Source organism: Acinetobacter sp. YH12200, from assembly GCF_013418175.1.
In the GTDB taxonomy this organism is placed as follows: Bacteria; Pseudomonadota; Gammaproteobacteria; order Pseudomonadales; family Moraxellaceae; genus Acinetobacter; species Acinetobacter pseudolwoffii.
On the sequence record NZ_VPCO01000011.1, the window covers coordinates 1 to 115343 of the forward strand.

Consider the following 115343-nt stretch of genomic DNA (forward strand, 5'->3'; position numbering starts at 1 on the left):
AGCAAGAGTGAACCACCTGATCCCTTCCCGAACTCAGAAGTGAAACCTCTTTGCGCTGATGGTAGTGTGGGGTTACCCATGTGAGAGTAAGTCATCGCCAGCTCATTATTCGAAACACCCCCTGCATGAGCAGGGGGTGTTTTTTTGTGTGTGGGATAATATTATAAGTAGATGAAATTGGGGCAGGTATTTAAATTCTAGATCCAAAAGTAAAATCAAAGTCATTTAAATACTATAAAACGAGTCTCTGCTGTTGCTCAAATATATCTGTTTACTTTTCTATGCTGAATTTCTGTGAAGACTTCTATATTGTAATATTAATTTAGAGAAGAAAGAAGCGTGGAGAAAATGATGGTAGCGCAATTTAAAATAAAAATTTTACTCAGTTTTTGTGCTTTGGCATTGACTGCTTGTCATGCCGATAACTCACCTTCTGGCAGTATTCAAGAGGCTTCCGCCTCTGGCAGTATTCAAGAGGCTTCCGCCTCATCTTCTAAATCTGAAGCTATAGCCTCAAATTTACAAAAATATAAGATCGCACAGGTGGCACAATTTAATGAGCCGTGGGCAATTGTATCACTCAAAGATGGCCGTTTACTGATTACCGAACGTAAAGGAAAATTACAACTTTTTGATCCACGTACCAAGCAGAAAGTCGAAGTTAAAGGTATTCCTCAAGTTGCCTATGGTGGCCAAGGAGGCTTGGGTGAAGTCGCTTTACATCCGGATTTTGCAAACAATCAGTGGGTCTATCTCAGCTATGCTGAACAAGGTCAGGGTGGCTATGGCGCAGTGGTGATCCGTGGCAAACTGGATTTAAACCAGACTGCCCCTCAATTGACTCAAATTGAACGGATCTGGACTCAAGTCCCTAAATTTTCAGGGCAGGGACATTATGCACACCGGATTGTATTTGGACCGTATGGTAAGCTCTGGATCGGTTCAGGGGAACGGCAGCAATTTACTCCAGCACAGGATATGCAGTCCAATGCCGGTAAAATTATTCGTTTAAATGATGACGGTTCAATTCCTGCTGATAATCCTTTTATGAATCAGGGTAAAATTGCCCAGCAGATCTGGAGTCTTGGACACCGCAATCCTTTAGGCATGGCTTTTGATCCACAGGGGCAGTTCTGGGTGATTGAAATGGGCCCGAAGGGTGGGGATGAGCTGAATAAGATCATCAAAGCTAAAAATTATGGCTATCCAGTGGTGTCAAATGGTGATCATTATGATGGCAAGCCCATTCCCGACCATGCTACCCGCCCGGAATTTGAAGCGCCAGCACTGGATTGGACGCCGGTCATTTCTCCTTCAGATCTGTTGTTTTATACAGGAAATGTATTTCCACAATGGAAAAATAAAGCGATCACGACTGGTTTGTCTTCCAAGGCGCTTGTGATTGTGGATACGACACAGAATCCGGTCAAAGAAGTCCAGCGTGTGGATATGAAGGAGCGGATTCGTGGCGCGATTCAGGCCAGTGATGGTACGCTTTGGATAATTCAGGATGGCCCACAAGCCAAGTTATTAAAAATGACCGCACCTTAATCCTTTGTTTGAAAAGCTGCATTTGAACATGAAATATCGAGCGAGGCAGAATGCTCATGATCTGCTGACGATCTGAATAAATTTTTTTTAAGATGATCCTGATATGAAAGAACAAGGCCTCGACATCCTGTGAAGGCCTTTTCATATTCTGGCAAAGGTATAATGTCTGTTATACCGATCAGCATCCTGCTTGGTGAATATTTTTATTTTTCTGATAAGACTGCCTGTCTTGGTATGACTCGAATATAGCCCGAAGTAGTGTAGCCCAATAGGGCATTTAACTGCATCGATTGTAGGTCAAAGCTGACAGGTGAATTTCAAAAATAGCAGTGAAAGAATGACTATTTAACCAAAGCAGCAGTCCATCGTTTTTATTAAATCAATCATTAAACCCAACCTGAATATTTTAGTTTGAGCAGGATCTAAGCTTTAAAACAAAAAAGCCTCAACATCCTGTTGAGGCTTTTCTGGATTTGCTTCTCAGATCTGACTCCTGTCTAATCTGTCAACGTCCTGTTGATTTGCGCTTGTTATTGTTGTCGTATCGCTTTGCAGACGTCCTGTCTGTCTATGTAGTGACTATAGTCCTAACTAAGCGTAGTACATAGCCGCTAAATGCAGCGGTCGCTGTAGGCGAAAACCTACGATGCTGTCGGCTAAAGTCTCAAGCACTGACATATTGAATCAGTCTATCCACCACAGTTTTTAAATTTTTATTATCAAATTCATTACCCTGGAAAGAATAATCTTGGTTACGTGCAAAAATGTCCCGAATTTCAATCACGGCATTGGTATCTACTAATCCAAGTTGAGTCCCCACTTGACGAATCTGGTCAATCGAACGTGAACCGTTGGTTGCACCATAGCCAATATAAGCTGCCGGTTTGCCTTGCCATTCTTTGCCCAAATAATCCAGGGCATTTTTCAGGGCAGGGCTGTAGCCATGATTATATTCAGGGGTAATAAAAATAAAGGCATCGCCCAGCGCAATCTTGTCTGCCCAGTCTTGCTGTTTGGGCTGATCATAAATCCCGGTTAATGGCGGATGAGCACCGCTAAAAAGTGGCAGATCCCACTCTTTTAAATCAACAATTTCAATTTCGAGTGTACTAAAAGCATAGCTTTTAATTTCCTGCAGAACCCAGTGGGCCACTTTAAGCGCGGTACGCCCCTCACGTATACTGCCCACCACAATATAAATTTTCATGTTTTATCCTTTGTTCAGGTCTTATCATCAAATTAAATTAATCAGATTTCAGAGAGGTGACTAGACATGATTTGTATCCGGAATATAAAAAAGCTCCCGAAGGAGCTTTTTTAAAATCAGGCAATTAGCGGATGCTTTACATCAGTTTAATGCCTTGCTGACCGGCAGGGGTGACTTTAAAGATTTCTACTTCAAAAGTAATATTCTTGCCTGCCAATGGATGGTTAAAGTCCACTTCGGTAATGTCATCATTGACTGAACGAACCACACCATACAAGGTCGCTTTGGCTTTATCTTCAAACTCGATCATGTGGCCTTCGATCGGACGTTCTCCGAACTTTACCGTGTCAAATTTCTGGATATTTTCCGGATTCCACGGACCAAAAGCATCTTCAGGAGGCAGGCTCACGGTACGGCGGTCACCGGCACGCAGGCCAAACAGGGCTTTTTCAAAGCCCGGTAATAAATTACCATCGCCAATCGTGAGGCTGACCGGGGCTTCACGGCTACGGGTATTGTCAATTTCTACGCCATTTTCGATCGCGACAGAAAAATGCAGCTCGACCTTAGAGCCGTCTGCAACCCGGGTTTCTTCATTAGGATGAATAAAATCAGTCATGTTGTGCTTGCGCCCGTTGAATTCGATATTTTTCTAAGAAAAAGGTATCAATTAGCATCAGAATAGTGCCAAGCGTGATGGCACTGTCTGCGATATTGAAAGCAGGGAAGTGGCTGTTCTGGTAATACACATGAATAAAATCGACCACATAGCCGAGACTGACCCGGTCGATTAAATTACCGATTGCACCACCCAAAATCAGGGCAATTGCTAGCGGTAAAACCTTCATGTTTTTTGGCATACGCATTAGCCAAAAAACAAAGATCACAGACACAATCCCTGCCAGTGAAGTAAAGAAATAACGTTGCCAACCACCCGCATCGGACAGAAAACTAAAGGCAGCGCCATAGTTATGCAATAGTGTCCAATTTAAAAAGGGCAGCACAGGGATAGGATCTGCATAGTTCAGATTCGTCACTGCAATCCATTTGGTCCATTGATCCAGAATGATCGCCACAATGGCCAGCCCAATCCACCATAAATTATGTGGATAGAACTGGAATAAGCCCTTTTTAGTCTGGGTATTAGGCATATTTTCTCTCTTCGCCTTGGCCTGTAGGAAGGTTAATAATACAACGGCCACAGAGTCCTGGATGTGAGCTATGTGTATTTACATCCGGAAGCACGTGCCAGCAGCGTACACATTTTTCGCCATCAGCCGCTGAAACTTTCACATTTAAGCCTTCAAGATCAGATGCTTCACCTTGTGCTGCATCAAACTCATTGACGATCACTTGTGATGTGATCAGTACGAAACGAAGCTCATCACTTAACTTATCTAGCACTGCTTTTAATTCAGCATTTGCCCAAAGTTCAACTTTGGCAGACAAGTTAGAACCGACAGTTTTTGCTGTACGTGCAGTTTCAATGAATTTGTTTACTGCAGATTTCACGGCAATGAGCGTTTGCCATTCAGCTTCAGATACTACATTTGCAGTTGAAGCCACAGGAATATCATACCATTCAGCCGTGAATACGTATTTCTCTGATTGCTCAGGAATTAACGGCCAAGCTTCTTGTGCAGTGAAGCTCAGGATTGGTGACATCCAACGCACGAATGCTTGTACCAAGTGATACAACGCAGTTTGTGCAGAATGACGTGCTTGCGAATCCGCTTTCGTGGTGTATTGACGGTCTTTGATGATGTCTAAGTAGAAACCACCCAAGTCATTGATACAGAAATTAGTCAGAGCAGTCGTTACGATATGGAAGTTCATATCTTCGTATGCTTTCTTAATGGTTTCTTGCACTTCAGATGCACGTTGCAGAATGTATTGATCCAGCGCGATCAATTGATCTACAGGAAGCGCATCTGTTGATGGTTTGAAGCCATTCAGGTTAGCAAGCAAGAAACGAAGCGTGTTACGGATACGACGATAACCATCGGATGCACGGCTGAAGATTTCTTTACCCGCGGTCATTTCATAACGGTAATCCGCAGAGGCGATCCAGAAACGCAAGCCGTCTGCCCCCATATCTTTAATGATGTCTTGCGGTGTGATTACATTACCAATCGACTTCGACATCTTACGGCCTTTCTCATCCACCACGAAACCGTGTGTGAGCAAGCCTTTATATGGCGCACGTTCATTGATTGCAATCGAGGTCAATAATGAAGATTGGAACCAGCCACGGTGTTGGTCTGAACCTTCCAGATATAAATCAGCAGGATCAGTCAATTCTTCACGTTCACGCAGTACCGCATAGTGTGTTGTACCTGAGTCGAACCACACGTCTAAGGTGTCACGAACTGCATTATATTGCTCAGCATCGGCACCGATAAACTCAGATGCATCACGGTTGTACCAGCCATCAATGCCTTCCTGCTCAATCAGTTTAGCAACTTCTTCAATCAGTTCAGGGGTACGTGGATGCAGTTCATTGGTGTCTTTGTGCACGAAGAATGGGATTGGCACACCCCAGGTACGTTGACGCGAGATACACCAGTCCGGACGGCCTTCAATCATCGCCTGAATACGGTTTTTACCCCAATCCGGCACGAAGCTAATGTCATTTTCAATCGCGTTCAAAGCGCCTTGACGTAAGCCTTTGGCATCCATGCTGATGAACCATTGTGGTGTGGCACGGAAGATAATCGGGGTTTTATGACGCCAGCAATGTGGGTAGCTATGCTTGATTGGCTTATGTGCCCACAGCTTATTGGCTTCACCCAGCGCCGCAATAATTTGTGGATTGGCTTTATAAATGTGCTCACCCGCAAACAGTGGCGAAGTCGGTAAATATACCCCATTTCCGCCGACTGGATTGTCAACCTTCAAGTTGTACAATAAGCCCACTTTATAGTCGTCCACACCATGACCCGGAGCCGTATGTACTGCACCGGTACCACTGGTGGCAATCACGTGCTCGCCCAAAATGACCGGTACCTGACGATCGCTAATTAAAGGATGTTGCAGAACAAGGTGTTCAAGTTTGCTACCGCTAAAGCCTGCAATTACTTCGAATGAAGTAAAACCATAACGCTCAGTTGCAGATTCCACCAGATCTTTGGCCAGGATAAAGTTTTGTGCTGCTTTTTCGTCACCACGTGCTTTAACCAGTTGATACTCAATTTCGGCATGTACGGCAACGGCCTGGTTGGCAGGTAGTGTCCAAGGCGTGGTGGTCCAGATGACGATGTCTGTTGAATCACTAACAGTTACACCCAAACGTGCAGATAAATCCGCTAAATCAACCACCGTAAAACCGACATCAATGGCATCTGATTTTTTATCTTCATATTCAACTTCAGCTTCAGCCAAAGATGAACCACAGTCCAGACACCAGTTCACCGGTTTCAGACCCGGCTCGATATGACCGGCTTTGGCAATCGCACCCAATGAACGTACGATGTCCGCTTCCTGTTTGAAGTTCATGGTCAGGTAAGGGTTGTTCCAATCACCGAATACACCCATACGCACGAAGTCTTTCTTTTGCAGTTCAACTTGGGTGTAGGCATATTCACGGCAGGCTTTACGGAAGGTAGAGGCATCTACCTTGACGCCGACTTTACCGACTTTTTCTTCAACTTTGAGTTCGATTGGCAGACCATGACAGTCCCAGCCCGGTACATAAGGTGCATCAAAACCATCCATCACGCGGCTTTTGATGATGATGTCTTTTAATACTTTATTGACTGCATGACCCAAATGGATTTGACCATTTGCATAGGGAGGGCCGTCATGAAGTACATATTTTTTCTTGCCAATACGCGACGCACGAATCTGCTGATAAATGTTGTCGGCATACCACTCTTCTAACCATTTCGCTTCACGTACTGCCAAATTTGCTTTCATCGCAAATTCAGTACCTGGGAGGTTTAGCGTGGCTTTATAGTCCACTGCATTTTCAGGAGTTTGCTTATCGCTCATGCAAGTCGTCTTCCAATCTAATCAGTTATGTTACTGACACGTTTTACAATAAAAATATGGGATATTAAAAGGGAAATGTAGGATGATTTCGACGAAACTCCAGCAGTTTCTCGACATCATCATCAATTCCGGCTTTTAGCGCTTCAAGCGAAGGATAGTCCTTTTCGCCATGTAAATAGTTTAAGAACGTCACCCGCATTAACAGGCCATACAGATTAGCAGAAACATCTGGAAAATGTACTTCTAATCGCCATTCTGGATGGGCTTGTTTGATGGCTGGGCGTGTTCCCACATGACCCGCACCAAACAGGGCAGTGGGGTCATAACCCGCAATGCCTGTTTTAGTAGCATGATCATGTTTTACTTTATCCCTGAGGGATTCAGTTTCACAGATGACTTCAACCCCATAAATGCCATTCAGACAGGGCTTATGCCGGTTTAGTCGTACATTAATGGTTGGGAAATCAATGGTTCGGCCAATCTGATCGCCGTATTGCACCCGTCCGGTAATACTATAAGGCCGGCCGAGTAATTTGGCAGCAAGGGCTAAATCGCCTGCTTGTAAAGTTTGACGAATCCGGGTTGAACTGACCCGTTCACCCTCTAAAGCAATGGTGCTTAAATTGGTGACTTGGAAACCATAATTGCGCAGGAATTCGCTATTGCCCTGACGGTTTTTACCGAAGTGAAAGTCATCACCGAGTACCAGATGCTGTGCATTGAGTTTGTCTTTTAAAATATCGGCAAAGGCTTCTGCAGTCAGGCTGCGAAATGTATGATCGAATTTCGCCACCGCAATATAGTCCACACCGAGTTCAGTCAGATATTCGACTTTTTCACGTAAGGATGAAATCCGCGGTGGGGCTTCATAACCCTTAAAATATTCAAGCGGTTGCGGCTCAAACATCATTACAACAGATTTTAAGCCCTGTGCTTCAGCCACCTGTTGCAGCTGACGGATCATCGCCTGATGACCTAAATGCACGCCGTCAAAATTGCCGATCGTCACGGCCGTTTTGGGTAGTTCAGAATGAGATGCTAAAGCATTTAGACGGAGCAGCTGCATGGGCAAATCAAGTGCTTGGAAATATCGAGAGGCTATATATTGCCATAATCTCGCCGTTTCGTCTTGTTGTTGTGTTTTTATGCAATATTTTTCTTGAAAATTCATTTTCCTGAATATCAAATCAGATTGTTTTTCGACGCTTTAAATGGATCCGATCAGCGCATTCCTGCTTTTCATTCAGCGAATTTTGCTTTCTAATGTCAGCGCTTTTCTTTGTATTTTTCTTTGTATCAGGTATTTCAAATGTCCAATCTGGCACTCATCATGGCGCTACCCAATGAATCAAAAGGCTTGTTTGAAGCTCAAGGCATAAATGTGCATTACAGCGGAATTGGTAAAGTGAACGCAGCCTTTAAAGCCTTCGAGGTGATTCAAAAAACGGGCTGCAAAACCTTGCTGAATTTGGGTACAGCCGGCAGCTCGCATTTTAATGCTCATGACCTGATTGAAGTCAGTCAGTTTGTACAGCGTGATATGGATGTTTCACCACTCGGTTTTGAAGTCGGCGTAACACCCATGGATCAGGATTATCCTGCCGCGATTGAACTGGAGGCTTTCTTTGAACATTTACCCAAAGGAATTTGCGGGACAGGCGACAGTTTTGAAACCGGTAGTGCGAAAGTGCCATGTCATCTGGTCGATATGGAAGGTTATGCCCTGGCAAAAGTGTGTAAGAAGCTCGGTGTTCGCCTGATTTCAGTCAAGTATATTACGGATGGGGCCAATGAGACTGCGCATCTGGACTGGGAGGAAAACCTGTTACTGGGTGCGAAAAAGTTATTAGATTTATATCGAATGGTAAAATAAGAGAGAAGGGTAAGTTTGCTCGGCGACCATAGCAGCTATGGTCGTATGCCAATCAGAAGCGCTTGCTTATTTATCCGTACGTGGAATCACGCCGTATAACATCATATTGACCGTATGCTGGATAATGCGTTGCTGCATACTGCGGTTACGCAAGGTTTTCCCTGTCACCATTTCCATCTGGGTCGAAAAATCTGCATAGTTCTGGGTAAGGGCCCAAATATTCAGAATCAGCAATTCAGGATCGATATCTGCTGAAATCTTGCCCTGTTCCTGCCAGTTAGAAATGACTTTGGCTTTACGCTTCACCAGTTTCTTTAGCGGGCCTTTTAAAATTTCCAGTATATGCGGTGCGCCTTGGATCACCTCTAAAGCAAACAAACGAGATGCTTTAGGCTGGGTACGCGATACTTCAATTTTTTGCATTAAATAGTTGGTAATCGCTTCTTCAGGCTCAAGTTCGGCCTCAAGGGTTTGTAAAGGTGCCAGCCATTTTTGTAGAACGGTGGTCAATACCTCTACATAGAGGGCTTCTTTATTTTCATAATAATAGAAAATATTCGACTTATGCATTTCTGCAATCTGTGCAATTTCATCTAGACTTGCCCCATTAAAACCGTACAGGGAAAATACATCTAGTGCAGCATTCAGCAGCTGGTTGCGTTTTTGAGTACTCTTTTTTTGTTCCATTAGCAAATATAAAAAACAATGAAAAAATGGGAATCCTCAATTGTACGGCAAATCATCAGATTTGTGCACACAGTCCATGGCTAATTTTTTGAATAATGATGATTTATTCTCTAGATCAATATTTAAAATGGCTTAAATGCATCAAGCCAGAGCAAAAAATGCAAGTTTATGAAAATACTTAAATTATTGAAATATTTTTATTTTGAAATAGAGTCAAAAAATGAATGCTTTTATGACCCAGATTAGCCTGCAGTTTTAAATTCAGCTCAGGACTTGGCTTGAAGATGAAACCCAAAACTCGCCTATTCTGGGCTTCATCGGATATTTAGGTGGCCAAAACCGCCTGCAAGACTTGCTGTTCCAGTTCTGCAAATTTCAGACTTTTTTGCCGTGGACGGGGCAAGTCAACCCGAAACTCTTTGGCAATATGGCCCTTATCCAGCAGGATAATCCGGTCTGCCAATTGCACTGCCTCACTGACATCATGAGTCACCAGAATCGCGGTAAAGCCTTGCTCGGTCCATAAGCGTTCGATCAGGTTTTGCATCTCCAGACGTGTCAGGGCATCCAGGGCGCCGAGTGGTTCATCCAGCAGCAGAATACGGGGCTGATGCGATAATGCACGTGCCAGGGCCGTCCGTTGACGTTGACCACCAGACAACTGTGATGGCCACAGCCCGGCTTTCTCTTTTAAGCCCACTTTTTCCAGCATGTGTAAAGCTTTGGCATGTTGCTCTTTGCCGAGGCCTAATTGTACATTCTGTTCGATGCTACGCCATGGCAGCAGGCGCGGGTCTTGAAACATCACCCGAATATCATCTGCAGTAATTCCTTCACGGATATGCCGTGCGGATTTAAACTTGATTTCGCCATAACTCTGTTTTTCCAGATCAGCAATCAGGCGCAAAAGGGTACTTTTACCACAACCACTACGACCGACAATCGCCAGAAATTCGCCCGGTTGAATATGCAGATCCAGATCTTCCAGAACTTTGACTGAACCATAAAATTTGTGCAATTGTTCAATAATGATTTCGGCACCAAGGGCTGCATTCGGATTGATATCTTTCGCAGGTTGCTCGGGTGGTGCAATCGGGTCATTGACATGACGCCCTAAACTCAGATCAGTCATTACATGCTCCTCATTTCAATTTATTTTTGATAGCCGGCATGCCAGCGCAGCAGGAATCGTTCTAAGGCGACTGCCAGCACATCGGCCAGTTTACCGAGCAGGGCATAGAGTAAAATACCGACCAGGACGATATCCGTTTGCAGGAATTCGCGTGCATTCATGGTCATATAGCCAATACCGGACTGGGCAGAAATCGTTTCGGCAACAATCAAAAGCACCCAGACCAGCCCTAGAGAAAAGCGTAGCCCGACTAAAATGGAAGGCATTGCTCCTGGGAGAATAATCTCTTTATACAGCTGCCAACGCGTGAGGCCGTAGCTTTTACCCATCTCGATCAATTGGGGATCGACTGAGCGAATTCCGTGATAGGTATTGATATAAATCGGGAAAAATACCCCGATCGCGACTAAAAACAGTTTGGCGGATTCATCAATGCCGAACCAGAGAATCACCAATGGAATCAGCGCGAGCGCCGGAATGTTGCGGATCATCTGCAAAGTGGTATCGAGCAGGGTAGAGGCGATTTTGGATGAACCATTTAACAGACCCAATAACAGACCTAAACCACCACCGACCAATAAGCCGCTGATGGCACGTCCTGCGCTGACTTGTACATGAGTCTGGAGTTCGCCGCTGAGCAATAAATTCCAGAAGGCCAAAATTACTGCAGTGGGTGCAGGCAAAATCCGGCTTTCCAGTAGACCTGTGCTGGAAGCAATTTGCCAAATGGCAATCAATATAACTGGAACCAGCCAGGGCAGCAAATGCCGCCCCAGAATTGTTCCACGTGAAACCTGCTTTTTTGAGAGGGTTTCAACGGAAACGACTTTCGACATTAAGCAGACTCCTGAATTTTCTCAGCCTGCTTGTTCTCATCCGGTGTGTAGTTATTCGCTACGATTTCACCGAATGGACCCGTCAAGTTCGGTTGAGCCAATTTTTTCTGGGTTTCCAGTGGAAGGAATGGGAACACCAGTTCGGCAAAACGGATGGATTCTTCCAGATGCGGGTAACCAGAAAAAATGAAAGTATCAATTCCTAAATCCGCATATTCCTGAATACGTGCTGCGACAGTTTCCGGGTCACCAACCAGTGCCGTACCTGCGCCACCACGCACCAGTCCTACACCGGCCCAGAGGTTTGGCGATACTTCCAGCTTGCTACGGTCACCATTGTGCAGTTCAGCCATACGACGCTGACCGACCGAATCCATAGATTTGAACTTGGCTTGGGCCGCTGCAATGGTGGCATCATCGACATATTGAATCAGTTCTTCTGCTGCTGCCCAAGCCTGTTCATTGGTTTCACGCACAATCACATGCAGGCGGATACCGTAGCTCAGTTCACGACCCTTAGCGGCTGCCTTGGCACGGACATTTTCAATTTTTTCTTTGACTGCTGCTGGTGGTTCACCCCAGGTCAGGTAAGTGTCCACCTGATCGGTGGCCAGCTCAACCGCATCATCTGAAGAACCACCGAACCAGAGCGGCGGATGTGGCTGTTGTACAGGTGGATAGAGGAGTTTGGCATCATCGACACTTAAGCGTTCGCCGTGGAAAGTGAAGCTTTCACCAGTATGTGAACGCTTCAGAATTTCACGCCAGATGGTGGTGTATTCAGTGGCAGTTTTATAGCGGGTTTTGTGATCTTCATAGACGCCATCACCTTTTAGCTCCTGCTCATCACCACCAGTAACCAGATTTAGCAGCACCCGGCCATTGGATAAACGGTCAAAGGTTGCAGCCATACGTGCCGCCAGCGCAGGTGTGGTCACCCCGGGACGAAGTGCCACCAGGAATTTTAGTTTTTTCGTTGCATCAATCAAACTTGCTGCTGTTAACCAAGGATCTTCACATGAACGGCCTGTGGGAATCAGGACACCTTCATAACCTAAGTTATCGACCGCAACTGCAATCTGCTTCATATAGGCATGATCGACTTGGCGTGCACCTTTGCTGGTGCCCAAGTATCGACTGTCACCATGTGTTGGGATAAACCAGAAAATTTTCATGCTCTATATCCTTAAAATTAAATTGCTCAGAAATTAATGTGGAGTAGTCGGCGACCAAATCTGTTGCTGGACGCTAATGTGATTAGGAATTAATTGAACCCGCTGGAACAGGTCAGCTTGTCATTGCGTGCTACCAGCAGATTCAAGGCTGATTTCTGAAAACTCATCGCAATGCTTTGAACCTGTTGCCGTGCTGTATGTTCTGCAGCAGTGCTTCGCTGTGGCTCGTGTTTCCGGCAAGCAGTCAGAGCCAAGCTGCATAAGGCTAAACTGAGGTAGGAAACCGTTTTTAAATGATTCATCTGTATTCCCGAATTATTCTGTTGTTATTTAATAATCGCTGCATCAATATTCAGCTTTTGTGGAATCAGCTGCTGCGCATAAAACGCATCTGCCACCTGTTGCTGTTTTTGAATCACGTCAGTCGTGAGAGGTTTAACGCCAAAGCCCATACGGGAAATCGAGGTTTTTAAGACATCAACGGCCAGACCGGTCGGTTGTTGCAGAAGTTTGGCTGCTGCATCCTGGTTTTTTGCAACCCAGTCCGTGGTCAGATTCAGTTCATTGACGACTGCCTGTACCACCTGAGGATGGCTTTCTGCAAACTTGCGATCTGCCAGATAAAATTGGTGATTGCTCACGATGTTCTCACCCGTGGCAATCACACGCGCGCCAATTTGATGTTCAGCAGCGGCAAAGAATGGATCCCAAATCACCCAAGCGTCCACTGCACCACGTTCAAAAGCTGCACGTGCATCAGAGGGTGGCAGGTAAATCACTTCAATATCGCTGAGTTTCAGATTGTTGGCTTCAAGAACTTTCAACAGTAAATAATGCACGTTGGAACCTTTGTTCAAGACTACACGTTTGCCTTTCAGATCCTGAATCGATTGAATCGGGGAGTCTTTCGGTACAATTAGGGCTTCGGCTTTAGGCGCTGGTGGCTGGTTTGCGACATAGACCAGATTTGAGTTCGCTGCCTGGGCAAAAATGGGGGGTGCTTCACCTGCTTCACCAAAAGACACGCTGCCGACATTCAGGCCTTCAAGTAACTGTGGGCCAGCCGGAAACTCCACCCATTTCACATTTACGCCTTGTTTTTTTAATGAGGCTTCTAGCGTGCCGCGTTCTTTTAAAATTGGCAGTACGCCGTATTTTTGGAAACCAATGTTTAGGGTGGTGGTATCTTCCTGTTTTGAACAGCCAGAAAGCATCATGACGCCAGCCATTGCAGTACCGAGTACTGCAGTTTTTGCTAAAAACTGAACATTAGATTGGCGCATGAAGCAAAACTCCCGAAAGTGAAAACTAGCGAATAAAACCTAGACACACGCTAATCGTTTTTGTTTTTCTAAAAAAATAACTATTCAGGAATTTCTAATGAAGAAAAAAGATAAATAAAAAAACGCAAAACTTATGCGAAAAAGTGATTTATATGACAATGAAGATCTGCCAATAAAATTAATCAAGCTTATGAAATATATATTTATTTTTATAAATTCAATCTGCTGATATATTTAGCTAAAAAGCAGCAATGGCATTTTAAAATTTAAATTGGAATTGTCAGATATCTTTATCTGAAATTAAGCTAAGGCACTCAAAGAAAAAGCCACCTTAAAGTGACTTTTTACAAACGATTGAATTACGTTGATAATTATAAAATGCCTGACGCGCATCCGGCAGGTCATCGACTGAAGCTGGTTCAAAGCCCTGTTCCAGAAACCAGTGCGCGGTACGCGTGGTTAAAATAAACAGCTGCTGAATCTGCATGCTTTTGGCTTTTTCTTCAAGATAATGCAAGATCTGGCTACCGCGATTGGACTGGCGATAACTTGGATGCACTGCGACACAGGCAATTTCTGCAGAACGTAATTCATCGCCCGTGGTCGGAATCGGGTAAAGGGCTGCACAGGCCAGAATCATGCCATCCCGTTCAATCACGGCAAACTGGTTAATTTCATTTTCCAGACGTTCACGGGAACGATAGACCAGAATCCCTTCTTCTTCTAACGGACGCAGCAAGCCGATCAGGCCACCGACATCCTGAATATCTGCCATTCGCACTTCTTCATAATGTGCGTCAGTGACCAAGGTGCCAGAACCATCACGGGTAAACAGCTCTTCAAGTAGCGCACCATCATAGGCATAGGAAATCAGGTGCACCCGATGTACGCCGTTCATGGAGGCCTCTTGTGCTGCCTTAAGTTGCAAGCCTCTTTCAAGCCCATCTTGTTCTGCCGGAATATAGTCATCCAGCTGTTGCGGGGTGACTTCGCGTTTGAGCTGGCCGTTACTGTCCATTAAACCATGCTGCTTGCCCAGAAAAATCAGCTTATCTGCCTTCAGTCGAATCGCAGTTTTGGTCGCAACTTCTTCAGCCAATAGATTAAAAACTTCGCCGGTGGTGGAATAACCAGTCGGGCCAAGCACCACAATATTATGGCTGTCCAGATGTCGCTGAATCGCATCGGTATCGACCGCGCGGACTTCACCAGTGAGCTGAAAATCTATGCCATCACGAATGCCATAAGGTTTGGCCGTCACAAAATTTCCTGAAACCGTATCAATACGGGCACCATACATCGGTGAGTTGGCCAGTCCCATAGACAGCAGGGCTTCAATTTGCAGACGAATCGAACCGACCGCATTCATCACACAGCTTAAGGATTCACGGGTGGTTACCCGGCGCTGCTGATGAAAGGGCGTACTGATCTGGCTCTGCGCCAGATTCTGGTTAATTTGCGGACGCGCACCATGTACCAGAATCAGCCGAATGCCCAAAGAGTGCAATAAGGCGATATCGTGAATGATATGTTGAAAATTGTCATTTAAGACCGCTTCACCATCAAACATGATCACAAAGGTTTTGTTGCGGTGCGCATTGATATAAGGCGCAGAATGGCGAAACCAGTGCACATATTGCAATGTTGTGCTGTGTGAGGTTTCTGCTGAAGTCATGCCTGTGCCTATTTCAATGATTGAAGATCCAGCTTTGATTCTAATGAAAAAAAACGCAAGTGGAAGTGCAGAAATAAAAAAACACCTGAAGGGGACTTCAGGTGTCTGCAAGACGAGCAGCAATGGAGAAAAATTAATTGATGATTCGTACAATTCTATTGCTACGTTCATTGACCAGAACGTAGTCATTGTTGACTTTGTACCATTGCTGGAAACGGCCGGTATTCGGTAAACGGCGAGCTTCGCGATCACTCACTTCAAAACGCTTGTTATCGTATTGACGCGGTAAGCTTTGTCCTACGCGCCAGTCACGGCTTGGATTAACCATACGGTTGTTATGGCGGCGGTCATCATTCCAGCGACGGTCATCATTCCATTTTTTACTGTCTTTGGCATTCCAGTGCGGTGCCGGTTTATGCGGATTATGGTTATAACGCGGGTCATGCTGTGGTGCTGCCATTGCAGAAGTAGCCAACAAAGCACTTAGGGATAACGCAATTGTAGTTAGGACTTTTTTCATGGCTCTCACCTAAAATGTAGATCTGATTTCGATGAGATTAAATTAGCGAATAAGTACATAGAAAGCGTGAGGGCTATTTAGTTAAATTGTTAAGTTCATGAAGAAATTTAGAAGATAAATCACTTGAACCAAAAGTGTGAAAATCAGCAGGAGTTTTAGTTCAAAAATTTTCAATTGCTGAAAATAAAAAAAGACCCAAACATGGTTGAGTCGATACGAGGATCGGAGCTTGAACAGGATGGTGAATTAATCCCCCACAATCCGGATAATGCTGTTATTTTCAGAATTGACCAGAATGTAGTCATTGTTAATTTTATACCACTGCTGTTTGCGATCTGGTCGAGGCAGGTTATGCTCTTTATATTCGACTTTATAGCCATTGCCACGATAATGCTGCGGCATGACATAGCCAGGCTGCCATCTGAGCTGTTGCAGGCGTTTGACCCCGCGTTCTTCACGCATACGGCGTTTATCATGTTGCCCTTGATCATTTTCACGGAATTCACGGCCTTTCTTGCCATGCCCATGACGGCTATCCATTTGTGATTCAGCATTGAAATGAGGGGAGGCTATTGCAACATGACTCAGCATGAATGTACTGCAGGAGATCGCTAATGCCACCAAAACCTTTTTCATGTTGAACCCTCATTAAATTGTTCATGTTCTACTGTGTCTAATATACGGAAAGATTACAGAGAAACTGTGAAGAACAGGCACCAGTTTTATAACAAATGCAGAGATATTATGATTATGTCATGATTTTACATGAGCTTAGGCTGCGCATTTGTCCGATGACCCGACAGGCTGAGCCTGGTTCTTATCTCATCAAAGTGAGGGCAAACATGCAAGCTAAAATCGATGATTTAGCTCAAAAAAACAGCATTGAAGTCACACCGAAACGATATATGATCGGCTTAAAACACAGAAAATTCTAAAAACTTTCTGGATATTAATTCCATTGCTCGGTCAAACCTTGCAAGGACTGAATCGCTGCAGCCACCGATTCAGCTTGAACTGCATCATCGAGTGCCACAATGAGAGCCTCGGATAACTGCAAATGTTCGATGCGGCGAATGGTGTCAATTTTACGTTTTTGGTCAGCCATGCTGTGTTCCTGATTTAAGTTATACGGGATCAGAAAAGCATAGCTCAGAACAATCTATTTGAAAAACCGAATAATTTTATAAATTTGATATAAAAAATCGATTGATTGTCAGGCTGATAAAACACAGGCTAAAAAAGGCACTTTTTAAGAAGTGCCCTCGTAGATATAAATTGCGTGGCTTTTAATACGCGTAATTCAGATCGGTATAATCGTTAAGTGATTTTTGTACATGTGCCTGAATAAAGCTACGGACATCTTCGGCAGTCATGGCTTTCCCCTGATTGCTGATCACATGCTCAATTTCGGGTTGACCTTCAATTTTAATGCGATAAACAAAATGCTTGGCCAGACGATAGCGATCGTCTAATTTTTCAATTCCGGTCACATAATAATACGCATGTTCAAAATTCAGATCACTATGTGAAAAAACAAACTGATCGAATAATTTCAGTTTCTGACCATTTTCGAGTGCCTTGATGTCATCCACAATACTGGCTTCAAACTTGGTGTCATATTTTTCTGAAATCGGCTGTTGATCGATCAACAGTGAAACCATGCCATCTTCCAGGTTGCTTACGGTCATGTTGTTTAATTCAGTCATGGTGCACTCGAGTGAAATTTGTTGGAGCTTAGTATGCTGTAATTTGAGGGGAACTCAAGGCTGGCTGTATCAGGCTGCGGAAGATTTATTCACTGTGCGAAGCTCAAACGGAAATAAAAAGGCAGCGATTACTGCATTGCTGTCTCATCATCTTTTCTTCAAATATTTAAATGGCTTGTGTCGGCGAAATCCTACTTTTGACAGCCCCAAAGTAGGCAAAAGTCTTTTGTTCGCCATACCCAACATCCTTGTCGTGATGGCTAAGGTGTGACATTCCTGTCACACTCGCGTATCCAAAATCAACTCAATGCAATTGTGGGACAGCAACAGCAGGCGGCGCTTGCTGATATTAAATCAAGATGATTTTAATCTTGTGCATCGATACTCTGACCATTCATATGCAGGCTGTCATCGCCCATCAGATACAGATAGGCCGGCATAATCGAATCTGGTGTTGGCAGGGTCTTGGGATCTTCATTGGGATAGGCCCTGGCACGCATGGCAGTCCGTGTTGCCCCGGGATTGATGCAGTTATAGCGGATATTCGGATGTACCTGTTCCTTGGCAAATAACTGGTTTACGGCTTCAATCGCGATTTTAGATACCGAATATGCACCCCAGCGTTCCCGGGCTTCGCGGCCTACACCCGAGCTGGCAAATACCACCGAAGCATGTTCAGATTTGGATAAGAGCGGTAATAGCGCCTGGGTCATGACAAAAGGCGCCCGCAGATTGACTGCCATGACATCATCCCAGACCTCAGGCGAATAATGCGCCAGTTCTGTACGCTCACCAAGGATGCCGGCATTGTGCAAGATCCCATCCAGACGGCCAAACTGACGGTCCAGGGTGTCGAGCAGAAGCTCATAATCCTGTTCCGAAGCACTGGAGAGCTGTAGCGGCAAGATGGCAGGTTGCGGTGCACCTAAACTTTCAATTTCATCATAGATGACTTCCAGTTTATTCAGGGTACGTCCATGCAGCACCACGGTTGCACCATGCAAGGCATAACTGATTGCTGCCGCACGTCCAATGCCATCGCCCGCACCTGTGATCAGGATAATACGATCCTTGAGCAGATCGGGGCGAGGTTGATAGGCTGAATATTTCATTATCTACCTCCTTATTTGTTATTGTTCAGTTTTAAGCGTTCAAGATACTGCAGTCTGCTGTTTGCGTAGTAAGGTCTGAATCAGCTGTTGTAATTCTGCAACAGTATCCACTATATAGTCGGCTTGCCAGGCTGTTAAGTCATCTTTGTATTGCAGTGGTAAATAACCATAAGCTGCCAGAATGGTCGGCATCTTGGCATGACGCCCCGCATCAATATCGCGCGGATGATCGCCGATATAAATACAGTCTTCAGCCGCAAGATTCAGTTGCTTGGCAGCCAGATACATCGGTTCAGGATCAGGCTTGGTTCGGGTGACATCTTCCGGACAGACCAGCACGGCACAGCGTTCACTTAAATTCAGTGCTTTCAGTAAAGCCTCACTGAGCCAGCGTGGTTTATTGGTGACGATACCCCAGGGAATATCCTGTGCTTCCAGTTGTTCCAGTAAAGGATACATGCCGTCAAACAGATCGGTATCGACTGCAATATCTGCGCCGTACCTGTCCAGAAAGCGCTGACGATGTTGCAGAAATACCGGATCTTCCAGCTGCATTTCCGGATAGACCAGTTTCACCATGGCGCGTGCGCCTTCGGAGACCTGAGTCCGGATCAGTTCGGGTTCGACCAGCGCGCGGCCTTCTTCACGGCACATCTGCTGGATAATCCGGATAAAATCGGCCGCGGTATCAATCAGGGTGCCATCGAGGTCAAATAAAACGGCTTTCATGCGCTGGTCTCGTTCTGGCTTTCTTTGACTGTATAGACCATATAGTTGACATCGACATTTGGTGCCAGCCAGTAGCGTTTGGTGAGCGGATTGTAGTGCAGACCGGTCATGTCTTTGAGTTTTAAGCCGGCATTGCGAATATCGTGCGCCAGCTCGGACGGCTTGATAAATTTGCTGTAATCATGGGTGCCTTTGGCCAGCATCCGCAGCACATATTCTGCACCAATAATGGCAAATAAATACGATTTCGGATTACGGTTAATGGTCGAGAAGAACACATGGCCACCTGGCTTGACCAGCTTGTGACAGGCCTGAATAATCGATGCCGGATCTGGCACATGCTCTAGCATTTCCATGCAGGTCACAATGTCGTATTGGCCAGCCTGCTCCTCTGCCAGTTGCTCGACCGGCACCTGACGGTATTCGATATTGCTGACACCTTCCTGTTTGGCATGAATCCGCGCCACATTCAGCGGGGCAGCACCCATATCAATGCCAAGTACATCGGCACCACGGCGCGCCATACTTTCGGCCAGAATGCCGCCACCACAGCCGACATCCAGGATTTTCTTGCCGCTCAGGCCACCGGCATGTTCATCAATCCAGTTTAAACGTAGTGGATTAATCATGTGCAAGGGGCGGAACTCGGAATGCTGATCCCACCATATAGCTGCAAATGCTTCAAACTTGGCAATTTCTTGTGGATCAACATTCAATTGCGACATCGGTGTCACCTCAATCAGTCGTGATTATCTAAAAATACATAGGGGCCGAATGGCCAGAGTGACTGACTTAAAACCTTGAAAATCAGTCCGATGGTTTAGTGTAGCGTTTCTGGCAGAAAAAGCGATAAAAGCAGCAAAAAAGTTCACAGAATGAAAACGAAATCGGCATAATTGATTTATAGTGAACCCATACACTAAGCATAATGATTTAGAGGACGATAATCCCAATGAAAAAATTCCTTTTAGGCGCTGTTGCCGCATCTGTTTTGGCCTTTTCCGGCAGTGCTATGGCCAATTTTGTGGCAGGTCAGGACTATCAGGTGGTCGCACAACCAGTCAAAGTCGAAAAACCGGGCAAAATTGAAGTACGTGAATTCTTCTGGTATGGCTGTGGTCACTGTTTCATGCTGGAACCACATATGCAGGGCTGGTTGAAAAAATTACCTAAAGATGTTCGTTTTGTACGTACACCTGCTGCGATGAATCCACTCTGGGAACAAGCGGCACGTGCTTATTATGTGTCTGAAGCTTTGGGTGTGCGCCAAAAAGCCCATTTGCAGTTATTCCATGATATTCATGACAAGCAGCGTCCAATTTTAGAACAGGCACAACTGGCCAAGTTCTATACCCGTTATGGTATTTCTGAAGCAAAATTTAACACGACTTATAAATCATTCCCGATTTCGTCAAAAATTGCGCAGGCCAAAAATCTGGCTGCTCAATATCAGTTAAGCGGCGTACCGGCGGTGACTGTCAATGGTAAATATATTGTGCAGGGCAATGATGCCAAAGTAATTCAGGTGGTGAATTACCTGATTGAAAAAGAGCGTAAAGCCAAATAAGAAATAACCGAGTATCCGTAAAAAACCTGCATCAATAATGCAGGTTTTTTTATTCAGATGGGGGGAGTACTTGTTTCTGTATTGATTGACGGATCTGCTGTTTTTGTCGGAATTCGATGCCAGTGCAAAATCCCTCGCAATAAAAGCTGCATCTGTAGCACGCTTTGGGTTTTAAAGACATTGGATAGGGTGCGGCGTAGCTCTGGATCAGCCTGATGTTGCAGATGAATCCAGCCCATGGCCCAGTTCAGCGACAGATCAATCAGCATCTGTGCCAGTGCCTGCAAATCTTGCGAAGACTGGATATGTTGGGCGGCTTGCATTTTTTCCAGTTCATGCATGACATCTTCAGTCAAAAAACGAATTTCCCGTTCTATTCCTGCACGTAACATTGCCGAGCCCCCCCAGCGTTCTGCAACAAAAAAAATCCAGGGTTCAGGGTGATATTCGACTGCCTGAAAAAATAGCTCAATTCCGGTTTTAGTCCGGGTGTTGGGCTGATACAGATAGGCCTGTCCCAGTTGATTCAGCACTCCCTTGAGATGAATCGCGACCTGATCCAGCAGCTCTAGTCCCAACTGCTCCATATCCTGAAAATGCCGATAAAATGCCGTGGGCACCAATCCAACGGCATGCGCGACTTCACGCAGACTGATGGTGCTAAAAGCGCGACCCTGACTGCTCAAGGCCAGTGTGGCATCCAGTAGCGCCTGATGGCTTTGCTGCTTGCGATCTTCACGTAAGGACATAAATAGAGTTTCCTCAAGGGGAGATTTAGTCTAGCAAAAATTAAGGCAAATCATAGCGCCACAGGTCGGCAGAATTTCGATATTTAACCGTACTCTGATGCATCGATTTTGTAAATCAATCATCCGGCTGACCAATCTTGGCAAAGGCTTCTGTTATACTGAGCCGCAATTATTTTTAGCCTATACAGGACTTATCATGCGTATCGACCAACGAGCATTAGATCAATTACGTGAAGTGAAAATTACCCGTAACTATACACGTTATGCGGAAGGCTCGGTATTGGTTGAGTTTGGTCATACCAAAGTACTGTGCACTGCCAGTGTAGAGAGTTCTGTTCCACGTTTCCTGAAAGGTCAGGGCCAGGGCTGGGTGACGGCTGAATATGGCATGTTGCCACGTTCAACCCATACCCGTAGCGACCGCGAAGCGGCACGTGGCAAACAGAGTGGCCGTACCCAGGAAATCCAGCGTCTGATCGGTCGTAGCTTGCGCTCAATGGTTGACCTGAAAAAGCTGGGTGAAAATACCATTACCATTGACTGTGATGTGATTCAGGCTGATGGCGGTACCCGTACTGCAGCGATTACCGGTGCTGCGGTGGCGCTGGTCGATGCCATGAATGTTTTGCTGGAAAGAAAGAAAATCAAACATGATCCATTAAAAGGTCTGGTAGCTGCGGTTTCTGTTGGTATTTTCAAAGATGAAGTATTACTGGATCTTTGCTATGAAGAAGATTCGAACTGTCAAACCGATTTGAACGTGGTGATGACACAGGCCGGTGAATTTATTGAAATTCAGGGCACTGCGGAAGACAAACCATTTACCCGTGCCCAATCGGATGCCATGCTGGAAATGGCCGAGAAAGGCATTCAGGAGCTGGTGAAAAAGCAGCAACAAGCTTTGGGCTGGTAATTCATTACTGCCAAATATAAAACGCATCTCCGGATGCGTTTTTTTATGCCGGAAATTTCAGAATACAGCCCATTGAAAATGCAGCACAAAACTTCCTGACAAAATTCCGACATGAATCGGCTAGATCCAGATCTATTTTGCCCCGATATTCAAACGATATCACCATGAGGAATGCGAGATGAAACAGTGGCTTTGTGCAATGTCTTTGCTGGGAATGTTTGGACTAAGCGCCTGTGACTGGGGTAACCAGCGGGAGGATGATGAGCGTTCGGTACTCAATCAGGACCGCGATGAGGACAATCGTGGTGATAATGACCGTGATGGCGAAGATGATGATCGAGATCGCCGAGGTAATCGGGACGACGATGATGATTAAGGTCTAAAATAGAAAATTGAGCAAAATATATGCAAAAAAATTTCTAAAAATCAAAAAAGGGTGCTTCGCACCCTCAATGGTCATCTATCGAATTTAGGCTTCAGCATTAAATCGCATCGATAAATCCACAGCTTTGACATCTTTGGTCAAGACACCCATCGAAATATAATCGACACCGCTACTGGCAACTTCACGTAAATTTTCGATCGTGATATTGCCAGATGCTTCCAGTTTGCAGCGGCCGGCCACATGCTGTACTGCCTCAATCATTTGCTGCTGGCTGAAATTATCCAGCATCACGATATCCGCATTGGCCTCTAAGGCCTGATTCAGTTCATCCCAGGTTTCGACTTCCACTTCGACCGGTTTGCCCGGCGCAATCTGGTGTGCCTTGGCAATCGCCTGAACAATTCCGCCAGCGGCCATAATATGATTTTCTTTAATCAAAAAGGCATCGAATAAACCCAGACGATGATTCTGCCCACCACCAATGGCAACGGCATATTTTTGTGCAATACGCAGGCCAGGAAGGGTTTTACGGGTATCCAGTAGCTTGGTATTTAAGCCATCCAATTGTTTGACATAATGCGCTGTTTTCGTCGCAACTGCAGACAGTGTCTGGACAAAATTCAGCGCAGGACGTTCCACAGTCAATAAACTGCGTGCAGAACCGGCCAGTTTCAGGAAAGTTTCATTGGCTTGAACCCGATCACCCTCATTTTTTAGCCAGATCACTTCAACACTTGGATCATAAGCCTGAATCAAGGCATTCACCCAAGGTTGCCCGGCCAGTACCATATCTTCACGGCTGATGATCGTGGCAGTGGCCTGTTCATCTTCAGGGGTCAGCAGGGCAGTAATATCGCCGTCACCAATATCCTCTGAAAGTGCCTGTTGGATATTGATCTGAATCGACTGGTCTAGCAACGCTTGAGATATGCGCATGAGTATTTCCGTATCTTTTAAGCCGTGAAAATTGCGCCTTATCTTAGCACTGTTACATAAAAAATGAGCGATTTTTCCTACAGTCTGCCGGGATGAATTGAGATTTGTGCCTGAAAGTTTTAGCATGAAGCCGGCTGCAACCCTGATTGTGCAGATTTTATTTTTGGAGAGAATGGTTTTATGCAACAGGCAGCCGAGTTTCAGGTTAAGAATGGACAACTGATGGGCGCACGTCACATTCCCTCTCCCAATTTTAACCAGCGTCCGGACAATACCGAGATTCAGCTCATTGTGGTGCATAACATCAGTCTGCCACCCTCACAGTTTGGCGGCGGTTATATTGAACAGTTTTTTCAGAATCAACTGGATTGGTCAGTCCATCCCTATTTTCAAAGCATTGAAGGGATGCAGGTTTCGACCCATCTACTGATTTTACGTTCTGGTGAGGTACTGCAATTCATCAATTTTAATGACCGTGCCTGGCATGCCGGACGTTCCACCTATTTGGGTAAAAAAGAATGTAATGATTATTCGATTGGCATCGAGCTGGAAGGTAGTGACGACTTGCCTTTTGAACCGGTACAGTATGCTGCCTTGATCAAAGTCACTGCCTGTTTGCAAGATTATTATCCTAAAATTCAGCAGCATATTGCCGGACATTCGGATATTGCCCCAGGCCGTAAGACCGATCCGGGACCGTATTTTAACTGGGCTGATTTTCGTCGCCAGTTACAGCATTATAAAAATACCTCAACCTCGCTTGAGGGATGAAATTAAGCAATGAACTTCTGACAGAGGTTTCATTACAATAGCCACAAATTTATACATTAGGTGAATAGGATGGCGCTTTGGCGTTCGACCGTCATTGTCAGTGCGATGACCATGTTGTCACGTGTACTGGGATTGGTTCGAGATATTGTTTTACTGAATGTCTTTGGTGCGGGTAAGGACTTCGATACCTTCGTGGTCGCATTTCGTATTCCAAACTTTTTCAGGCGATTATTTGCCGAAGGGGCATTTTCACAGGCCTTTATTCCGGTTTTGACCGAATACAAAACCAGTCGTACCCATGCCGAAGTGCAGATTCTGATTAGCCGGGTATTTGGCTGTCTGGCAACGGTAATGAGTCTGCTGACCATGTTCGCAGTGATTGCTGCGCCGTTGATCATGTATATCTATGCGCCCGGTTTCCATAGCGATCCTGAAAAATTTGCCTTGGCGACTGACATGTTCCGCCTGACCATTCCTTATTTACTGTTCATGTCACTGACGGCTTTTGCCAGCAGTATTCTGAACAGTTATGGTTCTTTTAGTACACCGGCCTTTGCACCGGTCTTGCTCAATGTCGCCATGATTGCTGGCGCGCTCTGGCTGACTCAGCATATGGCAGAGCCGATTATGGCACTGGGCTGGGCAGTGATCATTGCCGGTATTTTACAGCTGGCGATTCAGATTCCTGAACTGTGGCGTAAAAACCTGCTGATCCCACCTAAAATTGACTTCAAGCATGAAGGCGTGGATCGCATCATGAAATTGATGCTGCCGGCTTTATTTGGTGTATCCGTCACGCAAATTAACCTGCTGCTGAATACCATCTGGGCATCTTTCATGCAGGATGGTTCGGTGTCCTGGCTGTATAGTGCCGAGCGTATGACCGAGTTGCCGCTTGGCCTGATTGGTGTGGCGATTGGTACTGTCATTTTGCCATCTTTATCGGCACGACATACCGAGCAGAATCCGGAAAAATTCCGCGGCATGATGGACTGGGCCGCTAAAGTGATTGTAATGGCAGGTTTACCGGCCAGTATTGCCTTGTTTATGCTGTCGACCCCGATCATTCAGGCCCTGTTTGAACGTGGTCAGTTCAGCTTTGAAGATACTCAAATGACGGCTCTGGCGTTGCAATGTATGAGCGGTGGTGTGATTGCCTTTATGTTGATTAAAGTCTTTGCCCCGGGTTTCTATGCACAGCAGGATACCAAAACACCGGTGCGTGTCGGTCTGATGGCTGTGGCTGCCAATGCAATCCTGAACGTGATTTTTATCGGTATCTTCAAGTTGATTGACTGGGAAGCAGAACATATGGCACTGGCACTGGCATCGACCGGTTCAGCCATGGTGAATGCCGGCCTGCTTTATTACTATCTGCATAAGCGTCATATTTTCCGCTTTGGCCCGCACTGGAAAAAAATCTTCCTGCAATTCATGTTTGCCAATGTGGTGATGATCGCAGCTTTGGCTTATGCCTTAAGTTGGTACAATGCCGATGTGTCGCAATGGATGCGTGTCGCAGAAGTACTCATCTTGTGTGTCATTGGTGTGGTGGCCTATCTGGCGGCCTTGCTGGCGGCAGGTTTTAGACCGCGTCATTTAAAACCTTAAGTGAATATTGAACTTGATATTCGCTTAATAAAGCTATAAAAAAACAAGAGCCAGAAGGCTCTTGTTTTTTTCGAAGGATCATACTTGCTTCGACTCAATCTAAACTGAATCTAGACCTTACCGCGGGAAAGAAATCCAACGATCGCAAGAATCACCGCAATTACTAACAAGATAATTGCAAAATCCTTAGATAAGCCTGCTACTCCACCGAAACCAAGTAGACTCGCAATTAATGCAATAACAGCAAAAATAATAGCCCAGCGAAACATATATATTCTCCATGTGTTTTTATTTTCAAATTTAGTATAGAAATAAACGATTCCAGCGACTGTTAGTGTTTTGTTGACGAACTGTCTATGATTTAACAATAGTTTACGTGATGGTAATAAGAATTTGAGCGGTAGGTCTGCGCGGTTTGGGCTGCTATAATCAGCTGATTTTTGAGTGCGCCGACCTGATCATGACCGATACTTTACGTCCCGAATTTTGGAAAAACTATGGCCTTGCCGAACTCACGCAAGCCGAGTGGGAAGCCTTGTGTGATGGTTGCGGACTCTGTTGCCTGATTAAACTGGAAGATGAAGATACCCAGGAAGTCGCTTATACCAAAGTGGCCTGCAAACTGCTGGATTGTACGACTGCGCGTTGCTCCAATTATCCAGAGCGTTTGCACTATGTGCCAGACTGTATTCAGCTCACGCCAGAAAAATTGGAAACGATTCACTGGTTGCCTTCAAGCTGTGCTTATCGCCGGGTCGAGCAGGGCAAAAGCCTGCCATCCTGGCATTATCTGATCAGCGGTTCACGGGAAAGTGTGATTCAGGCACGCAAGTCGGCAGCAGGGCGCTGCCTGAGTGAAGCCGACATTCCTGAAGACGACATCGAAGACTATATCGTGCGTTGGGTGCGTTAATTTGCCGCGATAAGTAGCTATTGATTTGCCGGCTGCAGTAGGGCCTGAGCCGAAGCACCGGCCATCGGACGATAGAAATAAAAGCCTTGTCCAATCTGACAGTCACAATGGATCAGGGTATCGAGTTGTTCGGTATTTTCGATGCCTTCGACCAGAACATCCAAAGCAATACTGGAACCAATCTGGGTAATGGCTTTGACAATCGCCAAGGCGGACGGGTCACTGTTCATACGCTCGACGAAGTTGCGGTCAATTTTGATGCAATCTACCGGATAGTCTTGTAAACGGGTTAGTGAAGAATGCCCGGTGCCGAAATCATCCAGTGAGATCTGGATTCCGGCCTGTTTCAGCAGGTTCAGGGCCCGGATCACATAATTGGCACCATGCTCGGACAGACTCTGTTCGGTAATTTCCAGTTCCACCTTATGCGCAGGAATATCAAAATTGGACAGGCGGGCCAACATTTTTTCAGCATAGTCATCGCGCAAAAATTCAACCGGTGCGGCATTGATTGAAATCGGCAACAGATCCAGTCCTTGGGCCTGCCAGCGACTCATATCGGCAAAGACTTTCAGTTGCATGGTTTCACTGATACGTGAGGCCAGCTCATAGTCCTGAAAGGCACCAAAAATCTCGGAAGGCAGTTGCACCTGCTGATCCTGATCTTGCCAGCGTAACAGTGCTTCAAAACCAATCACCACACCATCAGACAGACGGACTTTGGGTTGATAGTAGGGAATGATCTGATCGGCCAGAATAATCTTGCGGGCCAAAGTCAGCTGCTTGGTCATATTTTCCAGCGAACCACACATGTCCTGATTAAACATGCGGATGCCGCCACGACCACTATTTTTCAGATCATTTAGAGCAATATCGGCACATTTCAACAGGTTCGAAGTATTTAATGCATCACGTGGATAGATAGCACAGCCAATACTCATGGCACTGCTGATACTGTCGCCAATATAATTGATCGGTTGATCCAGCTGGCTATAGGCCAGTTGCGCCGTGGCCAGCAGCTGTTCTTCACTTTCCAGATTTTTCACCAGAACAGCAAATTCATCTCCACCCAAACGGGCCACAATGGTATTCGGGCCGAAACAGGCCTGGAAACGCTGACCCAGAACATGGAGTAGATGATCGCCAGCAATATGGCCCAAGGTGTCATTGATGTGCCGGAAATAATCCAGATCAATCAGCAGTAGACCCGCCTTGGTCTGCTGTTGTTGCGCTTTTAATAGCACCTGTTTAAAGGTTTTATAGAAGGTACTGCGATTATACAGACCAGTCAGTTCATCTCGTTTAATGGCTTCTTTTAAGCGGGTTTCTGCAATTTTTTGCTGACTGATATTGCGTGAGACACAGAGGATGCTTTGGGTAATATTGTGCTGATCCAGAATCGGGGTCAGCAGATGATCCCAATATTGGATTGGCTGGTCTTTGCTCTGAGTTTTGCTAGAAAAACGGCTATTTAAGCCTAGGACTGCCTGTTTCAGTGCACGTTGCGCAGATTTTCGGGCTTCAGGTGCTAAACGGTTCAGCCAGGACAAAGAACTGTCCTGATCTTGCGCTGTTGTTTCGCTTTCTGGTGTCAGACCGTCAGACTGGTTACTATGCCGAATCTGACCTTCAGGACTGATAATATGGATGCAGTCTGCGCTGGCATCCAGCATATTTTCCTGGGTTGAAACGATTTGAGACAGTTGTTGCTGGATTTCAAAATAATCATGTACATCGGTCAGTGAAACCGCCCACTGCAACACATCTTCCGGATCATGATGAAATTTTACCGCCAGCGTACACATACGATAATGGGTATCGCTGCGTTTAATCCGGCACTGGGTTTCAAAATTCTGATGCTGATCCAGTGCCGCATGCCACAGCTTCGAAAACAGCTGTAAGTCCTCGGTATGAATGAAACTCTGCCACGATATATTGCCCGGTTCATTCAGGTTCACACCAAGATAATCGGTCATGGCGGCGTTAAAATAGTGCAGATGTGTTTTGCTACTGACCCAGAGAGGTTGGGGTAAGGCATCAATCAGTTTTTGAAGCTGAATTAATTCAGACAGATGAACAGGGGTTGAACTCAGTGATGTTGCCAGCAGAGGTTCCGACTGGCTCACAGCTCCCTGTTCAAATTTATCATGCTTCATGCATTCACCAATACAACCCAAAAATACCCAAGGGGGCGACATAAGTTTCTTTTAATTAAAATAAATAATATGAAAATTACACTGTAATTAATTCACAATTAATCATGTTCAAATTACTTGCTTTTATGAAGATTAATTCATTCAGAATTAAAAAAATAGAGGATTTCTACATAAATTAATTTTTTATGCTTTATATTTGCAATCTTGGAATCAAAACTGCTGGTGTTAGAATGAGATCAGAATTTAGTTTGAGCCAATAATAACATGTCAGATAGTCATATCCCGCTTCCAGAACGCTTAAGACCACGTGACCTTGCAGAGATTATCGGGCAGGAACATTTGCTGGGGGAACAGGCGCCCTTACGCCAGATGATTGATCAGGGTCATCTACCGTCGATTATTTTCTGGGGACCACCCGGCGTTGGAAAAACCACCATTGCCTTACTGTTGGCACAAGCGGTAGATCGGCCTTTTATCAGTCTGTCTGCCCTGAATACCGGAGTGAAAGAGCTGCGTGAAGTGATTGCCGATGGTGGTGATCTGCTGACGCCAGTGGTCTTTATTGATGAAATTCACCGCTTTAATAAATCCCAGCAGGATGCACTGTTAAATGCAGTCGAAAAAGGGAAAATTACCTTAATTGGTGCCACTACCGAAAACCCGTCTTTTGAAGTGAATAGTGCCTTATTGTCACGTTGTCAGGTGTATAGCCTGAATGCGTTGAGTGCGGAATCGATTCAGACTCTGCTCACACAAGCCTTGCAAAATGACCGTTTTTTGCAGGAACGACATATCCTGATTGAAGAATTTGATGCCTTGGTGCAGTTCGCAGCAGGTGATGCCCGTAAAGCATTGAATTTACTTGATCTGATTGCCAGTACTTTTGAACCGGATATGGAAAATATCATCACCAATGCAGGGGTGGTGAAAGTGGCACAGCAAAATATTGCCCGTTATGACAAGTCCGGTGAACAGCATTATGATCTGGTCTCGGCTTTTATAAAATCAATTCGCGGCAGTGATCCCGATGCAGCGCTGTACTGGATGGCACGCATGCTCAAAGGCGGTGAAGATCCGGTATTTATTGCCCGCCGTATGCTGATTGCAGCTTCTGAAGATATCGGTAATTCCAATCCGAATGCCTTATTGCTGGCGGGTGAATGTTTCCGTTCGGTGCAGGCCGTCGGCATGCCGGAATGCCGGATTATTTTAGGACAATGTGCGGTGTATTTAGCCACCAGTGCCAAAAGTAACAGCACCTATCTGGCAATTAACAAGGCGATGGAGCTTGCAGATAAAACCTCGAATTTGCCGGTGCCTTTGCATTTGAGAAATGCACCGACCAAGCTGATGAAAGAACAGGGCTACGGGGTGGATTATCTGTATCCGCATCATTATCCTGAGCATTTTGTGCTGCAAGACTATATGCCGCCAGAACTGAAAGATACCAAACTGTATGAGTCGGCACGCAATAAACGTGAAGTTGAAGGAGAGCGCTTACAGCAACGCCGTTGGCAACAACAGCAGCAATAATATCAGTACACAAATAGATTAAACTCAGGCAAAAAAAGCCCAATTCAAGGCGAATTGGGCATAAATTAGGATGTTTTTTCAAGGGAGAGAACATCCTAGAGGGTAGGCGATCAATCTGGTCGGCAAACCTTGAGTTAAATCAATCAGCTCACTGATTTGCCTGGTATGTGATGATATTAAGCCATAGGCTTTCCAATGTAAAAACGATCATTTTCATCTGTAATATTTGTTTTTTCGATTAAAGCTTAAAAGGTCAATCTGGCCCAGCCACAAAAAATCAGGGATAAAAAAACCGAGCTGTTGAGCTCGGTTTTTTTGAAGCAATGGACTATGCCATTAGATATTGTCGAGGTTAATACCTAAACGGCCCGCAACTTCTTCATAGGCTTCAACCACACCGCCTAAACCTTGACGGAAACGATCTTTGTCCAGTTTTTTCTTGGTGTCTTTGTCCCATAGACGGCAACCGTCTGGAGAGAATTCATCACCCAAAACGATACGGTCATGGAATACACCGAATTCAAGTTTGAAGTCGACCAGAATCATGTTGCCGGCATCAAACAATGCTTTTAGCACATCATTGACTTGGTAAGTCAATTCTTTCATTTTTTCCAGTTGCTCAGCAGTCGCCCAACCTAAAGCAATCGCTTGCGATTCATTGACCATTGGATCGCCAAGCGCATCGTCTTTAAAGAACAATTCGAATGTAGATGGAGTCAGTTCTTTACCTTCTTCAACACCTAAACGGCGGCATAAAGAACCTGCTGCATAGTTACGAATCACACATTCAACCGGGATCATATCCAGTTTTTTCACCAGCACTTCATTTGGAGTCAGCAGCTTTTCAAAGTGAGTTTCAATACCCGCTTCTGCCAGCTTTTCCATGATGAAGGCGTTAAAACGGTTGTTCACCTTGCCTTTACGATCTAGTTGCTCGATTTTTTCGCCATTGAATGCAGAGGCATCATCTCGAAAGACTAAAATCAGATGGTCTGAACTGTCTGTGGTGTAGACAGATTTCGCTTTACCAGTATAGAGCAAGGTTTGTTTTAACATGAGGGAACCTTTTACAAAAAAAAATGCCTAGAAATGTCTAGGCTGGCCAATTTTGGTAAATCTGGTTGAGCAGTTCTGCGGCTTTTTCACGGTCGGCAAAACTGTTATCGGCATTGAACACAGCGAGGTTATTACTTGAACCGACAGAAGATAATCTTAATACATAGGTTTGCTGGTCGACCCGAATCGTGACTTCGTAACGGTTTTTATTCTGCGCAACGATGCTATGATTCAGGCTGCTGAGGGTGGCAAGCGTATATTGCCAAATTGTAGCAGAATTTCCGTCAATTTTAAGCAGCGGATTAAGATTTCCGTCTGTGACCAACTGTGGTTTACCAACAGCATTGCTTTCAGTCAGCTCAGCTTGAGCGGTGTTCTCAGTCTGGGCCTGAGGGCGTGGCAAGGCAAAACGGTTGCCACGCTGGTTTTCAAGCTTCGGTGCATTTTCAATTGCAAGCGGATCGACTGTTGGAGCAGGATACAATGGCGTTGCAGGACGTACCATGGCGCCTTCAGGATATTGTAAAGCGTCCAGAGTTGTAGTTTCTTTATAGTCTAAAGTGCCGTTATTAAAGGCCATTGAACTACAACCTGCCAAACTGAATACTGAAAGTGTAAGGCTAAGTCCTAAACGTAATTGCATAATCTTGTGCTCTTTTATTTAATAACGCCCGCTTCGACCAGTGCTTCATGAAGCGGAGCGCGATATTGTTCTGCAAGTGGTGTTAATGGAAGGCGAATGCCAGTACCAATTAAGCCCATGTCATGGAGTGCCCATTTCACAGGAATTGGGTTTGATTCGCAAAATAAAATATTGTGTAAATTTGCAACCTGAGCATTTAACTGTTCAGCGTCTGTAGCATTACCTGTAATGGCAGCGGCACACACTTCACTCATGGCTTTCGGAGCCACATTCGCTGTGACCGAGATATTGCCTTTGGCGCCATGACCCATCAGCTGATATGCCGTTGCATCATCACCTGAGTAGACCACCATGTCTTTGTCTTTCAGACCTTGCAAGAGTTCAGCACCACGCGGTACATCACCCGTCGCATCTTTAATCCCGACGATTTGTGGAATATCGGCCAGACGAATCACGGTTTCATTCAGCATGTCGACACCGGTACGGCCAGGGACATTATACAGAATCTGCGGAAGATCGACCGCTTCAGCCACAGCTTTATAATGCTGGTACAAGCCTTCCTGGGTCGGTTTGTTATAATAAGGCGTCACCAGAAGAGCAGCATCGGCGCCGAGTTCTTTGGCTTCACGGGTAAGTTGGATGGCTTCACGGGTCGAGTTTGCGCCTGTGCCGGCAATAATAGGAATACGTTTGTTGGCCACACGAATGATTTCTTTGATCACCTGGGTGTGTTCACTCATGCTCAGGGTCGAGGCTTCGCCTGTCGTTCCAACGGCAACAATACTGTTGGTGCCCTCTGCAATATGCCATTCAACCAGCTTCTCGAGACCCTTCCAATCTACGTTGCCATCTTCAAACATAGGGGTGACGATTGCGACTATGGAACCTTGAATGGTCTGTGCTTGCTGAGTCATTTTAAAAAACTATCCTATTTGTCCATCCGAAAGGAATGAGAAAACATAAATTGGGATGGATTTGTATTTTGATTTATAGCAAATTCAATGGACTTGCGCTGAATTGAAGATTGCTTATGCAAATTATGACTGATCAAACGCATAAGAACAATATGCTTTAGTCAAAGCCACTCAATTCTTTATACAAAGCCTTTTGAAAACAATCAAGTAATAAATTAGATGATTTATCCGGCGAAATACCGCGGTCAAACTGCGACTTAAGTCCCGGCTCAGCGAGATATTGTTGAATTTTGTCTGCAAAATTAGCTCGATTTGAGTAAAAATCTCGGCCAAGTCGTGAATTTCGTTGTTTTTAGCTGCTGAATTAATATTTTTATTGGATGAATCTATATGTAAAACATCTTTGTCTGGAGGCTAAGCTGATGTAAACAGGTTGAAAAATTGAATCTATTAATCTTTTTTTAATATCAATGAATTGCATAATATTTTTCTAATCGGTTGGTTTTTTAACTTGATGTATAAGTCTTAAAGCATAAATTGTGAATTTTAAAACTTTTTGATTAATTGCTTTTGCGACTTTATCTCAAGGTCTATTGCATGGAGCTGCTTCAGCTGCTGTGGGGATATCCAAGTAAAACGTTCAACTTATTGATAGTTATTTCTGCGCTCAGGCTCATAGATGATGGTCTTTCTTTTGTAACGCTGATTGAACAAGGATAATCCAATGGAAAAATCAGACAATAAGCATGCTATCGTCACGGTCGCCATCTGTTTTCTGATAGCGGTGATTGAAGGCTTGGATATTCAGGCTGCTGGTATTGCTGCAGCCGGTGTGCGTGAACACTTCGGTCTCGATAGTTCCCAGTTGGGTGTGTTTTTTAGTGCAGGGATTCTGGGTTTATTACCCGGTGCACTGATCGGCGGTCGATTTGCAGACCGTATCGGCCGTAAGAAAGTGTTGATCTGGTCGACAGCAACATTTGCCATATTCACTTTATGTACAGTTTGGGTCAATAGCTTTAACAGTCTGCTGGCAGTACGTTTTCTGGCCGGAGCAGGTCTGGGCGGTGCGATGCCGATTCTCATCACACTCGCTTCTGAAGCGGTATCGCCGCAAAATCGTGGTCGTGCAGTCGGCTTGATGTATTGCGGTATGCCTGTGGGTGCTGCGATTTTATCTTTAATTGCTGCGACTGAATTTGGTGCCAACTGGAAAAATGTTTTCTATCTGGGCGGCTTGTTACCGATTTTTGCAATTCCATTGATGATGCTATTTTTGCCTGAATCGAAGGAATACCTGAAAACACAGAACAAAACTGCAGCAGAACTTGCCGTTGCACCACAAGGTTCATTTAAGGACCTGTTTAATTCGGACAACCTGTTACGTACCATGTGCATCTGGATCAGCTACTTCTTCACGCTGATGGTGGTTTACATCATGCTGAGCTGGTTACCCTCATTGTTTATGGAACTTGGCTTTACCCGTAAGGACGGTTCAACCGCACAGTTCTACTTCATGGTTACGGCGACGATTGGTACAATTATCCTGGGTATGCTGACCGATCGCTGGAAAAAAGCGTATGTGATCCTGTTGATGTACGGCGGTATTCTTGCAGGTCTATTGGCACTAAATGGTGCAAGCTCACTGAACCAGATGTATATGGCAGCAGCATTGGCAGGTGCCTTCGTAATTGGCTGTCAGGGTGTACTTTATGCCTTCGGTAGTATCGTGTATCCAACAGAAGTGCGCGGTACCGGTGTCGGTGTTGCTTCTGCAGTCGGTCGTATTGGTGCCATGCTAGGCCCAGTCATCGCAGGTCAGCTCCTGGTGGCAGGTTTTGGTGCCGCAGGGGTAATTACAGCCGCAATCCCATGTATCATCATCTCTGCACTGTGTATGCTATTCCTGGTGAACCGTACCAAAGTGTAATAAGGCAAGATTTGAAAAAGCCTGCTTTTGCAGGCTTTTTTGTGTTTAAAATTCAAGGAATCAGATCCGCAGTGCGGTTAAAAACAGGCAGAATCAGAATATGCAGTCACAGGGTTTTTAGCAGCCGCTCTAAAAATCCGATAACAATTTGCGCTATGCTTGGACATAAATCGAGATTTCAATGGATGAAAATACATGCAAAATAATATCGCTTTGCTGGTCGTAGATGTACAAAGAGGATTTACCCCAGGGGGTAATCTGGCAGTGGCCAATGCTGACCAGATTATCCCCAATATCAATTTATTGGGGCAGTATTTTCAAAATATTATCCTGACGCAGGACTGGCATCCAGAAAACCATATTTCTTTTGCAGACAATCACCCCGCTAAAGCGGCTTATGACAGCATTCAGCTGGATTATGGCACTCAGGTTTTATGGCCAAAGCATTGTGTGCAGGGGACAGTAGATGCCGAGTTGCATCCGGATTTAAATTTACCGCAAGCGCAACTGATTATTCGCAAGGGTTTTGATTCCCGGATTGACAGTTATTCCGCCTTTATGGAAGCAGATCAGAAAACCACAACCGGTTTGGCCGGCTATCTGCGTGAACGTGGTATTGATACGGTATTTGTGGTTGGGATTGCTACTGATTTCTGTGTGGCTTGGACCGCCATCGATGCCTGCAAACTGGGCTTTAAGACCTTTGTCATTGCCGATGCCAGCAAGGGCATTGATCTGAATGGTTCCTTGCAACATGCCTGGCAAGATATGCTGGCGCATGGGGTAAAACGCATCTATACCAAAGATATCGTTCAGCCGGTTTAAAATTTTATCATGATGCGCTTCGGATATTTCTTTGATCTTCGGCGCATTTAAATCTTCAGATTTCTGGTATTGAGAGATGCCTGTTTTATCTTGTTATTATTCTGCCTTTGTACCCCTGGATGAACCCCATGTCAGCCTTGCTCCAGTTTAGCCAATTTGTCCAAAAAACCTTTGCTTTATGGGTGCTGCTGTTTTCCGGCATTGCCTTAATGCTGCCCGAGGGCTTTGTCTGGTTACGCGCTTATATTCCATGGATGCTGGGCATCATCATGTTTGGTATGGGCATGACCATGACCGTAGGCGATTTTAAAAGTGTGCTACAAAGTCCGAAAGCTGTCGGGATTGGGGTCGTGGCCCAGTTTGTAGTGATGCCGGGTCTGGCTTTTCTCTTGTGTCAATTGTTCCAGTTGCCGCCGGAAATTGCGATCGGGGTGATACTGGTCGGTTGCTGTCCGGGTGGCACTGCCTCCAATGTCATTACCTATATGGCCAAAGGCAATACTGCTCTGTCTGTGGCCTGTACTTCCGTCTCAACCTTATTGGCTCCGATTCTGACCCCTGCGATTTTTTATCTCTTGGCCAGCCAATGGATCGAGATCAATGCCTTATCCATGCTGGTGTCGATTCTACAAGTGGTGCTATTTCCAATTCTTCTGGGCTTGATTGTACGGGGCCTGCTCAAGCAAAAAGTAAATGCCTATATTCAGGTGATGCCGCTGATTTCTGTGATTGCCATTGTCGCGATTGTGGCAGCGATTATTGCCGGCAGCAAAGCTCAGATTCTGCAATCCGGATTATTGATCTTGGGAGTTGTGGCCTTGCATAATGGTCTCGGTTATTTGCTGGGTTATTGGGCCAGTCGTATCTTTAAGCTGGCGGAAATAGACTGTCGTGCGGTATCGATTGAGGTGGGAATGCAGAATTCGGGTCTGGGTGTGGCTTTGGCTGCGACCCATTTTGCAGCTTCTCCACTTACGGCTTTGCCCAGTGCGATCTTTAGCTTATGGCACAATATTTCAGGGCCAGCTCTGGCCACCTATTGGGCAGCCAAAAGCAGGGCAACGACATTAGAGCCAAAGCAAAATCTGGATACAGACAGCTAGAGTTTTAAAATGCGGCAGTGATTTTAATTGCTGCAAGGCGCTGAATAATAAAACTTGACCAGTAACAGCTTGAAAATTCTGCGCATAAAAAAGCCCGATTTAAAGTCGGGCTTTGTACTGTACAACCTTTATGAGGCTTTGGACTGTTTGGATTTTAAAATCTCGGTTCTAAAAGTCTGTGCCAGTTCAGCCGTTTCTGCATCCATGCCATTCACTACAAAGGCATGACGGGTCAGGACATTGGTTGGATTAGGCATACTCACCAGCTGGAAGTGATCACTTACATCTTTCAGCAAATGATTCGGTACATGTAAGGCACTTTCTTTCGAGACCAGGTGCTGGCTAAGACGCTCAGAGGCTTGTACCGAGCTGAGCTGCATCTCCTCGACTTTAGAGGCAATTGCGCTGCGGGTTTGCAGCACAAAACGTTTTTCTTCCCGGTAACGTTTATACAGTACTTCGGACAACAGCTGGAACACGGCACTGATCATGGTCAGGCAAGCCAGGGCATTTGGTTTATCTGCTGCAATACTGATCGTGGCCCCTTTTTCATCAAATTTATGTACGGTACAAATATCAGAACTATTCAATTTATAACGTTGCACACAGAGTTCGGTGGCTTTGTTCAGAAAAATCTGACAGAGATTGAAATAAGGCACCGAAACGGTTTTATTGACACTATCCAGTAATTGTTTTGGATCATAGAACTGGATATTCAAGCTCAGGCTATCCTGCTCCAGGACCGCCGGCTTATGTTCTTTTTCTTTGGCTTTGTTTTTCACTGCCTGTTGAGCTTGGGCAATGGCTAGCGCAGCATTGTGCTTTTCCTGTTCCAGAGCTTGGGTCAGGGTCTGAATCTCGAATTTTAAACGGGATTCATTGTTAATGCGTGCCAGATATTCGGTTCGGCTAGGACGCGCGATCGCGCGGTACGCCACCCAAATCAAAGCATGAATAATGAAAGAGAACAGAATCGCCAGCCATTGCGTCCGCAGAATTTCACCCATACTTGGCTCAATCAGGGTGATTTCAATCAGACCGACTTTTTTCTCGTTTTGCTGTGCATCACGGACAAAAACTTCACCATCACGAGTTTTGGTCAGTCCACCGGTGGCTAAAACCTGACCTTTCGCATCCAGAATTCGAATCGAAGCCACACTCGGGTTGGTCGCATAACGATTTGCCAGCAAAGCCAGAGAAACACGATTGGCCGGTTCCAGCTCGGACAGGCTGTCTGTCACCAGTTGACTGGTGATCAGCTGCCCCTGACTGGTGCGGTTTTCATTCAGTTGGTGAGTGGTTGCCAATACCAGTAAAAAGGTATGCAGAGCAAAACTTACAATCAATAGGCTAGCAAATAGCCCTTGTCTAGGCGCATTCAACGTAAACTTCCAAGGCAATTCTGTTCAATTTCGATTATGATTCTAACAATAGTTGTAGCTCAGACCCGAGTCAATTCATGCGAGAAATCATTCTTATATCATTTTTAGGACCTGACCAGCCTAATCAATTTACACGATTAATGCAGGTTTTGTCCGCCCATTCCCTACAGATTTTAGATGTGGGGCAAGCGGTTATTCATAATCAGTTAACCTTAGGTATTGTTGTAGCGTCTGATGACCAGACGGCGACAGCATTAGCCATGAAGGAAATCCTGATTCTAGCACATGATATCGGGTTAACTGTGCGCTTTAAACCGATCTCTGCGACTGAATATGATCAGTGGGTCAAAGAGGGTGGGCGCACACGTTATATCGTAACGGCATTGGCCCCTGAATTAAATGCCTCTCATTTGCAGGCCGTGACCCAGATTGTCTCGACTCAGGGTTTTAATATTGAAACCGTAACCCGTCTGTCTGGCCGTCCGGCCCTGGATGGCAGCAGTACCGGTCCGAAACGTGCCTGTATCGAATTTGGTTTAAAAGGACAAATGCTGGATGCCGCAGCCATGCGTGCTGCCTGTTTGCGTTTGTCCAGTGAACTGAATGTCGATGTTGCGGTTCAGGAAGACAATGCCTATCGCCGTAACCGCCGTCTGGTCTGTTTTGATATGGACTCGACCCTGATCGAACAGGAAGTGATTGATGAACTGGCGATTGAAGCAGGGGTCGGTGCGCAGGTTGCTGAAATCACCGAACGCGCCATGCAAGGTGAACTTGATTTTCAGGCCAGTTTCCGTGCCCGTGTGGCTTTATTGAAAGGCATGGATGCATCGGTACTGCCGAAAATTGCCGAGCGCCTGACCATTACCGAGGGTGCTGAACGCCTGATTTCGACTTTAAAAGCATTGGGTTACCGTACTGCAATTCTGTCGGGTGGTTTTCAGTACTTTGCCGAATATTTGCAAGGCAAACTGGATATTGATGAAGTGCATGCCAATGCGCTTGATGTTCAGGATGGTGTAGTCACGGGTGAAGTCAAAGGTCATATTGTCGATGGCGCGCGTAAAGCTTTATTGCTTGGCGAAATTGCCAAAGAGATGGGAATTTCCCTGGAACAGACCATTGCAGTCGGTGATGGTGCCAATGACTTGCCAATGTTATCGATTGCAGGACTCGGTGTGGCTTTCCGTGCCAAGCCACTGGTGCGTCAAAATGCCACGCAGGCGATTTCCAGTGTCGGTCTGGACGGGGTGCTGTATCTGCTCGGGGTACACGATAAAGACCTGAATCAGGCATAAACACTCGTTTGGATAGATATAAACGCGACCTCAGGGTCGCGTTTTTTGATTGCCTTTGGACCAAGGTGACCAAGCCAGCAGAGAAGGTTGACTATAAAAACATCGATCATCTTAAACGGAAAAATAATTTTTTCAGTCAATAACAGCCCTGATAATTTTGTAATGACACGCCAACATTGACGCAGTCATTGATCCACAAAAATGCCAAAAGCAAAAAATGTAATGACAATATAATATCGCGACAAAGTATGTCGTGAGACCAGATCACAGGACTTTTTTTATGCAAAAAACTCAGCATAATGCAGGCATAGAGATACAAATCAACAGATTCCATTTTATTGATTGAACGAAATTCAATAGATAGAACCGTTGCAATATCAAACAGGCAAACTATCTATTTGGATGGAGGGGTTTATATGGTAACAGCGAATTTAGCAACGATCGTGGGCTTCAGTTTAGTCGCTGCAGCTGTAGTTGCTGTGTTCTTCTCGCCTTATCGTCGCTGGTTGAGTTTTATGGCAGCCGGGATGTTGGTCTGGGGCTTGATTGAGATGATTCGTGTAGGCACACAAGCCTGGTTTGATCTGCCAATGACCTATAGTTATCTGAGTGCATTGACAGCAGTCATGATGGTGGTCACTTTCTTATTATTGCGTGAAGACCGTCGTGCAGAGCGTGCCTTGGCAAAACGCCGTTGTATCGAACATACGCCAGTCTATGAAGATGACCAGCAGCAGCTTTCGAGCCGTTAAGTCTACAAATCGCAAAGAAAAAATGCACCCACGGGTGCATTTTTTAGCTTAGAAATATGATACAAACTGCTTAATCAACCTAGCCAAGAATTATGCTAGGATATTTGTCAATTTTCGTACAATTAGAATAGGCATCCTCCATGAAACTGTCGTCCATTCCTGTGTTAAAACTTCCTCTTATTGATATGAGTACCGATCCACTGGACTTGTTGGTCGCGGGTCTGGCTTTACGTATGAAGCAATTGGCACGTACCAGCCCAAAATTTATTGAACTGGTACATGAGCGTCAATTCCGGATCCAGATTGGCACAGATGAAGGTATGGCACGTCAGATCATTGTCAATAATGGCCAGATTGATACGGTTTCAGGTGATGCAGAGAAAGCAGATTTTGTATTGCAGTTTGCTGATAGTGAACAGGGTGTAAAGACCTTGGTCAAAGGTGACCCGACAGCATTCATGACCGGTATGCAAAGTGGCACCATCAAAATGGAAGGTGACTTTGGCCTGCTGGTCTGGTTTAACCAGGTGGCGAAGATGATTCCACCCAAATTGCCCAAACCGGTCAAAGAAAAAATTAAATTTGCCCGGGCGTTTATTAAAGAAAAAACGGGTAAATAAAACTCTGCTCCTGACTTCCTCTCCTTTTTCAAGGAGGGCTGAGGGCAGGATTCAGCCAGTTTCAATCTGGGTAATGCCAGTCAGTTAGGGAGTTTAGATCTAAGCTCCTTAATTTTTTAAATCTTTTGCAGAAACAATTATTTTCTAATCTTGCGGTACAATACACCTGATGCCCCAGACCGTTGGGGATGAGGTTTCCAGCTACCCCATATCATTATGAATAACAATAATAAAAAACCAGATAGTTTCCTGCCTGATCTCGATTACTGAATCTGAGGGCTTTTTAATGTGGAAAATAATGTCGCTATTCAACTTCTAAATTAAACGTCACCGGCCCATCATTGACCAAATGTACTTTCATATCCGCTGCAAAAATACCAGTTTGTACATGTTTAAATTGTGACTTTGCATAGTCAACCAGTTGCTCATACAGCTCTTTTGCAGCAGCAGGTGGCATGGCAGGGCCAAAATCTGGACGTAAACCTTTTTGGGTTTGCGCCATTAGGGTAAATTGCGAAACCAGCAGTAAACCGCCTCCGGCCTGACCGACATTCCAGCCCATTTTGCCCTGTTCATCATCAAAGAATCGGTATTTCAATATCTTATCAATCAGCTTTTTACCTTTTTCCAGATTGTCGTCCTTGCTCAGACCCAGAAAAACCAGAATTCCTTTATTTATTTCGCCAGTGGTTTCACCCTCGACCACGACTTTAGCTTCTAAAACTCTTTGTAATAAGGCACGCATTTTACATATTGACTGATAACGATAGATGGGCGTGATTGTAGCAAGAATAAAACCTGAAGCAGTATCAGATGCTAATTTTTATGAGTTTTAAATATTTGAAAATCAATTGATTAATTTTTATAAATTCATTAAAACGATTGAAGTTATAAAAATAATCTGTTTTAACAATTTTTAGTTTTTATATATCTTAGCACCTGCAGGAAAGGTAATAAATTGAGAGATTTAGAAATGTTTAAGCGTTCATTACTGGTTGCAATGCTTGCAACTGTCACAGCCACACAAGCTGCTCCTCTAACTAAAGACAATGGTGCGCCAGTCGGTGATAACCAGAACTCAATCACAGCAGGCCCAAATGGTTCAGTCTTGCTTCAAGACGTTCAATTGGTACAAAAACTACAACGTTTTGGTCGTGAGCGTATTCCGGAGCGTGTGGTACATGCGCGTGGTACAGGGGCTTATGGTGAATTCGTTGCAACTAAAGACCTGTCTGACTTAACAATTGCTTCTCTATTCAAGACCGGTACTAAAACTCCAGTTTTTGTACGTATGTCTACGGTAATTCATGGTAAAGGTTCACCGGAAACCCTGCGTGACCCGCACGGTTTCGCGATCAAGTTCTATACTCAAGAAGGGAATTGGGATCTGGTCGGTAACCAGACACCGGTATTCTTCATCCGTGATGCGATCAAATTCCCGGACTTCATTCATGCAATGAAGCCAAGCCCGGTGACAAACGTACAAGATGCCAACCGTGTATTTGACTTCCTGTCGAGCCAGCCATGGGCTACCAACATGCTGACTTATGTGTACGGCAAACAAGGTGTGCCCACCAGCTACCGCGAACAGGACGGTTTCGGTGTACATGCTTACAAGCTATATAACGACAAGGGCGAATACAAATATGTGAAATTCAACTTCCGCTCGCAACAAGGCGTGAAGGGTTTGAATGTGAAAGAAGCTGCCGTGCAACAGGGCAAAGACTTCAATCACTTGACCAATGATCTTTATAACAACATTTATGCCGGCAACTTCCCGAAATGGGATCTGTATATCCAGGTACTGGATCCAAAAGATCTCGGCAAGTTTGATTTTGATCCACTTGATCCCACCAAGATCTGGCCAACTGACTTAGTTCCAGAAGTGAAAGTGGGGACATTGACCCTGAACCGCATGCCAAAGAATTTCTTCAATGAGACTGAACAGTCGGCATTTGCACCAGGTAATCTGGTTCCGGGTATTGAGCCATCGGAAGACCGTCTGCTACAAGGCCGTATCTTCTCTTACTCAGATACGCAAATGTACCGTCTGGGTGTGAATCACCAGCAAATTCCGGTGAACCGTCCAGTGGTTGCTGTAAATAACAACAACCAGGAAGGTTATATGAACGTGTCTGAGCGTGACTCGGATGTGAACTATGAGCCAAGCCGCAAAGAGCCAAAAGCTGCAACTGCAAAAGCACGTGCGGTACAAACACCATTATCGGGTCATGTACAGCAAATCGGTGTGAAAGAGCAGAACTTCAAGCAGGCAGGTGAGCTGTACCGTTCGTATACTGCCAAAGAGAAAGATGACTTGATTATGAACCTGGCTGCGGACTTAGGTGCAGTAAAAGATTCAGAAACCAAGCACATCATGTTGTCTTATTTCTACAAGGCAGATGCCGACTACGGTACACGTATGACCAAAGCGGTGAAGGGCAACATCGCAACGGTCAAAGCCAAAGCAGCACAACTCAAAGACTGATTTCGATTGGTCGATCAGGATTGGTGACTAGGGTTTAAGAATTCACCTCCGCAAAGTCCTGTAGAACTCCAAACCTTTCCTGCACCCTAGGGGGAGTTCTACAGGCACTCCGTTTTACTCATCTTATCTAATCTGAATAGAATCATTTTCGATTCATGTCTCTATTTGATTTCTGTTGGAGTTCATTATGAAAGCTATGCAGCATGCAGTTTTAGCCAGTATTCTCGCGATAGGTTCCATATTCGCAAACGTGGCCACCGCCAAGGAGATCTCCCCCGCTAAAACTGTGGACAATATTCAGATGAGCTCACAACAGGAATTAGTTGCGCTGTTTTTTGCCGCAGCCAAAACCGGCAATCACGAAGTGATTCATGAATTTCTCAAGTATGGTTTTCCGGTTGATGTACGCAATAGTGCCGGTTTTACCCCCCTGATGATGGCGACCTATTATGGCCATCAAACTATTGTGACGACCTTGCTCAATCATGGTGCTGATCGCTGCGCCCGCGACAATAAAGGTAATACCGCATTGATGGGGGCACTGTTTAAAATGGAATTTGCCATTGCCAAACAGCTGCGTCAGGTCGACTGTGATGCCCAAGCCAAGCAGACCGGGCAAAAGACCACAGCCGAATTTGCCAAGGTGATTGGTCAGGAAAAACAGCTGCAGAAAATCATTCAGGAACAGGGGAAAACCCCAGGCCAGTTGTCAAAATAAAACCCATTATACTCTGATACTTTTGTCGCGAATTCAGCTAGCTGTACGTAAATCCTGCAATATTGCATAAAATTTTATGCTTTAATGTTGAGATAAGCACAGCGATATTTCCTTAGTTATGGCTCCAATTATCCGTTCCCTGTTAGATACTGACTTGTACAAATTCACCATGTTACAAGTGGTATTACACAAGTTTCCGCAAACGCATAGTGTCTACCATTTTCGTTGTCGTAATCTGGAAGATACAGTCTATCCACTGACGGATATTCTGGATGATCTCAATCATCAACTTGATCTGTTGTGTCAGCTCAACTTTAAAGAAGACGAGTTGCAATATTTAAGAAGTCTGCGTTTTATCAAGAGCGATTTCGTCGATTATCTGGAACTGTTTCAACTGAAACGCCGTTTTATTCAGGCCAGTATCGATAGCGAAGGTCGTTTAGACATTAAAGTTGAAGGCCCGATGGTTCAGGCGATGATGTTTGAAATCTTCGTACTGGCAATTGTCAATGAACTGTATTTTAGCCGGATCCGTAGTCCTGAAGTGCTGGCTGAAGGTGAGCGCCGTTTACAGGCAAAAATACAATTATTAAAAGAATACGATGCATCGCAACATCCACATGATCCGCCATTTTTAGTGTCGGATTTTGGGACACGTCGCCGTTATAGTTTCGAATGGCAAAAGCATGTGGTAGAAGAATTCAACAAGGCTGCACCACATGTCTTCCGTGGTACCAGTAATGTGTTATTGGCCAAAGAGCTGGGAATTACCCCGATTGGCACCATGGCGCATGAATTCCTGCAAGCATTTCAGGCGCTTGACGTGCGTCTGCGTAATTTCCAGAAATCTGCACTGGAAACCTGGGTACAGGAATATCGTGGTGATTTAGGCATTGCCCTGACCGATGTGGTCGGTATGGATGCTTTCCTGCGTGATTTTGACCTGTATTTTGCCAAACTGTTTGACGGCCTGCGTCATGACAGTGGTGATCCCTATGTTTGGGGTGACAAGGCCTATGCACATTATAAAAAACTGAAAATTGACAGCAAAACCAAAATGCTGACTTTCAGTGATGGTCTGAATCTGGAAAAAGCCTGGAAACTGCATCAATACTTTAAAGACCGTTTTCAGGTCAGTTTCGGGATTGGCACCAACCTGACCAACGACATGGGCCAAACCCCCTTAAATATCGTATTGAAACTGGTGGAATGTAACCGTCAGTCGGTGGCAAAAATTTCGGACAGTCCAGGCAAAACCATGACTGATAATGATACTTTCCTGGCTTATTTGCGTCAGGTTTTCGAGATCACTGAACCTGCTTAAGCACATTTTAGACATGAGTAATTTTAAAAACCGCTTCGCTACAGGGGCGGTTTTTTTATACAAGATGGCTTTTTAGCATGACTTATCTAAAATCCTGCTAATCATCTTAAAAGAAACCGCATAAGTGTAAAAATGAGCTGTGCTAAGATCAAAACAATTTGACCCATCATAGCCATGATAACGATGATAGCTTCAGCTTTTAATTTTGGTCTGCTGATCGAGGCAGAAGATTTAGTTCCCTATTTGGGCCATGAAAAACTTCGTATTGTCGACCTCAGCCGGGCTTCTGTGTATGAGCAGTTGCATATTCCACATGCCCTGCATTTACAACCCAAGCTGCTGGTTCGTCAGGAAGAGCATACGATGGGGCTATTGCCGGATGCAGAAGGCTTGCAGGTCCTCATTGCTTATCTGAATATTTCGCCTGAGCATCATGTGGTGGCCTATGATGATGAGGGCGGGGCATGGGCCGGGCGTTTACTCTGGAATCTGCATTGTCTGGGTTTTAAAAATACCAGCCTATTGAATGGCGGGATTCATGCCTGGCTAGGTGCAGGTTTGCCAACCTCGTCCGATCAGGAAATATTTAGCCCGGTGAGTCATTTAGTTCCTGTCAATCTCGAGCAAAAATCAGAGTTTCAGATTGGCTATGATGAATTACACCAGCTCATTGAAAATGAACAAGTTCAACTGTGGGATTGCCGCACTGAAGATGAATATACTGGCCTGCGTCTGGCAGCGCGCCGCGGCGGTCATATTCCGGGAGCACGTCATTTTGAATGGAGTACTGCCCTTAACCGGCAAAATCATTTAAAATTGCAGCCTTTACCACGTACTCAGCAGCGTCTGGAACAACTGGGCTTTGATTTGACTCAGCCGGTTGTGGTGTATTGCCAGTCCCATCATCGCTCAGGTTTGGCCTATATTCTGGGCCGTTTACTGGGCTGGAAAATTCGAGCCTATGATGGTGCGTGGAGTGAATGGGGCAATCGCCTCAATAGTCCAATCGCTACAGGGGAGGTGCCATCTTGAGCATCACATCACGTTTAAAACAACAGTTTTTTATTAAAGCTCAACGATTAGTACCGCAACATCGCCTGTCTCGTGTGGTCGGCAAAATTGCTGCCAGCGAAAACCCGATTATCAAAACGGCTGTAATTACTGCCTTTAAGGCACAGTACGGCATTGATATGTCGATTGCTGAACAGGCCAATGCCTTGAAATTCAAATCATTTAATGAATTCTTTACCCGTGCCCTGAAACAAGGGATTCGTGCAGTTGATCCAGATGCCAGCAGCATTGTTTCACCTGCGGATGGGGCGATCTCCCAGCTGGGTAAAATTGAAAATGGCGATGTGTTTCAGGCCAAAGGTCAAAAATTTACTGTAGAAGCGCTGATTGCTGACCCGCAACTGGCTGAACCCTTCAAGAATGGTGAATTTGCGACAGTATATTTGTCACCACGTGATTATCACCGTGTGCATATGCCATTTGCAGGGACTTTGACTGAAACTTTATATGTACCGGGGGAACTGTTCTCGGTCAATCAGGTCACGGCAGAAAACATTCCGGGTCTGTTTGCCCGCAATGAACGCATGGTCTGCCTGTTTGATACTGAAATTGGCCGTATGGCCGTGGTCTTGGTGGGTGCAATGATTGTGGCTGGTATTGAAACGGTGGCTACTGGCAAGGTTAAACCTTCTGGTCGGATCGAGTTAAACCAGCATGATCTGTTCCTGGAAAAAGGTGCGGAACTGGGCCGGTTCTACCTTGGTTCAACTGCAGTGATTTTATTTGAAGAACATAAAATGCAGTGGGATGCCGCGTTCAAGGCCAATTCTTTGGTGAATATGGGTGAAGCATTGGGGCATACGGTTTAAAGATTTTAGCCTCTTGTATCCTCCCCCTTTTTCAAAGGGGGATCGAGGGGGATTAATCCTGAATGATATAAATCCTCCCTTGCGGAGCAATGCTCCTCACCCTTTTCCAAAGGGGGAAGGATACAAAAAAAGCGCCATCAGGCGCTTTTTCTCATTTAAATCTTTAGCGTTTCACCACAATCGAGTCAATGCCACTGTGTTGCAAGGTCTGCTGGGCAATCAGTGCCGCATCAGCCGAGTCATAAGGGCCTGAGACCACGCGATACCAGACTTTGCCATTTTCTACGCTTCTGACCACATCAGCAGACAGGCCATTCAGAATAATTTCCGCACGGCGGGCATCGGCCTGATCCGGATCATCAAAGCTGCGTACTTGCAGAATATAGCTGACCGGAGCTGTAACCGGTGCTTCGCTGACTTCCAAGCCAGGTTCGGTGCTTGCTGCAGCTTCAGGAACTTCAGGTCGAGGTGCTTCTACAATCACCACAGTATCCTGTCTTTTAGCTTCAGGTACCGCCTGTTCAGGAATCGGAGTTACTTGTTGTTGTGGCAACAAATCGTAAAAACGGTAATCCTTATTGGTGTCTTCTTCCTGGACAGATGCTGCAGTCGTTTGAGTTTTAGGCTTAACCGGTTCCCATGGCTTCCACAACATCAGTGCCATTAAAAAACTCAACACGATTAAAATGATCACGAGTGTGCCGAGCCAGGTCGGAATCAGTGGCTTTTTAGGCTTATTCGGTCTTTCAGATACACCGCGTTGCGTTTTTCCAAACACTTGGGATTTCCTCTATATGGGGTTGCCTCATAGAAAAGGCATAACAGTGGTTATGCCTGACTATTATTTCATCCTATGTGATTAAGATCCAAATGTCATTATTTAGATCAAACTGCACACCAGATTTATACTTGAACTATTTTTTCAAATAGCTGGCAGAATCTAGCCAGGTATTTTCTGAACAGCTAAAACAACAGTTTTCGTTGTGGCTTCGAGTAGAGCTTTTGTCTTGCGAGCATGCAAAACAATCTATACATGCTTACTCAAGCGAAGCTTTCGCCTTGCGAGCATGCAAAGCGGTGCTTTGCTTACATGCTCTCAGGCGCAGACACACCTAAAAGTTCTAAGCCATTACGCAATACCTGACGTACGTTCACTGATAACAGTAAGCGCGCCTGAGTCAGTTCAGCATCATCACCGAGTACTTTATTGTCGTTGTACCAGCCGTGGAACAAGGCTGCCAGCTCTTTCAGGTAGTTGCCGATTTGATGTGGCTCATGGCTGTTTGCAGCACGCACCAGAATTTCTGGATAGGCAGCCAGTTTAGCCAGAACTTCAGTTTCAGCATCCAGCTCGAGTCGGGCCGCCAGAGTACGCGCTGCCGCAGCGTCAAAATTCACGCCTGTAGAGGCCGCTTTTTCTAACATACGGCAGATTCGGGCATGCGCATACTGGATGTAATATACAGCGTTGTCTTTGCTTTGCGACACCGCTAAGTCTAGATCGAAATCGATGTGTTGTTCAGATTTACGCATCACATAGTAGAAACGTGCAGCATCGTTGCCGACTTCTTTGCGCAGATCACGCAAGGTCACGAACTGACCTGAACGAGATGACATTTGTACCATCTCGCCACCGCGCCACAGGCTGACAAACTGAACCAGAAGCACCGTTAATTTCTTCGAGTCATAGCCCATCGCATCAATCGCTGCTTTTACACGTGCGATATAACCGTGGTGATCGGAACCCCAGATATCAATAATATCGGTATAGCCACGTTGTAATTTATTCAGGTGATAGGCAATGTCAGAGGCAAAGTAGGTGGTCTGGCCATTACGGCGTTTCACCACACGGTCTTTTTCATCACCAAATTCAGTCGACTTGAACCAGATATTGCCATCTTTTTCGTACAGGAAACCACGTTGATCTAAGGTCTGTAAGGCTTCTTCAATTTTGTCGGTTAATGATTCTTCGCTGAACCATTGGTTGAAAGTGACACCAAATTCGCCCAGGTCATCTTTAATATCATCCAGAATCGCTTTGAGTGCTGCCTGTAGGAAGACACGATAGCCTGTACCAATCAACGCCTGAGAATTAAAGATCAAACCATCAATGTGCTTTTCTTTGTCGCCAGACACCACCACTTTGTTGCCATCTGCATCCAGTTCAGCAGCGAATTGCACATCTTCCGGCACGTCTTTATACACATCCGCAACCGGGCGGACATAAGCATCGCCATCCTGGTCAATAATGCTTTGCGCGATTTCTTTGACATAGTCGCCTTGGTAAGCATTTTTCGGGAAGACCAGTTCCTGACCATTTAACTCTAAATAACGCAGGTAAGTTGAAGTGGCCAGAATGTCCATTTGACGGCCAGCATCATTGACATAGTATTCGCGATCTACTTTGGCACCAGTCGCCTCTAAAAGATTGGCAACGGTCATGCCATACGCGGCACCACGACCATGACCCACGTGCAGACTAGAGGTCGGATTGGCAGAGACAAATTCAACCTGAATGCGTTTGTCCGCATTGACCTGGGTGCGACCATAAGCATCTTGCTGTGCTTGAATTTGATCGAGTACCACAAAGCGCTGGTCTGCATTGAGGAAGAAGTTAATAAAACCAGGACCTGCGATTTCCGCTTTGCTGATATCTGCCACTTCAGGAAGAACAGCAAGCATTTTTTCTGCTAAATCACGCGGCTTCATACCCGCAGCTTTAGAGGCAATCATCGCGATATTTGAGGCGAAATCACCGTGTGTTCGGTCTTTGGTACGCGTCAAACTACTGCTGTTTTTCCAGTCAGATGGGAGGACACCTTCAGCTTGAAGGGATTGCACTGCATGTTCTAGAGCTGCTTGGATTGCCGTGTTCATAATCAGTCGAAAATAGAGATCGCAGAAAAACAGCAAATATAGCAAATTTCCGGCTGTTTAGGTAAAAGCATTTCTAGGGAATAAAAATTATACGATCACTCCACAGATTTTTTACAATCTGGTCTTTGGGAGAATGTGATCAATCGGGTGAAAATAACATCAATTTTAATAAAAATGCACCTTCAGAAGTATAAAATTTGGCTTATATTAGTGATCTTAAAATATAGAAAAAGAGCAGTCCGTGGATTCGCAACAACATCCGACCATTATTGGCAATATTCCTAAACTTCCGGCGAAATGGGCACTGATTATTGTGCCGTTTATCTTGTCTGGTCTGATGAGTGGCATCATTTCCATGATCAATATGCTGCGCAATTTAGGCTGGATTGATGGATTCATGCCACTTTGGTTTCACAACTGGATGATTTCCTGGGCAATTGCCTTTCCAGTCGTGGTGACCTTATTACCTTTTGTCCGCAAATTTACCGGACTATTGGTGGATATGTCCGGCCCTCAAGCACCGAAGTGATTGATTAAAACAACTCTGACAATAGTAAGGGTTTCAGCCTTTTAAAAATGCCGATGTGAAAAATAGGGCAGGCAGGTTTTATTTTTAAGGTTGGGCTGATTTTATTCTGTCCCCAAACAGCCTGAATCTGTTGAAGAGCCAAGCTGTATCAAAGAGAAAATGGTTTTTAAATCAGATGCTCCACCGCCGCCCGGATAATCCCGAGCACCAGACCGATACAGGCACCCACCACGACCCCATTGACCCGGATCATATGCAGGTCGCCGCCAACTTCATTTTCAATCTTGTCAATCATCTCGCTCGAATCCCATTCGTGAATGCGCTCGCTAATGAAACGAATCACTTTTTCACTGTACTGATCACTCAGATCCACCGCGATCCCGCTAAGACGTTTATTCAGCAGCTCACGTACCGAAGCATTCGAGATAATATTTTCTCCGACCTGCTGAATCGCAATTCTGAGATTCTCGGCAATACCGGAATCCGGTTTTTGCAAATCCTCTTTAATGGCATCACATAAAATCACCACGGCACCACTGATAAAATTCAGCACCTGCGGGCTATCGAGCAAGGCATCCTTGGTTTCATTCAGACGCTGGCTGGCTTCACTGTGGTTGTCGGCCAGTTGCAACATCCAGTGATGTCCAGTTTCCTCAATTTTAAGCCGCCAAGGATGATCCGGGTCGGCCAGCATCGCTTCAACCCTCTGAATGACAGAATCAATACTGCGTTGCTGTACATCAATTCCAATCCAGCTCGCGCCTTTGGCCAGTTTCCAGACTCCCATTTCCTTGAACAGGTTGCGGGTCAGTTCCCGGGTTTCTTCAGGATGTGAGCTCATCCAGGCATGTACCACGTCTAGGCCGCGTTGCAGTACATCCTGATGAAAATCATTTTCGAGTACGGCGCGCAGCATCTCGCTGGCCAGGGTATTGATCTGGGTGTTCTTGACCCATTGCACGCTATTATTCTGGATAAATCCGGCAATCTGTTCCTGCCCGACAAATTCGAAAACTTTAGGCACGGTTTGCTGAATGACCTGAGTCACTTGCACATTATTTTGCGGATTGGCCAGCCAGCGCCCCGCGGCCAGACTCAGGTCGGTACTGGCCAGACTGCGCTGTACAATTTGCGGAGAGAGAAAATTTTCCTGCACAAAACGGCCCATTGACTCTGCAATACGGGCCTTGTTGCGGGGAATGATTTCGGTATGGTCACGTAAAAATTTCGGGATCGGCAAGCGGCCAAAAGGATTACGGAACAGTACGGTAATCGCATACCAGTCAGCCAGACCACCGACCACACCGGCTTCTGCAGAGAGCATCAGGATATGAATCAGCCAGACATATTCGGGCAGCAGCTTGGCAGCAAGCATGAGTGCCAACCAGATCAGTACCGCGACCACCAGCGCGATGGTCGCAAAACGTTTACTGCGTTGTAAGCTCGGTGAGATACGCTCTGTCTGCATAGATCATCCTGTCAAGAGGGATTGGCCGGTTGCGGTTGCAGCACTGCGCCGGATGGACTTAGACCATATTTAGTCCCAAGTGACTGTAAAATCAAGCGCGCATCGAAAGCATCGCTAGGTGCCTGACCGGCTTTAAAGCATTCAATGGTATAGGCCACCTGAGCAGGATCCAGGGTGACAGTATAAGGACGGTCATAGAACGGGTCTGGCCAGAACCCCGGATAGCGACGGTAATAACCATATGGATAATAGCTCGGTGCCGGATAGACGATCGCCTGACGTGGCGGTTGCTGGGTACGATTACTTGGATCATTCAGCACTCTAAAGAACTGAAAGCCATTTTGCACAGTGGTCTGCGCGGCTTTGAGCAGGGTAATTTCCTCAGCCGTGCCAAAGCTCATATTGGGCCGGGCCTGAAACCCAATCCGATAGGTGTTGCTGTTGAGGGGCGTGGTACTGTAGCGGCCCAACTGATCAAAGCTTAAAGGCTTTGAGGGTGTCGTTGCACAGCCACTCAGACCCAGTACCGCAATGAGAGCCAGCCCGCAGAGGGTATATTTCATGTTCGATCTCCTGATGCAATGATCCAGTCCAGATAGCGGAGCTTAAAAACTCTTAAAAACTACTGTCTGGCTGGGTCAGGAAAGTTAATTCTTCCGCTGTCGATTCCCGGCCTAAAAGCTGGTTTCGATGCGGATAACGTCCGAAACGGTCAATAATCACTTTATGTCTTAGCTCATAGTCCAACACAGTTGGATTATCCAGCGCTTCAAACAGCTGCAATGCCACTTCATGGATACGTGTTGACTCACTGTGCATAAAGGGCATGTATAAAAAACGGCGGTAGACTGGATCAAGCGCTTGATCGAGTTTTAACTGGATCATTTCCTGAGCCAGAACCAAAGCCATACCATCTTGAGCAAAAGCACGTGGATCATTGCGATATAAATTACGGGATAACTGATCCAGGATAATGATTTCGGCCACCCGGCCTGCTGGCGTTTCTCGCCAGGTCCATAATTCGCCTTGTGCGGCCTGCCGATGCAAGACGCTAAACTTTTCAGCCAGTAAGGCATCAAAGGCTGCGCTTTTAACAAACCAGTTCGGTTCTGCGGCCGGGGAAAACCAGAAGTCTAAAAAATCTTGATAATTCATATGCTTTATTGTTTGCCTCTGCTCATTTAATTATAAAATCACAAATTTCACATGTCTTATAGGGGAAGTTTGTGTTAAAAAATTGCCAAATTAAAAATCAATAGTTTGCCTGAAAACTAGACAGCCTATCATGTGCCGGCCAGAAATCACGTTATACTGATTAAACTGATGATTTTAATTTAATAGTTTAGCCCCTTTAAGCGAGATTGTAATGAGTCAACCTGAACCGACTTCCCAAAATGTGTTACCGACCTGGGTAGAGTCGTCACTCATCAAAGGCATGCTGCGTGGTATTGAGCGTGAAAGCTTACGTATGCAGAGTGATGGTTTCCTGTCACAGGCAGGGCATCCGCGTGCCTTGGGTTCAGCCTTGACTCATCCACATATCACCACAGACTATTCTGAAGCCTTAATGGAGTTCATTACGCCGCCGCAGGACACGATCAAAAAAGCCTTGGACTATCTCACTGATATTCACGCGATTGTGCATCGTCATCTGGAAAATGAGGAAAAACTCTGGCCGATGTCGATGCCCTGCATGCTGGATAGCCGCGATGAAAGTATTCCGCTGGCGCAGTATGGCAGCTCGAATATCGGCTTATTTAAAACCTTGTATCGTCATGGCTTGGGGGTGCGTTATGGTCGCCGTATGCAGACCATTTCAGGGGTGCATTATAACCTGTCTTTCCCGGATCATCTGTTCGAAGCCTTACAGCAGCAGGAGCAGGATGAAGCACTCAAGGACTTAAGCCTGCAGGATTATCGCAGCCACCGCTATATGGGGCTGATCCGTAACTTTATTCGTCTGACCCCACTGGTGATGTTCCTGGTCGGTGCCAGTCCGGCAGTCTGCCAGTGCTTTATGACCGGTCGTGATCATCATCTATTGCCCTTGGTAAAAGGCACCCTGTATACCCCTTATGCGACAGCATTGCGTATGGGACGATTTGGCTACCAGAACTCAGCCCAGAAACAGCTCGGCATTCACTATAATAACTTGCAAGACTATCTAGAAGGACTGCAAAAAGCAGTCAAAACGCCGTATAAACCCTTTAGTCGTCTTGGACTAAATGCAGCAGATGGCCAGCCGACTCAGATCAATGATCATGTGCTGCAAATCGAAAATGAATATTACAGTCTGGTACGTCCGAAGCAGGTGCCACAAGAGGGTGAAACCCCATCTCAAGCGCTGGAAAATCGCGGGATTGCCTATGTCGAGCTGCGGGCAGTCGATGTCAATCCATATAGCCCGATTGGCATCAATGAAGACACCGCCGGCTTCCTGGAAGTGGTGGCCTTGTATTGTTTATTGCAGGACAGTCCAGCACTTTTCGGTGAGGAGCAGGAGATCATTGAGCAGAATCAGACCGAAGTGGTAAATCGTGGCCGTGCGCCGAATGCTGCAATTCTGGCAGATGGTCAATGCTATCCGATTGAAGACTGGTGTGCCATACATCTGCAACGCATGCAGCCTCTGGCCGAGCTGCTCAATCAGACCTATGCAACCGACCTGTATAGCAATGCCATGAAGATGATGCAGATCCGGGTCGATGAAGTTGATGCAACTTTATCTGCCCTGGTGGTGGGCGATACACGCACTCAAGGCAGTATGTGGCACTTTGGCCAGCATCTGGCTCAGCAACATAGCAGTGTTTATGAAGCACACCAGCTTAGCCCGGAAACACTGGCTTATTTTGAAAAAATGTCACAAAAGTCATTGCAGCAACAACAGCAACTCGAGCAAGATAGCAGCGTCAGTTTTGCTGATTATTTAGCCCAATATCGATAAAAAATAAGAGGATTCACCATGCAATGGGGTTATCGCTTCGTGAGTGGTATGTTATTTTTGGCTGCTGTCATTGGAATGGCATTTGCCTTATATCTTGAGCATGTACAGGGCCTGGCGCCTTGTCCACTCTGTGTGTTTCAGCGTGTGGGATTAATTGGACTGGGGATCATCTCACTCATCGCATGTCTGCATAACCCTAAATCCAATATCATGAAGCGGCTCTATGCCTTGCTAGGTTCGCTGAGTATTTTATGGTCTGTGGGCGTTGCTGCCCGGCATGTCTGGTTACAGAATCTGCCACCGGATCAGGTGCCGAGCTGTGGTCCTGGCCTGGAATACTGGCTGGAAACCTTGCCAATGCAGTCAGTGTTGCAACAGGTACTCAATGGTTCTGGCGAGTGTGCCACCATTGACTGGACTTTCTTGGGGCAATCTTTGCCGGTCTGGTCTCTGATCTTCTTTAGTATTTTATTGCTGGTCAGTCTATGGCAACTGCTGCGTAAATATAAAACCGCACCTGTAAGACGACTGAGAGACAAATATTAATCAAGTTGCTATTAAAAGGCCCGCAATTGCGGGCTTTTTAATGTACTGAAAGTTAAGTCAGGGCAATACCTTCCAGACTGTCCAGATCCGTCATATATTCACGAATCTGGTCAAAGGCTGCATCTTCCAGACTTGGATAGAACCAGCGTGCCACCTGTTCCGCCACCAGCGGATGATATTGAATTTCAAAATGGTTCAGGCCATAGAAAATCGCCTTGTGTGCATCCGGCACTTTGAGCTGGAAACGCGGATTGGGATGCTCGCCCAGAGCACTCTTGATACTGACCAGATAGTCGCCAATCACATGCAAGGTCTTGTTCTTACGGTTTTCAAATTCGATCGTACCCGCAACCAGATAGGTATCGATATGCGAGGGAATCGGGGCCGGTTTACGGTTATCGTCCATGAAGCCGATCCGAAGCGGATTATGTTCCCAGTCATCATCACGGACGCTGCCATGGCGTAAATCCAGAATCCCGTTACTGCGAATATTGACCAGATGGCCAATCAGCCGGATCAGCGGGAAATGTCCAAGTTTGTCCTGCAAGCTAAAACCAAACCGTTCCAGTACTGCACCATGATGCGGTGAACCCAGACAAACCAGATTCTCTACCATATTGACCCAGTCATACACATTCTGCTTACCATAAAACAGCGCACTACGCGAGACCAGACCGCCCATGCTATGCCCGATCAGGTCAATACTGGTAATTCTCGGATTACGAGTGACCAGATCCTGCAAGGTATTGGCCAGGCTGCGACCATTGGCAGAAATCCGCCGTCCGGTGTTGTAGTTTAGATACAGCATGGTATTGCGGTCGCGCTGTGCCAGTAATTTTTCCCCGATTCCTTCATATTTGCGATTTGACCAGTCGAGATGGTTCATACATAAGCCATGCACGAATAGGGTAATCCGCCCGCTTAACTCGCCATTTTGCAATGAACCATAGTGGTCATAGATCACCATCGGCAGCGCCAAAGGGTTTTGATATTTCAGCAGATAATCCCCAATAATGCCATTTAAGGCACTGACCAGAAAATGCAAGGAAGGCGTCAGCGGCTTATTATGCAGTTTGGGAAAACGTTCAATAATCTGGCGTAGACCGGGTGCAATCAGGGTATTGCCATAATGAAACAGCATGTCATAGGACATTTGATAGAGCCGGGCAATCGATGGAATATTCTGAATTTTTTGTGAATTATTCTCACTTAAACCAAAAATACTCATTAAAATTTCACGCTGAATACTCTTGATCAGTTCCTGAATAACGTCGTTAAAGCGCGTCGTCACCAGCTGCGCCAGACCTTCCAGTACATCGGCCTGACTCGGTGGGGTTCGGTCCCAGCGACAATAGGTTTCATGTAACGGTGTCAAACTTGGCATCTGATGCTGTCCTTTCAATGAGCCGCATGATTTGTCATCTTTCTTTTTAAAGAACTTCGCGGTATAAATTCTTTTTCTTGTCGAGTTTCCAGATATTGAGGCCTTTATTCTAAAATAGCGAGAATTACAGAATACTTCTGGCTTTTTTGTCAGACAATTTAAGTAATTAACGGGTCTGATAATGTAGTGTACTTCACATTTTTTAAATTAAATTTTGATGATGAATGGGTTTTTTGTTGGTAGTTCATGAATATTATTTATTTGCATGGCTTTAAAAGTAATGCCCACTCGATCAAGGGGACATTGCTGCAACACTACTGTGCAAAATACTCCGGGGTTCAGGTGCATTTGCCTGATTTAAATATGTCGCCACTGGCTGCGATTCAGCAGCTTTCCGAGCGGATTCAGTCAATGCAAGATGTGGCGCTAGTGGGCAGCAGTCTCGGCGGATTCTATGCGACATATCTGGTCGCACAGCATGCTGTGCCTGCTATACTGATTAATCCGGCAATGCGACCATGGCAACTGTTTCGTGAACTGTTTGACGAGCAACTGCCTTTGCAGGTGCATCCGAACTGGTGTCTGGATGATGCAGATCTTCGACAACTGCAACAATTGGCCCTGCCAGTTGCACAAGATGCAGACAAAATACTGGTTCTACTGCAACAAGGCGATGAAGTTTTGGATTATCGTGAAGCACATCGTTATTATAGTGCTGCGCGTCCCCCTGCAATGCTGATGACCGAAGCGAATGGCAGTCACGGGATGGATGATTTTGCGGAGAAAATTCCGCTGCTCTTACAGTTTTTGTTGGACTGCATAAAAAAGGAAACCGAATAACGTGTCTCAATATACGGCTCAATCTCTTGAAGTTTTATCTGGTCTGGATCCGGTACGTCGTCGTCCGGGCATGTATACCGATACCTCTCGTCCGAACCATCTGGCGCAGGAAGTGATTGATAATGCTGTCGATGAGGCCTTAGCCGGACATGCCAACAAGATTACCGTCACGGTCTGTAAAGATGGTTCATTATCTGTCGAAGATAACGGTCGTGGTATGCCAGTCGATATTCATCCCGAATATGGTCAAAGTGGTATTGAAATCATCATGACCAAACTGCATGCCGGTGGTAAGTTCAGCACCGATAACTACCAGTTTTCCGGTGGTTTGCATGGCGTGGGGATTTCAGTCGTCAATGCGCTTTCGACCCGTGTAGAAGTTGAAGTTCAGCGTCAGGGCAACCTGTATAAAATGGCCTTTGAAAATGGTGAGCCGGTTGCACCCCTCGAAGTGCTGGCAGGCAAGGCACCTAAACGCGCCTCGGGAACTACGGTACATTTCTGGCCTGAAACCAAATACTTCGATTCACCCAAATTTGCCTTAAAAGCTTTAAAGCATAATCTCAAAGCCAAAGCGGTTTTGGCTGCGGGCTTACAGATCAATTATGTTGACCAGATCAATGACGAAAAGATCAGCTGGCAGTTTGAAAATGGTCTGGTCGACTATTTGATGGATGAGCTTGAGGATCGTGAAATCATTCCTGCACCGGCTTTTGTTGCAACAGGTGACGCTGAGCGTGCTAGTGCCGAGTTTGCGATTTGCTGGAATGTAGAAGGCGGCGATAGCATTCAGGAGTCCTATGTCAACCTGATTCCGACCGCGCAGGGCGGTACCCATGTCAATGGTTTACGTTCAGGCGTGACCGATGCCATGCGTGAATTCTGTGAGCTGCGTAATCTGTTGCCGCGTAATATGAAACTCTCTGCGGAAGATGTCTGGGATGGTGTCAACTATATTCTGTCGCTGAAATTCCAGGAGCCGCAGTTCTCGGGACAAACCAAAGAGCGTCTGTCGAGTCGTGAAGCCTCAGGTACGGTGCAAAATATTGCCAAAGATGCATTTGCACTCTGGCTAAACCAGAATTCTGATATCGCGATGCAACTGGCTGAAATGGCCATTTCTAAAGCGGGTCGCCGTTTAAAAGCCGCGAAAAAAGTAGAACGTAAAAAAATTGTGGCCGGTCCAACCTTGCCGGGTAAATTATCCGACTGTGTTGGACATGATCTGGATCAGTCGGAACTGTTTATTGTGGAAGGCGATTCTGCGGGTGGTTCTGCCAAACAGGCGCGTGATAAAAACTTCCAGGCGATCATGCCCATTCGCGGTAAAATTCTAAACACTTGGGAAGTCTCTTCGGATGAAGTTTTGGCATCGCAAGAAGTACATAACATCGCGATTGCGATCGGGGTCGATCCGGGTTCAGATGACCTGTCAGAACTACGTTATGGCAAAATCTGTATTCTGGCCGATGCCGATTCCGACGGTCTGCATATTGCAACTTTGCTCTGTGCCCTGTTCGTCAAGCATTTCCCAACCTTGGTGGAAGAAGGGCATTTATTCGTTGCCATGCCGCCCTTGTATCGGATTGATGACAACAAAGACGTGCACTATGCCCTGGATGATGACGAGCTCAATGGTATTTTGAAAAAATGCAAAAGCAAAAATCCGCAAATTACCCGATTCAAAGGTCTGGGCGAGATGAATGCCAGCCAGTTACGTGAAACGACCTTAGATCCAAATACACGCCGTTTGGTGCAGCTGGATTTGGATGATAGTCATTTTACCGCAGGTTTACTGGATAAGTTACTTGCGAAAAAACGTGCCAGTGACCGTAAGGAATGGTTAGAGCAAAAAGGCAATCTGGCAGATATTATTGTGTAATAGCACTCTTTTTTAGATCAAGAGCCCGCAACTGCGGGCTTTTTGCTGGCTTGAATCTAAGCCCTATTTTTTCGATCTGAGTGCTGATATTTTTATATCTGAAACCGATTAATTCTCTACTTTTAAGAAAACTCCTGCCGCTGAAACATTATGCCCAAAGCCACAACCTGAATCACCACTATTTTGCTTAAGCACTGCACGACTTCCGAGTTTGGCATCAAAGCCGAAAGAGATATCGATTTTGCAGTCTTCAGAGCGATATTGTGCCTGTGTTTTATTCAGTGGCATCGTGGTATTAAATCCACCTAGATTTGGTCCATAAATCAAACTGCGTAAGCCCATATAGAGACCTTCATATTCGATCGCATAATGTTGCTGCTGTTTGACAATTTTCAGCGTACTCCAGGCACCAAAACCGGCATGCTGTACATAAGTACCTGCAAGTTGAGTGTCCTTTTTAGGTGGAGGAAGCTGTTTTAAATTAAACTGACTACTTTTAGCATCGGGGTAAACGGAGAACCAGGCACGTGCCCATTGAGGCTTGCCAAGTTTGCTATAGCTTAAACCCACATTATTAAATGCTGTTGTAATGGCTTGTTCAGAGAAAGAGGTTTTAGCTTCATCCCGGTTCATTTCACAAAAAGATGACCAGGCAGCTTGTTGCTTAAATTGTGCTATGGCCTGTTGATAGTGTTTTTGATCATAGAATTTTTTGCCATTATTGGCGTAGCTCTTCACTTTGCTGCAGCTTGTACGAAGTTCTTTTTCAAAATCTGAATCGGCAAAAGTTAGTGTACTTAAAGTTAAAATACCAATACAACATAGAGATTTATACATTGTTTTACTCTGGACGGCTTTGATCTGAATAAAACATAGCCAGCTTTGGAAGTAAATAGAGTGTCTGTTTCGATACCAGTTTAATAAAAGAGAAGCCGGTCTAAATAACAGGAGATTTAAAGAGCCGTTACTTCGGCCTGCTCCAAATTCAGTTGTAATAGCACCAGATCGCGCCATTGACCAAACTTTTGTCCAACTTGCGGCATATAAGCACTTTGCACAAAGCCCAGTTTTTCATGCAGGCGAATCGACGAGATATTTTCTGAATCAATCGCTGCGACCATGATATGCAATTGCTGTGCTTGAGCCTCTTCAATTAAATGCTTTAATAAGATAGAACCCAGACCTTGTCCTGCATAATCCGGATTTAGAAAAACTGAATGTTCTACCGTGTGTTGAAAGCCTTGAATACTACGAAACTGGTCATAGCAGGCATAGCCAGCAACACGCTGATCTCGTCTATCTTCAACCACAAAAACTGGGAAATTTTGATTCTTCAACTGCTTAAACCAGATTTTGAAATAGTTCAAATCAAAGGCTGTTCTGTTCCAGGTCGCAGTGCCATGTAGCACTTCTTGATTATAAATCTCGAGGATGGTTTCAAGATCATGCTTGGTGGCATGTCGAATTTGAAAATGATGCATATTTTTGTTCTAGTTTGGCTTGAATAAGGGATGAAAAAAAGCAGAACCGAAGTTCTGCCTTTGATCATACAACAATTAGAAGTGATACTTCACAAGTGCACTGACATCATGCTGATCAATATTTGTACCAAACTTGTTATTCCAAACTGAATGTTCAACACCCACATAAAGCTTAGTCTCTGGAGAAATGTGTTTACCCACATTCCATTTATATTGACTGGTCCAGTTTAATTCGCTTTTATGATTAGGACCTTCAGCAGTTGACCAATCCAGGAAAGCATCTGCCAGAAATTCTTCACCGCCAATTTTAAATGGCACGGCATAGGTAATGGTCATTTGATAATCATCTTCTTGAAGATCATTTTCTGCTTTGTAGAAGTTGATGGTTGCATAGTTGGTATAAGGGATCGCTAAATTAAAACCAATACCATATAGGTAGTTGTTAAAATCACTGTCCTGAGCACTGTTGCCTTCCCAAGTCGTTGCAATTAATACGTCTGTGATAGGGCCCAGTTCAAGTTTCTGGCCAGTTACTGCGCCAAGGCTTAAACGTGGTGCAACTTCAAAATAGGTTTCGTTACCATTTGGATCATTATTGGTACGATCCGCAAAGGCAAAGAAATCACCATATTTAAAACCGGCTGCATATTCAGCAGTAACTGTGCTTTGCTCAATTTTTTCATCTTGAGTTGGAAATGGTACTTTATAGTTTTCACCATAAAGGCCGGTCAGGCTAAAGTCTTGCCAGATTGGTTTTGCCTGGGTAAATGTTGCAGTGGTAGCCAATGCACAAAGTGCCGCGAGTTGTGTCAATTTCATTTAAATCTCTCCCCCAAGAAAGCAGAGTAAGCATACAGATTAATGCGTAAAAATAAAGTTAAAATTGATCGTTGACCTAAATATCTCCAAGTCTTCAGCATGAGGAAATATTTGATCTCATCGATAGACATTTCCGAAAATAAGAGATGAGTTTTTAAGTCATTATTATTAAAAAAAATTTAAATCAGGCAGTATAAAAACCAAGAAAGCTTTATTGAAATAAAAAAGCTGAAACTCTCTTTAATCGAATTTAAATCTCATTGTTTTTTAAGTGTTTTGAGTTTGCAAGATTGCCATCTCATCATTCATCAAAAAGAGAAAGCACAATAGCGATGTATTTTTAGGGCGAATATTTTGCTAAAAAGCATGAAAATGTTTGGCTCGATGAAGCTATTTGGCCGGTATTTAAGCGACTATAGCTGCCAGAATCTTTAAATTCCTGTTCATTTTGTGTAATAAATTCAAGCTTTAATCAAAGTTTTTTGTTTATTTATTAAACTGTTTGGCTTGTGGAGAAATCATCCTGACCGGTCATTTCCTGCATACAAAAAGCCATAAGAACATTGTGTTTAGGGGAAGATATAAGAATTTTTGAAAATCTTTAAGAAGAGTAGAAAACAATCACCAGCCTAGCAGAGGGAAGGATCATTGTAAGGCTTGTCACGCTTATATTTCCCAGAAAATCTACTTGATTATTGCTTCTGAGATTTTCAGATAAACTCTTCAGATTTTGCCATTATTTCAGCTCATGAATAGAGTGGTTTGGATGTTATTTGTACTTTTTTATAAGAATATTTCGCTATTAATTTTTGATGAAATCATATGAATGATAATGTAATTGAGAGAGGTCAATAACCCTATTTTAAGCTGAGTAAACAGTTGTCACAATCCATTATTCTTTTGCTAAAAAGCCAAAATAGGACTTGCATATTTTCAAGATAGGGCTGATATTCGAGATATAAGGACACGGTTCTGCAGACTCAAAAATGTGTTCATCATTCAAAGTGGAGGGTGTAATTCCAATCATTTGAAGAAGTGAAATGCGATGCGAAACAGCAAGCTACAAACGTGCCAAGATAAAAATTTTTGCACTCAAAAAGTTACAAAGATTGAGGATGGTAATTTATGAATATTGAACTTCGTACAGATAAACACATTCAGAATAGCGAGCGTTTAATTGATTATGTACGTGAAGAATTAAATCAAGAATTCCAGCGCCATAGTGAGCGTATTACTCATTTTTCAGTCCATCTCAGTGATGAAAATGGCGCCAAAGGCGGTGATGATGATATTCGCTGCATGATAGAAGCGCGTCCTGCAGGGTTAAAACCCGTGGTCGTCAATCATCGCGCTCACAATGTGGATACTGCCATTCGTGGTGCGATTGACCGGCTAAAACGCAGTCTGGAACATGTGATTGAGAAAAAAGACAATGTTCGTCCTGGTGCCTTAGCACTGGCAGATACAGATACTGCAGCAGAGATTGACGAGTAATGCTGACCGATTTTAAAAAGCCCTGCGGGGCTTTTTTTGTATGAAATAAAAATATAATAGTGAGAAGCGCAACAAAGCCGCACGTTATTCGGCATAATAGTCGAAAACGAATGAAAGTGAGCTCCATCATGTTAACTGCGCAACAACAGCTTTTTGTGCAAGCACTCGAAGAATTAAATCTGGATCAGGTAAAGCAGCTTTTGGCAGATGGACTCAATCCAAATTTTATTGATCATGACAAAGGCCCGGTAATTTCGGTCTGGTCAGATGGTTTATTTAAATGGTGGGAAGAGGTATGCGAGTTATATGAAGCCGGCACCCCACTTTCAGCTGAAGAAAAACAGGCAAGATTGGCTGTACATTTACAAATTCTGGAAGAATTGATCCAGGCCAAAGTGAATTTGCATCTCTGGGATGCAGAAGAAATTTATGGCCCATTATGGGATGCTGCAAGTGCCGCATGTGCACCTGCCGTGCAGCGTTTACTCGATGAAAAAGTTGATCCAAATAGCAAAGATGAAGATGGCATGACCATTTTATCTTCGATCAGTGACCTGTTCTTCGATTGTGATTTTGATGAAATTAACTGGTCAGAAGCCTTGGATGAAGAAAAACAGACGCTAGAACTCCTGCGTAGTCATGGCGCAAAAATGAGCAAAGAACTGGGTTAAATTTTAATAAAGAGCACCAAGATGACAATATTAAAAACTTTGGGTTTAATTGCACTGACTGGTTGCAGTGCATCACTTTTCGCAGCAGATTTTGAATTTGATCGACCAGGTGAAGGTCTGAGTACAGGCATTACCCCGGTCGGAAATGTTGCCTGGGAGCAAGGTTTGCCCACAGCCCGCTACAGCAAGTCGGGCGAGCAAACGGTAACGACACTGAATGCAGATATGTTGTTACGTACCGGACTTAGTGATGGTCTGGAGTTGCGTCTGGGCTGGGAAGGCCCTGTCTGGTCACAAGTCAAATCCAACGGCCAGACGAATGAAAATGATGGTCTGGGCGATGTCAGTATTGGTCTGAAAAAAGCCATTGATCTGGATGATGACAAACTGAGTCTGGCCTTGCTGGCCGAAGCAGTCATTGCGACAGGCAATGCCGGTTTCAGTAATGAAGAAGATATTTACAGCCTGGGTTCTGTCGTATCGTACCAATATAATGACTTGGTCAGTACCGCATTGACTATGCGTTATGAATGGCAGGACAGCAATTGGGCCATAGCTGCGATTCCATCGATCGGCTACCAGATCACCGATCGCTGGTCAGGCTATTCGGAACTGATTTACCGTAAAGCTGAAAGCATCGATAATGAATACGCGCTTGGCACTGGGGTAATGTATGCACTTAATGACCGGGTTCAGCTGGATGCCAGTGTGGGAGTTGATCTGGACGGTGCAGAGCGAAGCTACTTTTCAGGTTTAGGCGTATCCTTCTTATTCTAGGACACTCCAGTTTCGTGATGATCAGAAACCCGCAATTCCAGAGCTGGGGCAAAATACTTGCCCCGGTCATCTTGGGAAGCTTCGTGTTTAGCAGTCCAGCTCAGGCCGAAACAGCGCTCTTGTCTGCCGAGCAGGCTTTTCCTGTTCATGTGATTTCTACCAGTCAGCAACAGGCTGAACTGAGCTGGCAGATTCCGGATAACTATTATCTGTATCAGCATAAAATTGAAGTGCGGCAGGGCAATCAGCCTGTATTGCTTGAATTACCGCCTGCTAAAGATCTGTATGATGACAACTATGGGCATACCCAGGTGTATTATCAGCAGTTAAGGTTTCAGATTCCGACGCAGGCCAACCAGTCCTATCAGGTGAGCTGGCAGGGCTGTGCCAAAGACCGAATCTGTTATCCGCCGCAAAGTATTCAGTTCAAGACAGATCTGTCAGGTCTGGTGCAATTTGAAGCTGCCGGCCCAGGAAGCAAGCGCTTACTTGATCTAAACGGGTCATCACTGCAACAAAATACCCTGTTTAATACAGCGGCTTCCTCAGAATCTACAGCAGATGCATTTTCTGCAACCTCTAGCGGGCAACCCGCAGTCGGTGCGGCACAAGACCAAAAATGGTCAGCTCAATTGCTTGAACGCTCTTTGGGTTATGGACTGTTACTGTTCTTTGGCTTAGGAATCTTGCTGGCTTTTACCCCATGTTCCTTGCCGATGCTGCCGATCCTGACCTCGCTGATTGTACGGGACAGCAAAGGTGTCAAAGCCTGGATGATCGCCCTGACTTTTGTCAGCAGTATGGCCGCGGTCTATGCGGTGCTGGGTTTAATTGCGTCTTCGGCCGGCCTGAATTTCCAGCGTTGGTTGCAGCAACCCGGTACCCTGATTGCGTTTAGTGTGTTGTTTGTCCTGTTTGCCCTGAATCTGTTTGGACTGTTTGAAATCAAACTGCCACAACGTCTGGTTCAGCGTCTGGATCGGGCTCAGGCCATGCAGCAGGGTGGTAGTTTGGTCAGTGCTGGAGTCATGGGCATGATCTCGGCGCTGCTGGTCGGGCCATGCATGACCGCACCGTTGGCGGGTGCACTCTTGTTTATTTCCCAGACCCAAAGCCAGTGGCAGGGTGCCTTGCTGCTGTTTACCCTCGGTTTTGGCATGGGCACACCTTTACTGTTGGCCAGTATTTTGGGTGCACGGGTACTACCTAAAGCCGGGCACTGGATGAATCAGATCAAAGTGCTCTTTGCCTTTATCATGCTGGCGCTGGCACTGTATTTTATTCGCCCACTGATTTCAGAAGCGACTTTACAGTGGTTATCCTTAGGCTTGGGCATGGTCTTTGTGACCTATGTACTGTTCCGGATTTTCTGGCATCGTACCAGTCTGAGGTGGTTGTATATCCTGTGTCTGGTGATAGCGCTGCCTTATATCAGCTATAGTCAATATCAGCATAGTCAGCGGTTTTTTGTTGAGCAGTCCAGTACAGAAGCCCAGTGGCATGTGGCACGCAGCGCAGCAGAATTTCAGCAGATTTTGAATATAGCACCGCAAGGGCAAAAGATCGTGATTGATGTCTATGCCGACTGGTGTGTCGCTTGTCAGCCGATTGAACATCGTATTTTAAAATCTGCACAGGTACAGCAGGCTCTGGCATCTTATTTCCTGATCAAGCTGGATTTAAGCCAATACAATGCCTCGCATCAAATGCTGTTAAATCAATGGGAAATTCTGGGACCACCAACCTATTTATTTCTGAATGAGCAGCAGCAGGAAATTCGCGGTTTACGTTTGACCGGTGCTTTTAGCGAAGCAGAATTGCTGGCCCAGCTGCAACGTCTGGCTCAAAGCTCAACTCCATAATATTCATAATCATCGAAAAAGCTGAACCCGTTTAAGAAACCTGCATCTGTGCAGTCACCGGTTCAGCATAGGCTTTGACCCGATTACGTCCACCGGCTTTGGCCTGATAAAGCGCCTGATCGGCCTGACTGAGTAGCTGTTGTGGGCGTAACTCGGCTTTGGAAATAGCAATTCCGAAACTGGCAGTCACCGGAATCGGCTCACCTTCATCACTCATCATCTGTAATTGCTGAATCGCGCTGCGGCAGCGTTCTGCTACTTGTTTGGCTTTTTCCAGACTGGTATTTTTCAGCACCAAAATGAACTCTTCACCGCCAAAGCGGCCCACTACATCACTTTCGCGTAACTGTTGGCTTAATACAGCACTGACTTCAACCAAGGTTTCATCGCCCTTATGATGACCATACAGATCATTAATTTTCTTAAAGTGATCCAGATCTAAGAGAACCAGGGCGTAATGGGGTACAGCCGTAGCATTGAGCTGATCCAGACATTGATTGATACTGCGCCGGTTAAACAGGTTGGTGAGCGGATCAATCTGACTGAGCTGCTTGATGAGTTCTTCACGATGACGCCATTGGCTGAGTAAAATTTCAAATAACACCATGCATACAGCTAAAATTGGGACAATGAAATACAGCATTGAAAACAGCCAGAAAGCATTATAAAAATGCTTGTCCTGAATGTTGAATAAAGGAGAATAAGGCAATTGCTGACTGAAGCTCAAATAAGCGCAACCGCCTAAAAAGAGCGAGGCTGGAATCAGCATGCTATAAACCAGCCTGCGATGAAACAGCACCAGTCCCACCATAATTAAACAGACATAGGATGTGGTGGCCACAGGACTGATCACCCCCACGACATAGGCATCACGGCACAGCGAAATCACAAAAGTACCGACTGCCAGATAGGGCAAATAACGTTCCACCAGAGGATTGCCCTGAAATTTATAACAGGGATAAATCAGTGCGGCTAAAATCAGTAAAAAACTGCCGTTCAGCACGACTTGTGAATGAACCCGTTCAATCTGTACATATTGCCAATACTCAGGATTGAATAAAACAAAGAGATCCCAGCCGAGCCAGGTCAGATGTACACCGCATCCCAAAGTCAGCATCAGGATGCATTTCTTCAGGATACGCCAGTTCATCACGACTTCATCTTCGACCAGATATTTCGTGATTCTGTGTTTGATTATTTTTTGTAATACAGGCGATATTCGCTTCATGTTGTCGGTCTGACTTAAATTATTATGGCAACTTTTTAAGATTTATTGACTATTTATAGCTTTATTTACATAAGATAACATAAGTTTTAACGCTTGATAAACCACAATATTTAAGGCGTCTGCAAAATAGGAATTTCTAATATTAAAGCTGGTTTTGTTCTAAATTCAGAATGATGTGTTTTATCTGTGCTAATTATTTCATGCAACCTAAGCCTTAAAATGGCTGCATTAGTTAGATAGCCCCATAGATGAGAGCGAAGCCATGAAAGTTTTACAGATTGATTCCAGTATTTTAGGCGATGCCTCTATTTCGCGTCAGCTGACTCAGGCGTTGGTGAGTCAGTTACAACAAAAACATGCTCAGGCCATCGAGCTTGAATATCTCGATCTTGCTGCACAGCCGATTCCACATCTCACGGCTGAAATTTTAATGGGTCAGAATGCAGAACAGACTGCATTAGGCGAAGACATCCTGCAGCAGTATTTACAGGCAGATATCGTGGTGATTGGCGCGGCCATGTATAACTTCGGTTTGCCATCGACCTTAAAAGCCTGGATTGACCGGATCTGTGTGGCGGGACGTACGTTTAAATATACCGAACAGGGCCCTGTCGGTCTGGCTGGCAATAAAAAAGTATATATTGCCAGCAGCCGTGGCGGAGTTTATGGGGAGCAAAGTCCTGCCGATTTTCAGGAAGCTTTTTTGAAAACCGTGTTTAACTTTACCGGCGTAACCGATATTGAAGTGATTCGTGCGGAAGGCGTGAACATGGGCGAAACGATCAAGGCACAAGCCTTAGAGACGGCATTGCAGCAGGTTCAAGCCATCTAAATATCCAAAAACAACTCAAAAGGTCAGCCTATGCTGGCCTTTTTTATATGGGTGAACAGTGATTAATCTCGATCCAGACGGTGCGCGAAGGCTGCCAGATCGCTCAGCGCCTGTTGGGCTTCCTCAAACCAGGCACTGAACATCTGAAAGTTATGCCACATGCCGGTATACAGTTTAAATTCCACATCGACACCCGCCTGTTCGGCTTTTTCCTTAAAACGACTGGCATCATCCAGTAGAATTTCCTTGGAACCGACCTGAATATGAGTTGGGGGCAAGCCGCTTAAATCGGCGAAAAAGGGCGAAACTTCCGGATCACCCCGATCGATGGCACGCGGGACATAATATTCAATGCCAGTTTCAACTGTTTCCAGAGACAGCAGGGCATCATGTTTCTGGTTATAGCGCAACGATTCACTGGTCAGGGTCAAATCCAGCAAAGGAGACAACAGAATCAAACCACTCACTTGTGGGAGGTTTTCTTTTTGTAATTTGAGCGCCAAGGCCAGCGCCAGATTGGCCCCACAAGAATCACCGGACAGGATGATATCTTTGGCCTGAACGCCTTGATCGAGCAATAAGTTATACACATCAAACAAGGCTTCCAAGGCCTCTGGATAGGCAGATTCCGGTGACAGCGGATAATCTACATGCAGTACCTGCATCTGGGTTCGAGCCGCAATTTGAGTCATAAAGGCACGATGGGTATTTAAAGAGCCTAAATAAAATGCCCCGCCATGAATATGAAAAATCAGCTGAGTCGACTCTTGCTGCGGCTTAATTTCCTCTGCGCGCAGACCCGCCAGACGTAGCGAACGAATTTGTACGGTTTTGTCTTGTGGAAAGAGTTTGCACATCTGCTCCAGTGCAATGCGCATTGAACTCGGTGGAAGATTGAATCTGCTCGGGGCACGAATGACTGTCTTTAAGATGCTTTCTGTAATTAATTGTTTTGTTAACGGGCTTATCTTCATTTTCCTTCCATCTTTTTGTGCTTTTATTGATCATGTAGATTATTTACCAACCATATTTACAAGGTTACACTAAATAGTCACAGCTAAAAATTGAAAAATTGTTGTGACTTTTTAATACTACAGAGGTCTATTTTCAGACTAAGGAAATGAAGAAAAATGAAAAAAATAGCGCTTATGTTAGGACTACTAGGCTTATCTGTACTGGCAAATGCCGCAGATCCTTTAAATGGCACGGTTTGGAAAACCATTGATGATAAAACCAAGCAGCCTAAGGCCATGGTTAAATTTACTGAACAAAAGAACGGTACGTTGTCAGCAAGTATTCAATCTGTGTTAACACCAGGTGAAGAAAATGCCTGTACCAAGTGTGAAGGTCCGTACAAGAACAAGTCACTCAAAGGCTTGACCATTGTGAAAGGTCTTAAGAATTCAGGTGGTACCAGCTATGACAGTGGTTCAATTCTGGATCCGCAATCTGGTAAAACTTACAAACTGAAAGGCCAACTGGCAGATGGTGGCAAGAAACTTGAGCTTCGTGGCTTTATTGGTGTGGCAGCATTAGGCCGTAACCAGACTTGGGTTCGTGCAAACTAATCCAGTTCGATAGAAAGATAAAAGCCTGACTGCTGTCAGGCTTTTTTGTATGAATTATTTAGGATAATAATTAATTACTTAGGGTGCGATAAGCCGCGTCATCAAAACCGGCAATAAAACCTGTGGGCGTGGCCAAGATCGGACGTTTAATTAAACTGGTATGAGTGCTTAATGCGGCAATTAAAGCATCTTCACTGGACAGCGCCGTTTGCTGCTGTTCTTCAGTCAGTTTGCGCCATGTGGTTCCTTTTTTATTTAATACCACATCCTGACCCAGCGCATTCAGCCAGACTTTAATGGTATCAGCATCGATGCCCTGTTTCTTATAGTCATGAAATTCATAGCTCAACCCCAGCTCAGTCAGTAGGTCAAAAGCTTTTTTCATCGAATTGCAGTTTTTAATCCCGTAAATTTTTAACATATTCGCCATCTAACACATCTTAAATCATGGCCTAGCTTAACCAAATTCGCAGCAGTCGACCATGCAAAATAGAATGATTAGAAAACAATTTAAAATAGGGAGGCAGAATCGTCATCAAAATGACATCAATGCGCTTTAAAATGATTAACCAGAAAAACAACAATAAAAAAAATAATAATTTTAGGCAGTGGAAATAGAAAACCCGCATTTAATCATCCTGATCATGCGGGTCTCAATTCAACGTCCATTGTCACATCCATGAAAAACAAGCTAAATGTTTTAGTTTGTTTTATTTTCTTCCTACGGCGTCCTGTCCTTATGTTGTCATCCTGACATGTCCCTGTGCCGTGAGGCTATAATGCTCTGTTATGACATCGAGATAAACCCAAAAAATACGTCATGTCATGTAAGCAATAAGCCTTAATTGAGTGAACAGGTGTGCACTCAATTGATAGGTATCTTTTTATAGTTTGTAGTCGATGATCACTGGGGCATGATCGCTAAACCATTGTTCCTTATACACCCAGGCATTGACGGTACGCTCTTTCCAGTCTGGTGAGCAGGCCTGATAATCAATCCGCCAACCGACGTTCTTGGCTCGGGCTTGTCCGCGGTTTGACCACCAGGAATACAGTTCAGCTTCTTTGCGTACTTCGCGGAACGTATCGACATAACCGAGTTCATCATAGATATGATCTAGCCAGGCGCGCTCATGTGGTAAACAGCCGGAAGCTTTCTGGTTGCCGGACCAGTTTTTAATATCAATCCGTTTATGCACGATGTTGTAATCACCGCAGACAATCACCGATTTATTTTCATCGCGCCATTGTTTCAGGATTTTGGCATATTCTTCCAGAAAGTGATCTTTACGCGCTTGTGCTTCATCGCCTGATGAGCCGGAAGGTAGATACAATGAACAGATATGGGCCGTTTGCTCCAAACCTAAATCAAATTCGGCTGCAATAAAACGGCCTTGCGAATCTGCCAGTTCAAAGCCCAGACCATCGGTTAAAGAGACGAAGGGCAGGCGGCTATAAATCGCGGTACCGGCATAACCTGGACGTTCGGCAGGGAATAGATGAGTATACCAGCCTTCCGGTTTAAATTTATCGGTCCACTGCACATGGGTGATCCGGCTTTCCTGCATACAGATCACATCGGCATCCGACTGTTCCATCCATTCCAATAGGCCTTTGCTCACCGATGAGCGTAAACCGTTGACATTAATTGAAACGACACGAAGAATTTTTTGATCACCTGGATAGCTACTCTTTGGTATCATGCGCAAGTCTTACCTTAATTAATGGATTTAGGAGCACCTCATGCCAACGCCAGCTCAGTTTAACCCGCAAGCTTTTATCGAACTCGCATTATCACGCGGTGTGCTTAAATTTGGTGAGTTTACTTTAAAATCGGGACGTGTGAGTCCCTATTTTTTTAATGCGGGTCTGCTGAATGATGGTGAAGCCTTGACATTGCTGGCTTCTGGCTATGCAGCAAAATTAACGGCATGTGACCATGTGGAAGTGGTTTTTGGTCCTGCATATAAAGGTATTCCTTTTGTGGCAGCGACCGCTGTGGCGCTATCACAAAATCATGGGGTGAGTGTGCCTTGGGGTTTTAACCGCAAAGAAGCCAAAGATCATGGCGAGGGTGGCGTACTAGTCGGTGCTTCTGTAGCAGGTAAAAAAGTCTGGATCATTGATGACGTGATCACGGCAGGAACAGCGATTCGTGAAGTCGTGACAATCTTGAAAAATGCCGGTGCACAAATCGCAGGTGTTTTGGTTGCACTTGACCGTCAGGAAAAAGGTCAGGGCGATTTATCAGCCATTCAGGAAGTGCAGCAAGAGCTCGAGATTCCTGTACATGCCTTAATTACCATGAAAGATTTGATGGACTATCTGGAAACCAAGGGCGATCAAGAAGCTTTAGCTAAAATGGAAGATTATCGAGTTAAATACGGGATCTAAGCGGTGATCCTTATCGTAAAGGAAGCTACAGCTTCCTTTTTTGTTTTAAAGTTCAATTGATGTAGAAATTAAGCATGCAAATACAGGGTGAATACTTAAAAAACTAAGTCAAAGTGCTGTAATTCAAAGATTTTTAATATTAAAGACTTTCAGTCTTGATGTAGATGAATACAGTTTAAAATACTGGAAATTGACAATAATATTCAGTGATTCTGTACGCATTTGCTTACATGAGTTCAAGCCGTTTGCGTCTATACGCAGCTTTGCTGCATTGCCTATAATGAATTCATCAGGAACAGGATGTTCCATAAAAGAATAACAAGAGATAAATACAAGGAAAGTAAGGTAAGACAGGAGTCATACCCAGCGAACCAACACGAAAAACCCCCGGCAGGATGCTGGGGGTTTTTCATTTTTAGCGATTCATGCAGGCCCAGATGTAACAGGCTTAGACGCGGGGAGAATAAATAAGATGATTTACTGGTTTAAATGACTGGAATAGGTTTAGAGAGTATCACCAACCGATCACTTTTGAAGATTGTTAATATTTAGAGCCAAAAAAAGCACCTTAAGGTGCTTTTTTTATTGCTGGGCTAAATTATAGCGCAACGATATTGATCGCGTTCGGGCCTTTTTGACCTTCAACTACGCTGAAAGAAACGCGTTGGCCTTCAAACAATGTTTTGAAGCCAGAACTGCTAATTTCTTTAAAATGAGCAAAAACGTCAGGACCTGATTCTTGTTGAATAAAACCAAAACCTTTAGTTTCGTTAAACCATTTCACTGTACCGGTAACTGTAGTAGACATAATATAACCTATCAAATTTTTAATAATTTTAGCCATTGAAATGACTATGGATAACTTTGAAAAACAACAAGAATTGAAATAAAGATCTGAAAAAACTGAGGATTATAAAATAACACTGCGGTACTTAAAGAAGTTTAACTAAACAACACTTTTTTCTAGTTGAGTACAGCATAACCTAAATCAGCAAATATTCAAGTTTTTTATATTTATTATTTATTTTTCTTATAAATATACGTGGATCTTTCTTTTTAAATATGTGCTGGTCAATTTTTTTAGTATGACTGACTGTATAAAAGATTTACTCAAGCAAAACAACAAACATACATTTTACTTACGTTACTTTATGTTAATCAAACTGAACCAGTACGCGGCAATATTTTTCTAAGTGAATGTATTTTATAACATTGGGTAAATTTGTAGCTGGCTTGTTTAAGATAGTTCTGGTCATTGTTCAGCTATTCAAAGGCCCCTATATTAAAAACACATGGAAAAATTAACTATAAGAATTTCTTAATTTTAATTTAAAACCAGAATAAGAGTGAGTCTCATGGATTACTGGAATTGTGTTTTATTAATTTCCATTATTGCAGTTGTAGGCCTAACGATTATTATCCTGCTAGTCGGCTGTAAAATCTGGAAAAACCTGATCGTCACTTTACTGATTTCGACCATAATGAGTTTTTTGATTATCTATGCCATCAACTTTATCTTTGGAAAGAGTCTGCATTTCCTTTGGGGTCACCGGGAAGTCGGGAATCTTGACTTTATGCTTGAAATTGGGCTGATGAGTCTGGTGATTGGTGGGGTAATCACCTTTATGATTATGTTAGGCACCTTGATTGCCAAAAGTAATGATAAACAGAGTGAGGAATAGAAACAGAGAGCAGGCAGTAGCAATGCTTTCTCTGGACAATACACAGCCTCCTTCTCTTGAGTCAATTTAATAACAGCCGACGAAGTATGAATGGGTTTTTCATACTTCGTCGTGGTCTTACCTTTTATCTTAAAAATGATAATCCGTCCTTAAAACATCATTTTAAGTCCTAAAGCATAGATCCAGCCCTGGTCAGAGCCGGATGCCTGCTGCCAGGCAGTCTGTTTGTTTCCTTTGCTATATTCATAGCCAACCTGCAGATAAGGCATGACTTTTTTACTGATCTCATAACGGGTTTCCAATCCTAATGTCGCATGACTCAGACCAGATTTTTTCGCATTCGCAGCTTGATCATTGAAAATGAGATCCAGTTCAATAAAGGGCTGCATAATCAGTTTCTGAGTCAGCAACAGGTCACGTTCTGTTTCCAGTTTGAATCCGACAAAATCATCTTCACCGACATAGAGATAGGCATCGGTTTCAAAAAAATAAGGGGCCAGGCCATGCAGTCCAAGCACTGCATCGAAACGTTCATTTTGTAGGGAAGCTGTATGCTGGCTTATATTTTCCTGACGGTAGCGCAAACCGGTTTGTACATCCCAGAAATCGGAAATATTACGGCTATACAGGATTTTGGCCGCATAGTCAGCCTGACTCGATTCAGATTTATCTGCCTGCAGCTTGAGAAAAACCTTGTTTTCATCAGTACCAATTCTGGCTTCATTCTCCGATTTAAAAGCGCCATTTCCAGCTGAATTGATTTGCCATTTCTGGTCCAGAATGACTTGGCTATAAATCTGTGCACCATGTTCTTTCCGATGGTCATGCTCCGCAGTAGCGCCAACAGGTTTTTCGTGCCCTACAGATTCTTGATCAGATAAAGATCGAGCTTGTTGGGTATGTGAGCGTAGATCCGGCACTGCAATAGGAGCGCTGTGATGTACTGCGGTTTTGCCAGGATGATGATGATCCTGATGATCCGCTGCCAATATACCGAAACTCGCCATGAGCAGTGCACTGCTTAATACCGATTTTAAAAAGAGCTTAGTGATGTGCATGGCTTTCTCCTTGATCCACTGCTGGCTTTGACGGCATTTGTTGCGGCGAAGCATGAGAAGCTTGATCGTCATTCACATGTGCCACAATCAGCTTATTCATCATGCCGGCACTCATGTGATAGAGCAGATGGCAGTGAATCGCCCATTCTCCCAGTTCATCTGCCGTTAATAAGGTTGTGAGCGTTTTTCCAGGTGGCACAATCACGGTGTGTTTATTTGGCATCTGTGCAGTAGATTGACCATTTTCTAGCTGCATAAACATGCCATGTAAATGCATCGGATGCGCCATCATGCTGTCATTGATAAATTTCAAACGGATCCGTTCGCCATATTGCACCTGCAATGGTTCGGCATCACTGAATTTTTTACCATTGATGGTCCAGATATAACGTTCCATGGTTCCACCCAGACGAATCACCAGTTCACGTTCTGCGACTCGGGTATCGTTTTGTGGCGTCAGGGCTTTGAGGTCTTGATATTGCAATGCTTTATGCCCTGCAGGCGTAGACATATTGGCCCAACCCTCAACCGGTGGATGAGACGGATTTGTCTTGGGTATAGCACTGTGACCTGCGTGCTGGGCATGCTCATCATGTTTAGGCGTATCTGTTGCAGATTGCGTGGTCTGACTGCTGTGTGCGGTATGAGACATGTCATGCTGTTCGCCATGTCCCATATCTTCCATGGTCAATAAGGCACGTGGACGTGGCGTCGGTAATTGAATCGGATGCATCGCTGGATCAGCCTCATTGTGCAAGCTGCCAATGGCAAAGCCTGAACGGTCGATCGATTCGGCTTCAATCTGGTAATGAGGTGCAGTTGGTTCCACAATCACATCATACGTTTCAGCAGTCCCGATACGGAACTCATCTACAGCGACCGGCTGTACAGCTTGTCCATCGGCGCTGACCACGGTCATTTTAAGCTGGGGAATACGTACATCGAAAAACGACATGGCCGAGGCATTAATGAATCGCAGACGAACCTTTTCATTCGGTTTAAATTGGCCGCTCCAGTTCTGTTGCGGGGTTTTGCCATTGATCAGAAAGGTATAACCGCTGACATCAGACAGGTCGGTTTTCAACATGCGCATCTGGTTCCACATTTTGCGATCTGACCAGGTGGCCTTGAGGCCGTCATGTTTTACCTGCTGGAGTACATCGCCCACGGTTTCACGCTGATTCTGATAATATTCGGCCGATTTTTTTAAATTATTCTGAATCTGCTGGCTGCCCTGTTCATGAAAATCCGACAGCATAACTACATAATCCCGCTCGGTTTTTTCATGCTCAGGCACCGGTGTTTGCGCTTTGGGATAAATCACCAAGGCACCATATAAACCGTCTTGTTCCTGGCCTTTGGAATGCGCATGATACCAATAGGTACCGTTTTGACGAACCTTGAAACGATAAGTAAAAGACTGCTTCGGTTTGATACCCTGAAAACCATTAAATCCAGGAACACCATCCATTAGGCCGGGCAGGAGCAGGCCATGCCAGTGCAGCGAGGTATCTTGATTCTTCAGGTTATTTTGCACATGAATCACCGCATCATCACCTTCTTCGAATTCCAGCAAGGGGGCAGGGAATTTTCCGTTTACGGTAATCCGTTTGACCGTCTTTCCGGTGAGATTGAGCGGACTTTCATCAATAACCAGATGATATTCTTTAACAGCTGCAAAAACTGCAGACGATGACATCAGGCAAATGCCCAGACATAGGCATTGGGGAATTTTAATTAACATCACTTAATCCTTAATTAATAAAAAATTGAATATTCAGGATTAAGTTTTGGGTGGGCGCAGGATTTCCTGCCAATAACCGGCAAGGTGTTTGGCATGATAAGTTGGGAGGAGGGTTCTTTCTAGAGAATGATGGTCGAATACTGTCAGTTCAGGAACGGAAATTTGCAAGCCGCTCATCTGGCTTTGACAGGCCATCGTACTGCAATCCAGACAGTCTTGTGAGTGCTGTGGCATATCCGGAAAACAGTCAGCCTGTGTCAGGTCTTGATCTGAGTTATACGCAGATTCATGCATAGCATGAGAGATGGAGGCTTTTACCATGTCCAGACAATGGCTGCTCATCTGTTCAGACGACATGACCAAATGCATGGTTGTTGCAGAAGCAACAGACACACTGCTCCAGCCTATGGCAAAAACCATAAGCATCACCAACCAGATCTGTTTGACGAGCCGTGTGAGCAAAGTCCACCCTGAAAAAAACGCTGCATGTTTGAGCAATAAAAGCATAAACGCAGTGACTGCAATTAGCAAATCCTGTGCGAGATTATTTTTAGTCAGCTACATCACACTTTTATAGGTTCAGGTTTCAGTTTCGCACTTTTCACATTTTTTACAGTCCAGCAGCATGCCAAGCTTTTCTTTGCGACCTTGCTCGGTCATCACCCAGGGCCGATTTTGCCACGGCGGGGTATGCCGTACATGCTGGCCATGTCCGCAGGCCAGCTCTGCAACCCAATGCTGTTCTTCATCCAAATGAAAACCGATAATTGCCTGTTGCATGGCAAACCTCCTTTTGAGCTCAATCTGCCTCAGTACTTATCTAAAAATCTATACAGAACAAGTCATGCAAAATCACCATAAACAAAAGAATCCACACAAGCTATACTCCTTGCTAAGTCATTTTTTGAAAAAGAGCAGAGACACATGCGCGTACTTGTTGTGATGGATCCCATCGAAAATGTAAACCTGAAGAAAGACTCGACCATGGCCATGCTTTGGGCAGCAGCACGCCGTGGGCATGAGCTTGGTTATGCATTACAACAAGATTTATATATTGAGCAGGGCAAAGCTTTTGGTTTGATAGCGCCGCTACAGGTGTTTGAAGACTATGATCACTATTATGAACTCGGTGAAAAAAAGAAAGAATCCATCGCTGCTTATGATGTGGTGTTGATGCGTAAAGATCCACCTTTTGATATGAATTTTGTCTACACCACTTATATTCTGGAGCAGGCAGAACGCGAAGGTGCATGGATTATTAACAAGCCACAAAGCCTGCGTGACTGTAATGAAAAACTGTTTGCGACCCAGTTCCCGCATCTGCAAGTTCCGACACTGGTGACTTCGCAGCAAAGCCTGATTCGTGAGTTTCTCAAAGAACAGGTCGATGTGATTGTGAAACCGCTGGATGGCATGGGGGGTACTGGAATTTTCCGCCTGTATCAGGATGGCATCAATATTGGTTCAACCATTGAAATGCTGACCAATAACGGTACCCAGCCGATTATGGCACAGCGTTATATTCCTGAAATTGTCGAAGGTGATAAACGTATCCTGATGATTAATGGCGAGCCAGTACCATATTGCTTGGCCCGTATTCCACAAAATGGTGAAGTGCGCGGCAATCTGGCGGCAGGCGGTCTGGGAGAAGCACGTCCACTGACTGAAAATGACCGCGCCATTGCGGCAAAAGTAGGCCCTTATCTTAGAGAAAAAGGTCTGATTTTTGTAGGACTGGATGTGATTGGTAATTATGTCACTGAAATTAATGTAACCAGCCCAACCTGTATTCGTGAAATTGATGACCAGTTTGGAACCTCAATTGCCGATGATCTGTTTGCTGTATTAGAGGCAGGCCGTTCGCAGCAGGTTTAAACCAGACAGAAAAAGAGCCTCATCTGAGGTAATGCTGATCAGTTAAGGAGTTTAGAAGTAGACTCTTTAACTTTTTAGTCGTTCACGACGGAGTCTTAACTTTATAAATCAAATGCTTGAAAATAATTTGTTACTTTGGTTTCGCCCAAATGAGAAGCGAAGCTTCGCAAGGAAGGCATCTTGCGGAGCAACACTCCTCACCGCAAAACTCGGCAGCCACCATCGACTAGTAAATTTGTCGCAGAAACAATCATTTTTAAATCTAGTCCTGCCTCAAACAGTTGCGGATGACTTTTCTACTTGTCAAATATGATCATGAATTTAAAAAAGAAAATGCTAGTCAATTTCTTAACTGACTGGCATTACTCATCTGAGGCTTTTTTTTATTAAGCATATCGCTTAAATAAAAGCAGCGTCATCAATATCCCTAAGATAGAAAGACAGGCTGTGACTGTCGCGATATGGGCCCATTGTTGTGTCGTGGATACCAGTGCCGCACTCAGAGGAGGTACAAAGAATTGCGCACAGGCTGAAACCTGTAAAACCAGACCGACACTGGCGGCTGCGGCATTGGCACGCGGTGCATAGCGCAGGGTAATCGCAAAGATCGTGGTCGGAATCATTCCGCCAATGAGTGAAAACAGTACGGCACTCACAAACTGTAATTCAAATGACAGCCAAGAGCTTGCCGCAAAAGTCAGCAAGCTGCTGCACAGCATGGCGATAAATCCTGTGCTTAACAGGGTTTTGGGTTTCCAGCCACCTTGCAGCAACATACCTGCGCCAAAGGTACCGCCTAAATTAGCAAGCACCACCATCGAGACCAGAGCCCCTGCGACTTTTAAGTCAATCCCATGTTCGACATACAGGGTAGGCAAGAATCCAGTCACGGTTATCCACTGACTGGTATAACAGGCAAAAATAATGGCCAAACACAAAATCGGTGGGTGAGTCAGGGTCACTTTAATAATTTGCCAGAAGGAGGTATTTTCTGTGCCGGCTTGCGGGTGATTCGGCTGTACCGGTGTGACCGCTTCAAGATATAAATACCGTTTAATCATCACTGCAATGAGCAGACAGAGACTCCCTAAAATGGCCCAAATGCTTTGCCAGCTCAGGTATTCAAGCAGCATGGGAATGGTAAAAACAGCAAGACTGACACCAACCCCCATATAGGAACTCCAGAGTCCCATTTTAAAATTGAGTGTTTCAGCTCGGCTGATACGTTTGAGAATGGCGGGGGCACATAAGGAGATGGTTAAAAATCCGATCCCTTCAGTAAAACGGAAGAAATACAACGCCGCGACATGCTGAATCCAGAGGCCTGCCATACTGCTGAGGCCTAAAATGATCAACGCCAAGATCAGGCAGCGTTTTAAACCGACTTTTTCTGACAATGCACCAATACACAACGCAAACAGCATCCCCGCGCCTTGAACCAGAGACAGGGAAAAACCGGCTTGCGTAAAGCTGAGACCTAAATCCTGTTGTAAAATGGGAAGAACCGCAGAAAGTTTCCCGACATGAATAGCCGCCAAATAGCCGGCCAAAATAATCCATAGGTCACGAATTGATATTTTTGACATTTATAATGATTTAATCCATTCAATCAATGCGCTGATACAGCTAAAAAAAGTATATAGCGATATGGATAACATAAAATTTTATTAAGATTTATATGATTTAGGCATAAGTTAATAGAGCAATTAAACTGGCGAATGAATAGAAATTGTTGAGAAAATCCTGGAAAACAAATAGATCTAACAAATACAGTGAGGGAAAGATTAAATGAAAGAGGGTTAAAATTGTGTTTATATGTCACTTAAGTCTAAGGAAAAATGCCTGCCTGATAACAAAACTAGTTTAAACTTTAAAATCGTATGAAAAAAACAATTAATGCCTTGTTGAAATAAAGTAAATAAACTTTCAAGGCCCTACAATTGTGATTACAATTGACCACTTAAATCAGATTTCCTGTTCCCTTTTTTAAATTGAAGAATTAGACCGTGACCGACGCTCAGCAAAAACAGCCTAAACATGTCATGATGATGGCCGCAGGTACGGGTGGACATGTGTTTCCAGCGTTAGCCGTTGCAAAAAACTTACAACAACAAGGGATTGAAGTGTCTTGGCTGGCTACGCCTGCAGGCATGGAAAATCGTTTATTAAAAAATCAGAATATTCCTGTTTATCAAATTGATATTCAGGGTGTGCGTGGTAATGGTTTTGTACGTAAGGTCTTGGCCCCTTTTAAAATCATGAAAGCGACTTTTAGTGCCATGAAATACATGAAGCAGCTAAAAGTCGATGCCGTAGCCGGCTTTGGTGGTTATGTGGCAGGGCCGGGTGGTCTGGCTGCGCGTATTCTAGGCATTCCGGTGCTGGTTCATGAGCAGAATGCGGTGGCCGGTTTTACCAATAGCCAATTGTCGCGTGTTGCCAAGACGGTGTGTCAGGCGTTTCCGGACACCTTTCCCGCACAGGATAAAATTGTGACCACGGGCAATCCGGTGCGCCAAGAAATTAGTGACATTTTAAATCCGTCCTGGCGTTATCAGGAGCGTGAAAAAGCAGGATTACCCTTACGCATTTTAATCGTAGGTGGATCTTTGGGAGCGCAGGCCTTAAATGAACGGGTGCCTGAAGCCTTAAAACAGTTCAATGTGCCTTTAAATGTCTATCATCAGTGTGGTCAAAACCATGCTGAGGCGACGCGTGCACGTTATGCCAATGCTCCGGCAAATCTGCACGTCGAAGTACAGCCGTTTATTGAAGATATGGCCAAAGCCTATAGTGATGCCGATGTGGTGATCTGTCGTGCTGGCGCATTGACCGTGACTGAAATTGCGACGGCAGGTGTGGCTGCAATTTTTGTACCGCTTCCAAGTGCGGTGGATGATCACCAGACTGCCAATGCCGGCTTTCTGGCCAAGATTAATGCGGCAAAGATTTGCCCACAGGTCAGCATGACCCCGGAAAGTTTAAAAACCTTATTAGAGCCGATGCTGAATCGCCAGCTATTAATGGAAATGGCGGTAAAAGCACGTCGACAGGCTCAACCCGATGCGACTCAACATGTGGTCCGTTTAATTCAAGAATTATCATTCGAGTAAACTATGTCTCCAGTAACCCCAGCTGAACAAGCGAAAAAATTAATTAAAGTGCCGGAAATGCGCCGTATCAAACACATTCATTTTGTGGGCATTGGCGGTGCAGGCATGTGTGGTATTGCCGAAGTATTGAAAAATCAGGGCTATAAAGTTTCCGGTTCAGATATCAAGGCATCCAATACCACGGCGCAGCTGGAAGAAAATGGGATCAAGGTTTATATCGGGCACACTGCAAATAATATTAAAGGGGCCAATGTGATCGTGGTGTCTACTGCGATTGACAAGGAAAACCCGGAAATTAAAACCGCGATTGAAAGTCGTATTCCTGTGGTTCGCCGTGCAGAAATGCTGGGTGAGCTGATGCGTTACCGTCATGGTATTGCGGTTGCCGGTACTCATGGCAAAACCACGACCACCAGTCTGCTTACCTGTATGCTGGCAGAAGAAAACATGGATCCAACCTATGTGATCGGCGGTTTGCTGAACCGTACCGGTATGAATGCTGCTCTGGGTGCCAGCCGTTATATCGTGGCAGAAGCCGATGAATCGGATGCCTCTTTCCTGCACTTGGAACCTATGGCTGCTGTAGTGACCAATATCGATGCCGACCATATGGATACCTATGGCGGTAGCTTCGATGTGCTGAAAGATACTTTTATCCAGTTCCTGCAAAAACTGCCATTTTATGGCCTGGCCGTGGTCTGTGGTGATGATGCCAATATTCGTGAAATCATGCCACGAATTGCACGTCCAGTGCTGACCTACGGTTTTAATGAAGACAATGACATTCGCGCGATAGATGTCGATCAGGACGGCATGCAAACGCACTTTACCGTATTGCGTAAAGAGCGTGAGCCATTACGTGTAACCGTGAATCAGCCAGGTTTGCATAATGTCCTGAATGCCTTGGCTGCGATTGGTGTCGCGACCGATGAAGGCGTGTCTGATGCTTCTATTTGCCGTGCACTGGAAGGTTTCAGTGGGGTAGGCCGTCGCTTCGAAGTTCAGGGCGAATTTGAAATTGAGGGTGGTAATGTAAAACTGGTGGATGATTATGGTCATCATCCAAAAGAAGTCGAAGCCACCATTAAAGCCGCGCGTCAGAGTCATCCGGATCGTCGCCTGGTGATGATGTTCCAGCCACACCGTTATAGCCGTACCCGTGACTGTTTTGATGATTTTGTGGAAGTGCTTTCTACTGTAGACCAGTTATTGTTACTGGATGTTTATCCGGCCGGTGAAAAACCGATTGTAGGGGCGGACAGCCGTACTTTAGCCCGCAGCATTCGTTTACGTGGCGAAGTTGAGCCAATTCTGGTCGATGCGGTGGACGGTAATCTGAATCAGATCATGAGAAAAGTATTGCAAGCAAATGACTTGTTATTAACCCAGGGCGCAGGTAATGTTGGAGCAATCTCAGTCGAACTTGCGCAAAATCACTTATATATAAAATAGTCATCTTGCATGACTGAATTGAATTGACCAGATTGAAAAAAGTTTAAGGATATAAACGTGTCAAATGCTTCAAAATTCGGAAAAGTTGCCGTGTTGCTTGGTGGTAAATCTGCAGAGCGTGAGGTTTCTCTAGACAGTGGTACGGCGGTACTTGAGGCATTAGTGCGTTCAGGGGTCAATGCGGAAGCTTTTGACCCGCAGCAACGTAGTGTCACAGAACTGGTAAATTATGACCGTGCTTTCATTGTATTGCATGGTCGTGGTGGTGAAGACGGTCAGATTCAGGGTGTACTGGAATGGCTAAATGTGCCCTATACCGGTACGGGGGTACAAGGCTCTGCAATCGGCATGGACAAGGTCAAGACCAAGCAGGTCTGGCAGGGTTCGGAATTGCCGACAGCGCCTTATCGTATTGTTACCAAAGATTCCGATGCAGCTGATATCGTCAATTCTTTAGGCCTGCCTTTGATTATCAAACCGGTACATGAAGGTTCCAGTATCGGCATGAGCAAGGTTGAAAAAATTGAAGACTTTGCAGAAGCAATTGCCAAGGCAACTGAACATGATGCCGTGGTGATGGCAGAACAATGGATTACCGGCCGTGAATTCACCATTGTGGTTTTAAATGGTCAGGCGCTGCCTGTGATTCGTCTTGAACCACCTCAAGATGTTGCTTTCTATGATTATGAAGCCAAATATAACCGTAATGATGTGCAATATGGCATTCCATGTGGTTTGACCGAAGCTGAAGAGCAACAGTTAAAAGCCCTGAGTCTGCGTGCATTTCAGGCAGTCGGTGCCAGCGGTTGGGGCCGGATTGATGCCATGCAGGATGAACAGGGCAACTTCTGGCTGCTGGAAGTGAATACCGTACCGGGCATGACCAGTCATTCTTTGGTGCCAAAAGCGGCAGCTGCAGTCGGTTATAGTTTTGATGACCTATGTGTTGCGATTCTGGAACAGACCCTGACCGGGTCGGCACACTAAATATGGCTCAACTTCCTGTTTCCATGCGCCGTAAACGTGCTGCGATTACCTCAATTCACGACAAGCCGCCGACACGCAAAGAAAAGCTGTCCAATTTTGGTGGCTGGTTATTGTTGTGTATTGCAGTGCTGGTGCTGGCCTTTGGAATATTGGGCTTATATAAAGTCATGACCAATACCGAAGTGGCAGAGCTGGGCGTGTTAGGTACCCGCTCGGCTGCTGAACAGCGTCAGGTCATGCAATATGTGTCACCGGTTGTGACCGAAAACTATTTTACTTCGGATCTGGAAGCGATCCGAGATCGTACCCTGGAGCTGTCCTGGGTGGATCGGGTGGTGGTTTCCCGAGCATGGCCAAATGGCATTCGGGTACGGATCATGCCACATCATGCGATTGCACGTTGGGGTACAGGACGTTTATTGAGTGACAGTGGTGTCATTTTCACTGAAGTCACACCCAAGAATTATGAGGCATTACCGTTGCTACATGGGCCGGCGAGCCATGCAGAAACCATGATGCGTCGTTATAATGAAATTAATCAGTTATTTTTGCCACACGGCATTCGTCTAAAAGAACTCTATCTCACCGAGCGAATGACCTGGTTTATGCAGTTTGATTCGGGTTTAAGAATAATTGTTGATAAAGATCAGACCATGAGCAAATTACAGCGCTTGAGCTATCTATCTCAAAGCGACTTAAAGCCGGTCTGGTCTAAAATTTCGGCCATCGACCTGCGTTATCGCAATGGATTGTCGATACAGTGGAAAAATTCAATTCCGCCTAAAATTGTAAATGGGCATTTTATTGTAACCATTGATGACACGGGCGTTGAGAATAATGTAACAGTAAAGCCATAATGATCGGCTTTAAAAAATAGAGGCATTCAAGCCATAAATCTAACAAACATGTAATGGTAGTAGTGAATAATGAGTGAAGCTGTTCCCTCGGTTGTGGCGATTGACATTGGGACACACAAAGTTTCAGTTTTGATTGGCAAGGTACACGCGCCAGACAATATCCAAGTGATTGGTATGGCTACCGCTCGTAACCGAGGCATGAGTAAAGGGAAAATTGTCAGTCTCGATAAAGTTATTACCGCAATTAAAAATGCCGTCCAAGAAGCAGAAGATATGGCGGAGTGTCGGGTGCATTCTGCTTGGGTTTCTATTCCAAGTGCCGAATTAAAAAGCTTTTATGCTTCAGGTCGAACCTCGATCGACAATAGCGAACATGCGATTACCACCAGCGAAGTGGTTCGTGCACTGGAGTTGGCCAAAGCCAGTCATTTGACTTCAGACCATTATCTGGTCAGTGCTGTGCCTTTGGGCTTCGAGCTGGATGACTCATCAGAGTGGGTGCTGAATCCGATTCGGATGTCTGCACATAGCATGACTGGTCATTATCATCTGATGATGCTGCCGATTAGCACCATGCAAAATATTGACCGTGCCCTCAAGGGCGCCAATATTGGTGTGGAGAAAATGGTGGTCTCAAGTCTGGCAACTGCTGAGGCCAGTCTGCTCAAAGATGAAAAAGAATATGGCGTCTGTCTGGTCGATATCGGTGCCGGCACCACCAATGTGGCGGTGTATGTGGATGGTCGTCTGGCCTTAACCCATACCTTCCAGCGTGGTGGCGAGCATGTGACCCGTGATATTGCGGCGGTGTTACAGACCACGACCGAAGAAGCTGAACGCCTGAAACTGCTGTATGGCTGTGTAGACCTGAAAGTGGTTAAGCCTGACCATATGATTCAGTTCCAGGGGATTGATGGGCCACAAACCATCAGCCGGATTGAGCTGACCGAAATTATCATGGCGCGTTATGACGAGATTCTTGGATTGGTGCGTGATGAACTGGTGAAAAATGGCGCGATGCAGGGCTTGTATCATGGTGTGGTCCTGACCGGTGATGCCAGTCATATTGAAGGTATGGTGAGTTTTGTACGCCGTACCTTGGGTGTGTCAGCTCATTTGGGTAATCCACCAACGCAGGTGTATGCCGATGAACAGCATCAGGCGGCGCTACGCCGTTCGCAATATAGTACGGTCGCGGGTTTGCTGATGTTTAGTCAGAGTGATACTCAAGACACGATTGTAGAACAGGATGATGTAGAGCGATTATCGTTAACTCAGCGCGTCAAACGGGCTTGGTCTGGCTTTAATGACACCTTGAAATCAATCTTTTAAGTCGATTTTTATTGTGAATATTGTTGAGAAGATGTAGTTAATCGGGCTTGTACTTGACAAGTTAACGCATGAGCAGCATTCTTAAAAACAATTTTATTAAGATTAAGGCAGTGTACGGGCTTAGTGACTGCCAATTATGAATTAGGAATTTTATAGGTCATGGCCTCATTTGAATTTTTCGAAGACGATCATAGCGATAGCAATGGTCAAGCCCGTTTCACTGTGTTTGGTGTAGGCGGTGCGGGTGGTAATGCTGTACAACACATGTTGCAGTCCGATATCCAGGGCGTAAAGTTTGTTTGTGCCAATACGGACAAGCAGGCACTCGATCGCATGGAAGCCGAATTTAAAATTCAGCTGGGTGAGCAAAGTACCCGTGGTCTGGGTGCAGGTGCCAATCCGCAAGTGGGTCAGACTGCAGCAGAAGAAAGCCGTGAACTGATCCGCCAGCAGCTTGAAGGGACCGATATGGTCTTTGTCACTGCGGGTATGGGCGGTGGTACCGGAACGGGTGCTGCGCCAGTGGTTGCTGAAATTGCCAAAGAAATGGGTATCCTGACGGTTGGTGTGGTGACGACGCCATTCAACTTTGAGGGCAAGCGCCGTTTACAATCTGCGGAAAAAGGCATTGAAGCGCTTGAGCAGCATGTCGACTCATTGATTATCATTCCAAATCAGCGTTTATTGAAAGTCTTCCGTGATATTTCAATGAAAGATGCCTATAAAAAAGCGGATGATGTGCTACTGAATGCGGTACGCAGTATTTTTGATCTTGTGGTACGTCCGGGTCATATTAACCTTGACTTCGCCGATTTGAAAACAGCGATGAGTACTCGTGGTTATGCCATGATGGGTGTTGGTTTAGGCCGTGGTGAAAACCGTGCCCGTCAGGCTGCTGAACAGGCTATTCGTAGCCCATTACTCGATAACGTAACCATCATGAATGCCAAAGGTATTCTGATTAACGTAACGGGTGGCGATGATGTCACTTTCGGTGAAATTGAAGAAATCACCGATGTTGTTAACCAGATTGTCGATTTGGATGAAGGTCAGGTGTTCTACGGTACGGTATTTGATCCGGATGCACGTGATGAAATCAGTGTGACCGTGATTGCAACGGGTTTAACCCGTCATGCAGCGGATTCAGTTGAACCGACCAAACGTACCAATGTACAGGCAACGCGCCCAGCAGCAGCCTCACAGGCTGTGGTAGAAGATGATGATGTGCCAGCGATTCAGCGCCAACAGCATGAAACCGCTACGCCAGCGAATGCTGCAGCATCAGTTTCAAGCCCGCGTCCAACGCCAATGAGTATTCAGGATTATCTTAAGAATCAACAGCGTAAATAACATGTAACATCATGTGTTTACCATGATTACACAGGAAAGGTGGCTTTTAAGCCACCTTTTTGTTTTTTCTCAATGGCCAAATATGCTAACGTATAGCGGTTTTATTGATGAACAGATGAAAGAAGCATGTTGAAACAACGTACCCTGAAACGTATCGTGAAAGCGAGCGGAATCGGTCTTCACAGTGGGCAAAAAGTCATGATTAACTTTGTGCCGCACCATGCCGATGGGGGAATTGTGTTTCGTCGTATTGACCTGAATCCGCCGGTCGACATTCCTGCCGATGCGATGCTGATTCAGGAAGCTTTCATGTGCTCGAATCTGGTTCAGGAAAATGCCAAAGTCGGTACGATTGAACATGTCATGAGTGCGATTGCCGGTTTAGGAATTGATAACCTGATTATCGAAGTCTCTGCCTCGGAAGTGCCGATTATGGATGGCAGTGCAGGCCCGTTTATCTATCTGCTCATGCAAGGTGGTCTGCAAGAGCTGGATGCTGCGAAAAAATTCGTCAAGATTATTAAACCGGTTGAAGCACTGATTGATGATAAGCGTGCCATTTTTAGTCCGCACCATGGCTTCCAGCTGAATTTCACCATTGATTTTGATCATCCTGCTTTTAAAAAAGAACATCAGTCCGCCAGTATCGATTTCTCGACTGAAACTTTTGTTTATGAAGTTAGTGAAGCGCGTACCTTTGGTTTTATGAAAGATCTGGATTATCTCAAAGCCAATAATCTGGCACTGGGAGCCAGTTTGGAGAATGCCATTGGTGTGGATGAAACCGGAGTGGTGAATGAAGAGGGTCTAAGATTCTCTGATGAATTTGTACGCCATAAAATTTTGGATGCAGTCGGGGATTTGTATCTGCTTGGACATCAGATCATTGCCAAATTTGATGGTTATAAATCTGGACATGCTTTAAATAATCAGCTGTTGCGCAATGTGAAAAGTGATCCAAGCTGCTATGAAATTGTAACATTTGATGACGAGGCCAATTGTCCAATCATGTATGTGAATGTGACATAAGTCATTGTGTTTGTGTCTTTATGTTTTAGTTATTGCGTCAATAGTGTGACATGTGTCGCATAATACTGCTTTTCTAATTTATTACATTTGATTGCTATGTTACTTTTTATTGCTTGCCAAACGTAACAAAGCTTGGCTAAGCTTAGGGTCGCTTATAAAGTCAGCAGCACCACGAAGTAATTCCTGTGTTTCTGCATTTAAGGCTCTTTCAGGTGTTGCTGCAACAGGTTGCGTTTGTGAAGGATTCCGCAAACAAACTTGAAGTTTTGTAAGATCTGTTAATTCATTTATTTGAGAGAGTTGTGAAATGTATTGCTTTTGAAGATAGGCCAATTGACTGATCATGGCCTGGTTTTCACCGGTAATCGTTAACACACCATTTTGATAGCACACAACTTGCCAGCGTTCCGGTTGGGGCAATAGCGGTTGTACGAGTTTCGTAAGTTTCTGCCAGGCAGCAACTTGTGATGAGAGAAACGAAAAGTTTCCTGTTTTTATCTGTTTTCTGGTTTGTTGAAAAACGTTGACAGGTTCCGACATACATAATTCCTACATGTTTATGTCTTAATCTTATGCGCTTCTTTTAGTGGATATCAAGGATAGAGATCTTCAAGGAACTCGATTAAAGCAGTTTAGAGAGGTTTTTTATGCATATGCGACGTATTTTGTTGGCATTTTCTTTATCAGTTTCAGCTGCTTCGGTAGCCTTTGCAGATTTAGTCAATCTAAATCAAGAAAATGGTTCAACAGATCGTATCGAGCAATTGACGCGTACTCTGGCACAGGGTGCATATACTCATCCAGATGATATCGATATTCCAGCGCAAACCAAATTGAATGTCCAGCTACGTGAAAAGCCAGTTGAGCTTAACAATCGCACGCTGGCACAGAAGTATGCAAATACCTCATCTAATCGAGCTGCTGCAAATAGTGCTTATTCCTGGCTGATCGCTCATCCCTTACCCAATTCTCGCGTAAGTTCAAATTACGGTGGTCGTACCATGGGTGGCCGTGCTGAAAATCACTCAGGTCTTGATCTTGCAGCGCCAAGTGGTACACCAATTTATGCCACAGGCCCAGGTATTGTAACCAAATCAGGTTGGGGTACGGGTTATGGTCAATATGTTGAAATCAATCATGGCAATGGCTATTTAACACGTTATGCTCATGCTTCACGTCTTATTGCACGTGTGGGAGAACAGGTACAGGCAGGTGATCATATTGCCAACGTTGGCTGTACTGGCCGCTGTACCGGTCCACACTTGCATTATGAAGTTGTAAAAGACGGTCAACGTAAAAACCCATCTACTTATTTGGCTATGTTACCTTAAGTATAGACCTGAATTTCTATTAGGCTCTTTATACATAAGCATCTCTCCAATAAGCATTTCAAAGCGATTAAGCTAAGGCTCTTCAACCCACATTGAAGGGTTCTTCAGATAATCGCTTTTAAGTCTGATATTATCACCAACTATTATAATGAATGTATAATAAATCTCCTATATTGACTATTTTTTGTTATGTTGTGTAATTAAACGTCACCAATCATTTAGTTCCTAAATAGTACTGCCAAATCGCATTCAGCCAGAGCCATACCTGCTGAGGTCTCAAATATGGTACATATAAGACATTAAATTAGGCTTTTAGGAACTGTAGATTATGGCGTTTTATGGCGATACAGACGCGCAAGAAACCCAAGAATGGCAAGATGCATTTGACTCTGTTTTGCAACACATGGGTACCGAGCGTGCAGCATTTTTATTAGAAAAACTTTATCAACGCGCAATTGCAAAGCATGTTCCTATTCAGCGTTTAAATACTCCCTACTTAAATACGATTTCGGTTGAAGAACAACCGGCAATGCCGGGCGACCAGGATATGGAACGCCGGATTCGTGCGCTGGTTCGCTGGAATGCCTTGGCAATGGTATTGCGCGCAAATAAAACCGGTGATGACCTCGGTGGTCACTTGGCCAGCTTTGCCTCTTCCGCAACTTTATATGATGTCGGTTTTAACCATTTTTTCCGTGCCAACAGTGACAGCTTTGGCGGCGACATGATCTATTATCAAGGTCACTGTGCCCCCGGTATTTACGCGCGTTCGTTTTTAGAAGGCCGTTTGACTGAAGATCATCTGAATAATTTCCGTCGTGAAGTCGGTGGCAAAGGTTTGCCATCTTATCCGCATCCTTATTTGATGCCGGATTATTGGCAGTTCCCAACGGTATCGATGGGTTTGGGCCCAATCATGTCGATTTATCAGGCGCATATTCAAAAGTACCTGATGAACCGTGGCCTGATCAAAGAAGAAGATCGTAAGGTCTGGGCTTATTTGGGCGATGGCGAGATGGACGAGCCAGAAAGCCTCGGTGCAATCTCGCTGGCAGGTCGTGAAAAACTCGACAACCTGATCTGGGTGGTGAACTGTAACTTGCAACGTCTGGATGGTCCGGTACGTGGTAATGGCAAGATCATTCAGGAACTTGAGTCACTATTCCGCGGCGCAGGCTGGCGTGTGATTAAAGTGGTGTGGGGCCGTCATTGGGACCCATTACTGGATAAAGATAAATCTGGCGCACTCAAAGCGGTGATGGAAGAAGCGGTTGATGGTGATTTCCAGCGTTACCAGGTCAAAGGTGGGGCCTATGCACGTGAAAAGTTCTTCGGTAAATACCCAGAAGCCAAAGAGCTGGTCAAGGATTTAAGCGATGAAGATATTGATAATCTGAACCGCGGTGGCCACGACCCGTACAAAGTTTTTGCTGCCTATGCTGAAGCTTGTACTGCCAAAGGTCAACCGACCGTGATTCTGGCGAAAACCGTCAAAGGTTATGGCTTGTCAGAAGAAATCGAAGCAGTCAACAAAACACACCAAATCAAGAAGATGCAAATCAACTCTTTGAAATACGTGCGTGACCGCTTCAACCTGCCATTTACCGATGAGCAATTGGAAGAAGTACCATTCTATCGTCCAAGCGAAAATTCGCCTGAGCTGAAATACATGAAAGCACGTCGTGAAGCATTGGGTGGTTATCTGCCTGCACGTCGGAAGGAAAGCGAGCAACTGGCGATTCCTGAACTTTCGGTATTTGATTCGGTCTTGGCGGGTTCAAATGGTAAAGAACAGTCGACCACGATGGTGATGGTACGTTTAATCTCTGCGCTTCTTAAAGAGAAAGCAATTAAAGACCGTGTTGTTCCGATTGTGCCAGATGAAGCACGTACTTTTGGTTTGGAGGGCATGTTCCGCCAGCTCGGTATCTATGCTGCGCATGGTCAGAAATATACGCCTGAAGACCAAGAACAGTTGATGCATTATCGTGAAGCCAAAGACGGACACATGTTGCAAGAAGGAATTAACGAAGCCGGCGCCATGAGTGCCTGGGCCGCGTTAGGCACCAGTTATTCAACCAATAACCTGCCAATGATCCCGATGTACATGTACTACTCGATGTTCGGTTTCCAGCGTATCGGTGATATTGCATGGGCAGCAGGCGATGCACAGGCACAAGGTTTCTTGCTCGGTGCGACTGCGGGTCGTACTACACTAAACGGCGAAGGCTTGCAGCATCAGGATGGTCATTCCCATATTCTGGCCAATACCATTCCAAACTGTGTCTCTTATGACCCATGTTTTGGTTATGAACTGGCAGTGATCGTGCATGACGGTTTACAACGTATGTATGTGAATCAGGAACGTGTGTTCTATTACCTGACCGTGATGAACGAAAACTACGAGCATCCGGAAATGCCAAAAGGTGTTGAAGAAGGCATCAAGCGTGGTATGTACTTACTGGAAGAAGATGAAAAAGCCACGGTTCAGTTACTGGGCTCGGGTGTGATCCTGCGTGAAGTGATCAAGGCAGCGAAGATTCTGCGTGAGGAATACCAGATCCACTCAAATGTCTACAGTGTCACCAGCTTCAATGAACTGGCACGTGATGGTATGGCATGTGAAGAATACAACCGCCTGCATCCACTGGCTGAGGATGTGAAAGAAGCATGGATATCGAAACAGCTACGCGGTACCGAAGGTATTGTGGTGTCTGCAACTGATCATATGCGTGCCTATAGCGAACAGATTCGTGCCTATCTTCCAGATGGCCGCCCATTTGTGGCACTCGGTACCGATGGTTATGGCCGTTCAGATACACGTGGTAATTTACGTAGCTACTTCGGTGTCGATGCTGCCCATATTGTGGTGGCAACTCTGAAAAAACTGGCAGATGAAGGTGAAGTTGATCCGCGCCTGGTGAAAGACGCGATCTCGACGTTTGAGCTGGATACCGATCGTCCGGTGGCTTGGGCACCGCAAGACACCCCATCTGTACATGCTGTTGCTGACTACAAAGAGGAGAACTAAGCATGCAAATTACGACTCCCGATATTGGTGTAGATCAGGCAACCGTGGCCGAAATTCTGGTCAAAGTCGGTGATACGATTGCGATTGATGACAGCATCGTGTTGCTTGAATCCGATAAAGCCTCTGTTGAAGTGCCCAGCACTTCAGCAGGGGTGGTGAAAAGCATTCTGGTCAGTCAGGGTGATGAAGTGACTGAAGGCGCGGTACTGATTGAACTGCAAGCTGAAGATGGCAGTACGGATGTGGTCGAGCCACAGCAAGCAGATGCCTCACAAAAAACCTCAGAAAATACACCTACGTCTTTGCCTGATCAGGAAATCATGCAAGAACTGGCATCACATCAGCCAAAAGTTTCTGCTGCGCCTGAGGCTCAAGCAAGTTCACAAGTGGTCGATGTTCAAGTCCCCGATATTGGTGTAGAGAAAGCCACTGTCGGTGAAATTCTGGTCTCTGTCGGTGATGAAATCGAGGTGGATCAAAGCATCGTGGTGGTGGAATCGGACAAGGCGACTGTTGAAGTGCCAAGTACGGTTGCAGGTACGGTGGAATCCATCGACATTAAAGAAGGCGACACGATTAAAGAAGGTGTGGTGATTCTAAAAGTGAAAACTTCAGGATCGACCCCGACTGTTGCAGCAGAAGCGCCAAAAGCTGAAGCTGCGCCAGTTCAAGATGCTAAAGCGGAGCCAGTGGCTCAAGCTGCAGCAGCACCTGCGGGTGATGTTGAAGTGATGGTGCCTGATCTGGGTGTAGACAAAGCAGCTGTGGCTGAAATTCTGGTTTCTGTCGGTGATACGGTTGAAAAAGACCAGAGCATCATCGTGGTGGAATCAGACAAAGCCACGGTTGAAGTGCCAAGCACAACTGCTGGGGTGATCAAGGCGATTCATGTTGAGCTGGGACAAAATGTCTCTGAAGGCATTGCACTGATGACAATTCAAGCTGAAGCGCAAGCAGAGGCTGCACCTGTTGCGGCTAAAGCGGAAGCACCGAAAGCAGCTGTTGCACCAGTAGAGACCACCAAAGCAGCACCTGCGGCATCTTCTACTCCAGCGGTGGCGACCTCTGACAATGCCGACAAGCTGACCAAAGAGCAGAATGTCGCCAACTCGAAAGTTTATGCCGGCCCTGCTGTACGTAAACTGGCACGTGAACTGGGCGTAGTATTGTCAGAAGTTCAGGCTTCAGGTTCCAATGCTCGGGTGATGAAAGAAGATCTGAAGGCATATGTCAAAGCGCGCCTGACTACGCCACAGGCAGCTCCTGTAGCCGCTGCTGCTCAAGCCGCAGGTCTACCAAAATTGCCAGACTTTAGTGCTTTTGGTGGTGTGGAAGAAAAAGCCTTGACGCGTTTGCAACAAGTGTCTATTCCGCAGTTGTCGCTGAATAATTTCATTCCGCAAGTGACCCAGTTTGATGCAGCCGATATTACTGAACTAGAAGCGTGGCGTAATGAGCTGAAAGGCAACTTCAAGAAAGAAGGCCTGAGCCTGACCATTATGGCCTTCATCATCAAAGCAGTTGCGCACTTGTTAAAAGAAGAGCGCGAGTTTGCTGGTCACTTGGCCGATGATGGCAAGTCAGTATTGCTACGTAACGAGATCCATATGGGGATCGCGGTGGCAACGCCAGATGGTTTAACGGTTCCGGTATTGCGTCATCCCGATCAGAAGTCGATTAAACAGATTGCCACTGAGCTGGGAAGCTTGGGTCAAAAAGCGCGTGACAAGAAACTGTCACCAAAAGACCTGCAAGGGGCGAACTTTACCATTACCAGCCTGGGCTCAATTGGTGGTACGGCATTTACGCCACTGGTGAACTGGCCGCAAGTGGCAATTCTGGGAATTTCACCTGCCACCATGCAACCGGTCTGGAATGGTGAAGGTTTTGATCCACGCTTGATGCTACCATTGTCTTTGTCATACGATCACCGTGTGATTAATGGTGCAGATGCTGCGCGTTTCACCAACAAGCTGACCCAGCTGCTCAAAGATATCCGTACTTTATTGATTTAATCTGATCAGATTATTTCAATCATAGACCCTGCTTCGGCGGGGTTTATTTTTGCCACATTGAAAAATAATGGATTTGATTCTATACTTGGTGCACTTCATTGGGGAGTAGCCGCCTTTTGCGCAAAGCAGAAGGGTGATGGTCAACATATTTGTCCTGAACCGGACATGGTCATCATAGCAAAAAACCAAATGAGCTTCTCGAAGCTTTCTTTTGTTGGCAAGACCTTTGATTTACCACTCTGCAGATTTTGGCTAGCAGGAGCGGTGAGTCATTGGTATTGGATGCTAGCCAGAGAAAGACCTCATGTATGAATTCTTACTGTCGACCGCAATTGTGGCACTGGCTGAAATGGGTGACAAAACGCAACTGCTGGCTTTGCTGCTTGCCGCACGTTTTCGCAAACCCGTTCCTATTTTAGTTGCTATTTTATTGGCGACGCTGATTAACCATGGCCTTTCTGCGGTATTGGGACAATGGATCACCACGGTGATTGGGCCGGAAGTGTTGCTGTGGATTGTGTCGATTGGTTTTATTGCGATGGCGGCCTGGATGCTGATTCCGGATGAACTCGGAGATGAAAATGCCAGTATCAATAAATGGCAAAAATTCGGGGTATTTGCTGCGACCTTCATTTTGTTCTTTCTGGCAGAAATTGGCGATAAAACCCAGATTGCCACAGTCGCGCTGGCAGCACGTTTCGATAGTATACTCTGGGTAATGCTCGGTACCACTTTGGGGATGATGCTGGCCAATGCACCTGCGGTATTTCTAGGAGATAAACTGGCGAACAGGCTGCCGATCAGCCTGATTCATAAAATTGGCGCGGCCATTTTCCTGGTGATTGGTGTCGCCACTCTGCTTCAATATTATTTATTTTAAAAATACAGTAATAATTGCATGAATCCTGAGCTAAAAACTCAGGATTTTTTATGCCTAAAATAAGCTTAAAACTTTGATAAGTAGTGTGATATGGCCAGTTTTATTGATTGTAAGTTCAACTAAATACTTATATGTTATATGGGTATAAAACAGCACTTTTAAATTTAAATCGGGGAATATATACATGGTTTTTGAACGCACCACATCGCAGGTCCTGTTTGATAACGGGACACATAAATGCATCAGTTTTACCAGTCTGGTCAAAGGTGAAGGCGTTCAGGCAAACCAGTTTTTAATCATTGATAACGAGCGGGCGGCGGTACTCGATCCGGGTGGTGATCTCACCTATGTTCCGCTAACCATGGAACTGAATAAATACACCCGGTTGACCAATCTGGATTATGTCATGGCTTCGCATCAGGATCCTGACATCATTACTTCGATGCCACGCTGGCTGGTATATACCGATGCCAAAGTGGTGGCTTCCAAGCTCTGGGCGCGTTTCTTGCCACATTTAAACTCGGCTTTTATGAGTGACCGGATGAAAGGCAACTGGCTAGATCGGCTGGTCGAGCTCCCGGATCATGGTCAGATCATTCCTCTGGGTAATGCCAATATTGTGGCGGTACCAGCGCATTTTCTGCATTCAGTCGGCAATTTCCAGTTTTATGATCCGATTGCCAAGATCCTGTTTTCGGGAGATATGGGCGCATCGATGGTCGATGATGCTGCCAAACCATTGGAAAACTTTGCGGCGCATATCCCAAAAATGAAAAGCTTTCATCAGCGTTATATGTGCAATAACAAGGTGATTCGTCTTTGGGTGAACATGGTGCGGGGCATGGATATCGAGATGATTGTGCCGCAGCATGGCACGCCTTTTATGGGTAAAGAGCAGATCACCCAGTTTCTGGACTGGATTGAAACGCTGCAATGTGGCACCGACCTGATGGACGAAACTGTTTTTACCTGTCCTGAATAGTTCACAGAAAAATAAAATTTTTCTTGTGTAGAAAAACAACATTTTTTATATTTCTTCTCCAAAAAACTTTTTTTTGATCATGAGAACTTATAAGAAATGTTATCTCAAGTTCCAACACCAGATGCATGTTTAAGCTGCGGGGCGTGCTGCGCCTATTTCAGGGTTTCGTTTTACTGGGCTGAAGGGATTCATATGCCTGAGCATTATACGGAGCCTGTAACAGCAGTTTATTCATGTATGGCTGGAACCAATCAAAAAAATCCACGCTGTATTGCACTGGATGGTACCATTGGCCAGCAGGTCAGTTGCGGTATGTACGAGCTGCGCAGTTCATCCTGCAAAGAAGTACAGATCGCCGATGATCAATGCAATAAAGCCCGTTTGGCACATAATATGTTGCCTTTTATTCAGATTGAAAATGATGAAGCTGACAATGATGACAGTTTTGAATACGTCAGCTAAATCGACCCAAAGCAGAGTTTAGGCTCTGCTTTTTAGCTTTTCAAAGTATCGGGATTGAGTTCAAGCATCAGACTACTGTGGTCAGTTCTTTTCTGATGTCGTAGTTCTCAAATTGATTCACTGGAAAAAATCCAGCCCTCAAAACTATTTTAATGCAAAAATAATTTTGCAATTGCAATGAAATTTAAGTCGATATTTGTTTATAATAGTGCACGGAAATTACCAGTGAGACTGTTATGTTGACCATCGTTCAAGACGCGTTAACCTTCGATGATGTCCTATTACTCCCTGCCTATTCTACTGTTCTCCCAAAAGATGTCTCTCTAAAGACACGCCTGACCCGTGGCATTAACCTGAATATTCCTCTTGTGTCTGCAGCGATGGATACGGTGACTGAGTCCCGTATGGCAATTGCAATGGCGCAAAACGGTGGTATCGGTATTTTGCACAAGAACATGGATATCGCTGTTCAGGCTGCAGAAGTGCGCCGTGTGAAAAAATTCGAAGCGGGTATGGTCAAAGACCCGATTACAGTTACTCCTGAAACCACAGTACGTGAATTGATTGCTTTGACTCAAGCCAACAATATCAGTGGTGTACCAGTGGTGAAAGATGGCAAAGTGGTCGGTATTGTCACCGGTCGCGATACACGCTTTGAAACCAATCTTGAGCAGCCAGTCAGCAACATCATGACTGGTCAGGATCGTCTGGTAACAGTTCGCGAAGGCGAATCGAAAGAAAATATCCAAGCCTTATTACAGCAGCACCGTATTGAAAAAGTATTGGTGGTGAATGATCAGCAAGAGCTGAAAGGCTTGATTACGGTGACAGATTTCCGTAAAGCTGAACTTTATCCAAACAGCTGTAAAGATGATTTAGGTCGTCTACGTGTCGGTGCTGCAGTCGGTACCGGTGCAGAAACCCCAAGCCGTGTTGAAGCGCTGGTTGAAGCCGGTGTCGATGCGATTGTTGTCGATACAGCACATGGTCATTCTGCGGGTGTGATCGAACGGGTACGTTGGGTAAAAGCCAACTATCCACAAGTTCAGGTGATTGGCGGTAACATCGCAACTGGCGATGCTGCATTGGCCTTGCTTGATGCAGGTGCGGATGCGGTTAAAGTCGGGATTGGTCCGGGTTCAATCTGTACCACACGTATTGTGGCCGGTATTGGTATGCCGCAAATTTCTGCAATCGATTCTGTAGCCAATGCGCTGAAAGATCAGATTCCGTTGATTGCGGATGGTGGTATCCGTTTCTCTGGCGATATGGCCAAAGCGATTGGTGCGGGTGCAAGTACCATTATGGTCGGTTCATTGATGGCCGGTACTGAAGAAGCACCGGGTGAGGTTGAATTCTTCCAGGGCCGTTATTACAAAGCCTACCGCGGTATGGGTTCGTTGGGTGCCATGGCGGGTGCAACCGGTTCGGCTGACCGTTACTTCCAGGACTCTAAAGCCGGTGCCGAGAAACTGGTTCCTGAAGGCATTGAAGGTCGCGTACCGTACAAAGGTCCAATGGGCAATATCGTGCATCAGATGATGGGCGGCCTACGTTCTTCGATGGGTTATACCGGTTCTGCCGTGATTGAAGACCTGCGTCAAAATGCCAAGTTTGTGAAAATCACTTCTGCCGGTATGTCGGAATCACATGTGCATGATGTGACCATTACCAAAGAAGCACCCAACTATCGCGTGGGTTAATCTCCTGTGATTTAAAATTTTTAAAAGCCGTCATGCAAATGACGGCTTTTTTATTTTGGTGTAAAGTGTGGCACAGGGAAAAAATGGGTGAGATCAATCATCCGCTAAGAAGTGAGATAAAGATGAGTTATTTTGGTACGGATGGTATTCGTGGAAAGTTTGGCGAATTGCCGATTACCCCTGAGTTTGCCCTGAAATTGGGGTTTGCAGCCGGTAAGGTTTTAAAGCGTCATAGTAAAAAAGCCAAGCCCTTGGTGGTTTTGGGTAAAGATACCCGTTTGTCTGGCTATATTCTGGAAGCCGCCTTGCAGGCAGGTTTAAATGCGGCTGGCGTCTATGTTCATCTTTTAGGCCCATTACCAACACCGGCGATTGCCCATTTGACCCGTGCCTTGCATGCCAGCCTGGGAATTGTAATTTCTGCTTCGCATAATCCGTATTTCGATAACGGTATTAAGTTTTTCTCGGCGGAAGGCAAGAAATTACCGGATGCCTTGCAAGAAGAAATCAATCAGGAACTCGAACAAGATTTTATCATTGAAGATACCGCGAGCCTGGGTAAAAGTATCCGGGTCAAAGATGCCAATGGTCGCTATATTGAATTCTGTAAATCGACTTTCCCCTATCATCTGGACTTGAATGAACTCACCATTGTGGTGGATTGTGCCAATGGTGCCGCCTATAATGTCGGGCCTGCTGTGTTCCGTGAGCTGGGCGCACGTGTGATTGCCATTCACAATGAACCGACCGGGTTAAATATCAATAAAGACTGTGGTTCGACTCATCCTGAAAGCTTGCAACAAGCCGTGATCCAGCATCAGGCCGACTTAGGTGTTGCTTTTGATGGCGATGCCGACCGTGTAGTTCTGGTGGATCAGTCTGGAAAGCTGATTGATGGCGACCATATTCTGTATATTCTTGCCACGCAAAGCTCGAAAAAGCCGGCAGGTATCGTCGGTACCTTAATGAGTAATATGGCACTGGAACTGGCACTGGAAAAAGCTCAGGTGCCATTATTACGTGCCAAAGTCGGCGACCGTTATGTGTTGCAAGGTCTGGAAGAAAACGGCTGGACGATTGGTGGCGAGCCTTCTGGGCATATTCTGACCTTGGACAAGAGCACCACCGGCGATGCCATTATTGCCGCCTTGCAAGTGTTGACAGTCATGGTTGAACAGAAGAAAGCCCTGCATGAGCTGGTGGCTGATTTTCAACTGTTGCCAAATGTCCTGGTCAATGTGCGTTTAGATGCCATGTTTGATCCTTATTCAGTACCGGCCTTGGCCGCTGAATTTGAAAAAGCCGAACAGCAGCTTAAAGGGCGTGGCCGCTTGTTGATTCGTAAATCAGGCACTGAACCGGTGATTCGTGTCATGGTGGAAGGCGAAGATTTAAGTGAAGTGACTGCACTGGCAAATTCATTAGCTGATGCTGTACGTGCCAATGCCGCTTAGAGGAAGAAAGAATGAGTGATCTGATCAAAGATCTGAGTGAGCTACGCCTGAATTATCAGAAAGGCGAGCTGCAAGAACAGCAGGTCAACCCGAATCCGCATATGCAGTTCTTGCAATGGTTTAACCATGCGCTGGAAGCAAAATTGCATGAACCCTATGCCATGGCATTGGCGACCGCCAATGCGCAAGGGCGTCCGCATGTGCGTACGGTATTACTGCGTGGAGCGACTGAAGCGGGTTATGACTTTTATACCAACTATGATAGTCAAAAAGGTCTGGATCTGGCTGAAAATCCTTATGCCGAACTGTTGTTCTACTGGCAGGATCAGGAGCGGCAGATTCGTATTTCGGGTCGTGTAAAGAAAATATCGGAAGAAGAATCGACCGATTATTATCATAAACGTCCACGAGAAAGCCAGATTGCCGCGCATATTAGTACCCCGCAAAGTGGCGTCGTGGCCAGTCGTGAGGAATTACAGCAACGTTTTTGGGATTTGCATACCCAGGTCGCGAATCAGCAAGAGTTGGACAAGCCGGTATTCTGGGGTGGTTATCGTCTCGAACCCGATTATTATGAATTCTGGCAAGGTCGTCCGAACCGTTTGCATGACCGTTTAAGTTATCGCAAAACCGATGCCGGCTGGACTTTAGAGCGCTTAATGCCATAACCATGCAAAAACTGGAAATCAAACAACGTCCATTGCTGACACGTCCTGAAAATTTAGCGGGCGTCCCTGCATTTGTAGCCGAGATTCTGGCCCGGCGTGGGGTAGAATCTGAGCAAGAGTTGGAACTCAAGCTGAAGCATTTGCTGGCACCGACCATGAAAGGATTGCCTGAAGCCATTCAATTGATGGATCAGGCGATTGATCGTGGCCAGAAAATCGTGATTGTCGGTGATTATGATGCCGATGGCGCGACCAGTACTGCACTCATGGTGCTGGCACTACGTGATATGGGTGCTAATGTTGAATATCTGGTACCAGACCGTTTTAAGTATGGTTATGGACTGACACCCGCAATTGCAGATTTGGCTTTTGTCAGTTTCACACCTGATTTACTGATTACCGTGGACAATGGCATTTCCAGCCATGACGGAGTCAAACAGGCGCAGGATCATGGCATGCAGGTGATCATTACCGATCATCACCTGACCACCAAGCCGACACCTGAAGCCGAAGCGGTGGTCAATCCGAATCAGCTGGGTTGTGATTTCCCCAGCAAAGCCTTGGCCGGGGTCGGGGTGGCGTTTTATGTGCTGGCCAATCTGTCGACCCATCGCAAAAAACTTGGAAAATCGACCACTCAAATTATTCATTATCTTGATCTGGTGGCACTCGGTACTTATGCCGATGTCGCCAGTCTGGACTATAACAACCGGATTCTGGTCGATGCGGGCCTGAAACGGATTCAGCAAGGGCAGTGCCGCGCAGGGATCAGTGCGCTACTGGATATTGCAAAACGTGATCCGGCAGGTCTAAAAGCGCAAGATCTCGGTTTTGTCTTAGGGCCGCGAATTAATGCAGCCGGACGGATGGAAACCATGGACATCGGGATCGAGTGTCTATTGGCGCCGGATCTGGCAAACGCCTATCCACTGGCCGAACAGTTGAATCAACTGAATGTTGAACGCCGTCAGGTCGAAGCTAAAATCAAGCAGGACGCTTTAAACGAACTTGAGAAAATCCAGCTGGACGAAACTGAATTGCCGGCTGCATTAATCATGTTTGAACAGCATTGGCATCAAGGTGTCATTGGTATTGTGGCGGGGCGTTTAAAAGAGCAGTTTCATCGTCCGAGTATTGTCTTTGCCGCAGATGAAGATGGGAGACATATCAAGGGTTCGGCGCGTTCGATTGAAGGGATTCATATCCGTGATGCGATTGAACAGGTGGCGGAGCAATATCCACATTTAGTCAGTCATTTTGGCGGGCATGCAGCGGCAGCGGGTTTAACCCTGAAAAAAGAAAATTTTGCTGAATTTAAGCAGGTCTTTGAAGCACTTATTGCTACGATGGACGCGGATTTATTCACTGCGACTTTATGGACGGATGGGGAGCTATCCGCTTCGGCTTTCCAGATCGAAACAGTCGATATCCTGCAACATTTAAGTCCGTGGGGGCAAAAATTCCCTCCACCTATTTTTGAAGGGATCTTCAAGATTATGGACTATCGTTGGCTCAAAGATGTACATCTTAAATTACGCGTGGCGTTGGAAAATGGGCAGGTGATTGATGCGATCGCCTTCAATGCAGCCGATAAATATGAATTTGATCCGATGAAAGATACGCGCTTGGTGTATGAGCTGGATAAAAATGTCTTTAATGGCAATGTCAGCCTGCAAATGCGGATTATCCATTTAGAACAATAGGCCATAAAAAACCGCTCGAGTGAGCGGTTTTTTGACTTTTAATCGGAATGATTAGAAGCGGAAAGTACCATTGATACCAAACGAGTCAATACCGTCAGTTGTGTGGTAATTTACACCTGCTGCAATAGTTGGCGTAAAGAATTTTTGAGCTTTAATACCGAACAGTGTATCTGAACCATCTGCAGTAGAATCAGCAATAGATAGACCTACACTGAGAGTTGGATCGATATAAAGATCAGCAGCTAAGCGATAGGTTGTTTCATCACCAATATAAGTTAAACCTTCAAAATTGGTGAAATGATTGCCAATTTGAGTCACGTATTTGGCACGTAAAGATAATGCAGTGTCATCACCTACAGTAAGTGCATTTGAAAGATTTGCGGTGAAACCATAGTTTGCCACTTGAACTGGGTCTACGCTTTCATTTGCGGCACCTACTGCTAGCAACAAGCCAGTAACTGGTAGGTAACCTACTTCAAGCGCATAACCGGTATTATCGTCACCTGCAAAATCAACTTGGTTAATAGTACCGCTTACATAAAATTGAGTATTTGGAATATAAAACTCACCACTTACACCAAACACATCAATATCTTCATCGCCATCACCGCTTGCATTTGCATAACCTAAGCCAATATTACTTGCTTTATTTAGGAAAGCCGCTTCTGCAAGTGGAGAGTTCTTAACTTGAACATCATTTAAATAATATTTTCCATTGATGAAAAATGTATCTAGATCCCCAAGGTTATCGATATCAGTGTTTTCATACCCTACATTAAGTTCAGCTTGGTAAGCATGTGCAGTTCCTAGGCTAGCAAGAAGTGCTGTAGCAAGAGCAAGTTTCTTAAACATTTAGATTTTCTCTCTTTGTTATAAAAATATGACTGTATTATTAACAGTTGTAACAAATTGTACAGTTTATATTCGCCCAGTCAATGTGCAAAAAATACCTAAATGCTGGTTAACAGTGCAAAAAAAAACCCATCCGAGGATGGGTTTTTTTTATAAATGGCTTAATCTGTAGTTTTAGATTAGAAGCGGTATTTCGCTGCTACGCCAAATTTGTTGTAATCATTGTTGCCTACTTCACCAAAACCAACTCGACCTTCCAGGCTCACTTGCTGGTTAATGAATTTACGAGCACTGATCCCGAACTCATTGGTATCTATAGGGCCAAGATCTTTACTTGCGTAATCTACACCAACACTGAGTGTCTTATCGATAAAATAGTCTGCTGCCAGATTGTATTCATCTAGATCACCAAAGCCTGCGCCAGCTTCCAGGTTGATATCTTTACCATTACTAAGTGTAGTCACATATTTAGCACGTAATGTTGGATCTACGCCGTCATCATAGTCATTATCATAACCTTTTAAACCGGCAGCAATTAATAGGCCCGGTGCTGGAAGGTAACCGATTTCAGCGCCATAAACAGTTTCGTCAAAGTTTTCAATATCATCACGACCAATATTACCGCTTAGGTAGAAATCTGAATTTGGTACAAAGTATTCAGCGCCTACGCCGTAACGATGACGATCTACATCATTTACTTCGTCATATTGATAATGGGCACTTACATTGCTGGCACGATCAAGGAATGCTGCTTCTGCTAATGGTGCATTACGTGTTTGAACTGGATTGAAGTAATATTTACCATCAACACCGAAAGAACCGCTAGTTCCGCCGATATCTTGATCAACTACTCCTGCTGATGCACCAATCTCTGCCTGGTAAGCATGTGCTGCTGTACCTGTCATTGCTATTGCTGAAAGTAGTGCCGAAGCAATCGCTAATTTTTTCATGGTTACTACCCCTCAAATCTTTAGTTAAAAACATTACACTTTTTGTTACAACTTTCAGTCTAGAGCAATTTCAAAGATCGTCAATCAAAGGAAAGTTACAGCAATGTGAATAGCGTAATCTTATGTAATCTTTTCTAAATAAGTAACTGAATAATAAAATTAAATTTATAATGTAGTGTTTTATTAAAACTGTGTAGATATTGTGGAATGTATTGAATTTGCTGATTTTTTATTCAATTTGGTAGATATTTTTAGACGATAAAATTAAATGAAAAACTATATTTTGATAATGAATGCGAGATGCGAAATCCGATCAAGCTTCAGATCAAAACGACATTTAATAACCGATTCAATTGTCAAAAATTTCCTGACGAAAACATAACTCTAAATTGGGATGACATTCGAGCTTTGGACTGGATCCACCACACTGAAATAGCAGAAATAGACTGTGCTATAATATGGGGCTAAATAATTTGTGCCTAATTTTGATTGAGAGTAATTCACGTGGAAATTAATCCGTATCTAAACCAATTAAAAGACTTAAACGAACGTGGTCAAACACTACGGGGGTATCTTTGACTACGATCTGAAAAAAGAGCGTTTAGAAGAAGTCCTGCGTGAATTAGAAGATCCCACCATCTGGAATGACCAGAGTCGTGCCCAGGCCATGGCCAAAGAAAAAGGCGAACTTGAGAACGTATTAAATGTGCTGGATGGTTTGACCACACAGCTTGAAGATGCGCAGGCCTTGCTTGATCTGGCAGTGGAAGCGGATGATGAAGGCTTACTGGAAGATGTACAGGCTGAACTGACTACAGCTGAAGAAGAACTGGCTAAACTTGAATTCCGTCGTATGTTCAACAATCCGATGGATCCTAATCCTTGTTATTTAGAAATTCAGGCCGGTTCGGGTGGTACTGAAGCGCAGGACTGGGCATCGATGCTCATGCGGATGTACCTGCGCTGGATTGAACGCCATGGCTTTAAAGCAGAAATCATGGAAGAATCGGACGGCGATGTCGCAGGGCTTAAATCAGCGACGATTCGTGTAGACGGTGAATATGCCTATGGCTGGTTACGTACCGAGTCAGGCGTACATCGTTTAGTGCGTAAATCGCCATTTGACTCGGGCAACCGTCGTCATACCTCATTCTCGGCTGTGTTTGTTTCGCCTGAAGTCGATGACAATATTGAGATCGAAATTAATCCGGCAGATGTGCGTACCGATACCTATCGTGCATCGGGTGCCGGTGGTCAGCATATTAACAAAACGGATTCTGCGGTTCGTTTAACGCATGCACCGACCGGGATTGTAGTGGCCTGTCAGAACCAGCGTTCACAGCATGCCAACCGCGACCATGCCTGGAAGCAGTTACGCGCCAAACTTTATGAACGTGAAATGCAAATTCGTAATGATGCTGCAAAAGCGCTGGAAGATACCAAGTCTGATATCGGCTGGGGAAGCCAGATTCGTTCATACGTTCTGGATGATTCACGTATTAAAGACTTACGTACCAGTGTCGAAAGTTCCAATACCGGCGCGGTTCTGGATGGCGATCTGGATAAATTTATCGAAGCAAGCTTGAAACAGGGCTTGTAAGAAATCGTTTAAGCTTGTAAGAAATCGTTTAAATAGCTGGCGTAACCAAGTTAGTACAGACTGTGACTCTTATATCTAAATTTATCGATATATAAATCGATAAAATGCGATATAATCGGTTTAGATGCTGAAACAAGTTTTGTTACGCCACAGATTGTGATGTACCTATGGATCTTGATCTAATTTTTAAAGCCTTAGCCAATCCGATACGTCGGCAGATTCTGGAATGGTTGAAATCGCCAGAACAATATCTGTCTGTGGAAGAGTGTGGCGGCTTTCAACGCGGGGTCTGTGCAGGGCAGATTGAAAAGTTAGGACAAGTCTCTCAGTCCACCATGTCCAATCATTTGTCTGTCTTGCAGCAGGCCGGTTTAATCACCGCGACCAAGCACGGACAATGGTCTTATTTCTCGCGTAATGAAGCTTTGATTCAGCAATATATCGACTATATGCAACAACACCTTTAATCCAACAGGTGGGAGTACCGATGGCTGAATTAAATTCTCCTTTAACGCTTGGCGTGTTAGAACTTAAAAACCGTGTCATCATGGCGCCGCTTACGCGTAGTCGTGCAACTGACGACCGCGTACCAACGCCAATGATGGCCGAATATTATGCACAACGTGCAAGTGCCGGTTTAATCATTTCTGAAGCCACGGTGATTTCTGAAGAAGCCAATGGTTACCGTAATACTCCTGGTCTCTTTACTGATGCGCAGGTAGCAGGCTGGCAGCAGGTGACTCAAGCGGTACATGACCAAGGTGGCCTGATTGTGGCGCAGCTGTGGCATGTGGGGCGTGTGTCTGATCCAGAACTGTTAAATGGTGAAACGCCAGTATCGGCGAGCAGTGTACAACAGGCCGGTCATGTCAGTTTATTACGTCCAAAACGTCCTTATGTGTTGCCGCGCGCGCTGGAAATTTCTGAAATTCATGCGATTACCGAACAATATAAACAGGCGGCAATTTGCGCCAAAGCTGCCGGTTTTGATGGAGTTGAACTGCATGCCGCCAATGGTTATCTGATTGACCAGTTCCTGCAAACCAAGACCAACCAGCGTGAAGATGAATACGGTGGTTCAGTCGAAAACCGTGCCCGTTTCCTGCTGGAAGTCATGGATGCACTGATTGATGTCTGGGGTGCAGGCCGTGTCGGAATTCATTTGGCACCGCGTGGCGATGAACACGATATGGGCGACAATGATCCACGTGAAACCTTTGGTTATGTGATGGAACAGTTGGGCAAGCGCCAGATCGCGTTCTTCTTTACCCGTGAATATCTGGCGGAAGACAGTATCTCGGAGTATATGAAACAGCGCTCAAACGGCGTGCCGTATATGGCCAATATGCGTTTAAGTCGTGACGATGCGATTGAATTGCTGGCTTCAGGCAAAGCAGATGCGGTAGCTTTTGGTAAGGCTTATATTGCCAATCCGGATTTATACGAGCGTCTGCTCGAAGATGCACCGCTGAATGAACTGAAGCTGGAAAATATGATCGGAACCAATGTCGCAGAAGGCTATATTGATTATCCGACATTGGCTGAAGCAGACGCTTTAACTACTGTAGAATAATCTAAAAATGAGCCACATCGATTAACATGTCGATGTGGCTCTGTTATATTTTGTCGATTGAATCTGTTTCGAGGCGCATTTGGCTACTCCATTTTGGTATAACGCAGCGTTAGCTCTGATTAAACCTTTATATCAATCGCGTATTCGTAAACGTGCGACCGATCCTGAACAATTACAACAAGAACTGACAGAACGTTTCGGCCCATTTCAGCCGCCCAAAAATCTGCATGCCATCTGGTTTCATGTGGTCTCGGTCGGTGAGACCAATGCTGCCCAGCCTCTCATCGAACATTATTTAAAATCGGGTCATCCGGTGCTGGTCACCAATACCACCAAAACCGGTCAGGCACGGGCCAAATCACTTTTTTTAAAAGCACCTTATCTGGATTTATTTCAAGCCGTCTATTTACCTGCTGATCAGAAAGTACTGATCCGTGATTTTTATCAGCAGTATCAGCCAAAACTGTTATTGCTGATGGAAACCGAGCTTTGGCCGAATCTGCTGGATCAGGCACCAGAGTTTGATGTAGCCACGATTTTGTTAAATGCGCGTCTTTCGGAAAAGTCGGCCAAGGGCTATGCCAGGGTTAAAGGTCTGACCCGGAGCATGCTACAGCAGTTAAGTCAGCTTTTGGCACAGGATACTGCCACCCAGCAGCGTTATATCGAGTTGGGGATCACCGCCGAAAAAACCCAGGTTTTGGGCAATATCAAATTTGATATTACTGCACCACAAAGTTTTGTAGAACATGCTGCAAACTTGAAGCAAGAATGGCAACTGGCAGGTCGCAAAATTATGATACTGGCCAGTACCCATGCGCCTGAAGAAAAAGAAATTCTAAGCGCTTTAAAATCGGCTTTAGATAGCAACCCAAAACTTTTATGTATCGTCGTACCCCGTCATCCGGAACGTTTTGATGAGGTGTTTCAGGCTGCACAGAGTTTAAATTTAATAACTCAGCGCCGTAGTTTGGCCCAGAACATTGAAGCAGATACCCAGGTTTATCTGGCGGACTCGATGGGGGAAATGTGGCTCTGGTATGCTTTGAGTCAAGCCTGTTATGTCGGTGGCTCGCTGAATGAGCCGGGTGGTGGGCATAATATTCTGGAGCCGATTGCCTTGAATGTACCGACTGTTTTAGGCAAAAACTATTTTAATTTTCAGACCATTGTCGATGAATTCGTTCAAGCAGATGCAGTAGAAGTTGTGCAGGATGCGCAGCAGGCGGCAGAGGTATTGCTGGAACTTTTGCAAGATCAAATCAAGGCACAACGTTTAAATACAGCAGCGCAGAGAATTATGCAGTTAAATACGGGATCGCTTGCCAAGCATATTCAGGTGATTGATCGGTATCTTTAATTTATATTGATAAGTAACAGATATTGGATTTACCAAGACGGCAGGGATGCCGTCGTTAGGCTGTGTAGATTGAAGTTTTTTCAATATTTCTAAGCTGGCTTATCTAGCCTACTTTTCAAAGATGAAAAGTAGCAAAAATCTTTTGTATCACTGAAGGGATGTCCTTATCCCTCAGGGATACGCGCGACATCCATGTCGCTACCCTCTAGCGGATAGAGGTCATTCAACAGTTCTTCGGTATAAAATCTTCTATGAATATTGTCCTTCTTGACCATCGACAAACACAATCGGATCTCTGGACGATTTCATCGAAACGTCAACTGGAACATTTACAGCAGCATGTGCAGATTCAAGTTGGAGATACCTTAAAAGTGGGAGTGCTGGAAGGTCAGCGCTATCTCACCGAGATTGTCGAGATTTCTGAAAAAGCAGTGCGACTAAAACCGCTTCAAGAAGATGCTGTTCCAAAAAAATTACCCGTAACTTTAATTGTGGCCTTGCCACGGCCGAAAGTGCTGCGCCGTCTGATCATGGACAGTGTCACTTTGGGCGTGGAAAAAATCATTTTACTGCATAGTTATCGCGTCGATAAAAGCTACTGGCAAACCCCATTTTTACAGCAGTTAAATCATTATATCGAGCTGGGACTGGAACAGGCCGGGGATACAATAGCTCCGAAAATCGAGCTGTATAAACGTTTTAAACCTTTTGTTGAAGATATTTTGCCAGGCTTGATTACGGCTGACCGACCCGCTTATGTGGCACATCCTTATGCCGAACAATCCATGCCTTTTGCGATTCCGCATCCTTGTACGATGATCATCGGCCCGGAAGGCGGATTCATTCCGTATGAAGTAGATTTACTGGTTAAAAACGGCTGTCAGGCTGTGAGTCTGGGCAACCGTATTCTCCGCACTGAAACCGTGATTCCCTATGTCCTAGGTCGTCTGTTTAGCACGAGCTGAGGCATCTTCATTGCCTTCGCCGCGATAGACTTTGACTTCCTGTACCGGATAAGGAATTGAAATATGATGTTCGGCAAACGCCTGAATCACGCGTTCCTGCACCGCACTGATTGAGGTTCCTGTGCCTGTCTCAGTGGTATCGACCCACCAGAGCGCTTTTAAGGTAATGGAAAAATCAGCCAGCGCCGTGACATTGACACTAAAGCCCGGCTGACTGAGGATGGTCGGGTCTTTATCTAAAATGGCGGTAATCAGGTCTTTGGCTTTCTGGATATCATCTTCATAGCCAATGCCCACTACAAACTCACAGCGACGGCGGGTATAGGCCGTGTTTACCGTCACGGCACTGGTATAGACCGTGGCATTGGGAATCACGATACGGCGGCCATCCGGTGAACGCAAAAAAGTCGCACGAATCTGGATATCTTCGACTGTGCCTTCCATGCCATTGACGATAATATCATCGCCAATCTTGAATGGTTCACCGAGTAAAATCAGCACACCAGAAAGCAGGTTCTGGAAAATATCCTTGAAGGCAAAACCAATGGCGACTGAACCAATCCCGAGGGCACTCATGAGCTGACCCGGGGTAAAGCCAGGCACGGCAATGACCAGACCAATCAAAACACCAAAGAAAATAATAAAGGTACTGCCGACACGGTTCAGGACCAATACCAGATTCTGGCGGGTATAAGAGCGGTTCTCTAAGGTTTTGCGCACAAAAAACTTAAACAGTTTTGACAATAGCCAGAAAATGACAATGACCACCAGCGCAATACCGAAATAAGGCACACGTTCCCAGAAACCTTCCATGATCTTGTCAATGGTGCTATAGGCATCGTTGTACTTGGCAGTATGTTCAATCACGGTCTGGGTGGTTTTTTCAGTTGCCTGATGCAACAACTCCGTGGTGCCCTCAGTGACCTGGCTTAAGGTATTATTTTGCTCTGCCACAAAAATTCCATCATTTAAATTTTGCCTATTTTGCCTGATGTTGAGCAAAAAATTAAGAAGCGCTATCCGCCAGGAATGGATATTTCCTAAAAATAAGCAGACGGCTGTTAAAAATATTGTGTGGTTTTTTGCATGATCTCAGGCGGGATATGTGGCTGTTCTCCACCGCTCATATAACCCAATAAAGCCAGCGACCCAAATAGGCTCAGTAGTATCAGGACAATCATCAGCCAGGCCAGCATCTTTTCCCAGAGCAGGGTCATCCGCGCAGGACCGTAGTCATTTATGCCGCGATCTCCCGAACCAAAAACGATATAAAGCCATACAAAAATGTTCACCAAGGGCAGCAACAGCAGCAGCGCCCACCAGCCACTGCGGTTCATGTCATGCAAACGGCGAACGGTCACCACTAAAGCGAAATAGGCATAGACCAGAATCATGATCAGCACGCCGATACCGGCCAAGCCTTGTAGTGAAAGCAGCCAGTTAGAATCCATTGAATGGACTGCAATATTCACAATATCAATACTTAAGCCCAGCGCAATACTGCTAAACAGGAAGATGAAATGTAGAAATGCTGACCACGCAATAAAACTCAGACGCCCGAAACGGCCTTTTATCGACAAGGGATGATCCGTTGCCACTAAAGCGGGAGGGGTGAAATAGGGAGATTCTGGCGATTTCATAAATATGATCCTGAACTGAACAAGACGAAATAAGAGCGAGAGCTAAATTCTATTTTTTAAAGGGCATTGCTACAGATCATACACAGTTATGCAGAATATTCTGTACTGTAAGTTGTGCTTTATTTTGTTTGAATTTGAATAAATAATCTACGACGAAAGCATGATTGCCGGATTCGAAATAAGCAGGCCATACTGCCATTATGCATAAAAAACAATCAACAACACAGCATTAACCTCTCGTGATGAGATAGAACAAAATCAAGGAAGTGACATATGCAAGAGATCTATCCAGTACCCGAAGATTTTAAAAAAACAGCACGCACGCTTGAAGACCAGTATTTCGAACGTTATCAACATTCCATCGAGCAGCCAGAAGCATTCTGGACAGAACAGGCACAACGTCTGGACTGGATCAAGCCTTTTACCCAAGTCAAAAATACCAGTTTCGATCCCGACAATTTTAAAATTGAATGGTTTGCTGATGGTCAGCTCAATGTCAGCGCCAACTGTCTGGACCGTCATCTGAAAGAACATCCCTATAAGCCGGCCATTATCTGGGAAGGGGATCATCCTTCACGGCACAAGATTATTTCTTTTGCCGAGTTGCATGACGAAACCTGCCGTTTCGCCAATGTGCTGAAAAAAAATGGCATTGCTAAAGGCGACCGGGTGATGCTGTACATGCCCATGGTCTCTGAAGCCGCGATTGCCATGCTGGCCTGCGCGCGCATCGGGGCGGTGCATTGCGTGGTATTTGGTGGGTTTTCACCGGATTCTCTGGCCAGCCGGATTGAAGACTGTCAGGCCAAAATGGTGATTACGGCCGATTCCGGTATGCGCGGCGGGAAACCGATTCCGCTGAAAGCCAATGTTGATGAAGCCCTGAAACTGGCTGGTACAGACTCCATTCAAAATGTAATAGTGGTGCATCGCACCGGCAACCCGATTGAAATGCAAGAGGGGCGCGACCTGTGGTATCACATGGAAATCATGTCGGTGAATGACATTTGCCCACCGGAACCGATGAATGCCGAAGATCCGCTATTTATCCTGTATACCTCAGGTTCGACCGGCAAGCCCAAGGGCGTGATGCATACCACGGGCGGTTATTTGACTTATGTGAATTGCAGTTTCCGCGAAGTGTTTGACATCAAACAGGATGATATCTTTTGGTGTACCGCAGATGTCGGCTGGATTACCGGACATTCCTATGTGCTGTATGGCCCCCTGTCGAATGGCACCACGACTCTTATGTTCGAGGGTGTTCCGCAGTATCCGAGCTGGGCGCGTACCGGACACATTGTCGATAAGCATAACGTCACCATTCTCTATACCGCACCGACAGCCATCCGCGCCATGATGCGTGAAGGCGATGCCTTTGTGCGGGAAAGTGACCGCAGCAGCCTGAGAATTTTAGGTTCGGTGGGTGAGCCGATCAATCCTGAAGCCTGGAACTGGTATTACACCGTGGTCGGTGAAAGTCGCTGTCCCGTCATTGATACCTGGTGGCAGACGGAAACCGGCGGTTTTATGATTACGCCATTGCCAGGCGCGACTGATTTGAAACCGGGTTCTGCAACACGGCCTTTCTTTGGGGTACAACCTGCGATTGTCGATGCAGATGGCAAGGAGCTGGAAGGCGAAGCTGAAGGCAATCTGGTGATTAAAGATTCCTGGCCGGGCCAGATGCGAACCATCTGGGGTGATCCGGAACGTTTTATCGAAGCCTATTTCTCGACTTATCCGGGTACTTATTTTACCGGAGATGGCGCGCGTCGCGATAAAGACGGTTATTACTGGATTACTGGCCGGGTCGATGATGTGCTGAATGTGTCCGGACACCGTTTAGGCACAGCTGAAGTTGAAAGTGCGTTGGTGGCCCATGAAGCAGTGGCTGAGGCTGCTGTGGTGGGTATGCCGCATGACATTAAAGGGCAGGGAATTTGTGCCTTTGTCACCTTACAGGCCGACGTGACCAGTTCAGATGAATTGCGTGCTGAACTGGTGAGCTGGGTGCGCAAGATTTTGGGGCCAGTGGCGACACCTGATGCACTGTACTGGGCACCCGCTTTGCCCAAAACCCGTTCAGGGAAAATCATGCGCCGGATCTTGAGAAAGATTGCAGCCAATGAGCTGGATAGCCTGGGCGATACCTC

109 protein-coding genes, 1 rRNA gene and 1 riboswitch (1 of these 111 running past the window's edge) are annotated in these 115343 nt (G+C 45.3%); of the genes, 58 read left to right on the forward strand and 52 right to left on the reverse strand.

The window, feature by feature from the left end; genetic code table 11:
* Together rrf and FTU90_RS08775 are read left to right on the forward strand one after the other, a co-directional pair.
* A 5S ribosomal RNA gene (gene rrf, locus FTU90_RS08770) occupies positions 1-103 on the forward strand; the annotation flags it as partial.
* Between the two features lie 248 nt (positions 104-351).
* On the forward strand, positions 352-1551 hold the full coding sequence (locus FTU90_RS08775; protein ID WP_180072350.1) for a PQQ-dependent sugar dehydrogenase: 1200 nt from the start codon (positions 352-354) through the stop codon (positions 1549-1551).
* A 664-nt stretch (positions 1552-2215) separates the two neighbouring features.
* Here FTU90_RS08775 and FTU90_RS08780 read toward each other — a convergent pair.
* The 5 genes from FTU90_RS08780 to ribF form a co-directional block, all read right to left on the reverse strand.
* The gene (locus FTU90_RS08780; protein ID WP_074383805.1) at positions 2216-2758 is read right to left on the reverse strand and encodes an NADPH-dependent FMN reductase; all 543 of its coding nucleotides are present in this window, start codon (positions 2756-2758) and stop codon (positions 2216-2218) included.
* A gap of 136 nt (positions 2759-2894) precedes the next feature.
* A complete protein-coding gene (locus tag FTU90_RS08785) occupies positions 2895-3377 on the reverse strand; it encodes a peptidylprolyl isomerase (protein WP_074383806.1) in 483 nt (160 codons plus the stop codon).
* On the reverse strand, positions 3370-3909 hold the full coding sequence (lspA, locus tag FTU90_RS08790; RefSeq protein ID WP_005173413.1) for a signal peptidase II: 540 nt from the start codon (positions 3907-3909) through the stop codon (positions 3370-3372). The genes FTU90_RS08785 and lspA overlap by 8 nt, the downstream gene beginning before the upstream one ends.
* Entirely contained in the window at positions 3902-6748 is a 2847-nt protein-coding gene (ileS, locus tag FTU90_RS08795; protein ID WP_180072352.1) for an isoleucine--tRNA ligase, read from the reverse strand. Before ileS ends, lspA begins: the two co-directional genes overlap by 8 nt.
* A gap of 64 nt (positions 6749-6812) precedes the next feature.
* Complete coding sequence (gene ribF, locus FTU90_RS08800; RefSeq protein WP_180072354.1) at positions 6813-7814, reverse strand: bifunctional riboflavin kinase/FAD synthetase; 1002 nt, start codon at positions 7812-7814, stop codon at positions 6813-6815.
* Between the two features lie 243 nt (positions 7815-8057).
* On the opposite strand from ribF, the gene FTU90_RS08805 reads away from it, so the two are divergent.
* Positions 8058-8621 carry a 5'-methylthioadenosine/S-adenosylhomocysteine nucleosidase gene (locus FTU90_RS08805; protein WP_005173404.1) on the forward strand — a complete coding sequence of 188 codons (564 nt, stop codon included), beginning with the start codon at positions 8058-8060 and terminating at the stop codon, positions 8619-8621.
* Between the two features lie 66 nt (positions 8622-8687).
* On the opposite strand, the gene FTU90_RS08810 is transcribed toward FTU90_RS08805, so the two are convergent.
* From FTU90_RS08810 to ubiG, 14 genes are all read right to left on the reverse strand, one after another.
* Entirely contained in the window at positions 8688-9308 is a 621-nt protein-coding gene (locus FTU90_RS08810) for a TetR family transcriptional regulator C-terminal domain-containing protein (RefSeq protein WP_005173402.1), read from the reverse strand.
* A 325-nt stretch (positions 9309-9633) separates the two neighbouring features.
* Positions 9634-10440 carry an ABC transporter ATP-binding protein gene (locus tag FTU90_RS08815; protein ID WP_180072356.1) on the reverse strand — a complete coding sequence of 269 codons (807 nt, stop codon included), beginning with the start codon at positions 10438-10440 and terminating at the stop codon, positions 9634-9636.
* A gap of 20 nt (positions 10441-10460) precedes the next feature.
* Positions 10461-11276 carry an aliphatic sulfonate ABC transporter permease SsuC gene (gene ssuC, locus FTU90_RS08820; RefSeq protein ID WP_180072358.1) on the reverse strand — a complete coding sequence of 272 codons (816 nt, stop codon included), beginning with the start codon at positions 11274-11276 and terminating at the stop codon, positions 10461-10463.
* Positions 11276-12451, reverse strand: a complete 1176-nt coding sequence (ssuD, locus tag FTU90_RS08825; RefSeq protein ID WP_159138954.1) for an FMNH2-dependent alkanesulfonate monooxygenase — start codon at positions 12449-12451, stop codon at positions 11276-11278. The genes ssuC and ssuD overlap by 1 nt, the downstream gene beginning before the upstream one ends.
* Before the next feature lie 89 nt (positions 12452-12540).
* Positions 12541-12753 (reverse strand): hypothetical protein, encoded by a 213-nt coding sequence (locus FTU90_RS08830; RefSeq protein WP_180072360.1) that lies wholly within the window; start codon positions 12751-12753, stop codon positions 12541-12543.
* Between the two features lie 24 nt (positions 12754-12777).
* A complete protein-coding gene (locus tag FTU90_RS08835; protein WP_180072362.1) occupies positions 12778-13734 on the reverse strand; it encodes a sulfonate ABC transporter substrate-binding protein in 957 nt (318 codons plus the stop codon).
* A 331-nt stretch (positions 13735-14065) separates the two neighbouring features.
* Complete coding sequence (gene argA, locus FTU90_RS08840) at positions 14066-15409, reverse strand: amino-acid N-acetyltransferase (RefSeq protein ID WP_180001720.1); 1344 nt, start codon at positions 15407-15409, stop codon at positions 14066-14068.
* A gap of 133 nt (positions 15410-15542) precedes the next feature.
* The gene (locus FTU90_RS08845) at positions 15543-15929 is read right to left on the reverse strand and encodes an RcnB family protein (protein WP_005173379.1); all 387 of its coding nucleotides are present in this window, start codon (positions 15927-15929) and stop codon (positions 15543-15545) included.
* 246 nt (positions 15930-16175) lie between these two features.
* Entirely contained in the window at positions 16176-16565 is a 390-nt protein-coding gene (locus FTU90_RS08850) for an RcnB family protein (RefSeq protein ID WP_005173376.1), read from the reverse strand.
* Between the two features lie 313 nt (positions 16566-16878).
* Entirely contained in the window at positions 16879-17034 is a 156-nt protein-coding gene (locus FTU90_RS08855; RefSeq protein ID WP_005173373.1) for a hypothetical protein, read from the reverse strand.
* 181 nt (positions 17035-17215) lie between these two features.
* The gene (locus tag FTU90_RS08860) at positions 17216-17635 is read right to left on the reverse strand and encodes a hypothetical protein (RefSeq protein ID WP_074383818.1); all 420 of its coding nucleotides are present in this window, start codon (positions 17633-17635) and stop codon (positions 17216-17218) included.
* A gap of 365 nt (positions 17636-18000) precedes the next feature.
* Complete coding sequence (locus FTU90_RS08865; protein WP_005173370.1) at positions 18001-18747, reverse strand: YciK family oxidoreductase; 747 nt, start codon at positions 18745-18747, stop codon at positions 18001-18003.
* A 39-nt stretch (positions 18748-18786) separates the two neighbouring features.
* A complete protein-coding gene (locus FTU90_RS08870; protein ID WP_180072365.1) occupies positions 18787-19476 on the reverse strand; it encodes an HAD family hydrolase in 690 nt (229 codons plus the stop codon).
* The gene (gene ubiG, locus FTU90_RS08875) at positions 19473-20201 is read right to left on the reverse strand and encodes a bifunctional 2-polyprenyl-6-hydroxyphenol methylase/3-demethylubiquinol 3-O-methyltransferase UbiG (RefSeq protein ID WP_180072367.1); all 729 of its coding nucleotides are present in this window, start codon (positions 20199-20201) and stop codon (positions 19473-19475) included. The genes FTU90_RS08870 and ubiG overlap by 4 nt, the downstream gene beginning before the upstream one ends.
* Positions 20202-20428: 227 nt before the next feature.
* On the opposite strand from ubiG, the gene FTU90_RS08880 reads away from it, so the two are divergent.
* Positions 20429-21043 (forward strand): thiol:disulfide interchange protein DsbA/DsbL, encoded by a 615-nt coding sequence (locus FTU90_RS08880; RefSeq protein WP_005173368.1) that lies wholly within the window; start codon positions 20429-20431, stop codon positions 21041-21043.
* A gap of 53 nt (positions 21044-21096) precedes the next feature.
* Here FTU90_RS08880 and FTU90_RS08885 read toward each other — a convergent pair whose 3' ends face one another.
* Complete coding sequence (locus tag FTU90_RS08885; protein ID WP_180072369.1) at positions 21097-21792, reverse strand: TetR family transcriptional regulator; 696 nt, start codon at positions 21790-21792, stop codon at positions 21097-21099.
* A gap of 196 nt (positions 21793-21988) precedes the next feature.
* On the opposite strand from FTU90_RS08885, the gene rph reads away from it, so the two are divergent.
* Both rph and FTU90_RS08895 read left to right on the forward strand, forming a co-directional pair.
* A complete protein-coding gene (gene rph, locus FTU90_RS08890) occupies positions 21989-22705 on the forward strand; it encodes a ribonuclease PH (RefSeq protein ID WP_005173362.1) in 717 nt (238 codons plus the stop codon).
* A gap of 214 nt (positions 22706-22919) precedes the next feature.
* Complete coding sequence (locus tag FTU90_RS08895; RefSeq protein WP_180072371.1) at positions 22920-23081, forward strand: hypothetical protein; 162 nt, start codon at positions 22920-22922, stop codon at positions 23079-23081.
* Between the two features lie 93 nt (positions 23082-23174).
* Here the strand turns inward: FTU90_RS08895 and nadC are convergent, their stop codons facing one another.
* A complete protein-coding gene (gene nadC, locus FTU90_RS08900) occupies positions 23175-24026 on the reverse strand; it encodes a carboxylating nicotinate-nucleotide diphosphorylase (protein ID WP_074383822.1) in 852 nt (283 codons plus the stop codon).
* Between the two features lie 180 nt (positions 24027-24206).
* On the opposite strand from nadC, the gene ampD reads away from it, so the two are divergent.
* Both ampD and murJ read left to right on the forward strand, forming a co-directional pair.
* The gene (gene ampD / locus FTU90_RS08905) at positions 24207-24797 is read left to right on the forward strand and encodes a 1,6-anhydro-N-acetylmuramyl-L-alanine amidase AmpD (protein WP_180072373.1); all 591 of its coding nucleotides are present in this window, start codon (positions 24207-24209) and stop codon (positions 24795-24797) included.
* Between the two features lie 60 nt (positions 24798-24857).
* Positions 24858-26408, forward strand: a complete 1551-nt coding sequence (murJ, locus tag FTU90_RS08910) for a murein biosynthesis integral membrane protein MurJ (RefSeq protein ID WP_180072375.1) — start codon at positions 24858-24860, stop codon at positions 26406-26408.
* A 110-nt stretch (positions 26409-26518) separates the two neighbouring features.
* Here murJ and FTU90_RS08915 read toward each other — a convergent pair whose 3' ends face one another.
* Positions 26519-26677, reverse strand: a complete 159-nt coding sequence (locus FTU90_RS08915) for a DUF1328 domain-containing protein (protein ID WP_004647174.1) — start codon at positions 26675-26677, stop codon at positions 26519-26521.
* A 188-nt stretch (positions 26678-26865) separates the two neighbouring features.
* Here FTU90_RS08915 and FTU90_RS08920 point away from each other — a divergent pair, with 188 nt between their 5' ends.
* Positions 26866-27321, forward strand: a complete 456-nt coding sequence (locus FTU90_RS08920) for a YcgN family cysteine cluster protein (protein ID WP_171063370.1) — start codon at positions 26866-26868, stop codon at positions 27319-27321.
* 17 nt (positions 27322-27338) lie between these two features.
* On the opposite strand, the gene FTU90_RS08925 is transcribed toward FTU90_RS08920, so the two are convergent.
* The gene (locus FTU90_RS08925; protein WP_074383824.1) at positions 27339-29477 is read right to left on the reverse strand and encodes a bifunctional diguanylate cyclase/phosphodiesterase; all 2139 of its coding nucleotides are present in this window, start codon (positions 29475-29477) and stop codon (positions 27339-27341) included.
* A 264-nt stretch (positions 29478-29741) separates the two neighbouring features.
* Between FTU90_RS08925 and FTU90_RS08930 the strand changes: the two genes are divergently transcribed.
* Entirely contained in the window at positions 29742-31010 is a 1269-nt protein-coding gene (locus FTU90_RS08930; protein ID WP_100329543.1) for a replication-associated recombination protein A, read from the forward strand.
* A gap of 336 nt (positions 31011-31346) precedes the next feature.
* Here the strand turns inward: FTU90_RS08930 and purC are convergent, their stop codons facing one another.
* Genes purC through dapA form a run of 3 tightly spaced genes read right to left on the reverse strand, consistent with a single transcriptional unit; the run spans position 31347 to position 33623 of the window.
* A complete protein-coding gene (purC, locus tag FTU90_RS08935; protein WP_005173343.1) occupies positions 31347-32066 on the reverse strand; it encodes a phosphoribosylaminoimidazolesuccinocarboxamide synthase in 720 nt (239 codons plus the stop codon).
* 37 nt (positions 32067-32103) lie between these two features.
* Positions 32104-32709 carry a lipoprotein-34 precursor (NlpB) gene (locus FTU90_RS08940; protein WP_100329542.1) on the reverse strand — a complete coding sequence of 202 codons (606 nt, stop codon included), beginning with the start codon at positions 32707-32709 and terminating at the stop codon, positions 32104-32106.
* Between the two features lie 14 nt (positions 32710-32723).
* Positions 32724-33623, reverse strand: coding sequence for a 4-hydroxy-tetrahydrodipicolinate synthase (dapA, locus tag FTU90_RS08945; RefSeq protein WP_180001043.1), 900 nt, complete (start codon positions 33621-33623; stop codon positions 32724-32726).
* Positions 33624-34347: 724 nt separating this feature from the next.
* Here dapA and mhpT point away from each other — a divergent pair.
* The 3 genes from mhpT (at position 34348) to FTU90_RS08960 (ending at position 37481) form a co-directional block, all read left to right on the forward strand.
* A complete protein-coding gene (gene mhpT, locus FTU90_RS08950) occupies positions 34348-35553 on the forward strand; it encodes a 3-(3-hydroxy-phenyl)propionate transporter MhpT (protein WP_100329541.1) in 1206 nt (401 codons plus the stop codon).
* 195 nt (positions 35554-35748) lie between these two features.
* Complete coding sequence (gene pncA, locus FTU90_RS08955) at positions 35749-36378, forward strand: bifunctional nicotinamidase/pyrazinamidase (RefSeq protein WP_100329540.1); 630 nt, start codon at positions 35749-35751, stop codon at positions 36376-36378.
* Between the two features lie 128 nt (positions 36379-36506).
* Positions 36507-37481 carry a bile acid:sodium symporter family protein gene (locus tag FTU90_RS08960; RefSeq protein WP_180001042.1) on the forward strand — a complete coding sequence of 325 codons (975 nt, stop codon included), beginning with the start codon at positions 36507-36509 and terminating at the stop codon, positions 37479-37481.
* A 128-nt stretch (positions 37482-37609) separates the two neighbouring features.
* On the opposite strand, the gene FTU90_RS08965 is transcribed toward FTU90_RS08960, so the two are convergent.
* The gene (locus tag FTU90_RS08965; protein WP_180072377.1) at positions 37610-38863 is read right to left on the reverse strand and encodes a hypothetical protein; all 1254 of its coding nucleotides are present in this window, start codon (positions 38861-38863) and stop codon (positions 37610-37612) included.
* Between the two features lie 77 nt (positions 38864-38940).
* Here FTU90_RS08965 and serB point away from each other — a divergent pair, with 77 nt between their 5' ends.
* The 3 genes from serB (at position 38941) to FTU90_RS08980 (ending at position 41533) form a co-directional block, all read left to right on the forward strand.
* Positions 38941-40161: a phosphoserine phosphatase SerB gene (serB, locus tag FTU90_RS08970; RefSeq protein WP_100534551.1), complete on the forward strand. Its 1221-nt coding sequence runs from the start codon at positions 38941-38943 to the stop codon at positions 40159-40161.
* Between the two features lie 416 nt (positions 40162-40577).
* The gene (aciT, locus tag FTU90_RS08975) at positions 40578-40913 is read left to right on the forward strand and encodes a ciprofloxacin tolerance protein AciT (RefSeq protein WP_074383829.1); all 336 of its coding nucleotides are present in this window, start codon (positions 40578-40580) and stop codon (positions 40911-40913) included.
* A 140-nt stretch (positions 40914-41053) separates the two neighbouring features.
* Positions 41054-41533: an SCP2 sterol-binding domain-containing protein gene (locus FTU90_RS08980; RefSeq protein ID WP_100329538.1), complete on the forward strand. Its 480-nt coding sequence runs from the start codon at positions 41054-41056 to the stop codon at positions 41531-41533.
* A gap of 304 nt (positions 41534-41837) precedes the next feature.
* Here FTU90_RS08980 and dtd read toward each other — a convergent pair whose 3' ends face one another.
* Positions 41838-42278, reverse strand: a complete 441-nt coding sequence (dtd, locus tag FTU90_RS08985; protein WP_180072378.1) for a D-aminoacyl-tRNA deacylase — start codon at positions 42276-42278, stop codon at positions 41838-41840.
* Positions 42279-42506: 228 nt separating this feature from the next.
* Here dtd and FTU90_RS08990 point away from each other — a divergent pair, with 228 nt between their 5' ends.
* The 5 genes from FTU90_RS08990 to asd all read left to right on the forward strand — a co-directional run bounded on the left by FTU90_RS08990 (position 42507) and on the right by asd (position 47943).
* Complete coding sequence (locus FTU90_RS08990; RefSeq protein ID WP_100354958.1) at positions 42507-44021, forward strand: catalase; 1515 nt, start codon at positions 42507-42509, stop codon at positions 44019-44021.
* 187 nt (positions 44022-44208) lie between these two features.
* Positions 44209-44739, forward strand: a complete 531-nt coding sequence (locus FTU90_RS08995) for an ankyrin repeat domain-containing protein (protein WP_005173324.1) — start codon at positions 44209-44211, stop codon at positions 44737-44739.
* A gap of 118 nt (positions 44740-44857) precedes the next feature.
* Positions 44858-46063: a nicotinate phosphoribosyltransferase gene (gene pncB / locus FTU90_RS09000; protein WP_074383833.1), complete on the forward strand. Its 1206-nt coding sequence runs from the start codon at positions 44858-44860 to the stop codon at positions 46061-46063.
* 183 nt (positions 46064-46246) lie between these two features.
* Positions 46247-47095, forward strand: a complete 849-nt coding sequence (locus FTU90_RS09005; RefSeq protein WP_180072380.1) for a sulfurtransferase — start codon at positions 46247-46249, stop codon at positions 47093-47095.
* Positions 47092-47943 carry an archaetidylserine decarboxylase gene (gene asd / locus FTU90_RS09010; RefSeq protein ID WP_005173321.1) on the forward strand — a complete coding sequence of 284 codons (852 nt, stop codon included), beginning with the start codon at positions 47092-47094 and terminating at the stop codon, positions 47941-47943. Before FTU90_RS09005 ends, asd begins: the two co-directional genes overlap by 4 nt.
* Positions 47944-48106: 163 nt before the next feature.
* Here asd and FTU90_RS09015 read toward each other — a convergent pair whose 3' ends face one another.
* Complete coding sequence (locus FTU90_RS09015) at positions 48107-48721, reverse strand: SPOR domain-containing protein (RefSeq protein ID WP_074383835.1); 615 nt, start codon at positions 48719-48721, stop codon at positions 48107-48109.
* Positions 48722-49029: 308 nt separating this feature from the next.
* Positions 49030-50820, reverse strand: coding sequence for an arginine--tRNA ligase (gene argS, locus FTU90_RS09020; protein ID WP_005173319.1), 1791 nt, complete (start codon positions 50818-50820; stop codon positions 49030-49032).
* A gap of 241 nt (positions 50821-51061) precedes the next feature.
* Between argS and FTU90_RS09025 the strand changes: the two genes are divergently transcribed.
* The gene (locus FTU90_RS09025; protein WP_005173318.1) at positions 51062-51349 is read left to right on the forward strand and encodes a DUF2798 domain-containing protein; all 288 of its coding nucleotides are present in this window, start codon (positions 51062-51064) and stop codon (positions 51347-51349) included.
* A gap of 166 nt (positions 51350-51515) precedes the next feature.
* On the opposite strand, the gene FTU90_RS09030 is transcribed toward FTU90_RS09025, so the two are convergent.
* From FTU90_RS09030 to FTU90_RS09040, 3 genes are read right to left on the reverse strand one after another with little or no spacing between them, the layout of a single operon-like run.
* Entirely contained in the window at positions 51516-52817 is a 1302-nt protein-coding gene (locus tag FTU90_RS09030) for a DUF445 domain-containing protein (RefSeq protein WP_180072382.1), read from the reverse strand.
* An 11-nt stretch (positions 52818-52828) separates the two neighbouring features.
* Positions 52829-53380, reverse strand: a complete 552-nt coding sequence (locus FTU90_RS09035; RefSeq protein ID WP_159138400.1) for a hypothetical protein — start codon at positions 53378-53380, stop codon at positions 52829-52831.
* Positions 53381-53432: 52 nt separating this feature from the next.
* Positions 53433-53972: a DUF924 family protein gene (locus FTU90_RS09040; RefSeq protein WP_074383840.1), complete on the reverse strand. Its 540-nt coding sequence runs from the start codon at positions 53970-53972 to the stop codon at positions 53433-53435.
* Between the two features lie 211 nt (positions 53973-54183).
* Between FTU90_RS09040 and gshA the strand changes: the two genes are divergently transcribed.
* Positions 54184-55761, forward strand: a complete 1578-nt coding sequence (gene gshA, locus FTU90_RS09045) for a glutamate--cysteine ligase (protein ID WP_180072384.1) — start codon at positions 54184-54186, stop codon at positions 55759-55761.
* Positions 55762-55779: 18 nt separating this feature from the next.
* The gene (locus FTU90_RS09050) at positions 55780-56307 is read left to right on the forward strand and encodes a disulfide bond formation protein B (protein ID WP_180072386.1); all 528 of its coding nucleotides are present in this window, start codon (positions 55780-55782) and stop codon (positions 56305-56307) included.
* A gap of 52 nt (positions 56308-56359) precedes the next feature.
* Here the strand turns inward: FTU90_RS09050 and FTU90_RS09055 are convergent, their stop codons facing one another.
* Positions 56360-57691, reverse strand: coding sequence for a hypothetical protein (locus FTU90_RS09055; RefSeq protein ID WP_180072388.1), 1332 nt, complete (start codon positions 57689-57691; stop codon positions 56360-56362).
* A 246-nt stretch (positions 57692-57937) separates the two neighbouring features.
* Between FTU90_RS09055 and FTU90_RS09060 the strand changes: the two genes are divergently transcribed.
* Complete coding sequence (locus FTU90_RS09060; protein ID WP_180072390.1) at positions 57938-58531, forward strand: YqiA/YcfP family alpha/beta fold hydrolase; 594 nt, start codon at positions 57938-57940, stop codon at positions 58529-58531.
* Position 58532: 1 nt separating this feature from the next.
* Positions 58533-60413: a DNA topoisomerase IV subunit B gene (parE, locus tag FTU90_RS09065; RefSeq protein WP_005094965.1), complete on the forward strand. Its 1881-nt coding sequence runs from the start codon at positions 58533-58535 to the stop codon at positions 60411-60413.
* Positions 60414-60521: 108 nt separating this feature from the next.
* Here the strand turns inward: parE and FTU90_RS09070 are convergent, their stop codons facing one another.
* From FTU90_RS09070 to FTU90_RS09080, 3 genes are all read right to left on the reverse strand, one after another.
* A complete protein-coding gene (locus FTU90_RS09070; RefSeq protein ID WP_100356993.1) occupies positions 60522-61250 on the reverse strand; it encodes a hypothetical protein in 729 nt (242 codons plus the stop codon).
* A gap of 116 nt (positions 61251-61366) precedes the next feature.
* On the reverse strand, positions 61367-61894 hold the full coding sequence (locus tag FTU90_RS09075; protein WP_180072392.1) for a GNAT family N-acetyltransferase: 528 nt from the start codon (positions 61892-61894) through the stop codon (positions 61367-61369).
* Positions 61895-61969: 75 nt separating this feature from the next.
* Positions 61970-62713: an outer membrane protein OmpK gene (locus FTU90_RS09080; protein WP_180072394.1), complete on the reverse strand. Its 744-nt coding sequence runs from the start codon at positions 62711-62713 to the stop codon at positions 61970-61972.
* Positions 62714-63838: 1125 nt separating this feature from the next.
* Here FTU90_RS09080 and FTU90_RS09085 point away from each other — a divergent pair.
* The 4 genes from FTU90_RS09085 to dsbD all read left to right on the forward strand — a co-directional run bounded on the left by FTU90_RS09085 (position 63839) and on the right by dsbD (position 67517).
* Positions 63839-64207 (forward strand): HPF/RaiA family ribosome-associated protein, encoded by a 369-nt coding sequence (locus FTU90_RS09085; RefSeq protein WP_005094974.1) that lies wholly within the window; start codon positions 63839-63841, stop codon positions 64205-64207.
* Between the two features lie 128 nt (positions 64208-64335).
* Positions 64336-64878, forward strand: coding sequence for a hypothetical protein (locus FTU90_RS09090; RefSeq protein WP_005094976.1), 543 nt, complete (start codon positions 64336-64338; stop codon positions 64876-64878).
* A gap of 21 nt (positions 64879-64899) precedes the next feature.
* The gene (locus tag FTU90_RS09095; RefSeq protein WP_180072396.1) at positions 64900-65655 is read left to right on the forward strand and encodes a transporter; all 756 of its coding nucleotides are present in this window, start codon (positions 64900-64902) and stop codon (positions 65653-65655) included.
* A gap of 17 nt (positions 65656-65672) precedes the next feature.
* Positions 65673-67517 carry a protein-disulfide reductase DsbD gene (gene dsbD, locus FTU90_RS09100; RefSeq protein ID WP_218945087.1) on the forward strand — a complete coding sequence of 615 codons (1845 nt, stop codon included), beginning with the start codon at positions 65673-65675 and terminating at the stop codon, positions 67515-67517.
* A 31-nt stretch (positions 67518-67548) separates the two neighbouring features.
* Here the strand turns inward: dsbD and FTU90_RS09105 are convergent, their stop codons facing one another.
* Positions 67549-68745: a GGDEF domain-containing protein gene (locus FTU90_RS09105; protein ID WP_180072398.1), complete on the reverse strand. Its 1197-nt coding sequence runs from the start codon at positions 68743-68745 to the stop codon at positions 67549-67551.
* 262 nt (positions 68746-69007) lie between these two features.
* Here FTU90_RS09105 and FTU90_RS09110 point away from each other — a divergent pair, with 262 nt between their 5' ends.
* A complete protein-coding gene (locus tag FTU90_RS09110) occupies positions 69008-69577 on the forward strand; it encodes an FMN-dependent NADH-azoreductase (RefSeq protein WP_005094985.1) in 570 nt (189 codons plus the stop codon).
* Positions 69578-69639: 62 nt separating this feature from the next.
* Here the strand turns inward: FTU90_RS09110 and FTU90_RS09115 are convergent, their stop codons facing one another.
* Positions 69640-70551: an alpha/beta hydrolase gene (locus FTU90_RS09115; protein WP_005173280.1), complete on the reverse strand. Its 912-nt coding sequence runs from the start codon at positions 70549-70551 to the stop codon at positions 69640-69642.
* A 156-nt stretch (positions 70552-70707) separates the two neighbouring features.
* Between FTU90_RS09115 and FTU90_RS09120 the strand changes: the two genes are divergently transcribed.
* A complete protein-coding gene (locus FTU90_RS09120) occupies positions 70708-71145 on the forward strand; it encodes a DUF2147 domain-containing protein (protein WP_005173279.1) in 438 nt (145 codons plus the stop codon).
* Between the two features lie 70 nt (positions 71146-71215).
* On the opposite strand, the gene FTU90_RS09125 is transcribed toward FTU90_RS09120, so the two are convergent.
* Together FTU90_RS09125 and FTU90_RS09130 are read right to left on the reverse strand one after the other, a co-directional pair.
* Positions 71216-71566 (reverse strand): Spx/MgsR family RNA polymerase-binding regulatory protein, encoded by a 351-nt coding sequence (locus FTU90_RS09125; RefSeq protein WP_034609159.1) that lies wholly within the window; start codon positions 71564-71566, stop codon positions 71216-71218.
* A 463-nt stretch (positions 71567-72029) separates the two neighbouring features.
* Positions 72030-72848, reverse strand: coding sequence for an exodeoxyribonuclease III (locus tag FTU90_RS09130; protein ID WP_005094995.1), 819 nt, complete (start codon positions 72846-72848; stop codon positions 72030-72032).
* Between the two features lie 40 nt (positions 72849-72888).
* On the opposite strand from FTU90_RS09130, the gene pyrE reads away from it, so the two are divergent.
* Positions 72889-73539 (forward strand): orotate phosphoribosyltransferase, encoded by a 651-nt coding sequence (pyrE, locus tag FTU90_RS09135; RefSeq protein ID WP_005094997.1) that lies wholly within the window; start codon positions 72889-72891, stop codon positions 73537-73539.
* A 598-nt stretch (positions 73540-74137) separates the two neighbouring features.
* On the opposite strand, the gene FTU90_RS09140 is transcribed toward pyrE, so the two are convergent.
* On the reverse strand, positions 74138-74347 hold the full coding sequence (locus tag FTU90_RS09140) for a cold-shock protein (protein WP_005094999.1): 210 nt from the start codon (positions 74345-74347) through the stop codon (positions 74138-74140).
* A 547-nt stretch (positions 74348-74894) separates the two neighbouring features.
* Here FTU90_RS09140 and FTU90_RS09145 point away from each other — a divergent pair.
* The gene (locus FTU90_RS09145) at positions 74895-75221 is read left to right on the forward strand and encodes a hypothetical protein (protein WP_005095001.1); all 327 of its coding nucleotides are present in this window, start codon (positions 74895-74897) and stop codon (positions 75219-75221) included.
* A 149-nt stretch (positions 75222-75370) separates the two neighbouring features.
* Here FTU90_RS09145 and FTU90_RS09150 read toward each other — a convergent pair whose 3' ends face one another.
* The 4 genes from FTU90_RS09150 to FTU90_RS09165 all read right to left on the reverse strand — a co-directional run bounded on the left by FTU90_RS09150 (position 75371) and on the right by FTU90_RS09165 (position 78803).
* Positions 75371-76279, reverse strand: coding sequence for a copper resistance protein B (locus FTU90_RS09150; protein WP_180072400.1), 909 nt, complete (start codon positions 76277-76279; stop codon positions 75371-75373).
* Positions 76266-78023, reverse strand: coding sequence for a copper resistance system multicopper oxidase (locus FTU90_RS09155; protein ID WP_180072402.1), 1758 nt, complete (start codon positions 78021-78023; stop codon positions 76266-76268). The genes FTU90_RS09150 and FTU90_RS09155 overlap by 14 nt, the downstream gene beginning before the upstream one ends.
* A 39-nt stretch (positions 78024-78062) precedes the next feature.
* Positions 78063-78443, reverse strand: a complete 381-nt coding sequence (locus tag FTU90_RS09160) for a hypothetical protein (RefSeq protein WP_257222401.1) — start codon at positions 78441-78443, stop codon at positions 78063-78065.
* A gap of 159 nt (positions 78444-78602) precedes the next feature.
* Entirely contained in the window at positions 78603-78803 is a 201-nt protein-coding gene (locus tag FTU90_RS09165; protein ID WP_004281307.1) for a DUF3565 domain-containing protein, read from the reverse strand.
* Positions 78804-78947: 144 nt separating this feature from the next.
* On the opposite strand from FTU90_RS09165, the gene gshB reads away from it, so the two are divergent.
* A complete protein-coding gene (gene gshB, locus FTU90_RS09170; protein WP_180072406.1) occupies positions 78948-79898 on the forward strand; it encodes a glutathione synthase in 951 nt (316 codons plus the stop codon).
* Between the two features lie 386 nt (positions 79899-80284).
* Here gshB and FTU90_RS09175 read toward each other — a convergent pair whose 3' ends face one another.
* Positions 80285-81484: a CynX/NimT family MFS transporter gene (locus FTU90_RS09175; protein ID WP_180072408.1), complete on the reverse strand. Its 1200-nt coding sequence runs from the start codon at positions 81482-81484 to the stop codon at positions 80285-80287.
* A 420-nt stretch (positions 81485-81904) separates the two neighbouring features.
* On the opposite strand from FTU90_RS09175, the gene murG reads away from it, so the two are divergent.
* The 7 genes from murG to lpxC all read left to right on the forward strand — a co-directional run bounded on the left by murG (position 81905) and on the right by lpxC (position 90018).
* Positions 81905-83011 carry an undecaprenyldiphospho-muramoylpentapeptide beta-N-acetylglucosaminyltransferase gene (gene murG / locus FTU90_RS09180; protein WP_180072410.1) on the forward strand — a complete coding sequence of 369 codons (1107 nt, stop codon included), beginning with the start codon at positions 81905-81907 and terminating at the stop codon, positions 83009-83011.
* Between the two features lie 3 nt (positions 83012-83014).
* Entirely contained in the window at positions 83015-84463 is a 1449-nt protein-coding gene (gene murC / locus FTU90_RS09185) for a UDP-N-acetylmuramate--L-alanine ligase (protein WP_100534532.1), read from the forward strand.
* A 57-nt stretch (positions 84464-84520) separates the two neighbouring features.
* Entirely contained in the window at positions 84521-85450 is a 930-nt protein-coding gene (locus FTU90_RS09190; protein ID WP_005173261.1) for a D-alanine--D-alanine ligase, read from the forward strand.
* 2 nt (positions 85451-85452) lie between these two features.
* Positions 85453-86307: a cell division protein FtsQ/DivIB gene (locus FTU90_RS09195; protein WP_005173259.1), complete on the forward strand. Its 855-nt coding sequence runs from the start codon at positions 85453-85455 to the stop codon at positions 86305-86307.
* A gap of 69 nt (positions 86308-86376) precedes the next feature.
* Positions 86377-87639 (forward strand): cell division protein FtsA, encoded by a 1263-nt coding sequence (ftsA, locus tag FTU90_RS09200; RefSeq protein WP_005095026.1) that lies wholly within the window; start codon positions 86377-86379, stop codon positions 87637-87639.
* Between the two features lie 159 nt (positions 87640-87798).
* Complete coding sequence (gene ftsZ, locus FTU90_RS09205) at positions 87799-88989, forward strand: cell division protein FtsZ (RefSeq protein ID WP_005095029.1); 1191 nt, start codon at positions 87799-87801, stop codon at positions 88987-88989.
* Positions 88990-89115: 126 nt separating this feature from the next.
* Positions 89116-90018 (forward strand): UDP-3-O-acyl-N-acetylglucosamine deacetylase, encoded by a 903-nt coding sequence (lpxC, locus tag FTU90_RS09210; protein WP_005095032.1) that lies wholly within the window; start codon positions 89116-89118, stop codon positions 90016-90018.
* A gap of 99 nt (positions 90019-90117) precedes the next feature.
* Here the strand turns inward: lpxC and FTU90_RS09215 are convergent, their stop codons facing one another.
* A complete protein-coding gene (locus FTU90_RS09215) occupies positions 90118-90558 on the reverse strand; it encodes a DciA family protein (protein ID WP_005095034.1) in 441 nt (146 codons plus the stop codon).
* A gap of 107 nt (positions 90559-90665) precedes the next feature.
* Between FTU90_RS09215 and FTU90_RS09220 the strand changes: the two genes are divergently transcribed.
* The 10 genes from FTU90_RS09220 (at position 90666) to recJ (ending at position 104247) form a co-directional block, all read left to right on the forward strand.
* Positions 90666-91349: a M23 family metallopeptidase gene (locus FTU90_RS09220; RefSeq protein WP_005173245.1), complete on the forward strand. Its 684-nt coding sequence runs from the start codon at positions 90666-90668 to the stop codon at positions 91347-91349.
* 328 nt (positions 91350-91677) lie between these two features.
* A complete protein-coding gene (gene aceE / locus FTU90_RS09225) occupies positions 91678-94380 on the forward strand; it encodes a pyruvate dehydrogenase (acetyl-transferring), homodimeric type (RefSeq protein ID WP_100356978.1) in 2703 nt (900 codons plus the stop codon).
* 2 nt (positions 94381-94382) lie between these two features.
* Positions 94383-96395: a 2-oxo acid dehydrogenase subunit E2 gene (locus FTU90_RS09230; RefSeq protein WP_180072412.1), complete on the forward strand. Its 2013-nt coding sequence runs from the start codon at positions 94383-94385 to the stop codon at positions 96393-96395.
* An 83-nt stretch (positions 96396-96478) separates the two neighbouring features.
* Positions 96479-96611, forward strand: a riboswitch (yybP-ykoY riboswitch).
* An 88-nt stretch (positions 96612-96699) separates the two neighbouring features.
* Positions 96700-97275 (forward strand): TMEM165/GDT1 family protein, encoded by a 576-nt coding sequence (locus tag FTU90_RS09235; RefSeq protein ID WP_180072414.1) that lies wholly within the window; start codon positions 96700-96702, stop codon positions 97273-97275.
* Between the two features lie 184 nt (positions 97276-97459).
* Complete coding sequence (locus FTU90_RS09240) at positions 97460-98257, forward strand: MBL fold metallo-hydrolase (protein ID WP_074383865.1); 798 nt, start codon at positions 97460-97462, stop codon at positions 98255-98257.
* A gap of 96 nt (positions 98258-98353) precedes the next feature.
* Entirely contained in the window at positions 98354-98719 is a 366-nt protein-coding gene (locus FTU90_RS09245) for a YkgJ family cysteine cluster protein (protein ID WP_074383866.1), read from the forward strand.
* A 236-nt stretch (positions 98720-98955) separates the two neighbouring features.
* Positions 98956-100422 (forward strand): IMP dehydrogenase, encoded by a 1467-nt coding sequence (gene guaB / locus FTU90_RS09250; protein ID WP_005095051.1) that lies wholly within the window; start codon positions 98956-98958, stop codon positions 100420-100422.
* A gap of 122 nt (positions 100423-100544) precedes the next feature.
* Complete coding sequence (gene glmM / locus FTU90_RS09255) at positions 100545-101876, forward strand: phosphoglucosamine mutase (RefSeq protein WP_074383868.1); 1332 nt, start codon at positions 100545-100547, stop codon at positions 101874-101876.
* Between the two features lie 11 nt (positions 101877-101887).
* Complete coding sequence (gene pdxH, locus FTU90_RS09260) at positions 101888-102544, forward strand: pyridoxamine 5'-phosphate oxidase (protein ID WP_180072416.1); 657 nt, start codon at positions 101888-101890, stop codon at positions 102542-102544.
* Between the two features lie 2 nt (positions 102545-102546).
* Positions 102547-104247 carry a single-stranded-DNA-specific exonuclease RecJ gene (gene recJ, locus FTU90_RS09265; RefSeq protein WP_180072418.1) on the forward strand — a complete coding sequence of 567 codons (1701 nt, stop codon included), beginning with the start codon at positions 102547-102549 and terminating at the stop codon, positions 104245-104247.
* 51 nt (positions 104248-104298) lie between these two features.
* Here recJ and FTU90_RS09270 read toward each other — a convergent pair whose 3' ends face one another.
* Entirely contained in the window at positions 104299-105099 is an 801-nt protein-coding gene (locus tag FTU90_RS09270) for a putative porin (protein ID WP_179991927.1), read from the reverse strand.
* A 179-nt stretch (positions 105100-105278) separates the two neighbouring features.
* Positions 105279-106049, reverse strand: coding sequence for a putative porin (locus FTU90_RS09275; RefSeq protein WP_180072420.1), 771 nt, complete (start codon positions 106047-106049; stop codon positions 105279-105281).
* A 504-nt stretch (positions 106050-106553) separates the two neighbouring features.
* Here FTU90_RS09275 and prfB point away from each other — a divergent pair.
* The 5 genes from prfB to FTU90_RS09300 all read left to right on the forward strand — a co-directional run bounded on the left by prfB (position 106554) and on the right by FTU90_RS09300 (position 111547).
* A protein-coding gene (gene prfB / locus FTU90_RS09280; RefSeq protein ID WP_100329506.1) for a peptide chain release factor 2 occupies positions 106554-107649 on the forward strand; the annotation gives its coding sequence in 2 pieces (ribosomal slippage) (positions 106554-106625 and positions 106627-107649; 1095 coding nt in all).
* A 167-nt stretch (positions 107650-107816) separates the two neighbouring features.
* A complete protein-coding gene (locus FTU90_RS09285; protein ID WP_005173210.1) occupies positions 107817-108116 on the forward strand; it encodes a helix-turn-helix transcriptional regulator in 300 nt (99 codons plus the stop codon).
* 20 nt (positions 108117-108136) lie between these two features.
* Positions 108137-109222, forward strand: coding sequence for an alkene reductase (locus FTU90_RS09290; RefSeq protein ID WP_180072423.1), 1086 nt, complete (start codon positions 108137-108139; stop codon positions 109220-109222).
* A gap of 79 nt (positions 109223-109301) precedes the next feature.
* A complete protein-coding gene (locus tag FTU90_RS09295; protein WP_180072425.1) occupies positions 109302-110582 on the forward strand; it encodes a 3-deoxy-D-manno-octulosonic acid transferase in 1281 nt (426 codons plus the stop codon).
* Between the two features lie 251 nt (positions 110583-110833).
* Positions 110834-111547 (forward strand): 16S rRNA (uracil(1498)-N(3))-methyltransferase, encoded by a 714-nt coding sequence (locus FTU90_RS09300; protein ID WP_180001009.1) that lies wholly within the window; start codon positions 110834-110836, stop codon positions 111545-111547.
* Here FTU90_RS09300 and FTU90_RS09305 read toward each other — a convergent pair.
* Both FTU90_RS09305 and FTU90_RS09310 read right to left on the reverse strand, forming a co-directional pair.
* Positions 111521-112501, reverse strand: coding sequence for a mechanosensitive ion channel family protein (locus FTU90_RS09305; protein ID WP_159516480.1), 981 nt, complete (start codon positions 112499-112501; stop codon positions 111521-111523). The genes FTU90_RS09300 and FTU90_RS09305 overlap by 27 nt on opposite strands.
* A 107-nt stretch (positions 112502-112608) precedes the next feature.
* Entirely contained in the window at positions 112609-113187 is a 579-nt protein-coding gene (locus FTU90_RS09310) for a DUF805 domain-containing protein (protein ID WP_100534524.1), read from the reverse strand.
* Between the two features lie 273 nt (positions 113188-113460).
* Here FTU90_RS09310 and acs point away from each other — a divergent pair, with 273 nt between their 5' ends.
* Positions 113461-115343 carry the 5' portion of an acetate--CoA ligase gene (acs, locus tag FTU90_RS09315; RefSeq protein WP_074383876.1) on the forward strand. 64 nt of this gene lie beyond the right edge of the window, so 1883 of the gene's 1947 nt are visible here — the first part of the coding sequence; the start codon lies at positions 113461-113463; its stop codon lies off the right edge, out of view.

Bases quoted from the DNA above. Each gene is read 5' to 3' on its own strand.
- FTU90_RS08940 (WP_100329542.1), bottom strand. From the start codon at position 32,709: ATGCAATTACGTTTAGGACTTAGCCTTACACTTTCAGTATTCAGTTTG.
- FTU90_RS08885 (WP_180072369.1), bottom strand. From the start codon at position 21,792: ATGTCCTTACGTGAAGATCGCAAGCAGCAAAGCCATCAGGCGCTACTG.
- FTU90_RS08980 (WP_100329538.1), top strand. From the start codon at position 41,054: ATGAAACTGTCGTCCATTCCTGTGTTAAAACTTCCTCTTATTGATATG.
- FTU90_RS09155 (WP_180072402.1), bottom strand. From the start codon at position 78,023: ATGTTAATTAAAATTCCCCAATGCCTATGTCTGGGCATTTGCCTGATG.
- FTU90_RS09310 (WP_100534524.1), bottom strand. From the start codon at position 113,187: ATGAAATCGCCAGAATCTCCCTATTTCACCCCTCCCGCTTTAGTGGCA.
- ribF (WP_180072354.1), bottom strand. From the start codon at position 7,814: ATGCAGCTGCTCCGTCTAAATGCTTTAGCATCTCATTCTGAACTACCC.
- FTU90_RS09275 (WP_180072420.1), bottom strand. From the start codon at position 106,049: ATGAAAAAATTAGCGATTGCTTCGGCACTACTTTCAGCAATAGCAATG.
- FTU90_RS08915 (WP_004647174.1), bottom strand. From the start codon at position 26,677: ATGTTTCGCTGGGCTATTATTTTTGCTGTTATTGCATTAATTGCGAGT.
- FTU90_RS09085 (WP_005094974.1), top strand. From the start codon at position 63,839: ATGAATATTGAACTTCGTACAGATAAACACATTCAGAATAGCGAGCGT.
- ampD (WP_180072373.1), top strand. From the start codon at position 24,207: ATGCAACAGGCAGCCGAGTTTCAGGTTAAGAATGGACAACTGATGGGC.
- FTU90_RS08865 (WP_005173370.1), bottom strand. From the start codon at position 18,747: ATGAAATATTCAGCCTATCAACCTCGCCCCGATCTGCTCAAGGATCGT.
- ssuC (WP_180072358.1), bottom strand. From the start codon at position 11,276: ATGTCGAAAGTCGTTTCCGTTGAAACCCTCTCAAAAAAGCAGGTTTCA.
- FTU90_RS08990 (WP_100354958.1), top strand. From the start codon at position 42,507: ATGTTTAAGCGTTCATTACTGGTTGCAATGCTTGCAACTGTCACAGCC.
- FTU90_RS09055 (WP_180072388.1), bottom strand. From the start codon at position 57,691: ATGCCAAGTTTGACACCGTTACATGAAACCTATTGTCGCTGGGACCGA.
- guaB (WP_005095051.1), top strand. From the start codon at position 98,956: ATGTTGACCATCGTTCAAGACGCGTTAACCTTCGATGATGTCCTATTA.
- FTU90_RS08835 (WP_180072362.1), bottom strand. From the start codon at position 13,734: ATGCGCCAATCTAATGTTCAGTTTTTAGCAAAAACTGCAGTACTCGGT.
- FTU90_RS09075 (WP_180072392.1), bottom strand. From the start codon at position 61,894: ATGCATCATTTTCAAATTCGACATGCCACCAAGCATGATCTTGAAACC.
- FTU90_RS08855 (WP_005173373.1), bottom strand. From the start codon at position 17,034: ATGGCTGACCAAAAACGTAAAATTGACACCATTCGCCGCATCGAACAT.
- FTU90_RS09235 (WP_180072414.1), top strand. From the start codon at position 96,700: ATGTATGAATTCTTACTGTCGACCGCAATTGTGGCACTGGCTGAAATG.
- FTU90_RS08805 (WP_005173404.1), top strand. From the start codon at position 8,058: ATGTCCAATCTGGCACTCATCATGGCGCTACCCAATGAATCAAAAGGC.
- FTU90_RS09165 (WP_004281307.1), bottom strand. From the start codon at position 78,803: ATGCAACAGGCAATTATCGGTTTTCATTTGGATGAAGAACAGCATTGG.
- argS (WP_005173319.1), bottom strand. From the start codon at position 50,820: ATGAACACGGCAATCCAAGCAGCTCTAGAACATGCAGTGCAATCCCTT.
- FTU90_RS09070 (WP_100356993.1), bottom strand. From the start codon at position 61,250: ATGTATAAATCTCTATGTTGTATTGGTATTTTAACTTTAAGTACACTA.
- FTU90_RS09005 (WP_180072380.1), top strand. From the start codon at position 46,247: ATGATAGCTTCAGCTTTTAATTTTGGTCTGCTGATCGAGGCAGAAGAT.
- pncB (WP_074383833.1), top strand. From the start codon at position 44,858: ATGGCTCCAATTATCCGTTCCCTGTTAGATACTGACTTGTACAAATTC.
- aceE (WP_100356978.1), top strand. From the start codon at position 91,678: ATGGCGTTTTATGGCGATACAGACGCGCAAGAAACCCAAGAATGGCAA.
- ileS (WP_180072352.1), bottom strand. From the start codon at position 6,748: ATGAGCGATAAGCAAACTCCTGAAAATGCAGTGGACTATAAAGCCACG.
- FTU90_RS09240 (WP_074383865.1), top strand. From the start codon at position 97,460: ATGGTTTTTGAACGCACCACATCGCAGGTCCTGTTTGATAACGGGACA.
- FTU90_RS09090 (WP_005094976.1), top strand. From the start codon at position 64,336: ATGTTAACTGCGCAACAACAGCTTTTTGTGCAAGCACTCGAAGAATTA.
- gshA (WP_180072384.1), top strand. From the start codon at position 54,184: ATGAGTCAACCTGAACCGACTTCCCAAAATGTGTTACCGACCTGGGTA.
- dapA (WP_180001043.1), bottom strand. From the start codon at position 33,623: ATGACTCAGCAAGCACAGACCATTCAAGGTTCCATAGTCGCAATCGTC.
- FTU90_RS08810 (WP_005173402.1), bottom strand. From the start codon at position 9,308: ATGGAACAAAAAAAGAGTACTCAAAAACGCAACCAGCTGCTGAATGCT.
- FTU90_RS08785 (WP_074383806.1), bottom strand. From the start codon at position 3,377: ATGACTGATTTTATTCATCCTAATGAAGAAACCCGGGTTGCAGACGGC.
- FTU90_RS09105 (WP_180072398.1), bottom strand. From the start codon at position 68,745: ATGAAGCGAATATCGCCTGTATTACAAAAAATAATCAAACACAGAATC.
- dtd (WP_180072378.1), bottom strand. From the start codon at position 42,278: ATGCGTGCCTTATTACAAAGAGTTTTAGAAGCTAAAGTCGTGGTCGAG.
- dsbD (WP_218945087.1), top strand. From the start codon at position 65,673: ATGATCAGAAACCCGCAATTCCAGAGCTGGGGCAAAATACTTGCCCCG.
- rph (WP_005173362.1), top strand. From the start codon at position 21,989: ATGCGTATCGACCAACGAGCATTAGATCAATTACGTGAAGTGAAAATT.
- FTU90_RS08850 (WP_005173376.1), bottom strand. From the start codon at position 16,565: ATGAAAAAGGTTTTGGTGGCATTAGCGATCTCCTGCAGTACATTCATG.
- pdxH (WP_180072416.1), top strand. From the start codon at position 101,888: ATGAGTGATCTGATCAAAGATCTGAGTGAGCTACGCCTGAATTATCAG.
- FTU90_RS09285 (WP_005173210.1), top strand. From the start codon at position 107,817: ATGGATCTTGATCTAATTTTTAAAGCCTTAGCCAATCCGATACGTCGG.
- FTU90_RS08775 (WP_180072350.1), top strand. From the start codon at position 352: ATGGTAGCGCAATTTAAAATAAAAATTTTACTCAGTTTTTGTGCTTTG.
- FTU90_RS09290 (WP_180072423.1), top strand. From the start codon at position 108,137: ATGGCTGAATTAAATTCTCCTTTAACGCTTGGCGTGTTAGAACTTAAA.
- FTU90_RS09130 (WP_005094995.1), bottom strand. From the start codon at position 72,848: ATGATACCAAAGAGTAGCTATCCAGGTGATCAAAAAATTCTTCGTGTC.
- FTU90_RS08925 (WP_074383824.1), bottom strand. From the start codon at position 29,477: ATGAAGCATGATAAATTTGAACAGGGAGCTGTGAGCCAGTCGGAACCT.
- aciT (WP_074383829.1), top strand. From the start codon at position 40,578: ATGGTAACAGCGAATTTAGCAACGATCGTGGGCTTCAGTTTAGTCGCT.
- pncA (WP_100329540.1), top strand. From the start codon at position 35,749: ATGCAAAATAATATCGCTTTGCTGGTCGTAGATGTACAAAGAGGATTT.
- FTU90_RS09270 (WP_179991927.1), bottom strand. From the start codon at position 105,099: ATGTTTAAGAAACTTGCTCTTGCTACAGCACTTCTTGCTAGCCTAGGA.
- FTU90_RS09125 (WP_034609159.1), bottom strand. From the start codon at position 71,566: ATGTTAAAAATTTACGGGATTAAAAACTGCAATTCGATGAAAAAAGCT.
- murC (WP_100534532.1), top strand. From the start codon at position 83,015: ATGTCTCCAGTAACCCCAGCTGAACAAGCGAAAAAATTAATTAAAGTG.
- FTU90_RS09175 (WP_180072408.1), bottom strand. From the start codon at position 81,484: ATGTCAAAAATATCAATTCGTGACCTATGGATTATTTTGGCCGGCTAT.
- FTU90_RS09145 (WP_005095001.1), top strand. From the start codon at position 74,895: ATGGATTACTGGAATTGTGTTTTATTAATTTCCATTATTGCAGTTGTA.
- FTU90_RS09040 (WP_074383840.1), bottom strand. From the start codon at position 53,972: ATGAATTATCAAGATTTTTTAGACTTCTGGTTTTCCCCGGCCGCAGAA.
- FTU90_RS09220 (WP_005173245.1), top strand. From the start codon at position 90,666: ATGCATATGCGACGTATTTTGTTGGCATTTTCTTTATCAGTTTCAGCT.
- FTU90_RS08880 (WP_005173368.1), top strand. From the start codon at position 20,429: ATGAAAAAATTCCTTTTAGGCGCTGTTGCCGCATCTGTTTTGGCCTTT.
- FTU90_RS09030 (WP_180072382.1), bottom strand. From the start codon at position 52,817: ATGCAGACAGAGCGTATCTCACCGAGCTTACAACGCAGTAAACGTTTT.
- FTU90_RS09150 (WP_180072400.1), bottom strand. From the start codon at position 76,279: ATGCACATCACTAAGCTCTTTTTAAAATCGGTATTAAGCAGTGCACTG.
- FTU90_RS09140 (WP_005094999.1), bottom strand. From the start codon at position 74,347: ATGTCTACTACAGTTACCGGTACAGTGAAATGGTTTAACGAAACTAAA.
- FTU90_RS09245 (WP_074383866.1), top strand. From the start codon at position 98,354: ATGTTATCTCAAGTTCCAACACCAGATGCATGTTTAAGCTGCGGGGCG.
- pyrE (WP_005094997.1), top strand. From the start codon at position 72,889: ATGCCAACGCCAGCTCAGTTTAACCCGCAAGCTTTTATCGAACTCGCA.
- glmM (WP_074383868.1), top strand. From the start codon at position 100,545: ATGAGTTATTTTGGTACGGATGGTATTCGTGGAAAGTTTGGCGAATTG.
- FTU90_RS09095 (WP_180072396.1), top strand. From the start codon at position 64,900: ATGACAATATTAAAAACTTTGGGTTTAATTGCACTGACTGGTTGCAGT.
- ftsZ (WP_005095029.1), top strand. From the start codon at position 87,799: ATGGCCTCATTTGAATTTTTCGAAGACGATCATAGCGATAGCAATGGT.
- FTU90_RS09195 (WP_005173259.1), top strand. From the start codon at position 85,453: ATGGCTCAACTTCCTGTTTCCATGCGCCGTAAACGTGCTGCGATTACC.
- FTU90_RS08870 (WP_180072365.1), bottom strand. From the start codon at position 19,476: ATGAAAGCCGTTTTATTTGACCTCGATGGCACCCTGATTGATACCGCG.
- purC (WP_005173343.1), bottom strand. From the start codon at position 32,066: ATGTTAAAACAAACCTTGCTCTATACTGGTAAAGCGAAATCTGTCTAC.
- FTU90_RS09060 (WP_180072390.1), top strand. From the start codon at position 57,938: ATGAATATTATTTATTTGCATGGCTTTAAAAGTAATGCCCACTCGATC.
- FTU90_RS09160 (WP_257222401.1), bottom strand. From the start codon at position 78,443: ATGGTTTTTGCCATAGGCTGGAGCAGTGTGTCTGTTGCTTCTGCAACA.
- FTU90_RS08960 (WP_180001042.1), top strand. From the start codon at position 36,507: ATGTCAGCCTTGCTCCAGTTTAGCCAATTTGTCCAAAAAACCTTTGCT.
- FTU90_RS08780 (WP_074383805.1), bottom strand. From the start codon at position 2,758: ATGAAAATTTATATTGTGGTGGGCAGTATACGTGAGGGGCGTACCGCG.
- FTU90_RS09215 (WP_005095034.1), bottom strand. From the start codon at position 90,558: ATGTCGGAACCTGTCAACGTTTTTCAACAAACCAGAAAACAGATAAAA.
- FTU90_RS08895 (WP_180072371.1), top strand. From the start codon at position 22,920: ATGTTTGGACTAAGCGCCTGTGACTGGGGTAACCAGCGGGAGGATGAT.
- FTU90_RS08930 (WP_100329543.1), top strand. From the start codon at position 29,742: ATGTCAGATAGTCATATCCCGCTTCCAGAACGCTTAAGACCACGTGAC.
- ssuD (WP_159138954.1), bottom strand. From the start codon at position 12,451: ATGAAAATTTTCTGGTTTATCCCAACACATGGTGACAGTCGATACTTG.
- FTU90_RS09120 (WP_005173279.1), top strand. From the start codon at position 70,708: ATGAAAAAAATAGCGCTTATGTTAGGACTACTAGGCTTATCTGTACTG.
- nadC (WP_074383822.1), bottom strand. From the start codon at position 24,026: ATGCGCATATCTCAAGCGTTGCTAGACCAGTCGATTCAGATCAATATC.
- FTU90_RS09300 (WP_180001009.1), top strand. From the start codon at position 110,834: ATGAATATTGTCCTTCTTGACCATCGACAAACACAATCGGATCTCTGG.
- FTU90_RS09080 (WP_180072394.1), bottom strand. From the start codon at position 62,713: ATGAAATTGACACAACTCGCGGCACTTTGTGCATTGGCTACCACTGCA.
- lspA (WP_005173413.1), bottom strand. From the start codon at position 3,909: ATGCCTAATACCCAGACTAAAAAGGGCTTATTCCAGTTCTATCCACAT.
- FTU90_RS09110 (WP_005094985.1), top strand. From the start codon at position 69,008: ATGAAAGTTTTACAGATTGATTCCAGTATTTTAGGCGATGCCTCTATT.
- lpxC (WP_005095032.1), top strand. From the start codon at position 89,116: ATGTTGAAACAACGTACCCTGAAACGTATCGTGAAAGCGAGCGGAATC.
- FTU90_RS09035 (WP_159138400.1), bottom strand. From the start codon at position 53,380: ATGAAATATACCCTCTGCGGGCTGGCTCTCATTGCGGTACTGGGTCTG.
- mhpT (WP_100329541.1), top strand. From the start codon at position 34,348: ATGGAAAAATCAGACAATAAGCATGCTATCGTCACGGTCGCCATCTGT.
- serB (WP_100534551.1), top strand. From the start codon at position 38,941: ATGCGAGAAATCATTCTTATATCATTTTTAGGACCTGACCAGCCTAAT.
- FTU90_RS08995 (WP_005173324.1), top strand. From the start codon at position 44,209: ATGAAAGCTATGCAGCATGCAGTTTTAGCCAGTATTCTCGCGATAGGT.
- FTU90_RS08845 (WP_005173379.1), bottom strand. From the start codon at position 15,929: ATGAAAAAAGTCCTAACTACAATTGCGTTATCCCTAAGTGCTTTGTTG.
- FTU90_RS08830 (WP_180072360.1), bottom strand. From the start codon at position 12,753: ATGAATCATTTAAAAACGGTTTCCTACCTCAGTTTAGCCTTATGCAGC.
- FTU90_RS09115 (WP_005173280.1), bottom strand. From the start codon at position 70,551: ATGAAGATAAGCCCGTTAACAAAACAATTAATTACAGAAAGCATCTTA.
- argA (WP_180001720.1), bottom strand. From the start codon at position 15,409: ATGACTTCAGCAGAAACCTCACACAGCACAACATTGCAATATGTGCAC.
- ftsA (WP_005095026.1), top strand. From the start codon at position 86,377: ATGAGTGAAGCTGTTCCCTCGGTTGTGGCGATTGACATTGGGACACAC.
- ubiG (WP_180072367.1), bottom strand. From the start codon at position 20,201: ATGTCGCAATTGAATGTTGATCCACAAGAAATTGCCAAGTTTGAAGCA.
- recJ (WP_180072418.1), top strand. From the start codon at position 102,547: ATGCAAAAACTGGAAATCAAACAACGTCCATTGCTGACACGTCCTGAA.
- FTU90_RS08860 (WP_074383818.1), bottom strand. From the start codon at position 17,635: ATGACTGAATTAAACAACATGACCGTAAGCAACCTGGAAGATGGCATG.
- FTU90_RS08815 (WP_180072356.1), bottom strand. From the start codon at position 10,440: ATGACTGATCTGAGTTTAGGGCGTCATGTCAATGACCCGATTGCACCA.
- FTU90_RS09050 (WP_180072386.1), top strand. From the start codon at position 55,780: ATGCAATGGGGTTATCGCTTCGTGAGTGGTATGTTATTTTTGGCTGCT.
- gshB (WP_180072406.1), top strand. From the start codon at position 78,948: ATGCGCGTACTTGTTGTGATGGATCCCATCGAAAATGTAAACCTGAAG.
- FTU90_RS09230 (WP_180072412.1), top strand. From the start codon at position 94,383: ATGCAAATTACGACTCCCGATATTGGTGTAGATCAGGCAACCGTGGCC.